The following is a 115,343-nucleotide window of genomic DNA, read 5'->3' on the forward strand; positions in this document are numbered from 1 at the left end:
GGGTCAGGCCGTGACGGCGCACCGCGTCCTCGGAGGCGACCAGCAGGGCGGCGGCGCCGTCGGAGATCTGGCTCGAGACGGCGGCGGTCAGCCGACCGCCCTCGGTGAGGGTCTTCAGGCCGGCCATCTTCTCGAGGGTGGTGCCGGCACGAGGACCTTCGTCGGCGGTGAGCCCGAAGGCCGGTGCGATCTCGGCGTCGAAGGTCCCGCCTGCCTGGGCGGCCAGGGCTCGCCGGTGGCTCGTGAGCGCGAAGCGCTCCATGTCCGCGCGGGAGACGCCCCACTTCTCGGCGATCAGCTCCGCTCCCCGGAACTGGGAGACCTCCTGGTCGCCGAAGCTCTCACGCCAACCGTCGCCCGCGTACGGGGTGCCCATGCCGGCCTGTTCGCCGACGGACATCGGGCTGCCGATGGGGACCAGGCTCATGACCTCCACGCCACCGGCGATCACCAGGTCGGCGCCGCCCGATCCGACGGCCTGGGCGGCGAAGTGCACGGCCTGCTGGGAGGAGCCGCACTGGCGGTCGATGGTGGTGCCCGGGACGTGCTGTGGCAGCCCTGCCGACAGCCACGAGGTACGGGCGATGTTCCCGGTCTGCGCGCCGATCTGGCTCACGCAGCCGAAGTAGACGTCGTCGACGGCGCCGGGGTCGACACCAGTGCGTTCCAGCAGCGCACGCAACACATGCGCGCCGAGGTCCGCCGGGTGCACGCCACTGAGCGCGCCTCGCCGGCGGCCGACGGGGGTGCGGACGGCACCGACGATGAATGCTTCCGACACGGTGATCTCCAAAGGGGTTCTGCGGTCAGGGACGGGGCGGGACGCGCGTGAAGTCCGGCGCCCGCTTGCCGAGGAAGGCCGCGACGCCCTCGCGGCCCGTGTCGGAGGCGGCCAGGGCGGCGATGGAACGGGCCTCGGCGTCCAAGTGCGGGCCCAGCTCCGCGGTCGGCCCGGCGGCGACGAGCCGGCGGGTGGCGCCGAAGGCGACCGTGGGCCCCCGGCGCAGCGCCTCGGCCGTACGCTCGGCCTCGGCGGCCAGCGCGTCCGCTGCGACGACCCGGCTGACCAGCCCGATCTCCGCCGCCTCCGTCGCCGCCACCCGGCGGTTGGTCAGCAGCAGGTCCAGGGCCAGCTTCGGACCCACGAGCCGGGGCAGGGACCAGCTGGTCCCGGCGTCCGGCGAATAGCCGATTCCGGTGTACGCCGCGGTGAACGACGCGCCCTCGGCCGCCAACGTCACGTCGGCCGCCACGGCCAGGCCGAGGCCGGCACCGGCCGCCGCGCCCTGCACGGCCGCCACCAGGGGCGCGTCCATGGCGGCGAACGTGCGCAGGGCGTCGTGCAACGCGTCGGTCACCGCGAGCAGGTGCGTCTCCAACGCCTCACCCGTGAGCGTGGCGAACTCCCGCAGGTCGCCGCCGACGCAGAACGACCGCCCCTCACCGCTGAGCAGTACGGCCCGTACGTGCTCGCGGGCGCAGGCGCGCGCCGCCTCCCGCAGCCCGCGCGCCGTCTCCAGGTCGATCGCGTTGCCCGCCTCGGGCCTGCGGAGGGTGACGCGGGCGAGGCCGCCCTCGCCGATCTCGAAGCCGACTGTCATCGGGCGGTCCATCCGCCGTCGACGGTCAGGACCTGTCCGGTGCAGTAGGAGGAGGCGTCGGAGGCGAGGAACAGGAGGGCGCCGTCGAGTTCGTGCTCGTGGCCGCCGCGGCGCAGCAGCGTGTTGCGCTCGACCCATCGGCCGGAGCGCTCGTCGCCGAACAGGTCTGCGGTCATCTCGGTGCGGAACCAGCCTGGCGCGAGCGCGTTGACGCGTGTTCCGGCGCCGCTCCACTGGCCGGCCAGCTCGCGGGTCAGGCCGATCAGCCCCGCCTTGGACGCCGAGTAGCCGGCCCCTGCCCAGGGGGGCGGTCGTGACCAGGCCGAGGATGGAGGCGACGTTGACGATGCTCCTGCCGTGGGCCGGCGCGGCGGCCTCGGCGGTGAGGCGGGCCAGATGGTACGGGGCGGTGAGGTTCACGGCGAGGACGTCGGCGAAGGCGTGGGGTGATTCGGCCTCCGCGCGCGTCTCGCCGGGCACGGCGGCGTTGTTGACCAGGACGTCGATGCGGCCGGTGGCGGTCAGCGCCGTCTCGACCAGCCGTACGCGGTCCGCCTCCGAGGAGACGTCGCAGGTGACGGGGTGGATGCGCGCGTCGGAGTCGGCGAGCGCCTTGAGCCGATCGGTGCGGCGGGCCGCGGCGAACACGGTGGCGCCGGCCTGGGCGAGGACGGTGGCGAAGCGTGCGCCGAGCCCGGCGGAGGCCCCGGTGACGATCGCCGTCCGGCCCTCCAGCGAGAACAGCTCGGAGACGGGCCGGGGCGCGTTCACTCCTCCACTCCGATCGGCAGGGCGGTCGCGCCGCCGTCGAGCACGAGGGTCTGGCCGGTCATCCAGGAGGAGGCGTCGCTCGCCAGGAACAGGGCCGCGTTCGCCACATCCTCCACCGTGCCGAGGCGCCGCAGGGGCAGCCTGGCGGTCAGGATGGACTCGCGGGCCTCCCACACCGCACGCGCCAGCTCCGTCTTGATCAGCCCGGGGGCGATGGCGTTGATCCGGACCGCGGGCCCGAGTTCGTAGGCGAGTTGCCGGGTCATGTGCAGCATCGCGGCCTTGGTGGCGTTGTAGTAGCCGATGTGCGGATCGACGATGAGCCCGCCGACCGACGCGATGTTGACCACGGCTCCCCCGTGCGCGCCCATCCAGGCCTGCCAGGCGAAGCGTGTCCAGGCGATCATGCCGTACTGGTTGACGCGGACGGTCTTCTCCGCGCGCGGCAGGTCCAGGCCGAGCAGGTCGCCGTGGTAGGGGTTGGTGGCCGCGTTGTTGACGAGGACGTCGATCCGGCCGAACCGCTCCATGGTCTGGTCGACGCATGCCTCGGCCTGGTCGGGTTCGCCGGCGTTGGCCACGACCGTGAGGATGTCGCCGTCGCCCTTGACGCGCAGCAGTTCCTCCCGTGCGGTGGCGAGCCCTTCCGCCTTGCGGGCGGCGATCACCACGTGCGCTCCGGCCTCGCGGTAGGCGGTGGCGATGCCGAGGCCGATGCCGCGCGATCCGCCGGTGATGACGGCGACCCTGCCTTCCAGAACGTTCGTGCTCACGCTGTTCCCGCCTTGTCGTCGTTCTTCCGGTACTTGGCCAGTTCCAGGCGTGCCACGGTCCGCAGATGAACCTCGTCCGGCCCGTCGGCGATGCGCAGCGCCCGTGTGATGGAGAACAGGCGGGCGAGCACCGTGTCGTCGCTGACGCCGGCGGCGCCGTGCGCCTGCACCGCGCGGTCGACCACCCGGTGGGCCACGTCCAGCGCCGCCACCTTGATCGCGGCGACCTCCGTACGGGCGGCGGCGTTGCCGACGGTGTCCATCAGCCAGGCCGACTTGAGCACGAGGAGGCGTAGCTGCTCGATCTCGATGCGGCTGCGGGCGATCCACTCGCGTACCACGCCCTGGTCGGCGAGCGGCCCGCCGAAGGCGACGCGTTCGGTGACCCGCTCGCACATCAACTGCAGGGCCCGCTCGGCGAAGCCCACGGCGCGCATGGCGTAGTGCATGCGCCCGGGGCCGAGCCGCCCCTGGGCGATCGCGAACCCCTCGCCTTCCCCGCCGAGGATGTTCGCCACCGGCACGCGGACGTCCTCGAAGAGCACCTCGCCGTGGCCGAGCCGGTCGGTGTAGCCGAACATCGGCAGGTCGCGCACGACGGTGACGCCCGGCGTGTCCCGGGGGACGAGCAGCATGCTCTGCTGCCGGTACGTGGGCGCGTCCGGATCGGTCTTGCCCATCACGATGATCAGCTTGCAGTCGGGGTCGAGGATGCCGGAGGTGTACCACTTGCGGCCGTTGACGACGTACGTGTCGCCGTCGCGGGTGATGCGGGTGCGGATGTTACGGGCGTCCGAGCTGGCTACCTCCGGCTCGGTCATCGCGAAGCAGGAGCGGATCTCGGCGCTCAGCAGGGGCCGCAGCCAGCGGTCCTGCTGCTCCGGGGTCCCGTACAGCGCGAGCAGCTCCATGTTGCCGGTGTCGGGGGCCGAGCAGTTGAACACCTCCGGGCCGATGATGGAGCGGCCCGCCAGCTCGGCGAGCGGCGCGTACTCCAGGTTGGTCAGGCCCGCTCCCCAGTCGCCGTGCGTCATGAAGAGGTTCCACAGGCCCTCGGCGCGTGCCTTCTCCTTCAGCTCGATCATCACCGGCGGCAGCGCGTGCGGATCGTCCGCCTCGGCCAGTTGCCGGTCGTAGCCGGCCTCCGAGGGCAGGACGTGCTGCTCCATGAACGACCGCATGCGGTCCTGCAGTTCGCGCGCCCGTGGCGAGTATCCGAAGTCCACGATTGCTCCTGTTCACCGGCGCCCGCGATACGTACGGGGCGCCCTGGCTCATGTCGTCGGGCGGGATCAGCCGAGGATGTCGCGCGCCGTGCGGATCATCGCGGCGATGGTGGGCGGCAGCCGCTCCTGATCCGGGTCGTGGTGCTTACCTTCGCGGTGCCGGCGCAGGTTGTGACCCATGATCGCGGCCATCTTCATGCGGCCCAGCGCCCGGAACCAGTCCAGGGCGGGCGGCGCGGGCCGCGCGAGGTAGGCCTCCAGCAGCTCCGCCTCCGTGGGCAGGCCCGGCACGGCACGCCCGACTCCGGGGAAGTTCCGGTGGTCGGTGAAGAGCAGGAACCAGCCGAGGTCGATGCGCGGGTCACCGACACTCCAGATCTCCCAGTCGATGACGGCCGCGGCGCGATCCGCGACGCACAGCACGTTGCCGAGCCGGAAGTCGCCGTGCAGGAGCACCGCCGCGACGTCGCCGGGCACGTCGTCGGCCAGGCGCGTCAGCAGTTCCTCCGCGCCGGGACGCAGTTCCGCCGGTACGGCGTGCATGGTCCGGCTCCATCGCTCCAGCTCGCCCGCGGCGTCGAGCGGTTCGGGCGGGTCGAGGCCGGGCGTGCGGACATCGGTGTCGTGCAGCCGTCGCAGCACGGAGGCGATGTCCAGCATCCGGGCGCGGGCCGTCGCGGCGGGCACCTCGGGGCCGTCGAGTACGGGCTCGACGGCCTCGCCGGCGACGAACTCCATGGCGAACCATGCGGGCTGTGCCGCGTCCACGGCCACGACGCCCGGCACCGGCACCGCGGACCCGGCGAGCGCTCCGAGCACGCGGGCCTGGCGCAGCACGTCGTTGCGGCCGATCGGCCGCTGTCCGGGAGGCACCGCTTTGACGACGTACCCGGCGTCTCCGACGCCGACCGAGTAGGTCAGCCCCGAGTGGCCGCCCGGCAGGGCTCGCAACGCGCCGACCGGCGCGCCGGGGTGCCGGCGGGGCAAGGTGGTCCTGGACCCGTACGGTCAGTTCGGCCGTTCCGGTGAGGGTGCTCATCGGGCCGGGTCCTTCGGCAGGCCCAGCACCCGCTCGGCGAGGATGTTGCGCTGGATCTCGTCGGTGCCGCCCGCGATGCTGTAGCCGGGCGCGCCCAGTAGGTGCTCGGTCCACGCGTAGGTGCCCCACTCCTCCGTGTCGGCCACCAGGCGCGGTCCCAGCAGCTCCGACACCAGGTCGCTCGTCCGCCGCATGGTCTCGGTGGCGTAGAGCTTGCCGACGGACGCCTCCGCGCCGGGCTCGCGCCCGGCGACGAGGGCGGCGGTCACCCGCAGGCCGATCAGCCGCTGGACGAGCGTGCGGATGTGCAGGTCGGCCGCCCGCTGCAGCTCACCGCCGGTGAGGGGGCGGGGCAGGTGCCGGGCCAGTTCCAGCGCCCGGTCGGCGTTGTCCAGGCCGAGTCCTCCGGAGTCGAGCCGTTCGGCCGCCAGCACGCTGAGGGTGACCCGCCAGCCTTCGCCGACCGGTCCGAGCCGGTCGGTGTCGGGCACCACGACACCGTCGAGGTAGACCTCGTTGAAGCTGGTGCCGCCGGTCATCTGCCGGATGGGCCGTACCGTCACGCCCGGCGCGTCCATGCGCACCAGGAACACGGTGATGCCGGCGTGCTTGCGCGCCTCCGGGTCGGTGCGGCAGACGGCGACGCCCCAGGTCGCCACCTGCGCCCCGGAGGTCCAGACCTTGTGGCCGTTCAGGACCCAGTCGTCGCCCTCGCGCATCGCCCGGGTACGCACGGCGGCGAGGTCGGAGCCGGCCTCCGTCTCGGAGAACAGCTGGCAGGCCAGCTCGTCGGTGCGGAGCATGGGCCGCAGCCAGCGTTCCTTCTGCTCCTCGGTGCCCCAGATGCCGATCGCCGGGGCGACGAGCTGCTGCGTCACCGGGAAGATCTCGGTGCGGTGGGGGACGTCGAACCCGGCCTCCTCGGCGCGGTAGAGCTGCTCGTAGTACGCGGGCAGGCCCCGCCCCCCGTACTTCTCCGGCCGGTTCAGCGCGCCCCACCCGTGGTCATAGCGGGTGCGCTCCCATTCCTGGGTGCGGGCGGTGTGCTCGCGTTCCTCCGCCTCGGTCCAGTTCTCGAACACGGCGACGGAATCGGATCCGCTGCCCCACTCCCCCTCGGCGGCGCGTGGACCGGCCACGGTGGCGAGCCACTGCCGGGCCTGCGCGCGGAACTCCTCCGGTTCCGGGATGTCGCTCATCGCTTCCTCCACCTCCGTTCAGCGGGACAGCACCGTGCACGCGCTGACGCCCGGAGCGCCGTACACGTGCGTGAAACCGACCCTGGGCTCGCCGGGGACCTGGCGCTCGCCGGCCCGTCCGCGCAGCTGCTGGACGACCTCGTAGACCTGACGCAGGCCCGAGGCGCCGATGGGTTCGCCGTTGGCGATGCAGCCGCCGTCGGTGTTGACCGGCAGCGCGCCGCCGATCTCCGTGGCGCCGGCGGCGATCAGCCGCTCCTGCTCGCCGTCCTCACAGAAACCGCACTCGGCCAGGTGCATGACCTCGGCTCCGCTCTCGGTGTCCTGGAGCTGACAGACGTCGACGTCGCCGGGGCCGATCCCCGCCTGCTCGAACGCGGCGGCCGAGGCGTCACGGCTGACGCTGGTCGGCTCGCCGACGGGGAGCCACGGGCTGAATACCTCGAACGAGCCGAAGCGCCGCGTCCGTACGACGGCCGAGCGCAGGGTGACCGGAGGGCCGTCCAGCGTGCGGGCGACCTCGGGCGAGCACAGCACGAGCGCGGCCGCACCGGCGCCAGGGGAGCAGAACATGTAGCGGGTCAGCGGATCGCTGACCATCCCCGAGTCGAGGATCTCCGCGGCCGGCAGCGGCTTCCGGCGCCACGCCTCGGGAGTCAGCGCCCCGTTGCGGTACGCCTTCTCGGCGACCAGCGCGAGGGTCCGCGAGGTGATCCCGTGGTCGTGCATGTAGCGGCGGATCTTCATTCCGAAGAACTGAGTGGTCACCATCAGGCCGTCGCTGCCGTACTCCTCCCCCAGCCCCCAGTCCTCGGGCCGCGGGTCGAAGGCGCCGCGCGGGTGCTTGTCGAAGCCGACGGCGAGGACGACGTCCGCCATGCCCGAGCGGATCGCGTTCACGGCGGAGACCAGCGCGCTGCCGCCGGTGGCGCAGCCGTTCTTGACATTGACGAACGCCAGCCCGGTCATGCCGAGCTGCGCCACCAGCGTGTCGGCGAGCCCGGCGCTGTCGCTGCCGCCGAACGCGGCCCGGACCCGCGACCAGGGGATCCCCGCGTCGGTCAGCGCGGCGTTCACCGCGCCGACGGCCAGCTGCCGGCCGCTCGCCTCCATCCGGCCGAAGGGGGTGCGCCCGGCACCGCAGATCACGACATCGCCGCTCATGCCCCCTCCTCACCGGGGATCGCGGGCCGGGCCCGCGGGACGCCGTCGCCGGCGGTCACCGTGAGAGGCATGTCGATCCGGATGTCGTCCAGATCGTCGATCTCCAGTACGGCCGCCACCCGGACGCCCTCCTCCAGCTCGACATAGCCGACCGCGAACGGCTCGAAGCCGCCCGGCGGGACCCGGTAGGGCGGTGACTTCGGGGCGTACCGCTGCACGGTCCAGGTCCAGAGCCTGCCCACGCCGCTCAGGGCCGCCGGTGCGGCCGGCCCGCCGCACCGCGGGCAGGTGCCGTCCGCGGGGTAGGCCGTCACCGAGCAGGCCGAGCAGCGCGAGCCGTGGAGCCCGGCGGCCGGGCTCCGCGGAACCGTCGGCATTCCGGTCAGCGCCCCGTCCACTTGGGCTCGCGCTTCTCCAGGAAGGCCGAGACGCCTTCGTTGGCGTCCTCAGAGTTGAGCGCCACGCCCACGGCGAGGTGCTCCATCACCATCAGCGACTGGGTGTCGGCGTCCAGGCTCCGGTCGATCGTCATCTTGGTGAGCCACATGGTGAAGGGGCTCTTGTCGATGAGGTCGCCGATGAAGTCCTGGACCGCCTCGTCGAGCTCCTCGCCCGGGACGGACTTGTTGATCAGCCCGAACTCGGCGGCCTCGACACCAGAGAGCAGCTTGCCGGTGAGCATCAGCTCCTTCGTCTTCCGGATACCGATCATGCGCGGCACCCGGTAGATCGGGCCCGCTCCGCCGAACAGCGCGCGCCGGATGTGGAAGTCGCCGATCTGGGCGTCGTCCGCCGCGATGGCGAAGTCGCAGGAGATCATGATCTCGAAGCCGCCGGCGGTGACGTGGCCCTCCAGGACCGCGACCGACGGGGTCTTCATCGAGTACAGGCGGTCGCATACCTTGGCCGACTTCACGGCGACGTCGATGGCGTTCGACCTGCCGACGTAGTCCGCCTTCAGGCTGTCGAGGTCGAAGCCCGAGCAGAAGGTGCCGCCGCGGCCGCGGACGACCAGGACGCGCAGTTCGGGGTCCTCGTCGACCTCCGTGATGATCTCGTCGAGCCGGTCCAGGATGGGAACGGTGACGCAGTTCTTCTTCCAGGGGCGGTTGAGCCAGACACGTGCGACATGGCCGTCACGCTCGAACTGGATCTCGTCTTCAACTGCCATGACCCCGACCTCCGAGTCCAACTTGAACTGAATTCACTACGAGTGTGGTCATCGACCGACGGCCTGTCAACCCCACTCACGATCGATCAATTACCTTCGCCTGAAGTGCTTGTCGCCGGTCCGGCGGTGCGGCGGAACCCGGTTCCGAAAGAGTCATCGCCCCGTAAAATCGAAGTTACTTCACCACATGAAGACGCACAGGAGTCCCGGGACCGGGGGTCCTTCGACGAGACCGATCGTCATACCGGCCTTGCGATGACGGCCTCCGCGGCCGCGCGCCCCTCGGCGACGGCGTGGGCGATGCGACGTGGCACGACGCAGTCGCCGATCGCGCGGACGGTCAGGTGGGCGCTCTGGATGAGGTCGAGGTGATGCGGGCGACGTTCCCCGACCGTGACCAGAAGGTCGGCGGGCACGTGCGTCTCGTGACCGTCCAGGACATGCCGCAGGCGCACGCCACCGGCAGTCGTCGACACCACCGCGTTCATCGCCACGACCCGCAGGGGGAACCCGGTGAGACGCCGCATCAGCTGGGTCCGGTTCTCCGGTGACAGACCCGTCGCGAAGCCGGTGCCGGGAGTGATGAAGACCACCTCTTCAGCACCGGCCGCCAGCGCGCCCTCGACGACGCCGATGCCCTGCCACCAGCCGAATCCGTCATCGAGGAGGGCGACCCTGGGAGCTTCCGGCACGACGTCCGCGTACCGGCGCAGGAACTGAGTGCTGGTGAGCGTCGGGAGCCCGCCCGCGACCGGGACGGCGGCCTCCTCCGCACCGGTGGCGAGCACGATCTGGTGATACGCCGCCAAGTCGTCCGCGCTCGGCCGGCTCCCGAGCAGCACGCGCGCGCCGAGGTGGGTGAGCCGGTCGTACTGGTGGTCCACGAACCTCTGCCAGCCGGGACGGTTCGGAGCCAGGGAGGCGATGCGTGCCTGGCCCCCGGCTCGCCGAGCGCTGTCGAAGACGGTCACCTCGATGCCGGCGCCGGCGAGCGTCATCGCGCACTCCATGCCCGCGGGTCCCGCTCCCACGACCGCGACGGGACCGCCGGCGGAGCCCCGCCGCGTGAGCAGCAGCGGAACGGCCGGGCGCGCGCGGTGACCGGGCGGGCCGAGGTCGGGGTTGACCGCGCACGACCCGGTGGGTTCGAACGTGCGGCAGCCCTCGTTGCAGCCCGTACACGGGCGCACGGACCGCTCGTCGCCCGCGATCACCTTGCGGGCGAAGTCGGGGTCCGCGATGAACGGCCGCGTCATGCCGACCAGATCGGCCCCCGAGACCAGCGCCCGCTCGATATCGGTCACCGACCGGAAACCCTGGCCGATCACGAGCGGCGGTGCGACCGCCGCGCGGAGCCGGGCCACCGACTCCAGCAGGGGCGGGCGCGTGGTCGCCATGCCGGGAACGTAGGTGTTGCGAACACCGGTGGTGACGTTGACGTACGCGACGGGCGATGCGGCGCACAGGCGCGGGAGCAGTTCCAGCAGGTCGTCCAGGCCGAGACCGGAGTCCTCGCCGGGCTCGACCGACACGCGTACGCCGATGGGCGCCTCCCCCACTTCGGCGTGGATCGCGTCGATCACCCGCACGAGCAGGGCGAGGCGGTCGCCGTACTCGTCGTCGCGGATGTTGACGGCCCCGGAGAGGAACTGGGCGAGCAGGTAGCCGTGGGCCGCGTGCAGCTCCACCCCGTGGAAACCGGCCCGCACGCTGTTGGCCGCGGAGACGCGGAAGGCCTCGACGACACCGCGCGTCTCCTCCTCGGTCAGCGCGCGCGGGGCGCTCGCCTCGCGGGGCGAGCGAACGGCCGCGGCCGAGACCGGCGCGTAATAGGTGGCGGCGCCGAGGGTCTCCCGGCCGAGGTGGACGAGCTGCGCGATGGCCACGGCGCCCGCATCGGTGATCGCCAGGGCGCGCCGGCGCACCGCGCCCTCGATCTCGGGACGCCAGGCCTCGGTCAGGTAGCGCCGCGGCAACGTCGACTCGGGGGCCACGACCGTGCCCCCGGTGATCACCATGCCGGCGCCTCCGCGGGCCAGGCGGCGCCAGTACGCGGCGTCGTCCTCAGTGGGGGCTCCATCGATCACGGCCGCGGTGGCGTGGGCGGTGACGACGAGGCGGTTGCGCAAGGGAAGGCCCGCGAGGGTGAACGGCGCGGACAGGGCGATGCGTTCCGGCACGACGGATCCTCCATCTCCTCTCACGCGGCCGGCCGCGGGGCGAGGCCGACCAGTTCGGCGAGGCGCGTACGGTTCTGATCCGCCGTGCCGAACAGCACTTCGTCGCTGCGCGCCCGGCGCACGTACAGATGCGCCGGGTGCTCCCAGGTGAAGCCGATGCCGCCGTGGAGTTGGACGTACTCGGCCGTCGCCAGGCGGAAGGTCTCGGAGCAGACCGCGGCGGCGGCGCTCGCGGCCACCGGGAGCTGCGGCGACGCGGCGGCCACACAGGCGGTCGCGTACGCGGACGCCGAACGTGCCGCCTCGATCGCTACGAGCCAATCGGCCATCCGATGCTTGAGCGCCTGGAAGGAACCGATCGGACGCCCGAACTGGTGACGCTGCGCGGCGAACTCGACCGTGGCGTCCAGCGCGTGCCCGCTGCCGCCGAGCTGCTCGGCCGCCAGCGCCGCCCGTCCGACGTCGAGGGTCGCCGTGACCGTCTGCTCGGCGTGATCCTCCGCGCCGACGGCGGTGGCCGGGGCCCCCCGGAACTCGACCAGCGCCTGGCGGCGCGTCTCGTCCAGGACCCGGCGCGGAGTCCGTACGCAGGTGCCGGAGGCCGGCTCGCAGGCGAACAGCCGGGGTCCGCCCGGCGTCCGGGAACGCACCAGGATCAGGTCCGCGCCGGCCCCGTCGAGCACGAAGTCCGCCCGGCCGCGCAGCGTCCAGCCCGAACCGTCCCGCTGAGCCTCCACGACGGGCGCGTCGGCGTCGAATCCGGCCACGGTCGCGGTGAGCGTTCCGTCCGCGATGCGCGGCAGGTAGCGCTCGCACGCGTCCCGGTCGCCGCCGTACAGGAGGGCATGGGCGGCGAGGACGACCGTGGACAGCAGCGGCGCGCAGTACAGCGCACGTCCGGACTGCTCCAGGGCCACCGCCAGTTCGGCGAAGCCGAACCCGGCCCCGCCGTACTCCTCGGGAATGGCGAGCCCGTGCACGCCGATCTCGCCGGCGAGCCGGGTCCAGAGCGCCTCGTCGTGACCGCGCGGAGTGGCCAGATGCCTACGGACGTCCTCGGGCCCGCTGGTCTCGGCGTAGAAGCCCCGCAGGATGGCGCGCAACTGCCGCTGTTCCTCGGTCTCGGACAGCGACTGGGGATCGATCTCGGGGTGGCGATGGTTCATGAGGGTCTCCGTCGTGCGGGACGAGTAAAATAGAACTGAACTCGATTCGTTACTTTAGGCAGACGACGCCGACCGGACAACAGGTGCAGACACCCTGGGCCTCGAGTCCTGAATCGATTTCATCTCTGTTATCGTGGCGGCCACGGGGTCGGCGGGACTTGGGGTGGGTGACGATGAGAGCGCTGCGGCTGACGGCCTGGGAAGAGCCTCCGACACTGACCGAGGTCGAGCGGCCCGTGCCGCACGGCGCCGAGGTCCTGGTCCGAGTGGAGGCCGCCGGGCTCTGCCGCTCCGACCTGCACGTCCTCGAGGCGCCCGCGGGTGCTCTCCCCTATCGGCCGCCGTTCACCCTCGGCCATGAGGTCGCCGGACGGGTGGCATCGCTCGGACCCGACGCCGAGGGGGTGGCGGTCGGTGAACGCGTCGTGCTGTACGGCCCGTGGGGTTGCGGCCGCTGCGATCGTTGCGCGGCCGGCCGGGACAACTACTGCGACCGGCGCGACGCCCTCTCCTGGCACGGGCTCGGCCTGGGCCGCGACGGCGGAATGGCCGGCCATGTGCTGGCGCCGTCCGCCCGCTACCTGGTCTCGATCGGCGACCTGCCGGCGGAGCAGGCCGCGCCGCTGTCCGACGCGGCGCTGACCTCCTACCACGCCGTGGCCGGGCTGCGGCACCTGCTCGGGGAGGGCACCACCGTTCTCGTCATCGGCGTCGGCGGCCTCGGCCATCTGGCGGTGCAACTCCTCGCCGCGATCACTCCCTGCCGCATCCTGGCCGTCGACGTCCGCGAGGAGGCCCTGGCCCTCGCGCACCACTCCGGCGCGCACTACGTCACCCTGCTGCGGGCGGACACCGATCGCGTACTGAGGGCGGAGAGCGGCGGTACAGGGGTGGACGCCGTGCTCGACTTCGTCGGCGGCCCGGAGTCGATCGAGCTGGCGGCCGGCCTGCTGCGCGCCGGGGGCGAACTCGCGGTGGTCGGCAGCGGCGGTGGGCACCTGACCGTCCGCAAGCCGGGCGTCCTGCCGCCGGGCTTCAGGCTCTCGCTGCCGTACTGGGGAACCCGCCCCGAACTCGCCGAGGTCGTCGCGCTCGCGCGCTCGGGCGCGATCCGGGTCGAGACGGAGCGGCTCCCGCTGTCCGCCGCGCCGGAGGCACTGCACCGGCTCCGTGAGGGCCAGGTGCGGGGGCGGGTCGTGCTCGTTCCCGACTGATCCGCCGCGCGCCGTCGTTCGCACGTTCGCCACCGCCCGGCACGGTCTGGCGCCTTGATCACCGCGTACAGGAGGGATTCTCGGGATGCGCTTCGACGGAAGAATCGCCATCGTCACAGGCGGGGCCCGCGGCATGGGCGCCTCACATGCGCGCGCGTTGGCCGCGGAGGGCGCTCGGGTCGTCATCTGCGATCTGCTGGACGACGAGGGAGCGGCACTGGCCGAGGAACTCCCCGCCGCCCGGTACCACCACCTCGACGTCACGGACGAGCAGTCGTGGTCGTCCGTGGTCCGCGAGACGGAGGAGGCCTTCGGCGCCGTGGACGTCCTGATAAACAACGCCGGGATCGTCCATTTCGGCGGTGTGGAGGCGCTGTCGCCCGCGTACTTCCGCCAGATGATCGAGGTCAACCTGGTGGGCGCCTTCATCGGGATGCACACCGTCCTCCCCGGCATGCGCGCCCGCGGCCGCGGTTCCGTCGTCAACATCTCCTCGGCGGCCGGTCTCACGGGGTTCGCCGGCGGGGTCGGTTATGTGGCGAGCAAGTGGGGCGTGCGGGGCATGACCAAGGCCGCCGCGCTGGACATGGCGGGCACCGGGGTGCGCGTCAACTCCGTGCACCCGGGCGTGATCCGGACTCCGATGGGCGACAGCGCCTCCCCCGAGCTGTTCGCGCGTCAGCCGATACCGCGGATCGGTGAGCCCGAGGAGGTCACCCGCATGGTGCTCTTCCTCGCCAGTGACGACGCCTCCTACACCACGGGCGGCGAGTTCCTCATCGACGGCGGCCAGACCATCGGCATCGGCGGCCACGCCGATCCTTCGCCGCACGACGTCTGACCGGAACGCCGATGACCGCCGGCCCCCAAGGGCGGCGGTCATCGGGTCGCGGGCGGATCTACACGTCTTCGCGGACGGTCATGAGGGCGGCGATACCCAGCGCGCAGACCAGCATGACGAAGAACGCCGGAGAGATCGGGTTCCCGGTCCGGTGGACCAGGTAGGTCGCGATGTAGGGGGCCGTTCCGCCCGCGAGGACCGTGCCGACGTTGTATCCGATCGCCATGCCGGTGTACCGGACCCGGCGCTCGAACAGGCGCGGCCACAGGCTGGCCGCCGGGACCTGGACGATCGCGCTGCTCAGCATGAACAACAGGTACGCCGCGGCGGCCAGCGTGAAGCTGTGCCGCCCCATCAGGGCCATCGCCGGATAGGCGGTCACCAGGAAGCCGAGCAGCCCGACCAGCAGGACGCGCCGGCAGCCGAACCGGGCGGTGAGCAGGCCCACCGGCACCATGAGCAGCACGGTGACGAGCACGACACCCGCACTGAGCCAGAAAACGTGGGTCGGGTCGTACTTCAAATCGGCGGTCAGGTGGATGCCGATGTACGTCAGCCCGAGGAAGACGGCCCCGCCCTGGGCCATGGCCAGGCCCATGGACTGCAGGAGCGCCTTGCGGTGGGTCGACAGCGCCTCGCGGATCGGCGCCGTGGGGATGTCGTCGTGCCGGGCGGCCTCCGCGAACTCGGGGGTGTCCTCGATCCGCAGCCTGGCCCACAGACAGATCAGGGTGAGCGGCACGGCCATCAGGAAGGGCAGCCGCCAACCCCAGTCGGCCATCTGGGACTTGGTGGTGAGCGCGGAGACCACCCCGGCCGTGGCCGCGGCGAACGCGAACCCGAGATTGGACCCGATGGGCGTGAACGCGCCGAGGAACGCGCGGCGCCGGGGCGGCGCCGACTCGTAGACGTAGGTGTACGCGCCGACGGACTCGCCGCCGGAGGAGATCCCCTGCACCATCCGGACGAGGAAGAGCAGCACGGCCGCCGTCACCCCGATCTGGTGAAAGGTCGGCAACAGCGCCGTGACGCTGCTGGCGATCCCCATGGCCAGCACCGAGGCGACCAGCGCCTTCCGGCGGCCCCACCGGTCGCCGAGCCGCCCGAAGAAGACGCCGCCGATCGGCCGCACCACGAGCCCGGTCGCGAACACGGCGAGTGCCGCGAGCGTCGAGGCGGTCGGGTCGCTGCTCGGGAAGAACTGCGGAGCGAACGCCACGGCGAGGTAGCCGTAGACGCTGAAGTCGTAGTACTCGATCAGGGTGCCGATGCTTCCGGCGAGAATCGCGCGACGCACTGAACGCGGATCGTGGAGCGTTGGCCCGGGCCCTGGGACGGCCGAACTCTGAGTGGCACTCATGATCCGACTCTCCTTCCTTCGGCGTGGTCACCTACCTGCCGACGTGAAGGAGAGCGTATAGAACTGAACTCAATCCAGCTAGCCTCTAATCGATCGAGCTTGGATCGCCGCCGGAAATCCAGCGATCGACCGTCGAACTCACCTGCCGATCGCGGCAGCACGCTGCGGATATAGGGGCATGCGGGCGCGAGGGACCACATCCACCGGGCAGGCGGGTTCACCGGCCCACGAGGCAGCGATAACCGAATCAATTTCATTTCGGGAGAGTGGCCGAACGGCCGCCGCCCCGAACGCGGCATGGCCCCGGGGCGGCCGAATGCACCCCGGGGCTGCTCCCCGTATTGCTGTTCCTGGGCGAGCGAATGCTCGCGCCGACGGTTACTTCAGGAGTTGGCGGGCCATGACGACGCGCTGGATCTGGTTGGTGCCCTCGTAGATCTGGGTGATCTTGGCGTCGCGCATCATGCGCTCGACCGGGTAGTCCTTGACGTAGCCGTAGCCGCCGAGCAGTTGCACCGCGTCGGTGGTGATCTCCATCGCGGCGTCGGAGGCGTAGCACTTGGCCGCGGAGGAGATGAAGGTCAGGTCGGGGATCTTCGCGCCCTCCATCGCCCGCTCGGACTTGGCGGCGGCGGCGTAGGTGAGCTGGCGGGCCGCCTCCAGCTTCATGGCCATGTCCGCGAGCATGAACTGCACACCCTGGAAGTCGCCGATGGGCTTGCCGAACTGCTTGCGTTCCTTGACGTAGCCGATCGCGTAGTCCAGCGCGCCCTGGGCGATGCCGAGGGCCTGGGCCGCGATGGTGACGCGGGTGTGGTCGAGGGTGGCGAGGGCGGTCTTGAAACCCGTGCCCTCCTCGCCGATGATGCGGTCCGCCGGGATCCGTACGTCCTCGAGGATGACCTCGCGCGTGGGGGAGCCCTTGATGCCGAGCTTCTTCTCGGGTGCGCCGAAGCTCACACCCGGGTCGCTCTTGTCGACCACGAACGCCGAGATGCCGCGGGCGCCCTGGGTGGCGTCGGTGACGGCCATCACGGTGTAGTAGTCCGAGACGCCCGCGTTGGTGATCCACCGTTTGGTGCCGTTCAGCACCCAGTGATCGCCGTCACGTACGGCCTTGGTCTTCATCGCCGCCGCGTCGCTGCCCGCCTCCGGCTCCGACAGGGCGTACGAGAACATGGCCTCGCCGCGGGCGACAGGGCTCAGGTACCGTTTTTTCAAGTCCTCGGAACCCGAGAGGAGGATCGGAACGGTGCCGAGCTTGTTGACGGCCGGGATCAACGAGGAAGCGGCGCAGGCTCGGGCGACCTCTTCGATGACGATCACGGTGGCGAGGGCGTCGGCGCCGACTCCTTCGTACGCCTCGGGGACGTGCACGGCGTGCAGGTCGGCCTGTACGAGCGCGTCGTAGACGGCCTGGGGGAACTCCCCGGTCTCGTCGGTCTCCGCGGCCCGTGGGGCGATCTTGTCATCGGCCAGCGAGCGCACCGTCTCCCGCAGCATCTGATGCTCTTCAGAGAGTTCGAAGACGGGGACGTCGGTCATCACTTCTCCTGGTAGTCGTAGAAGCCGCGGGCGCTCTTGCGGCCGAGCAGGCCGGCGTCGACCATGCGGCGCAGCAGGGGCGGGGCGGCGTACAGGGGCTCTTTGAACTCCTCGTACAGCGACTCGGCGACCGAGACGAGGGTGTCCAGGCCGATCAGGTCGCACAGGCGCAGCGGGCCCATCGGATGCGCGCAGCCGAGTGTCATGCCGGTGTCGATGTCCTCGGCGGTGGCGTGGCCCGCCTCGAGCATGCGAACGGCCGACAGCAGGTACGGAACGAGCAGGGCGTTGACCACGAACCCGGACCGGTCGGGCGCGGTGATCGCGGTCTTGCCGAGCACCTCGGTGGCGAAGCCGCGGGCGCGCTCGAGCACGGCCTCGGCCGTGAGCACCGAGGGGATCACCTCGACGAGCCGCTGTACGGGCACCGGGTTGAAGAAGTGCAGCCCGACCACCTGGGCGGGCCGGGTGGTGGCACGGGCGACCTGGACGATGGGGATCGACGAGGTGTTGGTCGCCAGGATCGCGTCGGGTCGTTTGACGACGGCGTCGAGTTCGGTGAACAGCGCGGCCTTGACCTGGGGATTCTCCGTCGCCGCCTCGATGACCAGGTCGCGGTCGGCCAAAGCGTCCAGCCCGGTGGTGAAGCTCAGCCGGGCCAGCGCGGCGTCCCGATCGTCCCCGCCCAGCTTGCCGGCGTCGACGGCTCGCCGCATCGACTTCTCGATGCGGGCGCGCCCGGCCTCGGCCGCGGACTCGTCGATCTCCCGGACGATGACGTCCAGCCCGGAACGGGCGCAGACCTCGGCGATGCCGGACCCCATCAGGCCGCAGCCGATGACGCCGACACGCGTGATGTCACTCATGAATCTCCCCTGTCAGACGCTGCGGCGGTACTGGCCGCCGACCTCGAAGAAGGCGTCGGTGATCTGCTGGAGGCTGCACACGCGTGCGGCGTCCATCAGCGCGGCGAACACGTTGTCGCCGTTCCTGGCGGAGTCCTTCAGGGCGACGAGCGCGGCGTGCGCCTCCTCGCGGTGGCGGTTCTGGAAGTCGCCGACCCGCTCGAGCTGGGACCGCTTCTCGGCCTCCGTCGCGCGGGCCAGTTCGACCGGCCCGGCCGTGGCCGTCTCACCGTGGGGGTTCCGGAAGGTGTTGACGCCGATGATGGGCAGGGTCCCGTCGTGCTTGCGCCGCTCGTACAGCATCGACTCGTCCTGGATCCGGCCGCGCTGGTAGCCGGTCTCCATCGCCCCCAGCACTCCCCCGCGCTCGCTGATCCGGTCGAACTCGGTCAGCACCGCCTCCTCGACCAGGTCGGTGAGCTCATCGATGATGAAGGAGCCCTGCAGCGGGTTCTCGTTCATCGCCAGGCCCCACTCACGGTTGATGATGAGCTGGATGGCCAGGGCCCGGCGCACCGACTCCTCGGTGGGCGTGGTGACGGCCTCGTCGTAGGCGTTGGTGTGCAGGCTGTTGCAGTTGTCGTAGATCGCGATGAGGGCCTGCAAGCTGGTACGGATGTCGTTGAAGTCCATCTCCTGCGCGTGCAGCGACCGGCCCGAGGTCTGAACGTGGTACTTCAGCTTCTGCGACCGTTCGTTCGCGCCGTAGCGGTCCCGCATCACGACCGCCCAGATCCGCCGGGCCACCCGGCCCAGGACGCTGTACTCCGGGTCCATCCCGTTGGAGAAGAAGAACGACAGGTTCGGCGCGAAGTCGTCGACGTCCATGCCGCGGGCCAGATACGCCTCCACGTAGGTGAACCCGTTGGCGAGGGTGAAGGCGAGCTGGCTGATGGGGTTCGCGCCGGCCTCGGCGATGTGGTACCCGGAGATGGACACCGAGTAGAAGTTCCGGACCTTGTGGGCGATGAACCATTCCTGGATGTCGGCCATCATCCGCAGGCTGAACTCGGTCGAGAAGATGCAGGTGTTCTGCCCCTGGTCCTCCTTGAGGATGTCGGCCTGCACGGTGCCCCGCACCGTCGCGAGAGTACGGGCCCGGAGGTCGGCCGTCTCCTGCTCGGTCGGCTCGCGGCCCTGTTCGCTCCGGAAGGCGTCCAGTGCCTGGTCGATCGCGGTGTTGAGGAAGAACGCCAGGATCGTCGGAGCCGGTCCATTGATCGTCATCGACACCGAGGTCGTCGGGGCCGCCAGATCGAATCCGTCGTAGAGGGCCTTCATGTCCTCCAGCGTCGCGATCGACACCCCCGAGGTGCCGACCTTGCCGTACACGTCCGGGCTCTGCCCCGGGTCCCGCCCGTACAGGGTGACCGAGTCGAACGCCGTCGACAGCCGGGTCGCCTCGCTGTCGGCCGACAGCAGCTTGAACCGCCGGTTCGTCCGGAAGGCGTCCCCCTCTCCGGCGAACATCCGCGCCGGGTCCTCTCCCTCCCGTTTGAACGGGAACACCCCCGCCGTGAACGGGAACCGCCCAGGCAGGCTCTCCGCGCGCAGGAAACGCAGCAGTTCCCCGTGGTCGGTGTAGCGCGGCAGCGCGACCCGCGGGATGCGGTTGCCGGACAGGGACTCGCGCGTCAGGCGCATGCGCAGTTCCCGGTCCCGGATCCGTACGACCTGCTCCTCTCCGGAGTACGCCTCGACGACGGCCGGCCAGGTCTCGACGAGCTCGGCGTCGGCGGGGGCGACGTCACGGCGCGCTCGCTCGAGGAGTTCGGTCACGGCGGCGGCGGGCTCGCCGGTGAGCTCCGCGGCGACCTCGCTCAGACGCTGTACGCGCCGCACGGCGGCGCACTGGCGGGCGGTCTCGGCGTGGTACGCGCGTACGGCCTCAGCGATATCGGCGAGGTAGCGTACGCGGGCCGGCGGGACGATCTGGGCGGCACCTGTCGAGGTACGGCCCTCCACAGGAGGTAGCACACCAGGCTGCAGGGCGAGGCCGTGCCCGGCGAGCAGGCCGGTCAGATGCCGGTAGAGGGCGGTCACGCCGTCGTCGTTGAACGTGGCGGCGCTGGTCCCGAAGACCGGCATGTCCTCCGGGCGCGCGCCGAAGGCCTCCCGGTTACGGATCAGCTGCCGGGACACGTCGCGCAGGGCGTCGGCGGCACCGCGCCGCTCGAACTTGTTGATCGCCACGACGTCGGCGAAGTCCAGCATGTCGATCTTCTCGAGCTGCGAGGCCGCGCCGAACTCCGGCGTCATCACGTACAGCGACACGTCGACGAACGGGACGATCGCCGCGTCCCCCTGCCCGATCCCCGGCGTCTCCAGGATCACCAGGTCGTATCCGGCGGCCTTGCAGGCGCCGATCACCGCTTCGATGTTCTCCGGCAGCTCGCGGGCACCGCGTGTGGCCAGCGAACGGAAGAAGACATGGCCGCCGCCGAGGCAGTTCATCCGGATCCGGTCGCCCAGCAGCGCGCCGCCGCCCCGGCGGCGCGTCGGGTCGACCGCCAGCACCGCGACCCGGAGCTTGTCCTGCTGGTCGGTGCGCAGCCGGCGTACCAGCTCGTCGGTGAGAGACGACTTGCCCGAGCCGCCCGTACCGGTGATGCCCAGGACGGGTACGTGGCGGGAGCCGGCGGCGGCCGCCAGCGCCTCCCGGTCCGTCGCCGAAAGCCTGCCGTCCTGAAGGCAGGTGATGGCGCGCGCCAGCGCACGACGCTCCCCGGCCAGGACGGCCTCGACCGGGGACGGGTCGGTGGTCAGGTCCACGTCGCAGTCGCGGATCAGCTCGTTGATCATCCCGGGCAGGCCCAGTCGCTGGCCGTCTTCGGGCGAGAAAATGCGCACCCCGGCGTCCGCCAGCCGGGCGATCTCCTCGGCGACGATGACGCCACCGCCACCGCCGTAGACCCGCACGTGTCCCCGGCCCGCCTGCTTCAGCGCCTGGGCCAGGTACTCGAAGTACTCGACGTGACCGCCCTGGTATGAGCTGACCGCCACGCCCGCCGCGTCCTCATCCACGACGGCGTCGACGACCTCCTGCACCGACCGGTTGTGCCCCAGGTGGATCACCTCGGCACCCTGCGACTGCAGGATGCGCCGCATGATGTTGATCGCGGCGTCGTGGCCGTCGAACAACGCCGCCGCCGTCACGAACCGCACCGGATGCACCGGCCGATGCAGATCCTCGTTGGTGGATCCGGCCACTATGCCCTCCCCGACAGTCGGATGCCGCAGCGCCGGACACCCGAGCATGCGGTCCAGTTACTTGGACGTCAAATATTTTGAAGTCAAAGTATGTCGTCGCCTGGAATCGGTCAAGGTGCCGGGCGCGAACCGGCCGGCCGTCGCGTCCGGCACCGATCTCCCATACGGTGAGCCGGTGTCCCAGCCATTCGATCCCATCGCGGAAGCCCACCGGCAGTGGACCCGGCGCTGGCCGGAACACGCGGATCACATGGCCGCCGTGACCTCGATCATGCGCGTGCAGCAGCTCCTGCTCAGCCGGATCGAGGAGACCCTCAAGCCGTACGCCCTGACCTTCGCCGCCTACGAGGCGCTGCAACTTCTGGCCCTGGCCCGTACAGGCACCCTGCCGATGGGCAAGATGGGCCAGCGTCTCATGGTCCACCCCGCGTCGGTCACCAACGTGATCAGCCGACTCGAACAGCGTGGGCTCGTCGAACGGCACCCCTCCCCCGACGACCGCCGCGTCGTGCTGGCCAAGGTCACCGAGGAAGGGCGTGCGATGGCACGCGAGGCGACGGCCGCACTGAACGAGTCCGCCTTCGGCCTGCCCGGCCTGACGCAGGGAGAAGCCGCCGAGATCACCGAACGCCTCGTGGCCCTGCGCGTCGCGGCCGGTGACCTCGCCCCGGACGCGGAGCGATCGCCCTGAGCGGAGATGACGTGACGGGCGGTTCCGCCGGTCGGCCGCGGCTCAGAGCAAATCCGTCGACGAGCCCGCAGGTGCGGGTGGCCCCTACGCGGCCGGGCACCGCCGCCTGAAGATCGACGTCGAGGCGGTGGGCCGCTCCGGCGATCGCCTGTTTCTGGGCGCACGACGGCGAGAGGCCGGGGCCGTGACGGCCCCGGCCTCCGCGATCACTGTGTCAGCCGGCCGCGATGGCGAAGATGCCGATCGCGCCCCGGCTGAGCGACGATGGCAAGGTCACGCTCTGAACCGTCTTGCCGCTGGAGATGGGCAGGGTCTGGGCGAAGACGTACGTCTTCACGTTGTCCTTTCCACTCGTGTGGTTGCGGTACGGAGTGCTGGCCACAGTCACGTTGCCGAACTGCGGCGTGCCTCCGCCACCGGCCAGGGTCCAGTCGCTGAACCCGAGTGAGGCCGTCGACGTCGACCCGTCCGTGTAGGTGATCGTGGCCGTGCCCGACGAGCCTTCCTCGCCCGCGTTGTACGCGCTGCCCAGGAAGCCCAGTTTCGTGGCACCCGCCGGCGCCGTGATCGGGATGGTCTGGCCCCCGACCGTGACGTTGTCCGGCTGTCCGGCCGGGACGTTGGGCCAGGTGTAGGTGATCCCGCCCGACGACACCGACGCGCCCGGCGCCAGGTTCGCCGCCGTCAGCGCCTGCTCCGAGTAGCTCCAGCCTCCTCCGTCGTAGTTCGCCGAAGTGGGGGCACTGTCGTCGCTGATGCCGGTGTTGTCGGAGAACGGCGCCAGATCGCCCGGCTTAGCGACGATCACCGACAGCGCCGCCGGCAGGATGCGGCCCTGCGGACTGGTCAAGGAGAACTGCACCGGGTAGTTCCCGTCCGTGTCACCCGCCTTGACCGTGATGTCCACCGAGGCGCTGCCGCCCGCCGGGACGTTCAAGGTTCCCGAGGACGGGGTGACCGTGATCCCCGACGGGACCGTGGCCTGCCACGTCACCGCCTGGTCCGACGAGCCCGAGGAGCGCACCGTCAGCGTGCTCTTCCCGGACTCACCCGGCTGCATGATCAGCGAGGACGGACTCGCCGCGCCGGTGGCGGGGAACGTCGGGCCGTACGACGGCGGGGCGTTCTGCGCGCCCGTGCCCCACGAGGTCTCCGAGGAGCTCATCGTCCAGTCCACCGTCGAGCCCTTGGCGAGGGTCGAGAACGGCACGGACAGCTTGCTGTTGGGCTTGCCGTTGATCTTCTGGGACTTCACGTAGTACGTGGACGCCGAGGCGCCCGGAGCGTTGATCTTGATGGTCTTGCCGCTCGGCAGCGTGATCGTCGCGTGCGGGAAGCCAGGGCTGCCGAAGACCAGCGTGTCGCTACCCGGGTTCTCCGGGAACATTCCAAGCATCGCCCAGACGAACGCGGAGCTGTTGGCCCCGAGGTCGTCGTTGTCGGGCAGGCCCGACGGGCCGGGCAGGTAGAGCCCGTACCGCAGGGTGTTGACGGCCTGCTGGGCACCGGCCGGGTCGCCGGCGTAGTCCGGCGCGTACTCCTCACCCGAGCCGAACTCATTCGACAGCTGGGCGTACTCGCCATAGCCGTCCGGGCGGGACAGGAACTTCCGCAGCGCCGGCTTGACCTTGGCGTTGCCGCCGAGCAGCGAGAACAGACCCGCGTAGTTGTTCGGGACGTCCCACAGGTACTCCTCCGCGGTGCCCTCGATGTAGTGGCTGCCCGTCGCCGGCGCGATGCCGGGGAGGAACGCGCCGCTCTGCAGACGAGGCGTCAGGAGTCCGGTGGAGCTGTTGAAGACGTTCACCCAGTTGTTCGCCCGGTCCTCCAGCTTCCTGGCGTTCGCCGAGTCGCCGAGGGCCGCGGCGAAACGCGACAGCGCGAAGTCGGCGTTGTTGTACTCCAGCAGCGAGGAGACCTGGCTGTGCGGGTTGCAGCAGCCGTACTTGCCGTCCTCGGGCAGGTAGCCGTACTTCTCCTCCAGCGCCGTACCCGGGCGGACGTCGTTGACCGTCGTCGCCTGTTTCAGCATCGAGGCCAGCGCGGTCTTCGTGTCGAAGTCCTTGGCCCCGAACGCGTAGTAGTCGGCGATGATCGCGGTGCCCGGGTCGCCCGCCATCACCCAGTTGTCCAGGTGCAGGTAGCCCCACTGCTGGATGATGCCGTTCTCGGCGTAGTAGTTGACCTGCGACTGCGCCTGGTCGCCGGCCTCCTTGGGCGTCAGCATCGCCTGCAACTGAGCGAGCGAGTGATACGTGTCCCAGCCGGAGAACATGCCGTACTGCTGTTTCTGCTTGCCGGTGACCGAGTGCACCTTGACGTCCGAGCCCATGAACTGGCCGTTCACGTCGCTCGTGATGTTCGGCTGGATGAAGTCCTTGTAGAGCAGGCTGTAGAACTGCTGGGTCGTGGCGTACGTGCCGCCGGAGACGTCGATCCGGCGGAGCAGGCTGTTCCACGACGCCTGGGCGGCCTTCTTGACCTGGTCGAAGTTCCAGCCCGGGTTCTCGGTGCGCCAGTTCAGGTTCGCGTTGTCGGTGCTCACGTACGAGACGCCGACCTTCGCCTGTACGGTCGCGTTCTTCGTCGCGTCGAAGGTGACCGACACGGCGTCGGGGCTCGAGCCCGACCCGGTGATGACCTTGGACGCGGTGAAGGGCCGGTCGAAGACGATGTCGTAGTAGAGGGTGTACTGGGCGGAGTCGCCGCAGAAGCCACCGCTCGTCTCCGAGCCCTTGATCTCGTTGTTCCCGACGATCTGGGCGCTGGAGGCGGAGTCGCCGTTCTGGCTGTCCTTCAGCTTGACGAGGAAGCCCGCCTGGTCGGTGGAGGGGAAGGTGAACCGGCCCATCGCGCTGTGCGGGGTCTCGGTGAACTGCGAGGTGATGGTGTCGGGCAGGTTGCTCTGCGCCGAGTAGTAGCCCGCCTGGGCGACCTCGCCGGCGTTGGTGAACGACGTCGTGGCGTCGTTCACGTCGCCGCTGGGCAGGCTGCCGGTGATCGGCAGGATCGGCACGTCCCCGGCCGCGCCGCATCCGGGGCCGCTGACGTGCGTCAGGCTGTAGCCGGTGAGCTGCTCGTCACCGTAGTTGTAGCCGCCGCCCGCGTTCCGGTGCGGCATCGTGTCGGGGCTCCACTGGACCATGCCGTACGGCACGTCGGCACCGGGGAAGGTGTTGCCGCCGCCGGTCGTCCACGTACGCGTGTCGACGAGCGAGGCGGGGTCGCTCACGGCCGCGAGGGTGGAGGTGTCACGGGCGGCCTTCGGCAATGCCTTGGCCGCGAGGGGTTTCGGACAGTTGGTCAGACGTCCGCCGGGCCCCTTGACGCAGGTGGCCGTACGGGCGTGGCTGAGCGGGGATCCAAGACTGGGCGAAGGGTGCGGGACCTGCGCCAGGGCGGGGGTGCCGCTGCCGATGGACGCCGCCGTGACCAGTGCCACGGCAGTCGCCAGGAGCGCCGCCGGTCTCCTCATCGTCTCTCCTATCGGGAGATCACTGACAACTGACAACGTTGTCATTCCACGGCATCGTGAACCCCGACCCAGAAGACGGTCAACCTTGTGCGGTTAATGACATACCGGGCGTCCTAAACCGGACAAACGGTGGACAAAAGCGGCACCACGTGCGGCCGTGGCACGCAAGATCGAGCAGGGCGCCATGGGCCCAGGTCGGCAGCACCGGCGCGTGGTCGGCGAGGGTGCCCCCTCACAGCTCTGCGGAACCGCCCCGTGTACCTGGTGGGCAACAGCTACGGGGGGATCCTCGCGGCGCGGATGGCGGTGACCGTACCGGACCGGGTCGCCGGGCTGGTGCTGATCGAGGGCCGCGTTCGGGCCGCTGCTCAACGCCGCGCACGCCCGTGACTCCGGTATCCGCAGCACGCCACGTGGAATGACGGCGCACCCGAACGACGATCGCCGCCCGGCACGAGGGATGCCTGGGCGGCTTGTTCGGTCATGCCGCGAGACCACCGGCGGCGGCCCCGACGGCCTGGGGGCCGTCGGGGCGGTGTCTGTTCGGGGTGGGGTCGCTGTCACTTGTGGGCGACCATTGGGATGGTCGGCCGGGGCGCCCGCTGCGGAGTGGCGCGCCGGGCCTTGGCGGCCAGGGTTCCGGTGCGGGCCAGCAGCATCGCCAGGGACAGGAAGATCAGGCCATCGGTGAGAGCGCCGACGGTGATGTGGTTCGTCATCGCCCACTGGACGAGCTGCCTGCTGAAGACGTGGGTGGCTCCGTAGGCGAAGTAGATGCGGCCGCCGACGACCGCGATCCAGATCAGCGCGTACGCCAGGCCGGCCCGAGAGGTGACCTTCCCCGTTCGGTCGTCGTGGGAGACGCGCATCGCGGCGGCTGCGAGTACACCCAGGGCCAGTCCCGCCGCCCCGAGGGCGACCTCGAGCACCAGGCCGTTGCCGGAGGTGGCCGCGCCCTTGAGGAAGAAGGGGACGATGACGGCCGCGGCGATGAACGGGCGGACCAGCCGCAGCACGGTGACTTTGCGGCGGCCGAGGTCGGAGATCAGCACCATGAAGAGGATGACGAGGTTGGGGATCAAGACGCTGGCGTCCACGGGAGCTCCTTGGTGAGCGGGTCGGTGTGGTGCGGGTCGGCCGGTCTGTGTGGTGCTGGTCGGCCGGTCTGTGTGGTGCGCTTACCTGGACAACGCTAGGTAGCGACCCCCTGCCGGGGCGTCTGCCTGGGGGTGGACACCGGGTGGAGGCCGGGTAGAGACCGTCGCGTATACCCGGAGTCCACCGCCCACGTCATCCGCTACCGCCCGGACTGGTCCATATGCCGAGGCGGATGGGGGAAGGGCGGATACGTTGACTGCGTGCTTCGCTCTCTCACCGCGCGCGGGAGTCCCGCAGCCATCACGGGCTCGAGCGTGCCCCCGGTGCTGAATGCCGTACGGACGCTCGTCCTCGTGGTGGCGCTCTTCACGGTCCCCCTCGCACATCCGCGTCTGGGAGCAGGCGGCAGTGGCAAGGCTCTCGCCGTCGCACTGGTCGTCACCGCCGTCGGCTACATCGGCTGGTTGGTGGTCGCCCGGCGCAGCGAGCGCCTGACGGTCGCGGCACTGGCCGTGTTGGGAGCGGCCGGCGGCGTACTCGCCGGAGTGTCTCCGCTCAGTACGGCCGTCGCGGTCGGCTGCGTGGTGACCTCGGCCGCGGGCGTCACGCTGAGCACCGAGGCATCGCTGGCCATCACCGCGGAGACCGTGGCGGCGTTCCTCGTCGCGGGCCTGGCGACCCGGGCGCCGACCGAGACGCTGCTCGGCTACCCGCTCACGTTCATCGGCCTGTGGGCGTTCGGCCTGACCCGACATGCCTACCTGCTCAGGGCCGTACAGGCCGAGCACACGCTCGCCGAGGCCCGCCGCGCACACGAGGCCGAGACCCACGCCGCCGCGCTCGCCGAACGGGCCAGGATCGCCAGGGAGATCCATGACGTACTCGCCCACTCGCTCGCGGCGGTGTCGGTGAACCTGCAGGCGGCCGAGGGACTGCTGGGCGCTCTGCCCCCCGGACCTCCCGAGCTCGCCAAGGCGATCGAGTGCATCGGCCGCGCCGGTGTCTTCACCAGAGAAGGACTGGCGGACGCCCGCAGGGCGATCCTGGCACTGCGCGACGACGCCGCGCCGCTGCCGGACCAGCTTTCGGCGCTGGCCGAGGAATACCAGGCCGACGGTGACGTGCCCGTCGACTTCACCGCCACCGGGCCGCCGCGCCCGGTCACCGCGGAGGTCGGCCTGGCCGCCTACCGGACCATGCAAGAGGCGCTGACCAACGCACGCAAGCACGCACCAGGGCAGCCGGTCGGATGTTCCCTCGAGTTCACTCCGACGGAGGTCGTGGTCCGGATCGTCAACCCGCTCCCGGCAGAGACCGGCGCCGGGCCACTCGCGGCCACGGGCGCCGGATACGGGCTCACCGGGCTGCGGGAACGTGCCGCGCTGGGCGGGGGCACGCTAACGGCCGGGCCGGTCGAGGAGGAGTGGCAGGTATGCCTGAGGATTCCGGCATGAGTTCCGAGAATTCCGGTGATTCGGTCAGCGTCATCGTCGCCGACGACCAGTCCGCGGTGCGCGAGGGCCTGGCGGCGCTGCTCAGTACGCTGCCCGGCATCATCGTGGCGGGTCAGGCGGCGGACGGCGACGCCGCGGTGGACCTTGTCGCGGCGGTGAGCCCGCAGGTCGTGCTCATGGACCTGAACATGCCCGGCTGCGACGGCGTGGCCGCGACACGCCGCATCACCGCCGACCATCCGGGCACCCGCGTCGTCGTCCTCACCACCTACGCCGACGACGAATCCATCATCGGCGCCCTCCAGGCCGGAGCCCTCGGCTACCTGACCAAAGACGCGACGAGGGCCGAAATCGGCCGAGCCGTACTGGCCGCCGCGGCCGGTCAGGCGATCCTCGACCCCGGAGTCCAGAAGCGCCTCCTGTCAGCCGCAACCCGCGCAACCGACCCCCCAACCCCAGACGAGGCAGATCTCACCCCCCGCGAGGCCGAGGTCCTCCGTCTCATCGCAGCAGGCCAGTCCAACCGCGAGATCGCCCGAACCCTCTTCGTCAGCGAGGGAACAGTCAAAACCCACGTGAACCGCATCTTCGCCAAAACCGGCTCCCGCGACCGCGCCCAAGCCACCCGCTACGCCTACACCCACGGCTACACCGACCCCGCCCCCTGAACCCCCACAGGACCCCGCCCCTAAACCCCGCGCAGCAACTCGATGGCAGCGAACCGCCCCCGACCGCCGCGCCGGGAGTCCCCGACATGCCGCCCGTACGGGGCCTCAGGCGAGCGTGCAGGTGTTGGCCGGGTCGCCGGTGGCCGCGCGGGGGACGGTGGCGCTCGGCGGCGGGGTCGTCCCGTGACCGGTCCAGTCCTCCAGGGCCGCGAACGCGGTGTGGAAGCACGGCAGCATCGGCCGCAGCAGGTCCGGGTGGGCGTCGTACAGCCCGTCGACGTGGTTGCCGCCCTCGATCCGGTAGTACCGGTGCAGCCCGCCACGCCCCTGGGCGCGGATGAGCCGGTCGTACAGGTCTGAGTCGCGGGCGATGGGCAGCAGCGTGTCGAGGGTGCCGTGCAGGGTGATGAGGGGCCGGCCGATCCGTCCGGTGAGGGCGACGCGTCGTACGGCGCGGTGCACCGAGCGGGGCCTGCTCGCGTAGTCGTAGTCGGCGTCGCAGCCGGGGGTGCCGGAGGCGCAGTACGGTGTGCCCGCCTCGACGGGCGCGCTGAAGGCGGGGTCGAACTCCTGTCGGTAGATCCGCTGGGTGAGGTCCCAGTAGACCTTCTCGTGGTAATCCCACAGCGGCTCGGAGCCGGGCGCGAACCCGGCGCGCAGCAGCGCGGCGTGCGCCCTCGGGTCACCGGTCGCGGCGTAGCGGGGATACTCGCGCAGCGCGGTCGGCAGGAAGGTCAGCGGGGTGGGACCTTCGGCCCGCCAGAGCGTGCCCTCCCAGTCCAGGCCGCCGTCGAACAGGCCGGGGTGGTTCTCCAGCTGCCAGCGCACCAGGTAGCCGCCGTTGGAGACGCCCGCGGCGAGGGTCCGGGCCGGCGGACGGCCGTACCTACGCGCCACGACGGCCTTGGCGGCGACGGTCAGCTGGGTGAGTCGCCGGTTCCACTCGGCGACGGCGTCGCCGGGTCGGGCGCCGTCGCGGTAGAACTGGGAGCCGGTGTTGCCCTTGTCGGTCGCCGCGTACGCGTAGCCGCGCGCCAGCACCCAGTCGGAGATGGTGAAGTCGTTCGCGTACTGGCGGCGGTTGCCCGGGGATCCGGCGACGACGAGTCCGCCGGTCCAGTGCTCGGGCAGGCGGATGACGAACTGGGCGTCGTGGTTCCAGCCGTTGTTCGTGTTGGTGGTGGAGGTGTCAGAGAAGTAGCCGTCGACCTGCCGGCCGGGCACGCCGCGCGGGTTGCGCGCGCCGGCGGGCTGCAGGCCGGCCCAGTCGGCGGGCACGGTGTGGCCGGAGGCCACCGTCCCGGCCGTGGTCAGGTCGTCCAGGCAGGCGGTGACCTGCCGCTCCGCGCCGGGGACGGCGACCGCGGGACACGCGGCGGCGCCGGCCGCGCAGGGTGGGGAATGGCCGTGACCGCCGCCACGGCGATCGTCGCGGCGGTCACGGCGAGGAGCTGACGTGGCATGCGCGCCTCGGTTCGTCGGGGTCGGGAAGCACCGTGCCGTCATGGTGACGGCGCGTGCCGGGCCGGTCGACGGGGCGGGCGGCCACAATCGCGAGCCGCGATGTGTCGCCCGCCCCCATGCCCGCGTCTAGACGCGCCGGTCGAGGATGAGCGGGGCGGCGGTCGACTCGCGGACCTGCCCGGTCGTCACGCCGGGCGCGGTCTCGCGCAGCACCAGCCCGTCCGGTGTGACGTCGATGACGGCCAGGTCGGTGATGATCCGGTCGACCACGCGCCGCCCGGTCAGCGGCAGCGTGCACTCCTGGAGGATCTTCGGTGTCCCGTCGCGGGCGAGGTGTTCCATCAAGGCGATGACGCGGCGCGCCCCGTGGACCAGGTCCATCGCCCCGCCCATCCCCTTGATCAGCTTGCCGGGGATCGTCCAGTTCGCCAGGTCGCCGCGGGCCGACACCTGCATCGCGCCCAGGACGGCCGCGTCCAGCCGCCCGCCGCGGATCAGCCCGAATGACAGGGCCGAGTCGAAGAACGACGCGCCCGGCGACACGGTGACCGTCTCCTTGCCCGCGTTGATCAGGTCCGGGTCGACCTGCTCCTCGGCCGGGTACGGGCCGACGCCGAGGACGCCGTTCTCACTGTGCAGCACCACCTCGACCCCGGCGGGCAGGTGCTCGGGGATCAGCGTCGGCAGCCCGATGCCGAGGTTGACGTAGGAACCGTCGGCCAGTTCCCGCGCCGCGCGCGCCGCCAGCTGCGGCCGGGTCAGGCCCCTCACGACACCCTCCGGCGCTCGATCGGCTTGGCGGTGTCCTCGACGTGCACGACACGGTCGACGAAGACCCCTGGCAAGTGCACCTCGTCGGGCGGCAGCCGGTCCTCGAACCGTTCGACCTGGGCGATCGTGACGCGCGCGGCCATCGCGGCGAGTGGGTTGAAGTTACGAGCCGTGGCGTGGAAGGCGAGATTGCCGTACCGGTCGCCCCGGGCGGCGTGCACGAGTCCGAAGTCGGTGGTGATGGCCTCTTCGAGGACGTGGTCGCGCCCGCCGAACTCCCGGACCTCCCGGGCGGGTGAGGCGACCGCGACCGCCCCCTCAGGCGTGTACCGCCAGGGCAGGCCGCCGTCGGCGACCTGGGTGCCCACCCCGGCCGGGGTGTAGAAGGCGGGGATCCCGCAGCCGCCGGCGCGCAGCCGTTCGGCGAGCGTGCCCTGCGGCACCAGCTCGACCTCCAGCTCACCGGCCAGATAGCGGCGCGCGAACTCCTTGTTCTCCCCCACGTACGACGCGGTCATCCGTGCGATGCGGCCGGCGGCCAGCAGCACGCCCAGGCCCTGGTCGTCGACGCCGCAGTTGTTGGAGACCACGCGCAGGCCCGTGGCCCCCTGCCGCAGCAGCGCACCGATCAACTCCATGGGGACCCCGCACAACCCGAAGCCCCCGACGGCGAGTGAGGCGCCGTCCGGGATGCCGGCCACCGCCGCATCCGGGGTGCTCACCTGCTTGTCCATGCTTCACCTCCGTGTCGGAGCCCGACCGTAGGCGGCCAGGAGGCGGGCGGGTACGTCGCCGGCGCACATATCCGCACGTCGCGGTGTGTGCCCCGCGGCCGCCCAGGCCGCCTGGTGTGGCCGGACGCCATGGGAACGCCGGTGAATGTGGTGCCGGGCCACATGGATCCGGCCCGGATGGCTGCCTAGTGTTCCGCGTCATCCGCACCGGTGAACCGGCCGTAACCCGCCGGTGACCGGCACGACACGCCAAGGAGGGCGAATGGGCACTCCCGTCCCCGGGCCCCCGATTCTCACGGCACGAAGCCTGGCGAAGGACTTCCGGGGTTTTCGCGCGGTGGACGGGGTCGACCTGGACGTCGCCGAGGGTGCGGTGCACGCGCTCGTCGGCCCGAACGGCGCCGGCAAGACGACGTTGTTCCACCTGCTGACCGGCTTCCACCGGCCCAGTGCCGGCAACATCCGGCTCGGCGACCGGGACCTGACCGGCAAGAGCCCCGAGCAGGTGGCCCGGCACGGCGTGGCGCGCTCGTTCCAGATCACCAGCCTGTTCGCGCAGCTGACCCCGCGCGAGCACCTGGAGCTGGCGCTGCAGGCCGGCACGAGCCTGGGCTGGCGGTTCTGGCGGTCCGACCGGGCCCTGGGCCGGTTCTCCGGCCGTGCGCTGGAGCTGCTGGAGCAGGTCGGGCTCGCCGCGCACGCGGACGAGCCGGCGGGCGCGCTCGCCTACGGCCGCAAGCGCGCCCTGGAGCTGGCGCTGGCCCTGGCCCTGGATCCGCGGGTGCTCCTGCTGGACGAGCCGACCGCCGGGATGGGCACGGAGGACATCGACCGGACCGTCGCGCTGATCGAGGAGGTCCGCGCGGGCCGGACCGTCGTCATGGTCGAGCACAACATGACCGTCGTGGCCACCCTCGCCGACCGCGTCACGGTCCTGCAGGCCGGGCGGGTGCTGGTCGAGGGCTCCTACGCCCAGGTCCGCCACGACCCCCGCGTGATCAGTGCCTACCTGGGAGACGCCCATGCTGCGCATTGAGGACCTGTCGGCCTGGTACGGCGAGGCCCGCGTGCTTCGCGACGTGTCGCTGAACGTCGCCGAAGGCGAGATCGTCACGCTGGTCGGCCGCAACGGCGCGGGCAAGACGACGCTGCTGCGCTGCGTCATGGGCCTGCACACCGCCCGCGCCGCCGGCGCCATCGGCTTCCTCGGCGCGGACCTGGCCCGCCTGCCCGCGCACCGGCGGGTCCGCCGCGGCCTGGGCTACGTGCCCGACGACCGGGGCGTCTACGCCACGCTCACCGTCGAGGAGAACCTGACGCTCCCGCCGCCCGCCGGGCCGCGGCCGTGGTCACTGGAGCAGGTGTACGAGACGTTTCCCCGGCTGCGGGAGCGCCGCCGCTCCCCTGGCACGAAGCTGTCCGGCGGCGAGCAGCAGATGCTGGCGCTGGCCCGGGTGCTGCGGATGGGCGCGCGGCTGCTGCTGTGCGACGAGCCGACCGAGGGCCTGTCGCCGCTGATCGTCCAGCAGATCGGCGCGATCCTGCGCGACGTCAAAGACCAGGGCGTCACCGTCCTGCTCGTCGAGCAGAACCTCCACTTCGCCGCCACGGTCGCCGACCGGCACTACCTGCTGGCCGAGGGCCGGATCGTCCGGTCGCTGGGCAACGACGAGATCCGCGCCCGCGAACACGAGCTGCTGGAACACCTCGGGATCTGAGAGGACCCCATCACCGATGAGGAGACACATGAGAACTCTGGGCGCGGCGGCCGCGGTGACGGTCGCGGGAGCGTTGCTCGCGGGATGCGCGGGCGGACCCGGCGGGGGCGGTGGGAAGATCAGCGGCGGAAAGGTCGTGCTGGCCGTCCTCAACGACCAGTCCGGCATCTACTCCCAGCTGTCCGGGCAGGGCAGTGTCACGGCGGTGCGCCTGGCCATCGCCGACTACCAGGCCCGGTACGGCGCGAAGGCGGTCGCCAAGAAGATCGACGTCGTCTCCGCCGACCACCAGAACAAGCCCGACATCGCCAACAGCAAGGCCCAGGAGCTGTACGACCGGCGGCAGGCCGACGTCATCCTGGACGTGCCGACCTCATCGGCCGCGCTCGCCGTCGCGAACGTCGCCAAGGCCCGCAAGAAGCTGTTCTTCGACGTGTCGGCCGCCACCACCGAGCTGGAGGGCGCGCAGTGCAACAAGTACACCTTCCACTACGGCTACAACAGCTACATGCTGGCCAACGGGACCGGCGGCACCGTCACCCACGACGGCGCGAAGAACTGGTACATCGTCTACCCGGACTACGCCTTCGGGCAGGACATGAACAAGAGCTTCACCACGGCCGTACGCGGCGCGGGCGGCACTGTGGTGAAGAGCGACCCGGCGCCGTTCCCCAACGACAACTTCTCCTCGTTCCTGCTCAAGGCGCCCTCCCTGAACCCGAAGCCGCAGGTGCTGGGCGCCATGCAGGCCGGCGGTGACCTGGTCAACCTCGTCAAGCAGTACAACGAGTACCGGCTGCGCGACAAGGGCATCGGTCTGGCCGTGGGCCTGATGTTCCTCACCGACATCCACTCCCTCGGCCCGGACGCGCTGGCCGGCACGAAGTTCACCGACCCCTGGTACTGGAACGCCGACGCCACCAACCGGGCCTGGGCCGACAAGTTCCAGGCCAAGACCGGCAGGCGCCCCACGTTCGCCAACGCCGCGAACTACTCGGCGGCCCTGCAGTACCTGGAGGCGGTCCAGCGCGCCGGCACCGACAAGTCCGACGCCGTGGTCAAGCAGCTCGAGGGCGCGAAGGTCGACGACGCGTTCACCCGCGGCGGCACCATCCGCGCCGCCGACCACCTGCTGACCCACGACGTGTCCCTGGCCCAGGTCAAGGCGGGCAAGGACGTCACCGAGCCGTGGGACTACGAGAAGGTCCTGTCCACCGTCCCGGCCGCCCGGGCGTTCCAGCCCCCGTCCTCCGCCTGCCGGCTCGGCTGAACCGGCCCGCCGCCCCGTGGCCGGCCGACGGGCAGACCCCCAGGAGGTCACCGTGTTGCAACAGGCCTTCAACGGCCTGGTCGGCGGCGCGTTCTACGCGCTGCTCGCCCTCGGCCTGTCGGTCATCTTCGGCATGCTCGGCGTGGTCAACTTCGCCCACGGCGCGTTCTACATGCTCGGCGCCTTCGGCACGTACGTCCTGCTGGACTCCTTCGGCGTGAACTTCTGGGTCGCGCTGGCCGTCGTGCCCCTCGTCCTGGGCGCCGCCGGGGTGCTGGTCGAGCGGCTGTTCGTGCGGCGGCTCGCCGGCCTCGACCCCCTGTACGGGTTCCTGTTCACGTTCGGGCTGGCGCTGATCCTGCAGGACGCGGTCAAACGCGAGTACGGCGTGCAGTCCCAGCCCTACCCGCAGCCGGCGGCGCTGTCCGGCTCCCTGGACCTGGGCCTGTTCGACTACCCGGCGTACCAGGTGTTCGTGCTGGCCCTGTCGGTGCTGGTTTGCGCGGCGACCTGGCTGGCGCTGACCCGCACCCGGGTCGGGGTGATCGTACGGGCGGCGACCGAGCGCCCGGAGCTGACCCGGGCGCTGGGCATCGACGTCGGCCGCTGGGTCGCGCCGGTGTTCGGGTTCGGGATCGCGCTGGCGGGTCTGGCCGGGGTGCTGGCCGCGCCCATGCGCGCCGTCAACCCGCTCATGGGCGCCGATCTGATCATCACCGTGTTCGCGGTCGTGGTCATCGGCGGCCTCGGATCGATCTTCGGGTCGGTGGCGGCCGGGTTCGGGATCGGGCTGGTGTCGGCGCTCGGCAACCTGTACGTGCCGGCGCTGTCCCAGACGCTGGTGTTCATCGTGATGGCCGCCGTCCTGCTGTGGCGTCCGGCCGGGCTGTTCGGCCGCGAGGAGGCCGCCCTGTGATCATCTCCCGTCTCGCGGCCCGCCCGGTCCCGCTCGTCGCCGGGCTGCTCATCGCCCTGGCCCTGCCCTGGATGATCTATCCGCCGGTCGCGCTCGACATCGCCTGCTGGGCACTGTTCGCCGCGGCGGTCGACCTGCTGCTCGGCTTCACCGGGCTGCTGCCGTTCGGCCACGCCGCCTTCTGGGGCGGCTCGGCGTACGTCACCGGCCTGATCGCTCTGCACGCCGGGCTGCCGTTCCCGGTCGCCGTGCTGGGCGGGACCGTCGCCGCCGCGGTGCTGGCGGTGCCCATCGGGTACCTGTCGGCCCGGCTGCGCGGCATCTACTTCGCGATGGTCACCCTGGCGTTCGCGCAGGTGGTGTACTTCGTGGCCAACCAGTGGCGCGGCCTGACCGGCGGGGAGAACGGCCTGCAGGGCATCCCCCGCAAGTTCTTCGGGATCGACCTGTCCGACCCGTTCTTCTTCTACTACGCGGGCCTGCCGTTCGTGGTGGTGGGGCTGCTGGCGGCCTGGCGCATCGTGCGCTCCCCGTTCGGACGGGTCCTAGTCGCCGTCCGCGACAACCCCGCCCGCGCCCAGGCCCTCGGCTATCCGGTGGCCCGCTACAAGCTGGCCGCGTTCGTGCTGTCGGCGGCGCTGTCCGGGCTCGCCGGCGGCCTCTTCGCGATCGGCCACGGGTTCGCCTCGCTGGACGAGGTGTACTGGACCACCTCCGGCCAGGTCGTGATGATGGTCGTTCTGGGCGGGATCGGCACCTTGTGGGGCGGCGCGTTCGGCGCGGCGCTGATCGTCGAGCTCGACGACTACCTTTCCACGGCCGGGTTCCAGGAGATCGGCCTGGTCACCGGCATCATCTTCGTGGTGATCGTGCTGGTGTTCCGCCGCGGCGTGTGGGGCACCGTCCGCGACGTCCTGCGGGCCCGCGCCGCCCGGCCCGCGCCCGGACCGCCGCCGGAAGAGCCGCGGACGGCGGCCGACCCGGTGGACGCGCCGGCCCGCCCCTCCCGGTAGCCCCGCCTCGAACACCCGCGCCGCCCGACAGCCACCGCCTCGGACACCCGCCCTGCCCGATAGCCGCCGCCTCGGACGTCCGGCCCCGCGATCCGGCGGCCGGTGTCCGCCCTCTCCCCTCCCGCCGCAGGCAACCCGCGGCGCGCATCCGAAGGAGCATGACGTGGCCGTGCCCACCGACACTGTGATCTCCAGACCGTCCGGCGATCCGGACCTGTCCGGGCGCCGCGCCCTGGTGACCGGGGCCGCCGGCGGCATCGGCCTGGCCTGCGCCCGGCGACTCGCCGCCGCCGGTGCCGACCTGCTCATCGTCGACGTACGTGAGGACGCCGCACGCGCCGCAGCCGCCGAACTCGGCGGCCGGGCCCTCGGCGTCGACCTGTCCGACCCCGACGCGGTCGAGGACGTCGACTGCGACGGCGTCGACATCCTGGTCAACAACGCCGGCCTGCAGCACGTCGCCCCGGTCACCGAGTTCCCCCCGGACACCTTCGCCCGCATCCAGCGGATCATGGTGGAGGCGCCGTTCCGGCTGGCCCGCCGTGCCCTGCCCGGCATGTACGAACGCCGCTGGGGGCGCGTCGTGAACATCTCCTCCATCCACGGCCATCGCGCCTCCCCTTACAAGGCCGCCTACGTCACCGCCAAGCACGCCCTGGAGGGCCTGTCGAAGGTGATCGCCCTGGAGGCCGCCCCGTACGGCGTGACCGCCAACTGCGTCAGCCCCGCGTACGTCCGGACGCCGCTGGTGGAGGAGCAGATCGCCGATCAGGCCGCCGCTCACGGCCTGGACTCCGGGCAGGTCATCGACCAGATCATGCTCGCCAAGGCCGCGATCCGCCGCCTCATCGAGCCCGACGAGGTCGCCGCCCTCGTCGCCTACCTGTGCTCCCCGGCGGCGGCCATGGTCACCGGTTCGTCCCTCACCATCGACGGCGGCTGGACCGCGCACTGAAAATGACCGTCATGAGCTGCGACGTCTTCCTCGACCTGCTGGCACGCGAGGCCTCGGCCGCCGAGTTCGAGGCGCCCGTGCTGGAGGCCCGCGTCGGCGGGGCGGACCCGGGCGTGCTCGCGGAACTGGAGACGACCAAGCGCGCCGCCCTGCGCGTACGGTCGCTGCTGGAACACCGCGCCCGCCGTGAGGCCGAGCTCGCCGCCCTGTTCGACACCGCCAGCGACCTGGCCGGCTTGCGCGGCCTCGACGCGGTCCTGGAGGCGATCGTGCGCCGTGCCCGCCGGCTCCTGGGCGCCGACGTGTCGTACATGACCCTCACCGACGACGACCGCGGCGACACCTGCATGCGGGTGACCGACGGATCGGTGTCGGCGGCGTTCCGCGCCCTGCGCATTCCCTTCGCGCCGGCCTGGCGGGCCTGGTCGCCCAGACCGGCACCCCCTACAGCAGCGCCGACTACTTCGCCGACGAGCGGTTCCGTCACCGCGCCTACATCGACGCGGCGGTGCAGGAAGAGGATCTGGTGGCGATCCTGGGCGTCCCGATGCGCCTGGGCTCACGTGTCATCGGTGTGCTGTTCGCCTCCAACCGCAGCGCCCGACCGTTCGTGCCCGAGGAGGTCGCGCTGCTGGGTTCCCTGGCAGCCCACGCGGCCATCGCCATCGACAACGCCCGCCTCCTCGACGAGACCCGCGGGGCTCTGGAAGAGCTCAGCGCTGCCAACGAGCTCATCAAGGCGCGCAGCGCGGCGGTGGAGCGCGCCGCCCAGGCCCACGACCGGATGACGAACCTGGTCGTACGCGGCGGCGGCGTCCAGGACGTCGCGGAGGTCATCATCGACGTGCTCGGCGGCGCGCTGCTCGTCCGAGACGCCGAACGCCGCCGGTTGGCCGCCGTCGGCGCGATCGGCGAACCCGACGACGACGTCGTCGCCGAGGCGGCGGCCGCGTCCCGGTCTCTGGGCCGCGCCGTGCAGCGCGGACGGCTGTGGATCGCCTCGATCGCCACCGGCGCCGAAATGCTCGGCACCATCATCCTGCGCACCCCCGAAGCCGGGGAGCTGTCAGCCAGCGACCAGCGGATCCTCGAACGCGGCGCCCTGGTCACCGCGCTGCTGCTGCTGTTCCGCCGCAGCGTCGCCGAGGCCGAGGGCCGGGTCCGCGGCGAGCTGCTGGACGACCTGCTCACCGGCCGCGCCACCGACGTCGACGCGCTGCGGGCCCGCGCCCGCCTGGTCGGCGTCGACCTCGGCGCCCCATGTGTCCTGCTCGTCGTCCGCCACGACGGAGACCGGCAGCGCGCCGCGTTCTGGGCCGCCTCCTACGCCTCGGCCGCCGGTGGGCTGGCCGCCGCGCGCGGCGAGGAGATCGTGCTGCTGCTGCCCGGCCTGGATCCGGGCGCCGCCGCCCGCCGTGTCGCCAAGGAGTGCGGCACCGCCCTCGGTACGCCGGCGACGGCCGGGGCGGTCGGTCCCGTCCAGGGGGCTGCCGAGGTCGCGGCGGCCCATCGCGAGGCGGGCCGCTGCGCCGACGCGCTCCTCGCCCTCGGCCGCGCCGGGCAGGGGGCCGGCGCCACCGAACTCGGCTTCGTCGGCCTGCTCGTGGGCGACGGCAGAGACGTCACCGGCTTCCTGACCTCCACGCTCGGCCCCGTCATGGACTACGACCGGCGTCGCGGCACCAAGCTCGTACGGACCCTGGAGGTCTACTTCGAGGCCGGCGGGAGCCTGTCGCGGGCGGCCGAGCGCCTGCATGTCCACGTCAACACCGTCACCCAGCGCCTGGACCGGGTCGGCAAGCTGCTCGGCGAACGCTGGCAGTCCCCGGAGCACGCGCTGGAGATCCAGCTCGCGCTCCGACTGCGCCGCCTCACCGTCCTCGGCGACGCGGACGGTCACCGGGACGCGCCTCGGGGTGACGGCGACCGAGGAACCGCATTGCGCGGGCGCCCGGCTACTGTTTCCATCCGGCCGCGATCCGTGAACCCGCAGCGCGTCCTAGAGTTCACGCTGAATAGCCGACACCAGGCCGCGTGATGGGATGTAAGGGGCTGACAGGCGTGCGATGGCGGGACAGTGCGGGGGCTCCGTGCCGGTTGCGGCAGCAGCGGCTGGCCTGGAAGCGGTGGGTCAAGCCCGAAATCGCCTTGGACCTTCTTCCCGGTGGTCTCGGTCAGGATCCGATCTCGCTGGTCATCGGCCTCCCGTGCCTCCTGCTCAGCGCGGTGATGGTGCCTCTCTGGCTGGCCGAGCTCGCCTTGCGCCTGCTCCTCGCCCCGGTCGCGGCCGTGCTGCGACTGACCGGGTTGATCCCGTACCGGCTACACCTCTACCGCAAGGGGCAACTCAGCGGCACGTACGCGCCGACGGGCCGCCGTGAGTTGGTGCGCCTGCGTCGGGGGCTGGTCCGCCGCGACCCCGTGGTCTGACCCCCAGCCACTCACCCCACCGACCCAAGGTCCCGAAGTCCACGAGCCCGGCCGGCCCGCAGGGCAAGGTGGCCACACGACGGCCGGCCCACCGGGCCGGCCGTCCGCCTATTGCCTGCCGAGGTGCTGGACGAGGCGCTCCGCGAACGCCTGCCGGTCGTTGCTTCGAGGGAATGGTTCGTCGGGAACGGGGACGCCGAGGAACTCACAGAGAGGTTCCCAGCCTTGCCCGATCTCCATGACCAAGAGCCGGGAGGCCGGGATCTCCCTGCGGACCGCCTCGTTGTGCTCGTTGAAAATCCCGATGACATGCTCGGCGTCCTCGAACCGGCCGCCGAATTCGCCGTCCCACACCACTCGGCGGACGACCTCTTGCATCTCGGCGACGAGCGGGTCCGTCGCCGGGGCCGAGACCATGCGGTGGATGCTCCCTTCGACGCTCTCGTACCACTGCCGTGGATCACGGACGGTGAGGATCACCTTCGCGTCGGAGAAGTGGCCGGTGAGCTGCCGCCAGAACCGCGTTCCCGGCCAGTCGACCGTCGCCCGGTAACCGCGATAGACGGCGTCCCAGTCCGCGGCGCCGTCCTGGGCGACCTTCGCCCACAGCTTTCTCTGGTCGGCGCTCTTGCCGAGTTCGTCCATGTGGTGGCAGGGGCCGAAGCCGAGCAGCTCCAGCGCGACTTTAAGGGAAAGTGTGCCGGTACGTCCGAATCCGACACCGATGACATCGAGCACGAGCGCGTCCTCTCGTGAATCCGAAACGCCAGAAACAAGGCAGCTCACCAGAAGATATCAGACTCATATGATATCCATCAAGTAGTTAGAGTCGAGACCGACCCCGAGCATCAGATCTTCGACGCCGACCAGCGAACCCAGAGCCGAAGAACGTATGAGTATCGTATAATATGAGATACGAGCACTCCCGCTCATGCGTAGAAGGTCTTGATCACGAAAGCGAGCCGAAACCGATGAAGCTCACGATCTTCGCTGCGACCGACGGTATCGGCCGGCAACTCCTCGAACAGGCCCTCGCCGCAGGACACGACGTCACCGCGGTCGCACGTAACCCCCGGAACCTGAGCGAAAAGACGCGCGTCGTCACCGCCGATCTCACGGCGGCGGACCCGGCCGTGCTCGCCTCGGCGATCCAGGGAAGCGACGCCGTGCTGTCCGGGCTCGGGCCGCGTAACCCGAGGTCCGAGGCGGGCATCACCTCACGCGGCACCAAGGCCATCGTGACGGCGATGAGGTCCACCGGCGCGCGACGCCTCGTGGTCGTCAGCGCGGCACCGATCGGCACCATCCCCTCCCCCGGCCACCCGAATCCCCCGAAACACGACCCAGGCGACGGGTTCTTCATGCGACACCTGGGAAGCCGGATCGCCGGAGCCATGCTCCGTGCGCACTACGCCGACCTCGCGTTGACGGAGGACATCGTCCGCGACAGCGGCCTGGACTGGACCATCAGCCGGCCGCCGAGGCTCACCGACAAGCCGCTGACCGGTGCCTACCGAACCGCCCGCGGTCAGAACATACGAGGTGGTGCGTTCGTCTCGCGCGCGAACGTCGCCCATCACATGCTCGCCGTGCTCGAGCAACCCGCGACGATCCACCAGATCTTCGGCATCGCCGACTGATGACCTCGGCAACGGACCCAGGCTCACTCCCCGTCGACCACTACAGAGTGTGACATCCTTCAAGTAACCGTTACGTGTCACGCCCAGAGCAGCGCGGAGCCGGGCCTGCCAGAACATCACGCCTGGACGTCCAGCGAGACGCGCGGCGCAAGCACGCGGCGGTCAACGCGGAATTCTTCGACACGGCGTCCGTGGGTTCCCGCTGCGCGCGATCGCCGCGTAGTCCGCACGACGCGCCGGAATCAAACGTGGCCGCTGCGCGCTGGAGTTCGTGTGAAGAAGCTTGGTTTCCTCTCCTTCGGGCACTGGGCGCCGAACCCGCAGTCGCGGACCCGGACCGCCAGTGACTTCCTGCACCAGTCCATCGACCTCGCGGTCGCGGCCGAAGAACTCGGCTTGGACGGGGCGTACTTCCGTGTGCATCACTTCGCCCGCCAGGCGAGCAGCCCGTTCCCGCTCCTCGCCGCGATCGGCACGCGTACCTCGAGGATCGAGATCGGCACCGGCGTGATCGACATGCGGTACGAGAACCCGATGTACATGGCAGAGGACGCCGGCGCGGCCGACCTCATCGCAGACGGCAGGCTGCAACTCGGCATCAGCCGCGGCTCCCCCGAACAGGTGATCGACGGCTGGCGCTACTTCGGCTACGCCCCCGCCGAGGGCGAAACGGACGCCGACATGGCCCGCCGGCACGCCGAGACGTTCCTCACGGTGATCGAGGGCGAGGGCTTCGCGCGGCCGAACCCACGGCCGATGTTCCCCAACCCGCCGGGTCTGCTGCGACTCGAACCGCACTCCGAGGGCCTACGCGACCGCATCTGGTGGGGCTCCGGGTCGAACGCCACCAGCGTATGGGCCGCAAAGCTCGGCATGAACCTGCAGAGTTCCACGCTCAAGGACGATGAGACCGGCGAGCCGCTGCACGTCCAGCAGCGCAAGCAGATCGAGGCGTTCCGCGAGGCATGGAAGGAGGCCGGCCACCGACGGGAGCCGCGGGTATCGGTGAGCCGCAGCATCTTCGCCCTCACGACCGACCTGGACCGTGCCTATTTCGGAAACGACCATAACTCACAAGACCAGATCGGCATGATCGACGAGACGACCAGAGCGATCTTCGGACGGTCGTACGCCGCCGAGCCGGACGTCCTGGTCAAGGAACTCTCCCAGGACGAGGCCATCCAAGCCGCAGACACCCTGCTACTGACCATCCCGAGCCAACTCGGTGTCGACTACAACGCCCACCTGCTGGAGAACATCCTCAAACACGTCGCACCGGACCTCGGATGGCGCTGAACGGCGGAGCGAGATGCCGTAGCGGTTGTCAGTGGATCACGTCGAAGATCTGCTTTTGCAGGCCGTTGGCGTAGACGTCGTGCTCGATGAGCTTCAGTTTCTGGGTGTCCTTGTCCGTGGTGCTGAACAGTCGCTTTCCCCGGCCGCGAGGCCGGTGAGTTCGGCGGCACGGTCGGCCAGCGGGCCACCGATCGACTGCGGCCGATGTCGGAGATCCCGTCGTCGGACAGCCAGGTGCGGTGGCTGTGCCGTTCGTGGAAGGTGAAGCCGGTTGTGTCGTGCCAGCGGGCGAGGTGTAGACGTTCAGGAGCACGCCGGGTTCGGCAGACATCTCCACCGACTCGACGTCCAGGTCGAGCTGGCCCACTACCGGATGGTGCACACGCTTGCGTCCGGACCGGTGGAGCCGAACGTCCTGAGATGCCCACCGCTGCCGAAATAGTTCACTGCGTGTTGACAATTCACCGACTAGGGCGATCAGCTCCTCGTCGTGCGGATTGCGGCCGGCTTCCATGCATAGCTTCGCAGCACATCGCAAGCGATTCGGTCATAGTCGACGAAGAACGTTTTTGCCGCTTCGGGATCCAGATACACGAACCGTGCGGTGTTCGCCGGCCGTCGCGTGTCGGCCAGCACCCGTGAATACAGCGCGCGGGCAAGTTGATTCATGGCCAGCACGTCATAACGGCCGTTGCAAATCCAAGCCGGCGCATCGGTGATGGCGTCGAGTACCTGCTGAAGCGCCGGACGCACCGTCACGGCGGGTCGTCGGCGGCGTGGACCGCTGGGCGCCCTGGACTGCCGCGCAAGGTGGAATAGGTGATCGCGCTCGGCATCGTCAAGTTGCAAGGCAGCTCGCTGACGCGGGCCGCGACCCAATCTTTGTTGATCGACGTCATCTTCACTCCCGTCGCCTGCTTCGGTCACATCATGGACGACGCCACCGACAGCGTTCAGGTCATCGGGGGTGGGCTTCCTCGACAGGTGGTTCGACGCATGGTACGCGAGCGACCCAGATCGATCGCCAGGGCAATCGGTAACTTGAGGGGAATCCCCGTTCTCGAAATGCCGCATGACGTGCATGGGCGTAATAATCGGCACCCGCGCCGTTCGACATCGTCGGCGACCGCGTGCTGGTGGGCGTCCAGGCGGTCAACATCTCCCGCCTGTCCACCCACCCCCTACCGATGATCAGCCAGGGTCTGGTCACTGTCGCCGGCCAAGGCCCGAAGGACTCCAACGGAGCTGGGAAGTCCTCCCTGATCGCCGCGCTCCGTTTGCTGCACGCCGACGAGCAATGGCGACCAGCCGGTGGCGCAGCAGGCGCGGCCGGGCTCGCCGGGTGGCCATCGGGTGGTCATCGGGTCATTTGCCCCAATGCGGCACCTGAATATGCTTCGTGACACAGTGGCCCTTGGAACCGCACAAACCGAGCTCGGCTCGGTAGCCGTACCATCCCTTGTTGTTCCGGGTCGGGCCGTAGGCGGGCGGCTTTGACACGAAATTAGTCCTTCCCGATCCCTGCCAGAGGAGCTCCTGCCACGTGCCGGTCTTGGGCTGGACGACCCACAGCTTCACCCAGTGCCAGCACTTGCCTTTTTGCAGCTGCGAGTAGGCGGTCGCCGCGGTGGGGTAGATATTGTGGATCATACCCGCCGTCTTGCACTTACCATCCTTCAGGTACACCAACTGGCCGTTGTTGACCTTCTGCCAGCTGGTGGCGTGCGCGGGGCCGCTCATCGCGGTCATGGCCATTGCCGCCGCACCGGCCGCAATGAAGCTGCGGAGAACAAGCTTTCTCGCCGTGCTTCCAGAGGACACTGAACTACTCCTTCAAGTCCGCGCTGATTGCGGAAATCTTCCCGTCCCACTTGTTCGAAGAACCGCTCCATCTTCCGGCGCCGTGATGGCGTCAGGTCCCTTACGATTGCGCAATCATCGGTGGATGCATATGAGGGTTCCCCGCAGGGTTCGTGTGTGTCTGTACCTAGGTACACTCATGTTGTACTCTGGGGCAGGATGAGCCTGGTGCGACAGTGGATACTTGATATGGCTCGCCTGCGCTGGGGAAAGTCGTGAGCCCGATACGGCCGGTGATTCTTGCCGCACTAACCAGCTTTGTTGGACGCGGCGAGTCGATGGACGAGGCGTGGCGGTTACTAAAGGTCGCCCGCTTGACCACCGTGGTCGGGCCTGGCGGGGTCGGTAAGACCCGGATGGCGTTGGAACTGGTCCGTCGTGTCGAGGCCGACTACGACGCCGTCGCCATTGCGGACCTCGCCGAGCACAGCGGCGCTGAAGCGGTGGAGCACTGGCTGGTCAGCACGCTCGACCTCGGCGCTCATTCGGGCCGGCCCGCTCACGACCGGTTGATCGAATATCTGGGTGACAAGCGAGTGTTGCTGGTATTGGACAACTGCGAGCATGTGTGGGAGGCCGCCGGAGATGTGGTGTCCGCCTTGCTGGCCGACGCGCCGGAGCTGACGGTCGTCGCGACCAGCAGGCGCCCGCTCGAGATCGCCGGCGAGCACGTGCTTCGGGTGGCGCCGCTGGCGATACCGCCGCCTGGCGCCGACCGGGAGCAGGCAGCGCTCTCGGACGCCGTGCTCCTACTGCTGGATCGCGCACGCGCGGCCGGCCGCCCGATCGCCGATGATCGTTGCTGGGACACCGTCCTGGACCTTGTTCGCTGGTCCGGTGGCCTGCCGCTGGTGTTGGAACTCATCGCGGCCCGGCTGGGCGGGGGACTGTCTCCGGACACGATCATGCAGCGGCTGGACGGCGGCCGGCTGTTGAAAGGCGTGGGCCGCGGGATGTCACCGCGGCACAGGGCGCTCTGGGATGTGCTTGAGTGGTCCTACCGGGTGTGCTCTGCGGGCGAGCAGCGGTTGTGGGCCCGATTGAGCGTGTTCTCCGGCGGATTCGATCTCGCGATGGCCGAACAGGTCTGCGGTGACCCTGACGGGATAGTGGCGACCCCCTTGGTGGTGGACCTGCTCACCGGACTGGTACGGCAATCGGTGCTCATCGCGGACTCAGCCGGCCGCTTCCGGCAGTTGCCGCCGATGCGCGAATACGGGTTGCGCCAACTCCAAGCCCTCGGCGAGGAGGAAATGACACGCGAGCGGCACTGCGCACTCATAGCCCGGCTGGCCGCCGAAGCCGTCGAGCGGCCTTACGGCCCATCAGGGCTGACCACATTTCACCAGGTACGGCGAGAGATCCCCAATATCCGGTCGGCGCTGTCCTTTTGTGATTCCCCGGGGCGGGCCGGAACCGGACTGCGTATCGCCGCCGACATCACCCAGCTCGGCTTCTCGTTCTTCGCCGCGTTCCTGGACGAGATGTGCGCCTGGCTCGAGATCTTCCTCACCCGTATAACACCGGCACCCTCACCGGACCGGGTCGATGCGCTGGCCATGCTCACCCTGATGCGCCTGTGGCAGGGCGACCAGGACCGGGCCGACATACATCGGCAGGAGTGCCTCGACCAGGCCGGGCGGCTGGAGGCCGCCGCCGACGATCTGCCGATCGTCTCGTTCATGGAGGGCATGCACCTGTTCCTGGCGCACAGCGACTCCGGCTGCCTGGCACCACTGACACAGGCCTGTGACGCGTTCAACGCCAAGAACGCGCGGGCCGCGGCATTCCGGGCCCGGATCTGGCTGGCGGTCGCGGCGGGCTTCCTCGCCCCTGGCCACATCGCCGATCAGGCCGCCGCCGAATGCCTGAACGATGCACAGGCCCACGGTGGCGCCTGGTCGATCAGCTGGGCGCTGTGGGCTCAAGGGCGGGCATCACACGCCGATCCCGGCCTCGCCATCCCCCTGCTCCAACAGGCTCTCCAGCTGATGATCGACATGGGCGACCAGCCTATGGGCGCCAACATGTGCGTGGAAGCCATCGCATGGGAACGGGCCGCGCAGGGCCACGCCCTTCCCGCGGCCAAACTCCTCGGTGCGGTGGCAGGGATCCAGCAGAGCACCGGCGTCGTGATCAGAGGCCCTGGCCCCTTCCGGCGGGAACGCGAACACTCGGTATCGCGCATACGAGCAACTCTCGGCGATGAGGCATGCACCGCAGCCCTGCACGAGGGGAACAAGCTGCGAGCCGAGGAAATTTACACGCTGGCACTCTCGGACATCGACCGGCCGCCAGGCTGTCAGAGCGATCACCCCCTCGGCGCCCCCGTCGCGCTCGACGCTCTCACTAGGCGTCAACAGCAAATCGCGCAACTTATCACCCAAGGCCTCAGTAACAGACAGATCGCCAAAGAATTGAACATTTCGCAGCGGACTGTGGAAAACCACCTGGCACAGATTTTCGTACGGCTCGACGTGCACAACCGAGCGCAGGTCGCAGCATGGACCACTACACAGACATAGCCGACGAGCCACGTCGGTCACCGCGGCAGCATGCTGATCCAGCACGTCGTGGCTCATGCCGGCCCACCCCGCAGCACTTCGGGATCAACCCTGAAGCCCGACCAGTGTGAGAGCCAGGGGCGTCGTCGACCACTACAGAGCGTGACATCGATGATGTAACCGTTACGCGTAACACCCCGAACTTCCCCGAACCAGGCCGACTGCTCCTGATCGGTCCGTAGCCCTCCGCACCCAGCTCCAGCGGGCACCGATACGCTTTTTTCGCTGCTCAGGCGAGGGAAGCCGGGTTGACCCGGGAAAACAGCGGGTCTTGCCAGGGTTGGATCAAGGCCAAGACGGGAATCTTGTCTCAACTCCCGCATTCCCCTTCCGACCTGCGCTAACGCATAGCTGACCGACGGCTGTTACACCAGCCCTTACGTCAGCGCTAGCGCAGCTCGAAGGAGGCAGCGTGAGACTCAAGGGTGTACCGACGATCGAGACGCTCAAGGCGACCAGGCGCAGCCCGCAGCGGTTCCGCGTCCGGTGGAATCAGGGAAGCAGAAGCTTTACCGACACCGACCAGAGGGAGGTCCTGCGCTTCGCCCTGGACCTGGTCGCCAACGGCTACCGCGATCCTCGCGAACTCGGCAAGACCTACGGCAGCCAGTCGCGGCAGACGCAGCGCTCCGCCGCCAAGCCGGCGAAGACCGAGACCCGCACGTTCCGGGCGGTCGCCGAAAAGTATCTCACGACCCGCACCGCCGATCCGGGCTACCTCCGTAAATACCGCTACGCCCTGAACAAGCATGCCTACCCGCGCTTCGGCGACAAACCCATCAAGGACATCATCGTAGAAGACATCGACGAGATCGCACTCGAATCCGGACTGGCGCCCGACACTCTCCAAGTCTTGATCGGCGGCAGGCTGTCACCAATCTTCAACTATGCCATCGACCGCGAATGGCGCGAACGCGCCAACCCCTGCCGGGCCACCCTCAAGCAGATCAACGTCAAACGCACGATGAAACCCACGCTCGAATTGCAGGACGCGCCGATGTTCTTCGACCACTGCTACGGCGTATCCGAATTGCTCGGCGACTTCGCAATACTGCTCTATGGCACCGGTCTTCGATGGCAAGAGGCAGCGGCCCTTACGGTCGGCTCAATAAACCTTGAGCGCCGCGTAGTCCGGATACGCCAAGTCGAGCGAGCAGGCATCAAGGGCGGCAAAAGAATCGCTACCGACAGAGGGAAATCCGATAGCGGCTTTCGAGACGTTCCCCTCCCCCGCCGAGACGACGACCCCCTCATCGCCATGATCAAACGCCGAATCCAGGCCCGTAAAGCGAGTGAATGGCTCTTCACGAGCCCGCGCGGCAAGCGAATCTACCGGAGCCTGGTCGAACGCGGCTTCAAAAAGGCACGCGACGCGGCCATGACAGAGGACGGCTACGGCATCCACATAACTCCGCACGCTCTACGACGTGGATTCGGCCACGCCGTCGGGGACCGCAACGCAAGCGAAGATACGGTCAAAAAACTTCTCGGCCACAAACGATTCACTGGCGCCACGAGCCGCTACGCATTTGATCGCCTGACCGATGAACAGGTGAAAGAACTCCAGCCCTTCATCGCTGATCTCACCTGGCGCGAAAGCGACGGCAAGAAGGCACAAAGACGGTATCCGCGGCTGCGTCCAGCCGCTTGAACCACCCGTCACGACCGACGACATGTGACCACGCGCCAGCGATCAACTTTTCGCCGCACCGTACGGCGCATCAAGAAAGTCCTCTAAGCCTCGCCCGCCTGATCTACCACGCCTGAGCGATTACTGACGCACTGCTGACCCATCGCCCATATCGTGCCTGTTTTCTACCGGGTGTCGGGTTCTCGGCACTCGGTCCGGGGATCAGGCGCGCATATGCGAAAACAACCCCTCTCCCCCATTCCTCACGCTCTGGCCGCCCGGCGTCGGCGGCCAGAGCAGAAGGGCCGACCAGCAATGACCAACCCGAACCGGGACAACCAGCGACGCGCGGCCCGCCGCGCCGCCCGCACCACCGAAACCAGCGAATACGCCGCGTTCGTCCTGCGGGTCGTCAAAAGCCTCGGTGACCGGATCGCTGACGACCCGGCCATGCTCGCCCACGTCCCCGACATTCAGCAGGCCATCACCGACAACATCAACCGCGGGATCTACACCGCCAACAACAAAACCTGGCAGCCCTACTCTCTCGCCGAAATGGGCCGGATCATGGGCTGCAGCTATCAGGCCATCCAGCAACGCGGCAAACGAGGTGAAGCCGTCCACGTCAAACTCCAGGCCACCCTCGCCGACGGAGCCGTGATCCGCATCGCCGACGTACGAGCCCAACGCGCTGCCGCACTCGCCGCCGCCCACCTCGACGATGTCACCGGATCGGCCCGCGAACGCAACATGTTGAAAGCGACCGGAACAGAGGACTCCCACAAGCGCGAATAACCAGCGTCCCGCGTCGGGCCAGCGTCAGAGCCGGGCCGGCCGGTTGGGGCGGCAGGCTGGCATTGCCGCCCCAACCGGCCGGCCAGACAATCACTGCCCGCACAGCCAAGCTCCGCCCAGGCCTTGGCACGTGACGCATCCCCTATCAACCGGAGGGACAGCACGCCCATCGGCGAGCCGTCGAATGTGACCAGCACACGGGACGTACCGTTCGGGAACTTGAGACACACACCGACCGCACACTTCCCGTGGCCGCGGGTCGATCTACCAGCATCCATCACGTGCTCAGCATGGAGGGCAAGCCGTAGCTGAGTGCCACGTGGGCCCGCGGCGCCGCCGACAGGTGCGACAGAACACAGCCCCCTGCCCAGACCTGGTTTGCGGTCCGGCCGAGCAGCGGCCCCTACCTGACTAAGAGGTCCTAGGCCGTGTTTCGTGGATCATTGGACGGGATCGCGGAGCCAGATCTTGATGGACGCGACGTCGATCGTGCCCTGGTAGATGACCTCCCGCTTGTCGAAGCGCGTGGCCACGGCGCGGAACTGCCGCAGCTTGTTGACGCAGCGCTCGACGGTGTTGCGCTCCTTGTAACGTTCGGCGTCGAAGTTGGGCGGACGACCGCCGGACGAGCCGCGCTTGAGCCGGTTGGCCTTCTGGTCCTCCTTGATCGGGATGACTGCCTGGATCTTGTGTTCGCGCAGGTAGGCGCGGTTGGCCTTGGAGGAGTACGCCTTGTCGGCCATGGCACGTGCAGGCCGCTTGCGTGGCCGGCCCAAGCCTCGGCGCGGGATGCGGATCGCATCCATCAGCGGGATGAACCGCGGGGAGTCGCCGTACTGGCCCGGGGTGGTCAGCTTGGTGATCGGACGGCAGCGCCGGTCGGCGACCAGGTGAATTTTGGTGGTCAGGCCGCCTCTCGAGCGCCCCAGCCCCTCACGGTTCTTGCCGGGATTCTTGTGATTCGATGCCGCCCCCCGCGCGGTGGTCGCGGGCCGGGTCGTCCTTGGCCGGAGTGTGCGGTGCTCCGGCGGCGTGCTGGTGGGCGCGGGCGATGGTGGAATCGGCCGACACCGTCCAGTCCTTGCCTTCGGCCTCGTCGCACCCGGCGCGCAGCCGATCCAGCGCCCTCGCCCACGTTCCGTCGCGTGACCAGCGGCGATGCCGCTTGTAGACGGTCTGCCACTTGCCGTACTGGGTGGGCAGGTCCCGCCAGGGGCAGCCGGTCCGGGTCCGCCAGAACACCCCGTTGATCGTGCGACGGTGGTCGGCCCACCGGCCGCCACGGCCCGGGTTGGATGGCAGCAGTGGCTCCAGCCACTCCCATTCCTCATCGGAAAGGTCATGTCGATCAAGCACACATCAGGACATACAGGACGAGCCGCTCAAGATCCAGGAAACACGCCCAAACAGAATGATCAGCGGACGAGGCGTCGCCAGCAGATGATGGCGGCGGCCAAAGTCATGAACGCCTCGTGGATGTCGTCGCGGATCTCCCAGCGGATGCGCAGGCGGCGGAACCAGTGGAGCAGGCCGATCGTGCGTTCCACGACGTAGCGGTGGACACCCAGCCCGGAGCCGTGGGCAATACCGCGCCGTGCGATCACGGGCTTGATGCCCTTCTTCCAGACCTTGCGCCGGTACTTGTCATGGTCATAGCCCCGGTCGGCGTACAACTGCTCAGGCCGGCGGCGGGGTCGTCCGACGCGTCCGCGGACCGGTGGGATCGCTTCGATCAGCGGGAGGAGCTGGGTGATGTCGTTGCGGTTGCCGCCGGTCAGGCTGAGGGCCAGCGGGATTCCGTGCGCTTCGGTGATGACGTGGTGCTTCGAGCCCGTCCGTGCGCGGTCGACCGGGCTCGGTCCGGTTTTGGGCCGCCCTTGAGCGCCCGCACGTGCGAGCTGTCGATCACCGCCCGGGACCAGCCCAGCTTCCCAGCGGCGTGCAACTCGGCCAGCAGCACCTGGTGCAGCCGGTCCCACACCCCGGCCTCGTGCCATTCGGCCAGGCGGCGCCAGCAGGTCATCCCCGACCCGAACCCCAGCTCCTGAGGCAGGAACTCCCACGCGATCCCGGTGTGCAGCACGAACAAGATCCCGCACAACACCTTGCGGTCATCCAGCCGTTTGCGGCCCGGGTGGTGCGTGCGGCGTTCCACCTTCGGCAGCAACGGCTCGATCCGCTCCCACAAGCTGTCCCGCACGATCCACGGCGGCTGCTCACCCTTCCTCACGAAAGATGATCAAACCTGTCCACCCGCCACCGGGGGGGCCGAAGTGATCATTTCGTTAGGACCTCTAAGAGATCTGCACGGCGATCCCTGGGGGTCCCCGCCCCGCCGCCGGGGACCCCCAGGGTCTGACACGAAAATAAGGACACTACGCAGGCTGGGTGGCTGGGACGGGGTCGAAGCGGACGGTGAAGCCGAGGCTGTTGGCTTCCTTGGCCATCCGGCGTAGCGCGCGGTCGGGGTTGCGGCGGGTGAAGTGGTCGGCGCCGAGGTCGCGGTAGGGCTGTTGGTCGTGCAGGACGTGCCAGATGGCGATCGCGAGTTTGTGCATCACCGCGACCAGGGCGCGTTTGCCGCCTCTGCGGGCGGCGATGCGGCGGTAGAACACCGAGAGGTAGGAGCATTTGTCGCGGATCGCTGCCATGGCGGCGGTGCCGAGCAGGCGTTTGAGGTTGCTGTTGCCGGGCCGTGAGCGGCCGGACTTGTTCACCCCGGCGGACTCGTTCTGCCCGGGGCAGACTCCGATCCAGGAGGCCAAGTGCTGGGCGGAGGCGAAGCGGCGCATGTCTGCGCCGGTCTCGGCGATGATGACCTCGGCGGCGAGCTGGCCCACTCCCGGGATCGTGTCCAGGTGTTCCAGCTCTTGTTGACGGTCGGCCAGAGCCTGGCTGATCCGCTGGTCCAGCGTGGCGACGAGCGCGTTCAGGTGGTCGATCTGGTCGAGGTAGTGCCGGACCATGAAGGCGTGGTGTGCGGTGAAGTCCCCATCCAGCGCCTCGATCAGCTCCGGTATCTTGCGGCGGGCCTTGGCGCGCGCCATGTCGGCCAGGCGGTGGGGGTCGCGCTCGCCGGCGATCAGAGCCTCCAGGATGGCCCGGCCGCTGGTGCCGACGATGTTGCTCAGCACCGATGACAGCTTCATCCCGGTATCTTCCAGTTCCTTCTCCAGGCGTTGGACCTCTTGGCCGGCGGCCCGGATCAGCTCGGTGCGGCGGCGGGTCAGGTCCCTCAGCTCCCGGACCCGGCGATCAGGGCGCCCGCAACCAGGAATCCACCACTCCGGTGAACCGGTCGATCTTGCGCGGCTGGGTGCCCTTACGCGACGGCGCCGCCGGCGGGGCCGACTCCTCGGCCTCCAGATACTTCTTGACCGTCTTCCAGTCATGCCCGGTCTCCCGGGCGATCGCCGCGATACTCACCCCCGACGCATGCAGCGCACGGAATCTTCGGATGTTCATCCAATCCCTCGAATCCAGGATCATGGACAGCGGTCACCCTTCGGCTTCGTCTGCTTGGTCGCTGACGAACCGAAGGGTGATCAACTACTCCAACCGACACGTACACGACGCGCCGACAACCCTGGACATCACGCCGTACCCGGCTCAGGAGATGAGGTCGTACGCGGACACCAGGGCCACGTAGATGGGCCGGTTGGCGACTTGGCCATCGCGGATCTTGACCTGGATGGCGTCCAGGAAGATGACCGGGTAGACGGCGTCGAGCGGCCGGTTCTGCCATTCGGTCATGCCGTCGATGACCTTGTCGGTGATGGTGGAGATGGTCTGCTTGGACACGTTCGCGCCATAGACCTCGGCCAGGTGCGCGGAGATTTCCCCGTGGGTCAGGCCTTTGGCGCTCAGCGACAGGACCATCTCATCGACCCCGCTCAACCTGCGCTGCCGCTTGGCCACGATCTGCGGCTCGAAGCTGCCCTCCCGGTCCCGGGGCACCTCGATCTCCACCGGCCCGATGTCGGTGGTCACCGTCTTGGACCGACGCCCGTTCCGGGAGTTCCCGCTGCTGTTGCCGGCCGGGTCGTGCTTGTCAGTGGGGTCGGCCTGGGGCGCGGTGCCGGTGTTGCCACCGGTCCGTTTCCCCAGACCGCCCGCCCGAACCGGACGTGCGGCTTTCACCGCATCCGGCTCTCCACGCGTTCATGCCGCTGGGGACGCTGTTCGTTCTGACCAGGGTGTCGGGATGTTGTATCCCCGCCAGCGTTGGTGCACGGTGGCGACCATTGCCGGGTTGAACAATTCGATCCCTTCCGCGACGATCCGGTATCCGTCGGTGAATACCTTGCGTCGTATCTGTTTCCACGACAAGCGGCCGTGCCGTTTACGGAGCCACCGAGCGACTCGCCACCACAGATAGTGGTTGAGATAGCCGAAGGTTCCGCTGGAACTGCCGTACTTGAAGTAGTGACACCAGCCCCGCACCACCGAGTTCACCCGGAGGAGCAGGGCCTTAAGGTCAGGATGGGCTTTCTGGCATGTCAACGTCCGCACCTTCGTCTTGATGCTCCTCAGAGCCTTCTTCGACGGGTAGGTGTAGACGTGGCGTTGGCTGGTTCCCCTCTTGCGACGCCACCGGATGTGATAGCCCAAGAAATCGAACCCTTCCCCGAGGTGGACTACCTTGGTCTTTTCCTCCGAGAGCCGTAGCCCCATCGGAGCCAAGAGATCGGCAATGTCTTGCCGCAGTTGTTCGGCGTCGTTACGGGTTCCAGCGACCATCACGACCCAATCGTCCGCGTAGCGGATCAGCCGCCAGTTCGCCAGTCCCTTCTGCCGACGCCGGAACCGTGCGTTGCCGTCCTTCATGCTCGCCCGCCACACGCCGACGAAGTAGTCGTCCAGCACGGACAAGGCGATGTTGGCCAGCAACGGCGACAGGATGCCTCCTTGGGGAGTACCGGTCCTGGTCTCCTGACGTTCGCCGAGTTCGGTGAGGATCCCGGCTTTGCAGAACGCCTTCACCAGCGCGAGCACGCGTTTGTCTCCGATCCTGCGCCGCACCCGGTCCATGAGGGCCGCGTGGTCGATGGTGTCGAAGCACGCTTCGATGTCCCCCTCCAGCACCCAGTGATATTTGCGGCTGCCGAAGTGGTGAATCTCCGCCAGAGCATCGTGCGCCCGCCGGTTCGGCCGGAACCCATACGAACACGGCTGGAAGTCGCGTTCGAAAATGGGTTCCAAGACCAGTTTCAGCGATGCCTGAACGACCCTGTCCGCCATGGTCGGTATGCCGAGCCGCCGGAGTTTCCCTCCCGATTTCGGGATCATCCGTTCGCGGACCGGCACCGGCCGGAACGTGCGGGACCGTAGTTGATCCCGCAAGTCGTCCAGGAACGCCAACACGCCCGGATCGGTCTCGATATCGCGGGCGGTTCGCCCGTCGATCCCGGCCGTGCGTGCCCCGGTGTTGCCGCGGACCCGTTCCCACGCGATCAGCAGGAAATCCGGGTCCGTCACCAGATTGAACAAATCATCAAACCGGCGATTACGATCCTCGCCGGCCCACCGGTGCAGCTTCGTCTGCATCCCCAGTACCCGCCGCTCCGCCCAATACGGGTCCGGATCGGTCGGTTCACCGGTATTCACCGGCGACCTCCTGGCCTTGCAGTCCTTCTACTGCACGAACTCGCTGCCGTCCTTCCCCATGTGACCGGCTTTCCCGGCCTCGCAGTACTACGACGGCTCCGCCCGACCCGGCACCTTCGGTCGACGACGCACCTATCCCACCCCCCGGCCTGTCTGACCGGACACCGGAGCAGTGCCGAATCGTTCCCACGTTCACTGGCGACCCCTCGATGGAGGAGGTGCCCGGCTTTGCCCCTGCGGCCTCGCTGCGGGTACGCCGTAGACCTTCCCCGCAACCTCCCGGCCGGAAGGCTACGACCGGCTCCAGGAGTTCCCCACCCACGCCAACACGCAGCGGGTACGCACCGCCAACCCAGGCCATATCCGCCAGGTTTGACCTGGTGATCACCTTGAGAAGCTTTACAACACCGGTTCCTCACGTGCACCGTTCCATCTCGCAAACCGGACCCGAGCCATCTGGCAGTCCTGGCACGTCCCGGCCTTGTCAAGGCTGCTCCCACCCTCACCCGCGTCTCCGAGATCAGGCTGCCTCCTGCTTCAAGCGGCCCGCTACGACGAGCCACCGACAGCGGAATCCCACCGCTGCAAGGTCAACCAGCGCCTCGTGGCGCGCTAGCCGAGGTGCTCGGTCATCTCACCTTCCAGCGCCGACTCCAGCACCCGCTTGGTCAGCTGCTGCAACAGCCCGCCCTCACCGACCAGATCCAGCCCCTGCGCCCGGGCTTGGGCGACCAGCTGATCGATCACATCACCGCCGGCCGGACCGGTGTCCTTGCTCTTGGCCGGCTTGCCGGACTCAGCCACCGCGGCGTCCGCCTTCACTTCAGTTGTCGTCATCGGAAGTAACTCCTTGATCAGGAGTTACACCGAAAACCGTACAGCCGCGGATGTTCTGTGAGGACGCCCTGCAGGCGTGAAAATTGGGGGTGGTTGCTGTCCGCTGACGTCGAGTGTGACTGGTGCCCTATGAGCCCGTCGTACAGTCTGATCGCTGGGAGCCGCTCTTCTGGGGTCCTGCATTGTTGCCGTGAGCACGCGATTCCGTCTCATACGCCCCCGCCGGCTCCTGCGGGCAGCACCGCCTGGAATCGATCATTACGCGCGGGAAGCAGGACGAGCTCATGAGCGAGATCACCGAAGAGGGCGCGGAGCTGGTTCAGCGAGTGGCCGCCCTGGATGTGGGGAAGGCGTCGCTGGTGGCGTGTGTGCGGGTTCCGCACGAGACCGTGCCGGGGCGGCGGTGCCAGGAGGTCCGGACGTTCGCCACGATCTCCTCGGCTCTGCTGGGGTTGCGGGACTGGCTGGTGTGCCAGGGCGTGACCCGGTGCGTGATGGAGGCGACCTCTACCTACTGGAAACCGCCGTTCTACCTGCTCGAAGACGATATCGAGTGCTGGCTGGTCAACGCCCATGACGTCAAGCACGTGCCGGGGCGCCCCAAGACCGACAAGATCGATGCGGTCTGGTTGTGCAAGCTGGCCGAGCGCGGGATGCTGCGCCCCAGCTTCGTGCCGCCGCCGTGGCAGCGTGAGCTGCGTGATCTGTGCCGCTACCGGCGCACCTTGGTCCAAGAACGCACCCGTGAGAAACAGCGGGCCGAGAAACTGCTGGAGGACACCCAGATCAAACTCTCAGCCGTGATCACCGACATCTTCGGCGCGTCCGGTCGGGCGATGCTGGAGGCGCTGATCGCAGGTGAGTGCAACCCTCGGGTGCTCGCGCGGTTGGCCCAGGGCCGCATGCGGGTCAAGATCGGCGTCCTGCAGGAGGCGCTGACCGGTCACTTCCGCGACCACCACGGCTATCTGCTGCGGATGATGTGCGATCGCGTTGACGGGTTGAGCGCCCAGATCCGTCAGCTCGACACCCGCATCGACGATGCCTTGGCTCCGTTGGCGGCCCAGATGGCCCGGTTGGATGAGATCCCCGGTGTCGGCCTCCGAGGTGCTCAGGAGATCATCGCCGAGATCGGCGTGGACATGGGCCGCTTTCCGACCGCGGGTCACCTGGTGTCCTGGGCCAAGTTCGCGCCTAAGGTCAAGCAGTCGGCCGGCAAGACGCGATCGGCCTCTACCGGCAAGGGCAACCCTTGGCTGGGCGCCACCATCGGGGAAGCGGCGATGGGCGCCGCCCGCACCAAAACCTTCCTGGCATCGCGCTACAGACGCATCGCCAAACGACGCGGTAAAAGACGCGCCCTGGTCGCCGTGGGCAACTCCATCCTCACCGTCGCCTACCACCTGCTATCCGACCCCGACGCCTGCTTCAATGAGCTCGGCGCCGACTATCACGACCGGCTCGCGCCCCAACGACGCAAACGCCAGCTGATCCGCGAACTCGAACGTCTGTCCGGCAAGAAGGTCACCTTGCACGAGGCGGCCTGACCCAACAGCCCCACAACCCGGCTCCGCTATCGCTCCGCCGGGTGCTGCCGCTTGCCCAGCTGAGCACCGATTTTCGATTCAGTCCCGGCGACACGATGAGCCCGATCATCGGGTCCGGGCGGTGTCCGAGACCGTCAGGCTGTGCGACACCCCCGGCCGAGGGTGTCGCACAGCCTTGCCTTGAAGGTCGGGATGGGATGCGCCACCGCTCATGGCGCACCTGCCGTTTCCGGTTCCGGTGATCGGGACTACGCGGCCGCGGCGTTGGTCAGTATGGCGGCGTGGAGTGTGATGTTGCCGTCGGTGCCGCTGTAAGAGGTTTCTCCGAGGTAAGTGACGGTCAGTGTCTGTCCGGCGGATGCGGCGCTGAAGGTGAGGTCTGCCAGTCCGTATCCGTTGCCGGAGGGGGAGTCGAGATATCCCGTGTACGTAGTGGCACTGTGGTCACTGAGTGAGGCGGTCAATTTGCCTTTCGCCGACCATGCGCCCAGGTAGATCCGGAGCCGTTGTGGTGTGGTCGAGGCCGGCACGGTGATCTGGAAGCCGTTCGCGACCGAGCGGGTGAAGACGCCTGTTGGGGTGGCTGCGGCAGAGGCCGTCGGGGTTCCGCGAGTCCAACTGTAGGTGACTGGGCTGTCGGTGAGCTGGAGTACCGAGTTGCCGCCTACCTGTTCGAGGTTGCTGATCGCCGGTGTTACGCCTGCCTTGTGGTCGAAGCCGGCTGCGTTGGTGAGGCCCCAGTGTGCCCAGTCACGCGTTCCTTGCGCCGCGAGGTCGACCGTGCCGGCCGGCTGCTTGGCGACCGAGCCGGTTAGTGAGGCGCCGGTGGTGTCTCCTGAAGGAGTGAGGGTGTAGGTCGCGCCTGCGGTCGTGGTGAAGGTGTAGCCGTCATTGCTCTGGTTCGTGGCGACTCGGGCACCGGTCGAATCGGTGACCGTCATGGTCCGGCCAGGCCAGGGGTTGAGCACGGTCACCGGGCCGCCGGCGTTGTCCGCCGTCAGGGAGACGTTCGAGGCGTTAGTGCCGTCATAGTCGGCGCTGACCAGGAAGCCGCCCTGGGTGCGGAGCCGACTGAAGTGCGCCTTTTGGCCTGCGGGGTAGTCGGGGAACAGCCGTATGGTGCCGTTGATGGACTGCAGCAGCATCGCGTTGACGGCGTCGGTGGTACCGGCGGTCTCCAGGCCGCCGCCGCTTTGGTAGATGCTCAGGTTCGGCTGCATGTAGGAGTGGATGACGCTCTTGAGCTGGGCGAACAGGCCCGCTGCCGGGTAGCCGACACGTGCGGCGATGCCGAAGCTCTTGGCGAAGTTGTTGCCTTCGGTCCAGGAGTTCATCGCGTTCAAGGTGTTGATCGCGGCCTGCCGCTGCTCGGGAGAGGAGTCGAGGGTGAGGTCGTCGAAGGGGTGGATCCATTCGACGTTGCAGACGGTCCTGTTGATCAGCGACGAGAAATCGGTGTCGTAGTCGCTGTTGAAGACGGTGGCGCCGTTGTAGGTCGCCGTCGCGTAGGGCGGCAGGTTGTCGACGATGTTCTGCCAGGCGGCACGGCGGGAGGAGTCCACGTTGAGGATCTTGCTGTACTTCAGCGCCGACTTCAGGACGAGGTTGATCGCGCCGAGGTCGATCGAGTCGTCGTGTGTCCAGTCGCCCTCGTAGGCGGAGCCCATCAGGTGATACTTGCCGTCCGAGCCCTTCGGGCCAAGGTAGTCCTCCCAGAACCCGGCCAGCTGCACCAGGTACGGGTACAAGGTCCGGCGCAGGTAGGTGCGGTCGGGTGTGTACTCGTACCGGTAGATCATCGGGGTGGCGGCGTAGCTGGCGTCCGACGGCTGGTTCCACCAGTTGTACTCGACGGTCGAGCCCCACGGTCCGATGGCGACCGGGTACAGGTATCCGCGGGCATTGGCCGGGACGGCGTTCTTGAACTCCTGGGACACCCCGTCGCTGGTAGTAATGGACCGCAGCTTCTTGATGTTCGCCGCGCCGGCGCTCCGGTAGTCGAGAATCGTCTGGATGTAGGGGTCGGCGAGTTCGGGGCGGTTGCTGGAGAACGCCCCGTAGTAGGGAGCCTCGACGTTGTAGTTGAGGTGATAGTCGCCGTGCCAGGCGGCGGTGTCGGTGGTGATCCAGTTACCCCACAGTCCCGGTGCGTTGGAGCCGGTCCTTGCCGAACTGCCGAGAACGTACTGGCCTCCGTAGTAGAACTTCTCGACCTCGCTGTCGTAGACCCGGACGTATGACTTGAGCCAGTACGCCTTCCACCACGCCTGGTGAGCGGCCGAGATGGACGCCACCTTCGCCGCATCGACGCCGGCGACGGCAGTCTGCGCGTCGGCGACATGCGTGGTGGCGTTCTTGCCGCCGTTGACGGAGGAGACGACGGTGACGGTCTTCCGCGGCTCGACGGTGAACTCGGCCGTCGATTTCCCGGCCGAATTCGTGCTCGTGGTCGCTGTCGCGCCCAGGACCCGGGTGGCGACCGCGGCGCGGGCGACCCACTGGCTGCCGTCATCCTTCTGCGTCTCGCGGGAGGCCCACAGCGTCGAGCCACTGACTCCGGACGAGGCCGGGTAAACGGGGTTGTCGGCCTTCGTCCACACGTCGAGATCGAGGGTGACCGGGCTGGTCCCACTCGTGGTGACCTCGGTGATCAAAAAGTCTCCGGTGTCGGAAGGGTAGGTGCGTGTGTGGATCGGCGCCCCGTTGATCGTCAGGTCCGAGCGTACTTCGGCGTTCAGCAGGTCCTGGGTCTGTGAGTACGTCGTGCTGCTGTCGTTGCCGGAGGCCGTACGCAGGGTGAGCCCGCCGAGGGGGATCGGGCGCACGCCGTTGGCGCTGGAGTTGTTCCAGAAGTCGTTCTTGGACAGATAGAACGTCTCACTGTGCGTGTCGCCACCAACGACGGCACCAAGGTCTCCGTTGCCCAGCAGCGGCCCGTTGGAGAAGTAGTCGGTAACGGGCTTGGTCGGCGGCGCAGTCCATTTGCCGTTCAGGCTCGGCAGGAAGTCCTTGATCGCGTTCCAGTCGGCGGCGCTGTCGGCCGGGGCGGCGTGGGCGACGGTCGCTGCGGTGCCGTCGGGGCGGGCGGGGGCTGCCCAGCCGGCACTCTCGAGCGGCACGAGGGTGATCGCGGTGAGGAGCACCGTCACCCCGGCACGAATTCTGAATCTCATGACGATGTTGCTCTTTCTTCATGCCGCAGCGCGGCACTGCTGTGTGTTCGGCCCCCGAGGTGTACAGCTAGGTGGTGCATCCTCCGTTTCGCGGTCGTCGACGAAACCGGCGGTCACGCCGGTACGGGTTCGGTCAGACGTTTTTGTCATCTCGCCGGGTGAAGTCCGACACCGGTTTGTCGCTCATCGGACCGGGGGTGGCCGTGGGTATCAGAGGGCGACGACGGTCCCGGTGAGGCGGGCCCGCTCGGCGGCGAACACCACGCGGTGGCCGGCCACGCTCTCCTCGACAGACGAGAGGATCAACTCGGAGCGGCCAGTGTGCAGGGCGGTCACGAACGCCTGGACCAGCGCCGCGTCGCCGCCGGCGTGGCCTTCGGCGGCTGATGAGCCGTCCAGGGAGGTGTCGATCGTCGTGGTCCGTTCGGTGCGGAAGTCGTACAGGTGCAGGTAGCGGCCATCTCCCGTTAGCTGTCCCCGGGTGCCGAAGATCTTGGTGTGCCGGTTCTCCAGCGGGGTGAACGCGGTCATCGTGAATGTGGCGGTGGTGCCGCCCTCGTATTCGAGGTTGACGACCTGGTGGTCGACGACGTCGTTGTCGCCGGCGTAGACGCAACGTCCGTAGGGTCCCTCGGCGAGAGCTCTGGTGACGGCATCCTCGGTGAGTACGCCGCCGGTGATGATGTCGGTGAAGTATCGGCGGGTCCCGCCTTGGCGCAAACCATCCCGGTACATGCGGACCGCCGAGTAGGCACAGTCGAGCTCTACGGGGCAGTCCAGGCAGCGGTCGGTGGCGTGCGCAGGCCGCTGTGAGGAGCGGAAGTGCCGCAACCCGCCGAACGACGACACCCGGGTGGCAGGACGGCCGATGATGAAGCCGAGCCAGTCGATGTCGTGGCAGGACTTGGCGAGCAGCGCGAATGCGCTCTGTTCGGCGCGCCGCCAGTTGCCGCGCACGAAAGAGTGCGCGAAGTGGTAGTAGCCGATCGGCTCGAGGTGGTCGACGGTGACGATCTCGCCGATATCAGCAAGCAGCTCCCGTAGCGCCGCCGTATACGGCGTGTACCTCATCACGTGGCAAACCGCGATGGTCACGCCGTTGTGTGCCGCAGCCTGCCCGACGCCCTCAACCTCGACCTTTGTGGGCGCGATCGGCTTCTCCAGCAGGATGTCGTAGCCCTGACCGGCAAAGACGCGGGCCGGTTCCAGATGATCGGCGTCGAGCGTCGCGATCAGGACCGCGTCGGCGACCCTGCCTCGCTCGGCCAGTTCCTGCCAGGTATCGAAGACCAACTCGGAATCCAGAGCATGACGATCGGCGAAGGCCTCGCGGGCGGCGTCGCGCGGCTCGGCGACGGCCACGACTCGGACCTTGTCAGGCCAGCGCGTGGCGAGTTCTGCGTAAGCCGCTCCGCGCGCCCCGGCGCCGACCACGGCGAGCGTGACCGGGCGGTCGAGGGGCACGCCCTCATGGTCCCGAAGGTTGACATGCTTCATCTGCTGGCTCCCGCGGTAAGGCCTCTGTTTAGGGAAACGGCGTTGGAAGGCGAGGTATATGCCGACGGTGACGGCGGTGCCTTGGCACGGGCCGAAGATCGGGGCGGCCGCTCACGCGGCCCGCCCCGACCCAGGGGTGAGGGTCAGCTCATGACCTGGACTTCGGCGAGGGACAGCGGCCGGTCGGAACCGACCAGCTGGACGCGGACGTAACGGGCGGTCCGGCCGACGGGAAGGGGCAGTGACGTTGGCGCTGCGGCGCTCTGGTAGCTGCTCCACACGCCGGGCTGGTTCTTGGTGACATTCGGGTCGCTGGAGGTGAACGGTGTGTCGGAGGCGAAGACGTAGAAGTCGTGCAGTCGGGCGGAGCAGCAGTCGGTCCGGTTCCACAACTTGATCGTGCCGACGGGCTGGGACGAACCGAGATCGACCTGCCACCACGGGTCGGTATCCAGTGGACTCTCGGAGGTGTGGCTGACCGAGCCGTGGAAGAAGTCACCGTCAGTGTCTCCGTCGTTCGCCAGCACTGCGCTCGCGCCCGATACGAGCGTGCTGGACTGGGTGACGGGCTGGTTCAGCGCAAGGTTGCCGAAGACCTGGACTTCGGCCAGAGACAGCGGCCGGTCCGAACCCACCAACTGGACGCGGACATAGCGAGCGGTGCGGCCGACCGGCAAGGCCAGCGTCTGGCCGACCGCATTCGCCTGGAAGGAACTCCACACTCCGCTCTGGTTCTTGGTGACATTCGGGTCGCTGGAGGTGAAGGGGGTGTCGGAGGCGAAGACGTAGAAGTCGCGCAACCGATCAGAGCAGCAGTCCGTGCGGTTCCACAACTTGATCGAGCTGACGGGCTGAGATGAACCGAGATCGACCTGCCACCACGGGTTGGCATCCACCGGGGTGCCGGAGGTGTGGGTGACCGAACCGGATCCGAAGTCGCCGTTGGTGTTCCCGTCGATCGCCAGCGACGCGTCCGCGGGCGGGGCGCCCGGACGCGTGCTGGATTGGGTGGCCGTCTTGCCGATGGCGAGATTGCCGTCGATCTCGCGCACAGCCTGACCGACCTTCTTCAACTGCGCCATGGCCAGGTCGGAGATATGCCCGTTGTCACGGTTGTAGCCGACGTCCCAGGTCACCGCGCCGCCGACACGGACGACGTCCCGGGTGAGCGTGATGATCCGGTTGTCGCTGAAGGACATCGGCTGGTCCGGCGGGTCACCCCAGTCGCTCTGCGCCACGGCGAGGTACTGCAACTGCATCTGGGTGCCGCGGTTGCCGACCCAGCGACCATCTGTGCGGCGAGGCCAGTCGCCGGCGCCGGTTTCACCCGCGGTGAAGTCGGACTGGGTGGTCACTGATTTGAGAGGAGTCTGGGAGCCGGCGTTGAAGGAGACGAGCGCGTTGGGGTTGCCGCTGCGCAGGTTCGCCGCCATCTGGTCGTAGAACGGCTCCAGATCGTCGTAGTAGGAGCCGTCGACCCAGAAGCCGTCGACGTTGGACCCCCACTGCTGCGCCCACGTCTTCACGACGTTCAGCCAGTTGGCCTGGTAGGTCGCGTTGGGTGCCCCCCAGCCCTGATCCGCACCGCCGAGCTGGTGGCGGGCGTAGTCGTCGCGCATAATCGCGTCGTCGGTGATGTAGACGATGAGCTTGAGCCCTGCCTGGTGCATGGCGGAACCCAGGTCCTTGATGAGGTCCCGGCGCGACAGCCGAGAAGGATGGTCCGCCGTGGGCGGGACCAACCTGTCGTAGGTGGCATTCGGAGCGTCGTAGTAACCGGTGTTCTGCCCGACCGCGATCTGCAGCCAGCCCGCACCGGCCGACTTCAGTTGCTGGACGACACCCGCGACATCGTACTTATCCACCCGAGCGTTCCACTGCTCGACGGTCGGCATGTTGTTCGGGTAATCACTAAGAGCGCAACCTGCTGGGCAGCCCTCAGCAAGGTAGTGCGTCATGACACCGAACTTGCCCTGGCTCATCCAGTCGGTCGCCGAACCGCCGGCGGCCTGGGCTGACGCGGCCGGAACCGAGACCAAGCCGAGGCCGAGCAAAAGCGCGGCCAGTCTTGCCAGGATGGATCGGAGGGGTTTCATCGTGACTCCTACGAGCGGGGATGGGGTGGGAAGGCGCTGTGCAATAAGCGCATCACTGGTGGGCTCCGAGATCGGTGTGGTCGTGTCGGCTTCTGCGGTGGCGTTGTGAGGTCGTGCTTCGTGGAAGGGACCGGCCCGGTCCGGTGGCCTTGTTTCGGGGTGGGAGAAAGTCGTCAGATCTTTCGGGGCGTTGGTGCTGCGTGGCCGTGGCGGGCGGTCAGCCCTTGCTGGCCCCAGCGGTGAGGCCCTTGACGAAGTGTTTTTGGAAGGCGAGGTAGAAGATGAGGATGGGGAGGCTGGCCAGGAACATCAGCGCGAACACGGCGCCGTAGTCCTGCTGGTGTTCGCCGATGGCCCGGTAGATTCCGACGGTGACGGTGGTGCCCTGGGACGGGCCGAGGATGATCAGCGGGTTGAGGAAGTCGTTCCAGATCCACACCCCGAGGAAGATCAGCACGCTGGCGGCGGCCGGCCGCAGCAGAGGGAACACGACCTGCCAGAAGGTCCGCAGCCGGTTCGCGCCGTCGAGTGCGGCCGCCTGTTCGAGTTCGATCGGGATGGTTTTGACGAACCCGGCAAAGACGAATACGCCGAATGGGACGTAGTAGCCCACGTTGACCAGGATGAGGCCGACGACGGATGTCATCAGCCCGGCGGCGCGCAGCACTTCGGTGATCGGCGCGATGATGACCGCGGGAGGGATCATCAGCCCGGCCAGCATGACGACCAGCATGATCCGGGCGCCGATGCCCTTGCCGCGGGCCAGGTAGTAGCCGCACATCGCGGACAGTACGGTCAGCGCGGTGATCGAGACGGCGGTGACCTCGATGCTGTTGATCAGGCCGTACCAGAACAGGTGGTCGGGGCGGGTGAGGACCGTGCGGATGTTGTTCAGCGTCGGGGGGATCGGCGGTGCGGCGGGCGCATCGACGATCTTGCCGCCGGGTTTGAAGACGTTGACCAGCACCAGGTAGAGCGGCAGGAAGAACACTACGGCGACGAAGGTGGAGACGAGTGGGCGCAGCCAGCCGCCGGTTTGTTTGGTCATGCGTTCACCTCACGGCGCTGGAGCAGGCGCAGGACGACGGTGGAGATGATCGCGACGAAGATGAGCATCACCACGGCGATCGCCGAGGCGTAGCCGATCCGGTTGCCCACCAGCCCGGTCTGGATGACGTCGAACGCGATCGTGCTGGTCGTGCCGTCGCCCGGCCCACCATTGGTGATGACCTGCACCTGGTCGTAGATCTTGAAGGTGTTGATGAGCAGCATGACGGTGTTGATGGTCACCGCCGGTGCCAGGAGCGGCCAGGTGATGTGGCGGAAACGTTCGAGCGGGGTGGCACCGTCGACGGCTGCGGCTTCGTGGAGTTCGTGTGGTACGGCTTGCAGCCCGGCCAGGTAGACCACGACGCAAAAGCCGATCATCTGCCAGGTGAGGATCCAGCACAGTGTGTACAGGGCCAGGTCGGGGTCGGACAGCCATCCGGGCGGGTGGGCGACGCCGAGTTCGCGGAGTGTGGTGTTGAGCAGGCCGTCGTCGGTGAGGATGGCCTGCCAGATGACGCTGACCACGACCGCGCTGAGCACGATGGGGGTGAAGAAGACGCTGCGCAGCGCGTTGTACAGCCAGCCGCGGCGGTCCAGCAGCACCGCGATCGCGAGCCCGATGGCGTTGGCGGCCACCGTCACCACCGCGGTGATGATGACGGTGTTGGTCAGTACCTTCCAGAAGTCGCCGTCGCCTGCCAGGAGCCGGTAGTTATGCAGTCCGACCCACCGGCTGGGTGGGTTGAAGGGGTTGCGGTTGGTCAGGCTGTAGTACGCCGAGATGCCGATCGGAACCAGCACGAAACAGGCATAGAGGGCCAGCGAGGGCAGGCCGAAGAGCCCGAAGTGGCCCAAGTGGCCCAGTGCGCGCGCCGGCCGTCCGCGACGGTGCCGCGACGGTCTTGCCGCGGGACGCCGCCGAGCCGGCAGGTCCCGCCTGGAGGCCCGGGTACGTGTCGCCGTCATCGCGGCGCTCTCCTTTCCGGGCGGTGCTCGGCGGTTGTCTTGGGCCGCCGAGCACCGCGGGGTCGTTCCTACTGGGTGGCCTTGGTCCACTCTTTGTCGAGGAACGCCGCGAACTGGGCGGCGGTCTTCTTGCCGGTGACCAGGTCCTGCACGCCCAGGGCCGCCTTGTCGGCCAGGCCGGCGGCCAGCGATCCGTCACCGTTCTCCTGGGAGAAGGCATTGGTGACGGTGCCCGACTTGAGCGCCTGGTCGTAGATCGCGAGGGTGGCCTGGTAGACCGGGCCCATGTCGGTGGGCGGCTGGTAGCCCTTGACCGCGATGATCGCGCCGTCGGATTTGACGACGGCGTCAAGGTTGGTCTTGTCGAGCTGGAACGCCAGCGCCCACTTCTTGGCCTTCGCCACGTCCGGGGCTTTGGCGCTGACGCTCAGCCCGCCGCCGGTATAGGCCGGCACCACCGGGGATCCGTCGTCGGTGGGCCAGGCGAACACGCCGACCTCAAAGGCGGGCTTCTTGGTGTCGGCGGACGCGGGGAACCACGACCCCATCGGGTACATGGCGCCCTTGCCGTCGCGGAAGGCCTTCTCGGTGTCGGGGTAGGAGCGGCTCAGCCCGGCCGGGTCGATGTAACCGTCCTTGGCCAGTTGGGCGACCTTGTTCACCGCCTTGACGAACGCGGAATCGGCGAAGGTCGTCTTGTTCGCGGCTCGTTCACCCAGCCACCCAGGGTTGGTCTTGTACACGTCGGTGGCGACCGTGGCGGTCAGCGGGTACATGTCCGCCCAGGTGTCCTTGCCGCCGCCGCCCAGCACGATCGGGTTGATGCCGTTGGCCTTGAGCTTCGCGCACACCTGCAGGAACTCGGCGTACGTCTTGGGCGGAGCGGTGATCCCGGCCTTCGCGAACAGTGCCTTGTTGTAATAGACCATCGGCACGGTCTGGGTGTTGTATGGCAGCTGGTAGCTCTTCCCGCCGAACGCGTTGGCCTTCGGCCACACGAACGGAGTCAGCTCCGCAGGCGTGAACGCGGCGAGCTTGCCCGCCTGAGCGAACCCGTTGAGGGTGAGCGCGGGCATGATGTCGGGCATCTGACCCGAAGCATCCAACTGCTTGACGTAAGCCGTCCGGTCGACGATGGGCGAGACCAATTTCTTGATCTTCACTCCGGGCACCTTGGCCGAGGCCCGCGCGATGGCCGCGTCCCAGTAGGCCGCGTTCAGGTTGGGCGTCTCGAAGGTCAGGAACGACAGCTCCACGACGCCGGCGCTGCTCTTGGGAGCGCTCGAGGTTCCGCCCGCGGTGCATCCGGTCAAGGCCGCCGCCGTGACCGCCCCGCTCGCGGCGAGGAATCTGCGACGATTCATTGCTGCTCCTAGTAATGATCTGTTGGGCTGAGGTGTTCTCAGACGGGCAAGGCGAAGATGCCGTAGGAGAAGCCGTGGGTCCGGACCTCTCCGCCGGTTATCTCGACTCCGTGTACGGCGAGGGGACGAGCACCGCCGGTGCCCGTCACCCGTGCGTGGGCGGGGTCTCGGCGGCCGTTGATGACGACCAGATGGCTGTCGCCTCGGGTGTAGACGAAGGGATAGTCGCGGTGCAGGATCCGCACCGGCGCGGTGGCGCCGAACGCGGGAGTCTGTTTGCGCAGCTGGATCAGCGTGCGGACCTGATGCAGCAGGGAAGTATCGTGCGTCTGGGCGGCGGTTACCGTCGGGCGGTCCGGGTCCGGGTCGATCGGCAGGTAGAGGAACTCCGCGGCGGCGGTGGAGAACCCGGCGTTCGGGCCGTCATCCCACTGCATCGGGGTACGCGACCCTTGCCGGGCCTGGGTGTCGAGCTGGCTGCCTTCCTTGTCCGGCAAGCCGGGGACGTATCGCATGCCGATCTCGTCGCCGTAATAGATGACCGGCACCGAGGGCCAGGTGAGCTGGAAGGCGAAGGCCGGAGCGACCATGTCGCGGGTGCGTGGGCCGCAGGTCAGGCGGGAGAAATCATGGTTGGACGTGGGCAGAGCCACCAGCCCGCCGCCGTCGGCGGCCGCCTCGGCCTCCTGCCACGCCTCCCAGAACGTCTGCATCGAGCCCTTGCCGTCGGGGTCGAAGTAGCAGGGCTGGCCGTCGCTCCAGGGGCCCTGGCTGCCGGTGTTGTTGTCCCACAGCGAACGCAGGGCCTGGCCCTGGAAATGCAGGAAGAAGTCGGCGTGGAAGCCGGCCGGGATGGAGGTCCGGGGGTCGCCCCACTCGGCCAGCAGCGCGCAGTGCGGGTAGCTGCGGTCGATCCACTCGCGCGTCTGTCCCCACAACCGGCCCGTCTCGGCCTGGCCGGGGTCGTCCTTGACCAGGGAATAGGCCATGTCCACACGGAAACCCGAGACGCCGCGGTCGAACCAGAAGCTCATGATCTCCCGCAGCGCCGCCCGGTTGGCCCGGGGTCCATCCGCGTCCACGGGCTGCCGCCATGGCTCGTTTTCGTTGGGCCTGGCGTAGCCGAAGTTCAGCGCCGGCTGGATGGCATAGAAGTTGGCCAGGTAGAAGCCGCCACGTGCCCCCTGATTGGGAATCCAGTCGCGCATCGGCGAGGCGATGCGGTCCGACCAGATGTAGCGATGATCTCCGGGCGTGTTGGCCGACTCCTGAAACCAGCGGTGCCGGTGCGAGGTGTGCCCGGGGACCAGGTCGAACATGACACGGATGCCACGGCTGCGCGCGGCCTCGATCAGGGCCACTGCGTCAGCGTTGGCGCCGTACCGCGGCGCGATGCTCAGGTGGTCCACCACGTCGTAGCCGCCGTCGCCGAACTCCGAGGCAAAACACGGGCTCAGCCAGACCGTGTCGACACCCAGCCAGGCCAGGTAGTCCAAGCGCTCGATGATGCCGGCCAGGTCACCGATGCCGTCCCCGTTGGAGTCGGCGAACGAGGCCGGGTAGATCTGGTAGAGGACGGCGTCGGCCAGCCAGGACACGGCGGCACGGGACCGGGACATGGGATGCGACGGCCTTTCGCAGGAGTCGACTGAGAGGTGGATTAATAATGCAGGATGACTTAATATTTCGAGCGTGTTAGGGATGGTGACACTCGATGGGCAGCACGTCAAGAGGTCAGAGAGGGCATCGATGAAGGCAGGCACTCCCCAGCACTGGTTCGGGCCGCCGCTGGGCCGCGCCACCACCGTGGCGGTCCTTCGTGTCATACACGCGGACGCCACGACCACGCCGGACGACGACTCCCCCGACGGCCTCACGTTGACCGAGATCGCCGGGCGGGCAGGTCTGTCCCGGCCCGCGACCGAAGAAGCCGTCAACGAGCTGAACGGCCGCGGCCTGGTCGCCGAGATCGAGCCGGACCCCAACGCGCCGCGGCCGGTCGGCCGCCCGGCCAAGCGCTACCGGTTCTGCTCCGAACTCGGCTACGTCCTCGGCGTCGACATCGGCATCCACAAAGTCCTCGCCCTGTGCACCGACCTGGCCGGCAATGTCCGCGGTAGCCACCGAATCGAGGTGTCGGCCGAGGTCAGCAATGCCGACCGCATCGAAGCCGCCCGTACCGCCCTTAAACGCGCCGCCCGGGCGGCCTCAGGGGTCCGCCTCGCCGACATCCTCGCCATCGGCGTCGGCACCACCGGCCCGGTCGACCCGCACACCGGCACGGTCCTACGGTCCCCTGCCCTGACCGGATGGGCGGGCATGAACCTACGGCGAGATCTGTCCGGCATCGGCACAGGCCCTGTCCTGGTCGGCAACGACGCCAACCTCGGCGCGCTGGCCGAACACTGGCAGGGAACCGCCGGAGACGCCTCCGATGTCGTCTACATCCTTGCCGGACACCAGGTCTCGGTCGGAATCCTCATCGACGGCCGCCTACGCCCAGGCCGCCACGGCGCAGCGGGAGAAATCGGTGTCCTGAAAGCCGCCCGCTGGTATGAGGCCCGCGACGCACTGGCCGCCGGCAAAGCCGTCGACGACCCTGCGTTCATCGATGACCTGGCCACCGGCATCGCCGCCGCGGTACTCCTCATCGACCCTGACAAGATCGTCATCGGCGGTGGCCTGGCGGGAGCCGGCGACACCCTCCTCAAGCCCCTCAAGCATCGACTCGACGACCTCTGCCTCTTCCCTATCCCCCTCCAGGCCTCCCACCTCGGCGAACGCAACGTCGCTCTCGGCGCCGTCCGGCTCGCCCTGGACCACCTGGAAGAGCAACTGTTCACACTCCCCTGAGGCCGACCGCCGACGGAGGGTGAACTTTGCCATCGCCTCGCCCGGCTGGTCTCCCACCTGCCGGGCGAAGGCGATCGCGTGCTGGTCGGACCCCTACCTCGGCGTAGGCGCGGCGCAGGTGCCCGAGCCCGGGCCGCCCAGGTGGAAAGACGTTCCGGTGGCATTGCCGTAGGTGTATTGGCTGGGACTGGTCTGCGTGACCGTCCAGTTCGGCGAGGCGGTGGAGCCGAAGAGCTGGAAACCGCTGAACCAAGAAGACGCAGGGTCTGATCCGGAACGGCCGTTGCCCATGTCGGTGCAGGTGGGCGTGGTGGTACTGGAGACTTCGCCGAATGCTTCGACCTCACTGGCCTGGGTGTAGGCGTTATTCCACAGAGATCCCGGGAAGTAGCCGATCCAGCCGCCGTTGTAGGACAACCACCAATTGCCGCTGAAATAGCGGATCGCCAGCCGGGCCGAAGTGTTCGGCACCAGCCGGATTCCCGGCCGGGTCGATGAGGTCGAGACGAACCCGCAGCCGTTGTAGCAGGTCTCACCGTTGTTGACCCAGTGGTAGACGAACAGGTGCGGAGCGGTGTCCCCGTTGAGCCCTTGATCGACGGTCCAGCCGATCTCGACGATGAAGGCGCGATCGGTGGTCATCACCGCCAGTTCCTGCAGCGAATGCGCGTTGACGTCGGCCGCATCGACCTTCGGCTGCTCGACATCAGTGGTGACCGAGGCTCCGGTGTTGGTGGCGTACTGCGTTCCAGCGACGTACTGGAAACACGCGCCGAACCAGCACTTGGGCTGGTCCGCCGCGATGCCGGGTGGTACGGCCGGCGAAACGGAACGGGCTGAAAGGCCGCCGGCCGGAGCGATCGAGAGAAGTGCAGTAGTGGCGATGACGAAAGACCGGAGCGACAAGCGGGGCATGATGCGTCTCCAGGAGATCGGTGACACCACCGCCATAGCGGCGTCATGCACGCCACTGTGATCGCGGCGCAGCCCTGCGTCTCATCCCAAATCGCCATAACACGCGGATGATGCACAAAGACGGCTTAGGTGAAGCGCCTGATGAAGGCCGGTGTCGGCCACGAAGATGACCGCCATGCCGGCGGTGCGGCAGCGCGTACGGCTAATCCAGCGGTCTCATCGCTCAGGGTCAGCGCGTGAGCCAGGACTGATAGTCCGGGCAGTCGGCGATCGCCTCACGATGCGCTTCGGCCGCGAGTTCGGTGAGTTCGGCGGCACGGTCGGTCAGCGGGCCACCGATCCGCCAGGCGAACAGGTGCCGCATGCGCAGCGCGGGGCCGACGAGCGGACGTACGACGACGCCGTGGGCTCGCGTGGTGCTTTGACAGGGAGCGATCGCGCGGCCTTCGCGGACGAACGCGCGGATGATGTCGTGCTCGCTGGTCATGTACCGGATCCGAGGGGCGAAGCCGGCCTCCTGGCAGGCGGCGTAGAACACCTCGGGCCAACCGGCGCCGTCGGGCGGGGAGACGAGCCAGTCCTCCTCGGACAACGCGGCGAGCGGAATCTCGACGTGGTGGGCGAGCCGGTGTGCGGCCGGCAACGCGACGGAGATGCTCTCCGTGGCCACGACGCGGATTCCGACCGTCGGCATGGCCGGCAGCTCGTGTCCTGGGTAGTCGACCAGCGTGGCCGCGTCGACGCGGCGAGAGGCCAGCAGGTCCAGCAGCAAGCGCGGCGAGTATTCGGTGTGCACGGTGACGCGGGCGCCGGGCATCGCGAACAGGCGGTTCAGCAGGCCCGTCAGTACGGGAGTGGCGTAGCCGCCGATCCGGATACCGGAGGTTTCCGGCTGCCGGTCCGCCCCGATGAGCAGCTCGTCCACGGTGAACAGCACCGATCGCGCCCGGTTCAGCACGAACAGGCCGAAGGCCGTCGGTGTGACGCCGAGCCGGCCGCGCCGGAACACCTCACCGCCCAGCGCGGTCTCGATCCTGCGCAATTGGCCGGTGAGCGACGGCTGGGAGACACCCAGCCGGGCCGCCGCACGGCTCAGGCTTCCGGCGTCCGCGATCGCACACAGTACGCGCAGGTGGCGTAGCTCGAGCTGCACGACGGCCCCTTTCGGCCCATAATGCGCGGACTATAGCTGATTGGGATTTACCGGGCGAGGGACCGGCCCGGCACGGTTGTGGTGTGATCTACCGCCACTCCGGACTCATCTTCACCGACCATTTCCTCACCGTGCCCCTCGATCATGCCGATCCGGACGGCCGTCGCCTGCGGCTGTTCGCGCGTGAGGTGGCGGCAGCCGATCGCGCCGATGCGGACCTCCCGTACCTGCTGTACCTGGAGGGCGGCCCCGGCCACAGATCGCCTCGTACGGTCCCGGCGTGGCTGCGGCGCGCCGTACGTGACTACCGGGTGGTGCTGATGGACCAGCGCGGCACCGGGCGCAGCACCCCGGCCACGCGCCAGACCCTCACGGGGCTGGACGACCCGGCCGCGTACCTGCGCCATTTCCGCGCCGACAGCATCGTCTCCGACGCCGAACTGCTGCGCACCCGCCTGGCCGGAGATCGGCCATGGAGTGTACTGGGGCAGAGTTTCGGCGGCTTCTGCGCCGTCAGCTATCTTTCCTTCGCCCCCGAGGGGCTCCGCGAGGTAATGATCGCCGGAGGGCTGCCCCCGCTGGATGCGACCCCCGATGAGGTGTACCTGGCCACCTACCCTCGCGTCCTGGCGCACAACGACCGCTATTTTGAGCGTTATCCCGAGGACGCGGAGTCGGCGAAGCTGATCAGCGAGATGCTGGGCGACCTGCGGGTGATGCTGCCCACCGGTGGACGGCTGACGCCGCGTCGGTTCCAGATGCTGGGGATGGGCCTTGGGCTGCAGAGCAGATTCGACGCGCTGCACCACCTGCTGGAAGAGGCGTTCGTCGACGGCCCCGGCAATAGTGAACTGTCCGACGTGTTCCTGCGACGCGTCGACAGCGCCGTGTCCTTTACCGAGTATCCGCTGTACGCGCTCCTGCACGAGGCGATCTACTGCCAGGGGACGGCGTCGGCCTGGGCGGCCGAACGGGTCCGCCGCAAGTTCCCCGAGTTCGACCCGGATCGGTACGGGCCAGTCTGCTTCACCGGAGAAATGGTCTTCCCATGGCTGTTCGCCGAGGATCCGGCGCTGGAACCCCTGGCCGAATGCGCCGAACGACTCGCCGCCTATCCGGACTGGCCGCGCCTGTACGACCCGGGTCGCCTGGCCGTCAACACCGTGCCGGTCGGTGCGGTGGTGTACCACGACGACATGTACGTCGACGCGGACATGGCCCTGTCCACGGCACAAGCCATCCGGGGACTGCAGCTGTGGATCACCAACGAATACGCACATGACGGCATCACTCAGTCCGAAGCGGTGCTCGACCGGCTCATGACGATGATCGCCTCATGAGGCCGGCGGTATGACGGCGGTGGCGGGTGCCTACGGCCGCTCGGCCGGTGGGTAACCCGTCGGCGGGTCGACGGAGGTCCCGTAAACCCGCATCTCGGCCGCGGCCGCGAACGGTTGCCCGTTCAGCGCGTTGAGCGCGGTGAACCTCACGTAGGAGGCGCGTTCGGCGTCGAAGGAGATCCGCTGGATCTGTGGTGAGTCGACGAGCGCGCCCTTCGTGACGGTCCTCCAGCTCGTGCCGTCGTCGGACACGGCGATCTCGTAGCCCGCCACCCGTCCGTTCATTCCTCCGCTCTGCCGGTCGAGGTAGCCGAAGCCATTGACCTCGGCCGCACCGCCCAGCTTCAAGGTCACCCAGTGCGGGTAGGGCGCGTTCGAGTTCGTGTAGTCGGTGTGCCAGATGGTGCCCGGGTCACCATCCAGAACGTTGGACACCGGGCCCTCCGCCGGCCCGGAGGAGAGATTCTCCGAGTCGGCGGTCGCGGTCATCGAGCTCGGCGAGAGCACCGGCACGGTGGCGACCGAGGCTCTGGCGTCAGCCGACACCGTCTTGGTGACGCCGGCGTTGTCGTAAACGGCCATGGCCTTCCAGGCCACGGAGGTTCCAGCGGTGCTCTTGGGCGGGGTCAGGATCCAGGTGGTGCTCACGGTCGCGCCCGGCTTGACGGTGCCGAACAGGTTGCCGTCCCGTTTCTTGACCATCACGGTCCAGCCGGTGGGCAGGCCCTCGAGTTTCATGCCGACGTTGACGGCGTCGGTCCGCTCGTTGTTGGTGAACGTCGTGACGTACTCGCTCGGCACGCCGGGGCTCAGGTCGGCGCTCGGCGGGGTCGTCACGCTCGCGCAGGCGGCGCCGCCGCTCACCGGGCCCAGATCGGTCACCTTCAGGTCGTCGAGCACGAAGTCCGTGCCCGCCGCACCGCCGAGCTTGCGCAGGCCGACCCAGGTGTCGCCGCAGCCCGCGACGATCTGCTTCGAATAGGGCACCGTGTCCAGCGCGGGCGCGAGCGTGTCGCGGGTGATGTCCTCGAGGCGACCTTGCCGTCCCCGACAGTGTCCGCCCCCGTCACCCAGGCCCACTGGCCGTCGAGGTTGGTCTGATATTTGAACGAGACCGTGTACTTGTGGCCGGCGATGAACGGCACCGTGGCGGGGACCGTGCGGTAAGCCAGTCCAGTGTTCTCCTCGTGAGCCTTCAGCGAGTGGTGGCCATCGATGACATCGTCCACCGCCTGGCCCAAGGGTGCCCGCGTTGTAGGGCGAATGGGTGTTCTTCCAGGCCTTCTGGCTGTACGGCGCGTGCAGGTGGCTGATGCTGGTGCGCGGGTCGGTGGCGCCGCCCGCGTCGCCCTTCACGAACGGCCCCCAGCCGGGTTGGTCGCCCTCGAAGTCGTCCTGGGCGATGACGGTGCCTCCGGACCCGTGCTGCCGTTGAAGCCGCGCGGACGTGTCGGCCGTGATCCGCACGTCGTCGATGGTGACGGCGGCGTTCCCGGATCCGGCGCCGATCATCACGGTGACCTTGCCGCGCCGCGGCGCGGTGAACGCGACGGATACGCGCTGCGAATAGGTGCCTTGCTTCGCGTCGGCCGCCATCTCGTTCCGGGCCGGCGTGGTAGCGAAAATCTTCTCGGCCTTCATTCCGCTGCCGCTCACGCTCAACGTGGTGGTGCGGCGCAGACCGGCCGCGATCTCCACGTTGGCGCTCAACGCATACTGCTTGCCCCCCGTGAGCCCGATGACCTTCTGGGAGATGCCGGAGTCGCTGGTTCCGAGTCGTACGACGTTGTCGCCGGTGGGGGTGCGCGCGAGCGTCGCCCCGCCCTTCGGGTTCCAGGTTTCCAGGTCACCGGCGTTGAAGCCGGGGTCCACCAGACCGGTGCCCTGACCGTAGTGCGGGTCCCGATGCGGTGCCCGGTCGCCGTTCGGGACGAGGACGTACGGCTGTCCCTTTTCGGCGGTCAGTGTCACCTGCCCGTGACGGGGTTTCACCTGGGCGGCCTCCACCCGGCCCTGGTCGGTGAGCTTGTAGAGGGTGAAGGCACGGGTCGCGGTGAATCGCTTCGTCAGGTCGAACGTGTGCTTATCGCCCGAGGCGCTGTAGTAGTACATCTTGTCGGCTCTGCTGGGCGAGGACGTGCCGTCGCCGTGCTCAGCCTTGCCCCAGGGCAGCAGGTAGGTGTCGCCGTCGAGCACGACCGCGTTGCCCATCGAGATCCGGCGCTTGCCGTGGACCATCGTGACGCCGACGCCGCCGGTGAGGGTGGCGGACTTGCCGAAGTCCCACCTCATGACCTGGTAGTGCTGGAGGAACTTGGTCGGCAGGTTGTCGGTCCAGATGTTCTGGTAGAAGGCATTCCAGTCGTTGTGGCCGGTCCAGCCCTCGAACTCCTTGATGCTGGAGCCGCCGAGCAGCGGGTCGACGTTCCATACATCGCGGTCGGTGTTGGCGATGAACCGCACGATGCCTGAGTTGATGCCCTTGTTGGTGGGCGGGCCGTAGCCCTTGTCGCTCGCCCAGTGAGACCAGATCGAGGTGCCCTCGAACTTGTACGCCCACTCGGTCGCCACCTCGAAGCCCATCGCGCGCAGCCGCGCGGCCAGTTCGTCGGCCAGCCAGCCGCTGGAGTAGTAGGCGTCGATGTAGACGGTCTTGATGCCCGGGGCCTCCTTGCGCAGCTCCCGGAACCTGTCGAGGACGGCGCCCGAGCCCAGGTCGGTGCGCTGGTCGATGTGGTACGACTGATTGAGCCAGTCCCAGCCGTTGACCTGCCCCTTGACCAGGACGTCGCTGAAACTCTTGGCCTGCGGGTACGCCTCGGTGGCGTTCACGTGCACCGCGACGTCCGCGTTGTACGCAGCGCCGATCCGGGTGAGCGTGTTCAGGTTCGCGAGTCCGCCCGCCCGCGTGTTGTAGTCGCCTCCGTAGTCCGGATGTGCCGAGTCGTGTCCTGCGTTGGCGTAGCCCTTCTCCAGGACCCACTGTCCGAGGTCGTCGGTGGCCATCGAGATCCGCATGACGTTGTCGAGCGTCTTGAGGAACGGATTGGTCGCCTGGCTGGCGAAGTTGAAGGGAATGTGCTGCACGACGCGCTCGGGCACGCGGTCCGCGCCGAGCGGACGGGGCATATGGTCACGGTAGGCGATCGCGCCGTCCTGCCAGTCAACCCGGCCGTCGCCGTTGGCGTCCGCCGCGAGCACGACGGTCGCCTGCGGCAGGGCGTAGGTCCCCACCCGCGGATCGGTGGCGCCCCCGGGCGCGTAGGTGTAGTTGCCGACGGAAAGCTCCGCGCGCCGAGCCCCATTGCCAGCGTCCACGATCCGCGACTGCAGCCGAGTGTTCCAGTTGCCGTTGTTGTCCTGCGCGGAGTCGTCGGTCGCGTTGGTGATGATGCTCGCGGCCAGCGCTCCATTGCTCACGATGCCGTACGGCGTGCCGACATAGCCCGGGTCCGGAGGCGTCGCGCCAGTGATGGCGATGAACTGGTCTGCCGTGGTCGTCGAGTCCGCCGAGATCCTCGTACGGGCCAGGGTCGACGGCGCGGAGGAGGAGTCGACCGAGACGAGCGACTGATCGGGAATCGACAGCTGGTCGACGGCAGATGCGGCACTCCCCTCGATCCTCTTCACCGCGAAAACGACCGTCCTCCGGCGGGTCACCGTGATCGCCGAAGTGATGACGAGGCCCGGCAGGTCGGCGAAGGCCGAGGTGTAGACGGCCTGGTTCCGGTTCGCCTTCACGATCGTGGTGGCGGTGTGCGGCTTGCCGTTGACGGTGAAGGTGTCCAGGACCCGTGCCTGCCCACCGAGTTCCCGGCCGCCCATTCTGTACGAGATGACCTGCGGGAAGTCCCGAGCCACCCGGACGGTCAGGCCCGGACCGGTCAGCTCGAGCGGCGTCGCCGGGTTCTCAGGGGCCGCCGGAGCCGCGGAGGGCGTGATGACCGAGCCGGAGGCGTCGGCCGAAGCGGCGTAAGCCGGAGCGGCAAGCACCGCGAGCAGGCCTGATGCGAGGAGGACGGCAACCGACGCCGCCGCAGAGAATCTCGAAGGGATCATGCGCCGCTCTGGTCGGGAAGGGTACAGAGCCATGGCTTCACCTGGCGCTTCCTCGTGACTCTGATCGCGAGAGTGCACCAGACGATAAGGCAATGGCATCGATAACACCAGAGATTGACTCACCCTGGACATAGGCGCGTTATCGATATACATGATGGTCGCCGAGCATGGCGACACTCCAGACGATCCGATCCCGGTCGCGATCGAGTGTCGCGGCGGCCGGGGTAGCGGCCGCCGCGACTGAGAGGTGGAGGGATCAGCCGAGGACTTCGACTTCGGCCAGGGACAGGGGACGGTCGGACCCGACGAGCTGGACCCGGACGTAACGAGCGGACCGGCCGACCGGCAGCGTCAGTGACGTGCCGGCTGCGGCATCTTGGTAGAAGTTCCACACGCCGGCCTGCTTCTTGAGGACCTGCGGGTCGTTGGAGGTGAACGGCGAGTCAGAGGCGAAGACGTAGAACTGGCGGAGCCGGTCGGAGCAGCAGTCCGTCCGGTTCCACAACTTGATCGTGCTGACGTGCTGGGAGGAGCCGAGGTCCACCTGCCACCAGGGGTTGGTGTCGAGGGGGCCCAAGGAGGTGTGGGTGACCGAGCCCGACCTCATGTCTCCGTTGGTGTTGCCGTCCACCGCTCGGCTCGCGTCGAAGTCCGCGAGAGTGCTGGACTGGGTGGCGGGCTTGTCCAGTGCCAGGTTCGCGGTGGTGACGCGATCCTTGTGGAGGGCGAAGGTGGCGATCGCCGGGGGCAGCGCTCGGGAGCTGGTGATCCGCAGCCGGACCTTCGAGGTGGTGACGGGTCTGGCCAGCTTGAGCAGGCGCCGGTAGCCGATCGTGGTCGCGCTGCCGACCTGCTTCCAGGCCGAGCCGTCCCAGGCGTCCACGGCGAATCCCGACACGCGCTGTCCGACCTGGATGTCCTCCTGCAGGTCGACCACGTTGAAGATCTTGTTCGACCCGAGGTCGACCACGAGGTTGCCGGTGGTGCCGGTGGGCTGCCAGGCGGTGGAGTCGTCGGCGTCCAGCACGTTGCGCGGGAGGTTGCCGGCAGTGTTGGACGTGCCCGCGTCGTTGCTCGCGGACTCACCGGTGGCGACATTCGCCTGGAGCGACCTGATCCAGGCGCCGAACTCCTTCATCCGGGAGACCGCGGCGCCGGGGAAGCGCCCGGTGTTGTCGGGGGCCACGTTCAACAGCAGCTGGCAGTTCTTGCCCACCGAGTTGAGGTACATCTGCTGCAGCCGCGACAGCGGGACCGGCTGCGCATCCGAGTTCCAGAACCAGTGAGGCTCCTGCAGCCGGGCGTCGCACTCGGCCGGTGCCCACCGCAGCAGCTTCCAACTGCTGCTGCCGTTGGTCTGCTGTCCGAGCACCGCGTCGCTGCCCAGGTCCTCGGCGTCGTTGCCGCCGGGCACGCGCAGCACCATGTTGGCGGCGGTCGCCGGATCGGCCGGGTTACCGTCGAAGTCGGTGTTGTACGGGATCGGAGACCATTCGCTTGCCCGGGTGGTGACACCGTCTTCGTTGCCGACCCAGCGGACATCCGGGCCGCCGTCCTGGAAGACGGCCGCGTCCGGCTGGAGGGTGCGGATCATGGTGACCCAGTCTTTGAAGTTGTATTTCTGGGTGAGACCCGCGTTGCTCCAGGGGTTGGCTCCGTCGAGCCACACCTCGTCGACCTTGCCGTACCCGGTGAGCACCTGATACAGGGTGTTCATGTAGTAGCGGTTGTAGTCGTCGGCGGTGAAGTTGAACACCGTGCCGTTGCCGTCACCGGTGCTCGGAATCCGGGAGGCCTTCGGGGTGCTGCCGTTGCCGTACCTGCCCAGACCGCCAGGAATCTTGTCGCGGTCGTCATAGGTCGACTGCTCGATCGTGGACAGGGCCTGTCCGGAGTCGTGCTTGGCGACGACCTGCGGGACCCATTTCTGCGTCCACCAGTCATGGGGCAGTTCCCCGCCGTCCGCCGGCGACAGGTAGAAACCGACCTTGATCCCGTTCTTGTGGGCGGAGTCGGTGAACGCTTTGAGGACGTCGCCCTGGCCGTTCCTCCAGGAGCTGTTGGCCACCCCGTGCGGGGAGTAGGACGAGGGGAACAGCAGCATCCCGTCATGGTGCTTGGTCGTGAGGATGACCTTCTTGAAGCCCGCGTCCTTGAACGTGGCCATCCACTGATCGGTATCCAGGTTGGAAGGGTTGAAGACATCCGGGTTCTCGGCTCCCGAGCCCCATTCCCTTCCGGTGAAGGTGTTCGGGCCGAAGTGGACGAACCCGGTCAGCTCCTCACGCTGCCAGGCCAGCTGCCGTGCCGACGGCACCACACTCGCCGCCTTGGTGACGACCGCACCCGGTGAGTCCGACGACGCGACGGCGATGACATTGGACCCGCTCGCCGCGTCGGCGGCACTCGCCGACACCATAAGGGACGCGGCCGCGATCAGCGCCGCCGCGAAAATGGGCAGCGTTCTTGGTCGTGTGCGAAGAAATCTCATCAGTGGCTTCTCCAGTGCGATGCAGGGGAATCGGGATGGGGGCAAAGCGGCTGCTCGCCAGCGCGGTGTGTTGCGGAAGGGCGATATGGCGGGACACCTAGGTGTTCTAGCCCGATGTGCTGATCGCGAAGATGTGCATGGCGGGTGTATTCGAGGCGAAGGGGCCGACGCTCGGCAGTGTCACCTTGGCGAGGGTCTTGCCCGGGCTGAGCGAGATGGTCTGGGCGAAGACGTCCGCGGTGTGGGCATATTGGGTGTTGCCCTGACGGTTCTGATAGGCGGAGTTGACGGCCACGGTGCCGCCGCTGGGAGCGGTGGTGGAGAACCAGTCCGGGGCGGTCAGGCTGTAGCTCTGTTGGGTGCCGTCGGTGTAGGTGATCGTGCCCGTGCCGGTGACCGGGCCGTAGCTGGCCGAGACCAGGAAGCCGAGTGTGCCCGAGCCGCCCATCGTGATGTTCTGGCCGTTGGCGACGGTGTTGTCTTTGCTGCCGGCTGCGGCGCTTGGCCAGGTGAAGGAGAGCCCGGAGGTCTTGATCGTGGCTCCCGGGGCGGCACCGGCGGTCGTCAGTGCCTGCTCGGAGAAGCTCGCGCCACCGCCGTCGAAGTCGCCGGCCGCGGTGGCGTTGTCGTCGCTGATCCCCACGTTGTCGAACGATGCGGCCAGGGAGCTGAACGTCGGCGCGGCGTCCAGGCCGATCTGTCGCGAGCCGAGATGCTTGGCCGCTGTTGCCGGCTTTCCGCTGATCTGTGCGAAGGGCATGGACGTCGTGGGCGCGGACGCCTTCTCCACGAGGTAGGACTGACCCGAGGTGACCGGGATCGACAAGGTCTCGGCCGTGGTGGGTGCGACGACGACGGCACCCGTGCGGCCGTTGACGACCCGGACCGACTGACCGGACCAAGGGCTGCGCACCTTCATGGTCTGCGTCGCCCCGGCCTCGATGGCCACCGTCGTGGGCGTGCCGCCGCTGACCTGAACGTCGACCTTGGTGTTGTGCTGGATGTAGACCGTACCCTCGCCGGTCCAGTCCGTCGGCCACGCTGGGGCGATGCGCAGCAGACCGTCATAGTCCTGGGCGAGTGCCTCGCTCACGGCCGCGGCGACGACTCCGGAGTGCTCGATGTAGGGCTGCTGGTCGAAGCCTCCGGTGACCTCCGCCATGCCTGACGGAAAGACCTGGTAGGACTTGGTGGAGGCAAGCAGGTCGTTCTTTACCTCGCTCGCCAGGCCGAGACGGGCGGCCTGCAGCGCATCATTGGTCCAGTCGTTGGTGCTGACGTAGCTGCGGGACGTGTAGGTGCGCTTGGCCAACCCGGTGAACTGCGAATTGTCGCCGATCAGGTTGTAGGGCCACACGGCTTCCAGGCCGAGGTTCTCGACGTTTCTCCGGGTCGCGGTGGGCTGCGCCGACAGGGCGATCATGTCGTTGCCGCCGGCGTCGGCGGACGGCGTCAGCACCTGGGTCTGCGTGGCGGTGTCGGTGCGCGGCAGCGGCGGGATCTTCTGGATCGCAGCGTTGAGCTGGCCGACCAGCCCGGAGTCGGTGCCCAGGGTCTGGGCAGCCTTCACCGCCACCGGGAACAGGGCCTGCATGGCGACGATGTCCGTGACGGGATCCTTGACGTCCCACTGGGTCTCGTGGGCGTTGGCCTGCGTGTGCAGCAGCCCATCCGAGCCGGTGGTCGCAGCCGACAACAGGAACCGTGCGGCGCCGCTGATCAGCGGATAGTTGGTTCGGAGTAGCGACAGGTCGTCGGTCGCCAGGTATTCCTGCCACACCCACAACGCGACTTCGGCGCCGCTGCTGAACGTCTTGGCGTTGTAGCTCGGTTGGATCTTCGAGTCGCAGGACGCGTTGTTTTCTTTGCCTTCGTAGTAGCCGTTGCCGTTGAACCGCATCGTCTCCGGGACGCAGAGCCCTTGCGTGCCTGGCACCTTCGACGCGGTCCAGGACGAGATGTTGTCGACGTTGCTCGCGTAAAGGTTGAGGAACGGGTCGTTGAGTTTCGCTCTTCCGGCCGACAGGTTGGCCTGGACCTGCATCCGCAGATTCCAGAGCCAGAAGGCGGCCGCGTCCCAGACCTGGTCGTCACCGGAGAAGTTGAACAGGTCCGCGACTCCCGCATGCGACCCCGGGGTCGATCCGCCGCGTTCGGCCGCGGCGTCGTAGAGGTAGAGAGTGCGCAGGTTCTCGATGTACTCTCCGGAGCCGTCGGAGGAGGACATCTTGATGAGTCCGGCGCTACTCCAGTAGTTGTGCCACCACACCACGTGAGCCGAGGTCAGAGACGAACTCGATTTGCCGGTGTCACCGTCGATAACGGAGTTCGCGGTAGCCAGAGCGTTGCCACCACTCCATGAGGGTGCGGCGACGATGACCCGGAACGCGCCGTCGCTGTTCGGGTTGAACGAAACCTGCGCGGTCAACGAGTCAGGATTGGAAGCCGAGACGTTGCGCCCCCCTGCGCTCACGCCGGCCAGCGAGCCGAAGGTCCGCCCGGACGCGCCCAGGCCCTGGTTGTCCATCCATGTCTCAGCCAGCGCTGCCGTCCTGCCGGACGCGGTCGCCGCGGGCGAGCGCCCGCTCCACAGCTTGACCCGCGCGGTCTGGGTGCTGTTCGGATCGGCCCCGGTGACGTCGACGACCAGTTGGGCGGTGTCGGAACGCACGTAGGCGGTGAGTGTCATCCCGCCGCCGGACTCATGCAGCATCCCGTCGTACAGGTCGAGATACCCGGTGAAGTCGCTGGCGCCGGTCAGCCTGGACAGGCCAGGGATGACCACCTGCCCGGGCGACTTCCGAGTGGGAAAGGTATCGGACCGATTGAGCTGCGCTGTGAACCCGTCCGCCGCCCACACCGCAGCCCCCAAGGTGCCATTGCCCAATGGCACGAACTGCGACGCCCTGGTGTTCGGCGCACCGAGCACGATGTCCGACCGACGCACCACCTTTGGGGTGTCGACAGAGAAACCGCCGTTCCGCCAGGCGGTCGTTGTTGTGGCGGCGTGCGCCATCTGCGCAGGCCACAGACCGACGGGAAGGCAGAGAACGGCGATGGCGACCATTCCGGCCACTCTTGCGGTCCTCATGCGATGGGTTCTCACCGGTGTTCCTCTCGATCACTGGAGCCAAAGGTTTGTTGTCGCTGCCCCGTGGCGTTGGTTGTGAGCACCCCCGAGCTCGAGTCCCGCCTGGTGGGATCAGCCGCCGGGATCCAGGCCGTCCTCGAGCCATCGCTCGACTGCCGGCTGCCGCGCACCACTGGGGAATTCAGCCGAGATGACCATTGCCTTGACCGTGTCGATCGCCACGTCGGTCACTGCCACCACGCGGCCTCCTTCCTGCAAGGCACCGTCGCCGTACCGAGCCGGAGGATCCATGCAGCCTGCTGCCCAGACGTCGTGTTCGGCTTGATCCATCCGATGCCTCGCCTGTGTTGCGAGGACGTTACGTCCGCGCTCCGGGGCTTGGCAAGAGATTCATCTGATGTTTCATGGCCGAGAAGATAACGCCGATTAAACGAAATCTCACATCCCCCTGGCAGATCACCTCGTCTACCAGGCAACTCTTAGACGGACACGCGAAGCCCACACCCACCCAGCCGCCCACGAGCCTCGGAGCTCCAGGCAAAGATCAGATGTTTGTAAGGGATGCTGCCTTGTGAGGCCCGCCGCCGCGCACTCACAGCCCGAGCCGACGAGGTGGGCCGTCGTGCTTGAGCACGTCATTCCACCCCGGGAGCCACCCCTCCATCAAAACCCTCAAACATACGAGGTCTGTCCGGAGGGTTCAGCGGGAGTTGATCCAAGGAGGCTGCCGGACCGGAGAGAGCTCGGACTTTTTGCACGTAGATGCGGGTGAGGCGAAGAGAGGCTCGAGGCCGTTATCAAATCGTCACTTTATTGGCGAGATAGACATCTGATGAATCTCTTGCCTAGTGGACTGACTGGACGTAACGTCACGGCAATCTTCAAGACACATCCGACCTGTCGCATCCATCCCCGACCCGCCTCCGCTGTCACTCGTGTGACCGCTTCCGGGAGATGCCGAATGTCTAGTTCCATCAGCAGACGAACCGCGCCCGGCTTAAGGCGCTTCGTCACCACTGCCTCGGCCACGACACAGCAGTGCCTGCCGCTCGCCGCTCGCGTTGCCTGGCCGATACGGCTCTTGAGTAACTGACCCGGGCTCGCTGACAGCTCAACACCCGCGGAAACAACACCGTGATGACGGGTGTGTTCTGGCATGCCCTGATCACCGGATGCCACCGCTACTCCGCCCGGCATCGACGGACCTGTGCCGGGACTACCCCTTTTACCCATCCCAAGGAGAACAGGTGAGTCTTCGAAGAACCTTGCCGGTCATGGTGGCCGGAGCGCTGCTCGCGCTCGTCCCGCAGGGCGCCTACGCGGCACGGGCCCTCCCACTCGGCGCGGTCTTGGCCGGGGCACGTGCGGCATGTCCGTGGGTGGAGTCGACCGCGTCCCCGGACCAGCGTGCCGATCAGGTGCTGGCGCAGATGACGGTGCCGGAGGAGGTCGCACTGGTCCACGGCACATCAGGGCCCTATGTCGGCAATGTGGCCGCCAATCCTCGCCTGTGCATTCCCGCGCTGAGCCTGCAGGACGGGCCGAACGGGGTCGGTGACGGGATGACCGGAGTCACCCAGCTGCCGGCGCTGATCGCCGGCGCCGCGAGCTGGGACACCGCGCTTGCGAAGCAGTACGGCTCGGCGCTGGGCGCCGAGATGGCGGGCAAGGGCGTGAACATCGAGCTCGGTCCGACGGTCAACCTGGCCCGGGATCCGCGGTGGGGGCGCACCTTCGAGACGCAAGGGGAGGATCCGTACCTGGCCGGGGCCATGGGCGCGGCCAATATCAAGGGCGTGCAGTCCCAGAGGGTGATGGCCCAGGTCAAGCATCTGGCTGCCTACAGCTCCGACGACAACCGCAACAAGGTCGACGCGAGGGTAGATGAGCGGACCGAGCAGGAGTTGTACCTGGCGCCGTTCCAGGACGCGGTCAAGGCCGGCGTGTCCTCGGTGATGTGCGCCACCAACTACGTCAATGGCAACGCCTCCTGCGCGGACCCCTACGCACAGAACGCGGTGCTCAAAAAGCAGTTCGGCTCCCCCGGCTTCATCACCTCCGACTGGGCCGCCACCTACTCCACGGCCGCCTCGGCGAACAACGGCCTGGACATGGAGATGCCCGACGGCCAGTACTTCGGCTCCTTGGCGACTGCGGTGCAGAACGGTCAGGTGCCCAAGTCCCGGCTCGATGACATGGTCCACCGGATCCTGCGGCAGATGTTCGCCTTTGGGCTGTTCGACACGGCTTCGCCCGGATCGCCGGACGCGACCGTGACCAGCGAGGCGCACAAGACGACGGCACGTCGGGCATCCGAGGAGGGGACGGTGCTGCTGAAGAACGCGGGCTCCGTCCTGCCACTCGGCGCCTCCGCCCAGGTCAAGTCAGTCGCGGTGATCGGCCAGGACGCGGGTTCAGGAGCGCTGTCGGTCGGTGGCGGCAGCGCGCAGGTCATCCCGTCGTCTGTGGTGACGCCCTACCAGGGGATCGCCGACCGGGCCGGAAAGGCCGGCATCAGCACGGAGTACGCCGAGGGGCCGACCAATGACGGCTCACTGCCGACGGTTCCCGGCAGCGTCCTGACGCCGTCGACCGGCGGCGGGAACGGCCTGACCGGACAGTTCTACCCGAACAAGGATCTGTCGGGGACCCCGGCCGTCACTCGAACCGACGCTGTGGTCGACTTCAACTGGTACAGGAACTCCCCTGCCTCCGGCATCGGCACCACCGGGTGGTCGGCGAAATGGACCGGCTCGCTCAAGGCGCCGACCAGCGGGACGTACACCTTCTCGCTCACCAGCGACGACGGGGCCCGGCTGCTCGTCAACGGACAGCCGGTCATCAATGACTGGAGCGACCATGCGTCGCACACCGCGACCGGGACCGTCAGCCTGACCGCGGGCCAGTCGGCGAAGATCGAGGTCGACTACTACCAGAACGACGGCGACTCCAACCTGACGCTCGGCTGGCAGCCGCCCAGCACCACCGCACTGCAGCAGGCCGTGAACGCCGCGCACAGCTCCGACGTCGCGGTCGTGTTCGCCGGGTTCACCGAGAAGGAGAACGGTGACCTGAAGACCATCGATCTGTCGGCCAACGACAACCAGCTGATCTCCGCAGTCGCCGCGGCCAACCCCCGCACGATCGTGGTGCTGAACACCGGCTCTCCGGTCACGATGCCATGGTTGAAGCAGGTCGCTGGAGTGTTTGAAGCCTGGTATCCGGGCCAGGAGAACGGCAACGCGATCGCCGCGCTGCTGTTCGGTGACGTGAACCCCTCCGGCAAGCTCCCGGTCACCTTCCCGAACAGCCTTACCGACATCCCGACGTCGACGCAGGCGCAGTGGCCGGGTGCCGACGGTCAGATCCAGTACTCCGAAGGGCTCAAGGTCGGCTACCGCTGGTACGACGCGCAGGACATCACTCCGCAGTTCCCGTTCGGATTCGGCCTGTCCTACACCACCTTCTCCTACAGCGGACTGTCGGTGACCGGGCCCGACTCCTCCGGGAACGTCCAGGTCTCCGCCACCGTCACCAACAACGGCACCCGTGCGGGAGACGACGTGGTCCAGCTCTACCTCGCCGCCCCCGCCGCCGCCGGCGAGCCCGCCAAACAGCTCAAGGGCTTCACCCGCGTCCGCCTCGCCGCCAGCGCCGGCACCCGGGTCCACTTCACCCTCAGCGAGCGGGACGCCTCCGTCTGGAACACCACCAGTCACTCATGGAGCCTCACTCACGGCACCTATCAGGTCATGGTCGGCGGCTCTTCCCGCAACCTCCCACTCACGGGAACCTTCGCCAGGACCGGCACCGGCTATGGCCAGATCACCGGTATTGCCGGGAAGTGTGACGACTTCGCCGCCGGTACCGCCAACTCCAACCCGATCCAGCTGTATGACTGCAACAACACCGCCGCCCAGACCTTCACCGTGATGCCGGATCACACTCTTCGGGTCCTCGGCAAGTGCGTGGAGGTCCAGTACGGCGCAACCGGCAACGGAGCCCCGGTGCAGCTCTACGACTGCAACGGCACCGGCGCCCAGCAGTGGCGGGCGGGCCCGAACGGCTCCCTCGTCAACCCGCAGTCCGGACGCTGCCTCGACGTCCCGTCCGCCTCGACCGCCAACGGCACCCAACTACGGATCTACGACTGCAACGCCACCGACGCGCAGAAGTGGAGACTCCCATGAAACAGGTCGGCAGTGAGACAGGCGGGGAAACCACGAGGCGCCGACCAGGAACGGCCCCTGCCATGACCAAGGGACGCGGCCATCTGATCTGGAGCCTGCCGTAGCCGGAAGACCATCAACCGCGGCTGGGCGTGCGGAAGACCCGCGCGCCCAGCCGCAGTCGCTGAATCGGATCAGAGCACGTTGCGTAGCCAGCTGGCGACGCTGGTGATGTGGACGGTGGTCCAGGCGCGGGCCGCCTCTGCCTCGCCGTTGGCGAGGGCGTTCAGGATGGCTCGGTGTTCGGCCAGAGTGTTGGAAACGGCCTCGGCCTGGGTGAGGCCACGCCAGATTCGGGCTCGGATCGTCGGGGCGGAGATCCTCTCTAGGAGCGAGGACAGCAGGGGGATGCCTGCGGCGGCAGCGATGAGGCGGTGGAATTCCAGATCGTTGGCCACCAGTTCTTCGACCTGGGGTGCTTCACCCAACTCGTCGAGGAGCTCGCTGAGTCTGGCCAGCTCGGGCTCGGTGATGCGTTGGGCCGCGAGCGCGGCGGCTGCGGGCTCGAGAATGCCTCTGACCTGGAAGGCCTGCAGGACCGTGTCGTCTTGGTGGAAGTCCAGCACGAATGACACCGCCTCCAGGAGGACGTCGGGCTCCAGGCTCGACACATAGGTTCCGTCTCCCTGCCGGACGTCCAGGATGTTCAGAAGAGACAGGGCGCGGACGGCCTCCCGCAGCGAGGTGCGGGACAGCCCGAGCTGGGCGGCCAGGTCCGGCTCCCTCGGGAGCCGGTCTCCCGGCTGCAGCGCTCCAGAGATGATCATCTCCTTGATCTTGATGATCGCTTCGTCGGTGACGGCCACCCAGCCTCCAAAGATCCGATGATCTGATCGTATCTTTGAGGTGCGAAGCGGACGGTGTTCGACCGACTCAGTCGGAGCCGACCTGGGCAAGTCGGTAGGCCGGCGGCAGATACCGGCGACCAGCTGGTCCAGCGCCTGCTGCTCCTCCGCACGAGCCGCCACCGCTCCCCTGTCGGGGTCCATGGTCATCCCGCTACCCTTCTACTCATCGCCCCTGTGATCCCTGTCCGATAAAGAGACCGGCAGGCGGCAGGGTGGATCACACAATCCGGGGACCTCGTCGAGGCTCGACGTCATCAGCAAGAAGGGCGACCTCCTGCTCGACGTCTCTCCGGAGGACCGTGGCCGCATCCCCAACGCCCGCAGCGGGCGCTTCACGGACTCGGCTCGTGGTCGGCGAACGTCGCATCCCCGGCTTTTTAAGCGCATAATGTGGGAGAGCCTGGGCTGTTCTGCATCGGAGGGAGGGCGGGTGGCGAAGCGCCCCACGGTGTACGACGTGGCGAGGCGAGCGGGTGTCTCGATCGCGACAGTGTCCTTCTCCTTCCGGCAGCCCGAGAAGGTCAAGCCCTCCACTCGGGATTCCGTGCTGGCCGCAGCGCGTGCGTTGGGGTACGTTCCGAGCGCCAGCGCCCGTGGGCTGGCCAAGGGCCGGACGGGCGCGCTTGGCCTGTTCTCGTTCGACTACCTCAGGCTCGAAGAGCCGACCGGACCGCGAACGGCGGACATGCCGTCTGCAGAGGGCGACGGCGGTCTGGAGGTGGTCCGGGGCCACGACGAGGACAACCCTCGGGCTTTCCCGCTGTACGTGGACGAGGTGCAGCGCGGTGTCGAACTGGAGTGCTGGCAGCGCGGGTACGCATTGATGATCGGTGGGGGAAACCACGCCAACAGCGAGGCGATCGTTACCGATATCGCCGGCCGAGTCGACGGTCTGGCCGTCTTCCCCCACACGGTGCCCGACGGCGTCCTGGACCGCATCGCCCGTCGTATTCCGGTGGTGGCCCTGTCCGAGCCACCGCACGGCGACCACCTGAGCCATGTGACGATCGACAACGCGGCCGGAATGCGGGCACTCACCGACCACCTCATCGTCGATCACGGGCTTACCGATCTGTTGTTCGTCGGCGACACGCGCTACTCCGAGAATGCGGCGCGGTATCGAGGGTTTCGTACGGCGCTGCGTGCCGCCGGGCTGCGTGTTCCGCGTAAGCCGCTGTCGCAGGAGTCCAAGCCGGACGGCCGCGAACTGGTGGCCGAACTGCTGGCGCGCGACCCGCTGCCGCAGGCCCTGGTCTGTGTGACCGACGAACTGGCCCTGGGCCTCATGGACGCGCTGGCCGAGAACGGGATCGCGGTCCCCGGGCAGGTGGCTGTGACCGGCTTCGACGGGATCCTCGCGGGACGCATCGTCCGGCCGGCGCTCACGACCATCCGCCAGCCGATGGAGCGGATGGGCCGGGCCGTTGTCGACGTCCTCGTCGATCGGCTCGAACATCGAGCCGAGCCGCCCGTCTGCCTGCAGCTGCCGGTGCGCTTGGTGTTGCGGGAGAGCTGCGGCTGCTCGCCGGCCTGACAGCCGCGTTACCCCTACCACCTGCGGTCCTTCGAACCGGCATACGCTGAACAGGACGAATCTCCCTCTTGTGCGCCTGGCATCTATGCGCTTAAGTAGTCCCCACAATTCGGCATCTAAGCGCTTAACTTCACGTTTGTCCATGGGAGCCTGCGGCTTCGAGGGAAGCGATCGGTGTGCGGTCGCGCGCAGCTCTCGCCGCAGACGCCCGTCCAGATACGACCCCACCAGAGGGCCGGCCTCCACGAAGGGAAACAGCGATGAGTCGGACGAAGATCGCGGGAGTGGCCGCCATGACAGCTGCCGCGTTGGCACTGACTGCCTGCGGGAGGGGCGATACGACCGCTTCGTCGCAGCCGACGGGGCGCGCGCTCGCGTCCGGGCCGGCCAAGGGCACCATCACCATGTGGGCGCAGGGGGCGGAGGGCGCGGCCCTTCCCTCGCTCCTGAGGGAGTTCGAGGCGGCCAACCCCGGGGTGAAGGTCAACGTCACGGCCATTCCCTGGGATGCCGCCCACAACAAGTACCAGACCGCGATCGCCGGCGGGACCACGCCCGACGTGGCCCAGATGGGCAGCACCTGGATGGCCGACTTCTCCGGGGCCTTCGACCCGGCCCCGAAAGAGGTCGACACCAGCGGCTTCTTCGAGGGGGCGAAGGCCGCAGCAATGATCAAGGGCGCGTCGCTCGGCGTTCCCTGGTACGTGGACACCGACTGCATCTACTACCGCACGGACCTCGCCGCCAAGGCGGGATACACCTCGCCTCCCACGGACTGGGCGGGCCTGAAGGCGATGGCCAAGGCGATGCAGGAGAAGGCCGGCGCCAAATGGGGCATGGCGCTGACTCCCGGAGGAGCCGACTCCTTCCAACTGACTTTGCCGTTCATCTGGTCCGACGGCGCTTCGCTAATGAAGGCCGACGGCACCAAGTGGACGTTCAACACGCCTGAGATGGCCGACGCGCTGAAGTACTACCAGAGCTTCTTCACCGAGGGCATCTCCGACAAGAACCTCTCGACCGCCGCCGGCGCCAAGGAGTCGGCGTTCGTCAGCGGCACTACCCCCATGCTCGTCAACGGACCGTTCGAGATCGGCCAGCTCAATCAGGCCGGCGGTGCCGGCTTTGCCAAGAAGTACAGCGTCATGCGCTTCCCGAAGCAAAAGAGCTCGACCTCCTTCGTGGGCGGCGCCGACCTCGTCGTATTCAAGAAGTCCAAGAACCGCGACGCCGCGTGGAAGCTGATCCAGTGGCTCTCCAAGGCCGACGTCCAGGCCAAGTGGCAGAAGATGGTGGGCGATCTCCCCGCCCTTCAGGCAGCCTGGAACGACCCGGCATTGGCAGGCGACGAGAAGCTGTCGGTCTTCAAGGCACAGCTTCAGGACGTCAAGTCCCCTCCGGCCAACACCGCATGGACCCAGGTCGGCGCCGCGGCGGACACCACGCTCGAGCAGATCGTGAAGGGCGGTATGGATCCCGCCGCCGCGCTCAAAGACCTACAGGCCAAGGCCGACTCCATCGGTACGGGCGGCTGAACATGGTCACCATCAGCCGCCCTTCGGGTGGGCCCGTTACAGCACGCCGCCGTAAGCAGACCCTGACCGCGTGGATGTTCGCATTGCCCTTCGTGCTCATCTTCGGGGTCTTCATGCTGCTCCCGCTCCTGTCATCGCTGGCGATGTCGTTCACCGATTTCCGGAGCAGCGATGTGCAGACCCCTCTGGCCGTGCGCTTCGTGGGCATTGACCAGTACCGCACGCTGTTCGGCGACCCGATGTTCATCCGGTCCATGGTCAACACCGGGTATTTCGTTCTCGTCGGTATCCCGCTGACCATGATCGTCGCCCTGGCCCTGGCGATCGCGCTCAACAGCGGCATCACCCGGTTCCGCACCATCTTCCGGGTGGGTTTCTATACCCCCGTCGTCACCAGCATCGTGGCGGTCGCCGTCGTATGGCGGTTCATCCTGCAGCCCGACGGATTGCTGAACCATCTGCTGAAATCGATCGGCATCATCGGCCCGGACTGGCTCAACAGCACCCGATGGTCGATGCCAGCGCTGATCCTGCTCGCGGTGTGGCGCAACATGGGCACGTTGATGGTCATCTTCCTCGCCGGATTGCAAGCGGTCCCGGTCGAGCTCCAGGAAGCGGCCGTGACCGACGGGGCGAACACCCGGCAACGGTTTCTCAGGATCACCCTGCCGATCCTACGGCCCACTCTCCTGCTCGGCGCGGTGCTGTTGTCCGTCGGATACCTGCAGTTCTTCGAGGAGTCCTTCGTCATGACCAAGGGCGGACCGTTGAACTCGACACTGTCGGTGACATACTTCACGTACAACCAGTTCGGTTTTGGCAAGTACGGATATGCGTCGGCGGCCAGCTATGTTCTTTTCATAGCCATCGTTCTGGTGAGCATTGTGCAGTTCCGGACATTGCGCTCGAGAGTGTGACCGACACCATGCAGATCTCTCAAAAAGACCTTCCGTTCACGTCCGTGGCACGACAGCGCAGAAATAGGTCCAATAGCGCTTCCGGATGGCCTGTTCGCCGTCGAGTGTGGACCTACACATGGCTTACAGTGGCCGTGGCGATGACTCTACTGCCGTTCGCCTGGATGCTTCTCGGCTCTTTCAAGACCCAGGGCGAGATACTGCACGGTCCGAACGGATGGCTGCCTCATTCGCCGACCCTGGCGAACTACAGGACGTGGTTCGGACAGCTCCAGATCGGGCGATACCTCGCCAACAGCCTGATCGTCGCCGTCTTCACCGTGCTCGGCAATCTGGCATTCTGCTCCATGGTCGGCTATGCCCTCGCCAAAATGGACTTCCCGGGGAAGCGCATCCTGTTCCTGATGGTCATGGCCACCCTCATGGTCCCCGGCGTGGTGACATTCGTACCGCTGTTCGTCCTGGTCAGCAAGCTCGGGCTGGTGAACACCTTTCCGGCCCTCATCCTGCCGTTCCTGACCTCGCCGCTAGGCGTGTTCCTGATGCGCCAGTTCATGCAGGACATCCCCGACGCGCTCCTCGAAGCCGCTTACATCGACGGCGCCAGCGCGGTGCGGGTGTTCCGCAGCGTCGTCCTCCCCCTGTGCAAGCCGCCGCTGGCGACCCTCGCGATCCTGACGTTCCTGGGTTCCTGGAACAACTTCCTCTGGCCGCTGGTCGCGGCGCAGAGCCAGGACAAGTACACGCTGCCCGTCGCGTTGTCCCTGTACTCCACCGGCCAGAACGCCACCGACTATGGCCTTCTCCTTGCCGGGTCGGTTCTGGTCATCACTCCCATCGTCGCCTTGTTCATCTGCCTGCAGCGCTTCTTCATTCAGAGCATCGCCTCAACCGGCATCAAATAGCGGCACGCGCCGACTACCTCTCTACACTGAGGAGACATTCCTTCATGACCGACGCAACCATGCGTTTCCCCGAGAGCTTCCTCTGGGGTGCCGCGACCGCGGCGCACCAGGTCGAAGGCAACAACGTCAACAACGACTGGTGGGCGCGCGAGCACACACAGGTCGAGGGAATTGACGAACCGAGCGGAGATGCCTGCGATAGCTACCACCGATACCGAGAGGACATCGCCCTGCTCGCCGAGCTGGGATTCAACGCCTACCGGTTCAGCATCGAATGGAGTCGGATCGAGCCGGAGGCGGGCCTTGTGTCCCGCGCGTCGATCGACCACTACCGGCGAATGGTGGATACCTGTCATGAATTCGGCCTGACCCCGGTCGTCACCCTCCTGCACTTCACAGTGCCGCGATGGATGGCCGCTCGCGGTGGCTGGCACGGCCGCGACGCCGCCGAACTCTTCGCACGGTTCACGGAGATCTCCCTGCCGATCGTCTCCGAGGGGGTCGAGTGGGTGTGCACGATCAACGAGCCCAACATGATGGTGATGAACCGTGAGGGCGAACCCACCCAGGTGGCGGCCGCCGAAAAGCCCGCCCCTGACATGAAGGTCGCCGACACCCTCATCGAGGCGCACCGTCGATCCCGCGAGGTCCTCGGCTCCGTGCCGGCGATCAAGTCCGGATGGGCGGTGGCGACGCAGGCGGTCCAGGCCGAGCCCGGATATGAAGATCTCGCCGATGCCTACCGCTACCCCCGCGAGGATCTCTTCCTCCAGGCCGCCAAAGGCGATGACTTCATCGGCGTACAGGCCTACACCCGGACGATCATCGGTCCGCACGGGCCGCAACCTGTTCCCGACGGCGTCGAGACCACTCTCACCGGCTGGGAATACTTCCCGGCCGCCCTTGACATCGGTGTCCGAAACGCATGGAAACTCACCGACCATGTGCCGGTCCTCGTCACGGAGAACGGCATCGCCACCACCGACGATGCCCGCCGCATTGCCTACACTCAGGCCGCGCTCGCCGACCTGCACCAAGCGATGACCGACGGCATCGATGTCCGCGGCTACCTGCACTGGTCCGCGCTCGACAACTACGAATGGGGGTCCTTCGCGCCCACCTTCGGACTCATCGCGGTGGACCGCCGAACGTTCACACGCACCGCGAAGCCCAGCGCGCGCTGGCTCGGGAACCTGGCCCGAAGCATGAGACCGAGTCGAACCACGTGAAGCCGCAGCTCGTCAGGGGCATCCGTTAGGTCCGCAGACCTGGTGTCTCGATACGGCCGTTCCCGTTCCTTTGCCAGGCAGTGTCCGTGCCGCACCCGCGGCACGGACATACAGAAAGGCCATGAGATCGCTCGAGGCCGTCCGAGACCCCGCCCGCCGTTACTGTCCCATCGCCCCAGCCGCTATGACGTCCGCCTGACCGACACCTGGCCCTCCTCGATCCCCTCTCCCCGACGGCACCGTCCGGGCCATGGGCAAGTGCATGGACGCCTACGGAACCGGAACCGCCAACGGCACGAAACTCGTGCTCTACCCCGGCCACGGCCGCAGCAATCGGGCGATCCTGATCATCTTCCCGATCCTGTGGGTGATACTGGGCGCGTTCAAAGACAACGCGGAGATAGGCAGCAGCGCCTGGTCCTGGCCGGCGCACTGGTCGTTCGCATCATTCCGCCACGCCTGGGACACGGGCATCGGCGACTACCTGGCCAACACGGCCCTGGTGCTGGTCTTCTCGGTGACGTTGACGATGCTGTTCGGCTCGATGGCGGCCTACGTCCTGGCCCGCTACGACTTCCGCAGCAACCGGTTCATCTACTACCTGTTCGTCTCGGGCGTGATGTTCCCGGTCTACCTGGCGCTGGTCCCGCTGTTCTTCCAAGTGAACCTCCTGCACATGCTGAACACCTACCAGGGCCTGGTCCTGGTCTACGTCGCGTTCTCCATGCCGTTCACGGTGTTCTTCCTGCACGCGTTCTTCCGGACCCTGCCGACGGCGGTCTTCGAGGCGGCGCTGCTGGACGGCGCCTCGCACACCCGGGCGTTCTTCCAGGTGATGGCACCAATGGCCAAGCCCGGCCTGCTCTCGGTCGGTATCTTCAACGTGCTGGGACAGTGGAACCAGTACCTCCTGCCGGTCCTGCTGATGCAACGCCAGCGCGGACAGTCCGAAACGCACCAGATGCTGTCACAGGGCCTGGTGAACCTGATGGTGGCCCAAGGCTACGCAGGTGACTTCCCGGCCCTCTTCGCGGGCATGACCATCGCGATAATCCCGGTACTCGTGGTCTATCTGTCGTTCCAGCGGCAAGTACAAGCGGGCCTCACCGCAGGAACTCTGAAGTAACGCCCTGCACGCAGATCGCCGCGGTGGTGCCAGTCGGCGCGGTGCTGGCAGCGAAGCGACGCAGGAACACCAGCCTGATCGGGCTGTCCTGGTCGGCGGCGCCGGGGAACGAATCTCCGGGCAGACTTTTGGCACCTTCTCAGCAGCCGCCCGGTAGACTCGCCAGCTCCTCAATCACCGCGATCGACTGGGGATGCGCTTGGTAGTTGGCGGTCGGCCATGTCGGTGGGAGGGCTCAGGACATGCTTAACCGTTTGTCCTCAGGACGTCCTTGACCTCAGCTCCCAGTGAACGTCTGAAGCGAGCATGGCTTGCAGGCCGCACAAAACATGCACCGCCTGATGAGCCTCACGCGCACGAAACGTGGGGGTCGGTGTGATTTGGAACGGAATCCGACATAGCGCGAGTTCCGCTGGTCAGCGCGCCATCGGCGTCGGCCTGTCCCGTGGCGGGTTAACGCCAACACCACCTGCGCGACCTTCCCCTGACGACGACGCCCACCGACCCCGCCCCGCCCAGCGAGCCACAGCTCGACAGCGACCTGCGACCGCGGGAAGGGCTGTGCATGCCGATAATCTCATCCACGCAGGTCAAGCGGCATGTGCGTACTCGTTGAGGATTCCGCCCAGACGTTGGCGGCGTCGGATGTCCAGGTGGACGATCTGGTCCGGATCAGTGATCGGTGGCGGTAGTGGACGGAGCGGCCGGGCGCCTGCGATGCCTTGGTGGGGCCGGTGGGTGTTGTAGAAGGCCTCGAACTCGCGCAGGGCCCGCAGCAGGTGGTGCTGGTTCCAGATCAAGGTCCGGTCGAGGATCTCGCGCCGGCAGGTCTGGACCCACCGCTCCATGAACGCGTTCATCCGTGGCATCCGGATACCGGTGAGCACGACCTTGATCCCCGCATCGGCCAGGACGGCGTCGAACATCTCGGGGAACTTTCCGTCCCGGTCCCGGATCAGAAACCGCGCCCCGCATCCGGCGTCCTGCAGGTCCATGACCAGGTTCCGGGCGGCCTGGGTCACCCAGGATGCACACGGATGCGCCGTCGCACCCAGTACCCGGACCCGCCGCGAGTGGTGCTCGATCACTGCGAGCACGAACACCCGCGTTCCGGTCAGGGTGACCATTTCGAAGAAGTCACAGGCCAAGAGGGTCTCTGCCTGGGAGCGCAGGAAATCGGCCCAGGTCGTGGTCGAGCGTTCGGGTGCGGGATCGATCCCGGCCTCCTTCAGGATCTCCCACACGGTGGAAGGAGCGACCTTTACGCCGAGCACCAGCAGTTCGCCGTGCAGCCGCCGATACCCCCAGCTCGGGTTCTCCCTGGCCAGGCGCAGCACCAGAGCGCGGATCGAACGCACGGTGCGGGGCCGGCCCGGGCGCTTGGGCCGGGACCGGACGGCGTGCCGGCTCGCGATCAGGTCGCGGTGCCAGCGCAGCACCGTGTCCGGGCGTACGAGCAGCCGCAGTCTCCGCAGCGTCTGCTGTGGTAGCCGGTGCAGTAGCGCGGCCAACAACGCCCGGTCTGCCGCGGTGAAGTGCACCCGCTGCTGGCCGAGTTGACATTCCAGTACGGCGATCTGATGCCGCAGGGCGAGGATCTCCGCGTCTTTATCCCGGTCGCCCATCGGCAGCGGCCGCAGCACCGCGAACGCGTTCGAGACGGCCAGATAGCCCAGTCGAAACAGCACGAGCCGACATCATGCCGCGCGGTCGACCCGTGCACCCGGCCCCCATCCCCGCAGCCGCGATCAACACTGCGACCCCCGGCTCACCAGGCCGGATGAAGTTTTCGGCAAGGACAGCGTCGCTGCGCGGCGCTTTGGGTCGCCATTGCGCTCCTTCGCGTTTGTTACGCACTTCTAGGTTCCTACTTCCTGATGGAGTGGAACAGCCTGTACGTTCGCCAATGTCACGTGAGACGGCACACAGGTACAGGGAGGACTACACACATGCGTGCGATCGTCGTTCGCTCCTACGGAGGACCCGAGGTTCTGGAGATCGCCGAGGTAACGGTTCCGGAACCGGGTCCCGGCCAGGTGCGTATCCGAACTGAGGCCGCCGCCGTCAACCCCGTCGACGCGGGGACGCGGGCCGGTGCTCTGGTCGAGGCCGGACTCATGGCGGCGCGGGACGTCACCGGCATCGGCTGGGACGTCGCAGGGGTCATCGACGCGGTCGGCCCGGGAGCAACCGCGTTCGCCGTGGGAGACAAGGTGATCGGCCTATCCGACCGGCTCGACGTCGCCCTCGGCACCCACGCCGATCAAGTGGTCCTGGATGAAAACGCCGTAGCAACGGCACCGGCCGGACTCTCACCGGAGGCCGCGGCCACTCTCCCCCTGGGCATCCTGACCGCGGACCAGGCGCTGGACATCTTGGCCCTCCGCCCCGGGCAGACACTTCTGATCACCGGGGCGGCCGGCGCTGTCGGCGGCTTCGCCACCGAACTGGCCACGGCACGCGGGATCCGCGTGATCGCGGTAGCGGGGGCCGCAGACGAGGAACTGGTGCGCGGATTCGGCGCCGCGGAGTTCGTAGCGCGGACGTCCGAGCTGTCGGCGGCGGTTCGCTCGGTGGTGCCCGGCGGCGTCGACGCGGCGCTGGACGCCGCCCTCGTCGGCACCACCGCGCTGGAAGCCGTGCGCAATTGCGGGGGGTTCGTGGCCGTCGCCGCTGGAGCCGCCCCGGCCCCGCTGCGCGGCACGCGGGTCACCAACGTATGGATCCGGGCGGATGGCCCCCGCCTCACCGAGCTGGCCCTGCTGGCGGCCTCTGGCCGGATCACGCCGCGGATCGCCGAGACGTTCCCGCTGGCCGAGGCTGCCGCGGCCCACCGGCGACTGGAGAAAGGCGGGCTGCGAGGCCGCCTGGTCCTCCTGCCGTAGCGCCCCTGGCGGTGCCGGTACCGTCCACGGCGCATCAGGGTGGCCAGATATAAAACTGTCGGACGTTGTGACACCGGGTCTCCGATTACCACGGAGACTTCCCACGCCCCTAATCCCCCGAGCAGTAACTCGACCGCCAGGCCGGCCTGCGCCTGGCGGTCTTCGCCACGCCGAGGAGGTCCTTAGCAACGTTGCGCTGAGGTGTCGGGACCACGCGGGATCAGGCACAACTGCTTCGGCAAGTGGCTACGCCGTGAGCCGGGGCGGATTTCGCCTGTGGGCCACCTCGTGGGTTGACGCGGATGTTCAGTGGACAACAGCGATACGAAGCTGCTCGCCAGGTTCACGATCCGCGGACTTGGCCCTTAACGAGGCCTAACGCTCAGCTGACATGGGCCGTGTACATCGGTCCGTACGCCTAAGGCTGGGCGAACCTGGACAAGGAGGACCGGCGTGCGTCACAAGGGCATCCCCAAGATCGAGACACTTAAAGCGACCAAGCGCCTACCCCTGCGGTACAAGGTGCGATGGGACCGCGGCAGCAAGAGTTTCACCGACACCGACAGGGCAGAGGCGCTGCGGTTCGGGACGGATCTGGTCAAGAACGACTACATCGACCCCCGCGAGGACGGCAGGCTGTACGGGAAGAAGGCCCGCGAGGCCCAGCGCAAAACCGCCACCAGCCCGAGTGAGGATCACAGCTTCCATGCCGTCGCTCAACGCTACCTGCAGGCGCTGGAGGGCACCCACGGCCACCTGCAACGCTACCGCAGCCAGCTGAAGAACTGTCGGCGCTGAGTGTTCACCTGTCGCGGCACACCGCATTGCGTGTCCTGCTTCGGATCCCGCTGCCGGTGGTGGCGACGCCGCGGGTGCTGGGCGTGGATGACTTCTCGCTGCGGCGCTGTCGGACCTACGCCACCGTGTTGATCGACGCCGAGACCCGCCGGCGGGTCGATGTCCTGCCCGACCGCAGGTCCGACACCCTGCCGCGTGGCTGCGTGAGCACCCGGGCGTCGAGATCGTCTGCCGTGACGGCGCCGGCGGCTACGCCGAAGCCGTGCACCAGGCCTTGCCCGATGCCCTCCAGGTCGGCGACCGGTGGCAGTGCGCCATGAGGCGCCTGGTCGTATCCCCGGCTCAGCCGGGAGGGACTCGGAGGGAGGTTCTTGGGTTCGATGGCTTACCTGGATCCGAAAGGTGAAGGGGACCGCAGCATGCCATTGAAGCGGCGGCCGTGCTCAGGCGTTGGAGGCGGCGCGTCGCGGAACCCGCGTGATATTTGGCGAAAGCTGGATTGCCTGAATCCCAATCCCCAGTTGATGGAAGGTCGCATCCGTCGGAAATCGATGCCCGAAGCCGACGCCGTGCTCTGCCCTGGTTTAGTGCCATGGCCGGGGCAACCTCTGGAGTGCGGGGCGATGCCCAGTGAGGGTATTGAAGGGGATGAGTGGGACGCCTACGTCACGCTGTCACGTACGGCCAGGACGAACATGGGATCGCCTACGGGATGCGAGTCCTAAGGCGACGGAGGCCCCGTAGTAGTCGCCGGAGTCACGACCGGCCGAGGAGTCCGGGAGAACCGGAATCAGGGCGAAGGGGGCCAGGTGATCGGACACCTCAGAATCGGGAGGATTGCGTAATGCAAAGCGCCGAAACGGTGCTGGGTGTCCTGCGTGAGCGCGGCAGGCGCGGCCTGCCGTTGGAAAGGTTGTATCGGCAATTGTTCAACCCGCAGTTGTATCTGCTGGCCTACGGGCGCATCTACTCCAACAAGGGAGCAATGACGCCCGGGGCCACCGGGGAGACCGTGGACGGCATGTCGGTGAGCAAGATCGAGGCCATCATCGAAGCAATACGCCACGAGCGTTATCGGTGGAGCCCGGTCAAGCGGATCCATATCCCGAAGAAGAACGGGAAGACCAGGCCATTGGGCCTGCCGCCGTGGTCGGACAAGCTGGTCGGTGAGGTGGTGCGTCTGCTGTTGGAGGCATACTACGAGCCGACTTTCTCCGGCCTGTCCCACGGTTTCCGTCCCGGCCGGGGCTGCCACACCGCACTGCGGGATGTGGCCAACACCTGGACCGGGACGACCTGGTTCATCGAGGGAGACGTCGCCGACTGCTTCGGGAGTTTCGATCACGAGATCATGCTCTCGACGCTGGGCGAGAAGATCCACGATGGCCGGTTCCTGCGGCTGATGCGTAACATGCTCAAGGCCGGATACCTGGAGGACTGGGTCTGGAACGCGACGCTGAGCGGAGTCCCGCAAGGCGGCGTGGTTTCACCCGTAATGTCCAACATCTATCTGCACCGACTGGACACCTTTGTCGAGACAATTCTGATCCCGGAATACACCCGAGGGCGGATCCGCAAACAGGACACCGCCTATGCCAGGGTGCGCGCCGCCAGAGACCGGGCATACCGGCGCGGCGACCGTGCCACGGCACGGAAGCTACGCAAACAATTGCGCGACATGCCCAGCGGGGATCCCCAAGATCCCGGCTTCCGACGGTTGCGTTATGTCCGGTACTGCGACGACACCCTGCTTGGGTTCACCGGACCCAAGGCCGAAGCCGAGGAGATCAAACAGCGCCTGACGGCGTTCCTGCGTGATGAACTCAAGCTGGAACTGTCCCAGGATAAGACACTGATCACGCACGCCCGCACCCAGGCGGCGAAATTTCTCGGCTATGAAATCACCGTGCTCCACAACGACCACAAGGTCACCCACGGCCGTCGAACCATCAACGGGACGATCAGCCTGCGGGTGCCGGAATCGGTGATCAAGGCCAAGAAAGCCCCCTACCTATCGCGCGGCAAACCCGAGCGCAGGCCCCATCTGATCAACGAGGACGACCACACCATCGTCAACACCTACGGGGCCGAGTGGCGGGGCATCGTCCAGTACTACCTGCCGGCCGGGAACGTTCATCGCCTCTACCGGCTGCTATGGGTCATGGAGACCTCCCTGCTGAAGACCCTGGCCAACAAGCACCGCTCATCGGTATCGAAGATGGCCCGCAAATACGCAGCCACCATCGACACCCCATACGGGCCCCGCAAGTGCTTCGAGGCCAGAATCGAACGCAGCGGCGGCAGGAAGCCATTGGTCGCACGGTTCGGCGGCATTCCACTCAGACGGCGACGGGACGTGGTCATCTCCGACCGCGTCCCGGTCCCGGGCATCGTCCGTCACAAGGAGCTGGTCACCCGGCTCCTGGCGAGCCGGTGCGAGATCTGCAAGAACACGGACGGCATCTCAGTGCACCACGTCCGCCGACTCACCGATCTCAACCGGTCGGGACAGCCGCAACCCGCATGGGCGGCACAGATGGCACGGCGACGGCGCAAGACCCTGGTGGTCTGCCGGACCTGCCACGATGCCATCCACACCGGGAACCCGACACCACAGCTCACGTAGTAGTCACCGGAGAGCCCGCCGCGGTGAAAGCCGCACATCGGGTTCGGGCTGGGGGCCGCCGGAAAAGGACCCGCCATAAGGGCGGGCACCTCGCTGGCGGCCCACCAGTGCTACCTGGCACAACTTCGCCCAGGCCGCCGGAAAGGAAGTGGCCGTTCACAGCGGCTGCTGGGCCACCGCCTCGCGAGTACGCAAACTCGACGGCGGAAAGACCACCACCCTTGCCCGATGGCACCAGGTCCACGACCTGCTCGATGCCGGAGTCGGTCTCCTGGAGTGCGCCCGGCGGCTGAACCTCACCTTGAACACCATCAAGAGATACGCACGGATCGCAGAGCCTGAAAAGATGCGGCGAGCGCCGCAGTACCGGCCCACCCTTGTCGATCCCTACCGCGAGTACCTGCGTAAACGCCGGGCCGAAGACCCCGCGGTCCCCGTCCTTCAGCTCCTGCGCGAGATCCGCGAACGCGGCTACACCGGCAGCCAGAACCTCCTCTACCGCTACATCACCCAAGGCCGCGTCGAGGACGACCGGCCCGCCCTCTCACCCCGCAGGCTCTCCCGCTTCGTTGACACCGGCTTTGTCAGGGCTGCTCCCACCACCACCTTCCGGCTGGGGCTGACCGAGCGGGGGCTGGCCTATGTGATGGCGGTCAAGGCCACCACCAGCGCCTACCCCGCAGATGCGGTACCGCACACGCCGCCCTATAGCGGGCGTGGCCGCCCACCTGGGCCACGCTACCCAGCAGCCCCTTCCACTCTTGGCGACCTGGTCCTGGACGCCGGCCGCAGGGCCCTGCGGCAGGTGACCTGGCGCCAGGGCAGCAAGAAGACCAAGGGCAACCTCACCGCGAAGATGGGTCCGCGCTTCACCGCGATCCGGGTACGTCCGGCCAACCGCGACATCCCCCGAGCCGACGACGGCAGCCTGCCCGAGTGCTGGCTGCTGGCCGAATGGCCCCCGGGCGAACCCGAACCCACCGATTACTGGCTGTCCACCCTGCCCGCCACCACCCCCATCAAGACCCTGGTCCGCCTGGCCAAGATCCGCTGGCGGATCGAACACGACTACCGCGAACTCAAGACCGGTCTGGGCCTCACCCACTTCGAAGGCCGTTCCTGGACCGGCTGGCACCGCCACGTCACCTTGGCTTCGGCCGCGCATCTCTTCCTCACCGAACTACGCCTGACCAGCCCAAAAGTGGCTGGGGCGGCCTGAGTCTCTACAAAATCCTCAACCAGCTCCAGGTGCTGCTCGCGACCTGGAGTGGCCGATGCCCCACCTGTCATCAGCAACCACCATGACGACCTAACAAAGCCCTACTAGGCGCGCGGGCACCTTCGGAGCCTTCCGCAGCAGGAACCTTTCACGGCATATGCCCTGCTATGCGAGATAGTTAGTGAAATAGACATTCTCGACAATATTTGTGTCGGCGAATGTGACCACATACTCAAACTCAATGTACGGCCTCATTTCTCCCCTTGACCAGAACAGCAAGCGCGAGCGGTCGCTGCTGGCCTTCGACGGTGAACACAGCCGAAACGATGTCGTCTCCGTCCGCGCGCAGCACGATCCACCCGTCCTCATAGACGCGGTGGACAGTGAGCGGCACACTTGCGCCGAGACAAGCGTGGGCGGTGCGCAGCCGTGCCTGGGCCTGTGCCTCCGACTCTTTGCAGAGACGCGTCAGCTCGGCGATGGAGGAGGCCCACCGCGGGTCCGACGGTTCGGCGGCGTCCGGAACCCATGCGCAGGCCGCCGACTCGCCGCTTGCGGTGGTCACGACCGGTCAGGTACGGGCCGATGACCACGGCGGGGCGCCCACCTGGCGCAGGCAGCGGGCCGACGTCGCGCAGACGCAACCCCGACCAGCTCACGACCGGCCGTTCGTTGATGTCCCGCAGTACGACGTCGTAGGTGTATTCGGCTCCGGAATGCTCGCGCTCGATCGCGCGGAGGGTGAGGTCGCCGCTGGTTCGGCGCCGATGCACCGTGAAACGCTCGCATCCGGTCGGCAGCAGGCGCCGATGCGGCACACAGCCCTGCAGCACATGGATGGATGCGTCGTTGCGCGCCGGATCGCCGAACTGCAAGGCGCTGGGCAGTCCGGGCCCGAACCCCCAGGGCCGGTCTCCGCGCAGCACGGCAGTGCACGCGGTGGCCTCCAGGTGAACGTATGCGCCGAGCCGGTGAAACCGCGGGCCGTGGAAGAAGAGCGGGCCGTACAGTGCGCCGCCGACGTGCGCGGGTGGCCGCTCCTCTCCGTCAGGCACCTCGGGCGGGGCGGCCTCAGCCCGGGTCGCGATACCCGCAGCGTGGTCGATGGCGAAGCCGGTCTCGTCGCTGCGCACGACGACGTCCACGTCGCCGTCCTCGCGCGCCAGCGCGGACACCCTGATGGTCCGACGCCCGTCGTCCGGGACGACCACGGGGCGGGCGAACCGGGCGTCCGTCACTGCTGTCACCGGCCCTCCCGTGACCACGGTCGCCGCCTGGGCCATCGCCTCCAGCAAGCAGACGGCAGGCAGCACGAGCGCGCCGTCGATGCGGTGGTCCGTCAGGTACGGGTCGTCCGTCACGCTGATCTCGACGTCGGCGACAAGTTCCACGCCGGGCGTCCAGGACCTGGTACGTCGGAGGAACCGGTGCTCCCCTTGCGGTTTCCCATTCGCCACGTCGAGTTGGGGCAGGCGCCCGCTCACGAGCACGGCGTGCGTTTCAGGCGGCGCCTCCGCCACCTGAGCGAGGAGTTCGACCCCGCGCTCAACGGGCAACGGGACGACGCCCGCGCGGCCGAGTGTGTCGAGCACGTCGAGGCGTTCACCCATCCCGGCACCGGACCAGACGGTCCAGTCCACGTCGTACACCCGGCACTCCGGGAGTTCGTGGGACAAAACTCGGGCCAGCTCACGCATGCGGCCGTTGGCGAGCGCGTAGTGCGCCTCGCCCGGAAGGCCGAAACGGCCGATCACCGAGCCATAGGTGATGACGAGCCGTAGCATCCGGCGGTCGACGGCGTCGAGCAGCGCCCGCAGCGCATGGTGCTTGGGCGCCGCGTGCCCGGCGAAGTCGGCCGGGACGAGATCGGCGAAGCCAGTCGGACGGTTCAGCCCGCTGGCGTGGAGGATGCCGGCGATCGGGCAGAGCGCCGCCGAGATGCCGACTACGCTCCGGTGCAGCGCGGCGTCGGTCACGTCAGCGGCGTGCTCGCCGCTCGGGCCGGAACCCGTAGGAGACCGGCTGGAAGTCGGCCTCGAAAATCGGCTCCAGCACCAGCTTCAGCGCCGCCTGAACGCCCCGGTCCGCGATCGTCGGAATCCCGAGGCTGCGAACCTTGCCCGACCCCGCCCGGCTTGGGGATCGTGCGTTCCCGAACCGGCAACGGCCGAAACGAACCCCTGGGTGCCGAATATCGTGTCACAGGGATTGATCTGGGGTTTCGCCGTGCGCCGTGCTCAGCGGCTCAGCTCCGGCAGGATTGCAGGATGGCTCTGCGGTTGCTGTACTTGACTTACGAATATTCGGCTGGGTCGCGCTGCTCGCCCGATCGCAGGCGTCTAAAGACGCAGAGATCCTGGTATTGCGCCATCAGCTCGCGGTGCTTCGTCGCCAGGTCGCCGCTCCCAGGCCATCGTGGGCGGACCGGGCGATCCTCTCCGCGCTCGCGCGACTGCTCCCCCGGCCCCGTCGGCACCACCTGTTCATCACCCCGCGGACGCTCCTGCGATGGCACGCCGACCTGGTGAAGCGACGCTGGACCTACCCCAAGCGCAGGCCGGGACGACCACCAATCCGATCCACCATCCAAGCCCTGATCCTGCGGTTAGCGACAGAGAACCCGACCTGGAGATATCGCCGCATCGCAGGGCAGATCGCCAGCTTGGGCCGGAAGGTGTCTCCGGCCACCGTGTGGGCGATCTTGAAGAAGGCCGGGTTCGATCCAGCGCCCCGGCGCAGTGACCCGACCTGGGCTCAGTTCCTCAAAGCCCAGGCATCCGGAATCTTGGCCTGCGACTTCTTCAGCGCCGAGACGATCACGCTCGCGCGACCGTACTGCTTCGCCGTGGTGGAGCACGCTACGCGCCGTGTCCACATCCTGGGTGTCACGGCGAACCCGACGGCCCGGTGGGTCGCGCAGCAAGCCCGCAACCTGATGCTCGACCTGGGCGATCGGGCCGGCGACTGTCGATTCTTGATCAGGGACCGGGACAGCAAGTTCACCAGGCTCTTCGACGAGGTGTTCAAGGCCGAAAGCATCCGCGTCGTCCTCACCGCACCACAGGCCCCGCGGATGAACGCGATCACGGAACGGTGGGTCGCCAGCGCACGCCGCGAGATTCTCGACCGGATCCTCATCATGAACGAACGTCACCTGCGCAACGTCCTCGCCGAGTACGAGGCCCACTTCAACATGCATCGTCCGCATCGGGCCCTGAACCAAGCCAGCCCGCTCCGGGCCTTACCCGATCCCGTCGACGCCCAGATCAAGGTCACCCGACGAGATCGACTCGGCGGCCTCTTACACGAATACGCCCAGGTCGCATGAGGCGACACAGTATTCGGCACAGTGAGACTTAGGAGAGTAGGAACAGCAGCCCTTGCGGGTGAGATTGCAGGGGCAGGAGGTGCTGTTTTGAGGCTGACCCTTTTCGGCACTGGCCCCGTTCATCGGGTGCCTTATGTGGGATCTGTCGCCTCGATGAGCAGCGTCTTCGAAGGTGCGTGCCGGAGCGGTCTTGCGTGGCTTGATAGGAGCCTGTCTCACCTGGTCCCGTCACTGTGCTGCCCGCTCGGCCGCCCGGCACACACCGGCTGTCATTCTTCTACGAAGGCGCGGTGACCGGTATGGCCAAGAAGCCGAAACAACGACGGATCACCGGGGGCGTCGACACGCACAAGAACACCCACCATGCGGCAGTGGTGCTGATGAACGGCCGCCGGCTGGCCGATGCGCAGTTCCCCACCACCGCGGCCGGGTACCGGGCGCTGCTGGCGTGGATGCGCGGTTTCGGGCGGCTGCACGCGGTCGGGGTGGAAGGCACCGGCTCCTACGGGGCCGCGCTCGCCCGCCACCTGACCGGTAAGGGTGTGAAGGTGATCGAGGTCGACCGGCCTGACCGGCGGCAACGCCGGGCCAAGGGCAAGTCCGACCCGCTGGACGCCTATGCCGCCGCTGATGCGGTGCTGTCCGGCCGTGCCAGGACAGTGCCCAAGGCCGGCGATGGGATCAGCGAGTCGATCCGTGCCCTGCACACGGTGCGCTCGGGTGCGGTCAAGTCCCGCACCGCCTGCATCAACGAACTGCAGGCCCTGCTGGTCACCGCACCAGCGCAGCTACGCGAAGAACTCACCGGCCGCAAGGGCACCGAACTCATCCAGGCGTGCGCTTGCCTGCAGTGTCCTGGCCACCTGGCCGATCCGGACCAGGGCACCCGGTATGCGTTGCGCCGCCTGGCCGGCCGCTGGCACGACCTGAACGCCGAGATCACCGACCTCGACACCCAGCTCGCCGCCTTGGTCAAACAGGCCCGTCCCGATCTACTGGCGATCAAGGGGGTCGGCGTGGAAACCGCCGCCCAACTGCTATCCACCTGCGGCGACAACCCCGACCGGCTGTATTCCGAGGCCGCGTTCGCATCACTGTGCGGCGTCTCGCCCGTGCCGGCCTCCAGCGGCAAGACCACACGCCACCGCCTGAACCGCGGCGGCGACCGCCAGGCCAACAGAGCCCTGTACATCATCGCCGTCTCCCGCATGGCCCACGACGCCCGCACCCGCACCTACGTGGCTCGCCGCACCACTGAAGGACTGTCCAAAAAAGAGATCATCCACTGTCTCAAGCGGTACATCGCCCGCGAGCTCTACAAGATTCTGACCCACCCGAAAACCCAGACGGCTCCGGCAAAAGATCCTGCAAAAGCCGCTTGACGACCATAGGAGCATCCCACAGACCGGCTTCTACCCCTGCGCCCGGAGTGCATTCGTCATCTCGGCAGCGTCGTCGGCCGCAAGAAATGCAAACCCCAGTGCCGGGAGCAGGCCGTTGCCGGCGAGGTAGCCTGCGGCTCCATGTCCCGAGATACCCATGGCTGCTCCGCCGGAGGCGTATAGGCCGGGAATGGGAGTGCCGTCATCCCGAAGAACCCGGGCATGTTGGTCAACGACCAGACCGCCCTGGGTGTGAAAGAGGCACGGGCTCACTCGCACGGCCGCGTACGGGGGAGCCAATGGCGCCTCCCATCGGGCACGCCCGTACGGGTCCGGTCCTATTCCTTCGGCGGCCCTGACGGCGGTGGCGATGGTGCGGTCGAGCCGACTCGCGTCGATACCCATCGCCGTGGCCAACTCTTCGACGTCGGCCGTCCAAGTCAGTACGCCGGATTCCACTGCGTCACGGAAGTCGCGGAATGGCATGCAGGCGTCGTGGATCCGTCGGTCCAGGACGATCCAGCCGTGGTTGCCAGGCCGAGCCGCGAGCATCGCCGCGTACTCGGAGTAGCCGCAGGTCTCGTCCCCGAAGCGGTCGCCTCCAGCGTCGACCAGCACGGCCCCATGCATGATCGTCGCCCATCCGACCAAGGTTGCCGCGGGCAGTGCGACGGCGGCATGTCCCTGGTAGGCGTCGAGGTAGGCGGCCGCCGCGCCGAGTTCCGTGCCGATCCGCAGTGCGTCTCCCTTAGCCTGCTCACTGCCGTGGTAGGTCGCGTCGGCGATCTCGGGGATGTGCTGGCGCACCAGTTGCGGAGCCGCACCGAACCCACTGGTGGCAAGGAGGACCGTACGGCATGGAATCTCCTCCCGGGCGCCGTCCGGATACTCCACCACCGCGGCCATGACGGGGCCGGGCCGTACTCCGACCAGCCGGGCGGGGACGAGCGTGTCGATCGAGACCGCGGCACGCACGAGGTGATCGAGCAGTGCTTGCCCAGATCGGCCCGGAATCGTGTGACACCGGAACGCCGAGTGGCCTGGATACGGGAAATCGGTGACCAGTTCGATGGGCAGTCCGAGTTCGTCGGCGAGCCATGTGACCAGTGGGCCACTGACCTCGGCGAGCGCCCTGGACAAGCGCGGGTCGGCCGTGCCGTGCGTCTTGGCCATGATGTCGCTGACGAACCGGGCGGGGGTGTCCTCGACGCCGGCGGCCTCCTGCCAGCGGGTTCCCGCGCCTGGCACCATCGCGGTCGACATCGCGGTGTTATTGCCCCGCCGGTAGTGCTCGCTGGCTTCGACGACCAGCACGGAAAGCCCCCGCGCCGCGGCACGGAGCGCTCCGACGAGGCCGCCGCCGGCCCCGGCGACGACGAGATCGACACTGCTCACGCTGCCATCACCTCGGGGAGCGCGTCGACGCCGACGGCGAGCAGCCGAAGTGTGAGCGCGGTCGGATCGATGACGGTGACACCGGAGACCGTCGCGACGTCAACCGCCGAACATCCATTGATCACGACCGCGGCTCCCCGGTCGGCGAGCCCTGTCACAGCCTCGCCCAGTGCGCCGTTCCAGCGCCGGTCGTCGGCGACGGCGGCGAGGTCGAGCCCCAGGACCGCTCCGCCGACGTATCCGCCGTCCAGCCCGTACGCGCGAAGTCGGTCGGCGAGTTCGGCGCCGATGGCAGGGTTACGGGTCACGGCGCCGAAGGGGAGGCCGCAGCCGGTGAGGAAGCCCGCTGTGAGCCTGAGGATGCCGTGGACACTCGACCCGGGCACGGCCGGATCGAGTACGCAGTCGGGCAGCACGGCGTCGTAGGTCGTCGGGTCGAGGCCGTCGATGGCGCGAGCCACGAGCTCGGCGGAACGACGAATGTCAACTGCCGTCTCCAAGGCGAGTGGCCCGTCGGGAAGATTGTGTACGCGCACGCGCAAAGTCGGAGAAGTGAGCCGGTCGTAGCGGCTCTGCCGTCGTGTCAGTTCCTCCGCCGAAACGCGGATGGGGGTGATCGCGGCCAGGCGCATCAGGGCTCTCCCAGGGTGGCGAGCAGGCCGACCACGTCATCGGCGGTCGGCAGGGTGTCCACGAGAAGGCGAATACGGGTCAGATACGGATCACCGGGCCCGAGCAGGCCGGTGAGCTTCGCGTCGACCTGTTCCCTGTCGAAGGGGAGGTAGGCCGCGTCGCCGACAGGGTTCGGCACAGTTCGCGTGACCCGGGTTCCATCGTCCAGCACGACGGTCACCCGGGCGGCCCGTTCGTCGGGTAGCCGCGCGTCGAGATCGGCGGCGACCCGGACGCTGACCCGCTCGGCGAGCCTCGTGATCGCTGGATCGCGGAGCGCATCCTCTGACGTCGCTGCCGGGTCCAGCCGTCCGCGAACGAGCGCGGCCGCGACCGCGTAGGGCGTGGAGAACATTGCTGCGAGCCGAGTCGGCCACCTCATGCGGGTGAGTCCCTTCGCCAGCGAGTGCGTCTCCACATCGACCGCGGCCACCCGGTCGGGCGGCACGGCGAGGGCCAGGACCGCATCGACCGGCGGGTGGGTGAAGGAGCAGGAAGCATGCCGTTTGTAATAGTTGAGAGTCACGTCGTACCGGGTGCCGAGTTCCTCAGTGAGCGCTTCGGGATCGAACGTGCCCAGCACCTCGCCCAGGCTGTGAGCGGCCGTGCCGGTGACACGGGCCGTCCCCGCGGCCGCCATGCGCGCAGCGATGATCCCGGAGAGGTTGCTCTGACCGATCCAGGCGTTACGGACCGGGTTACCGGACAAGGCCGATTCGAAATGGCCGGCGATCGGCAGCCCGCAGGCGGTGTCGATGGCTGCGGCGGTCTTCTCTGGGGTCAGTTCGAGCAACCTGGCGACGCCTGCCGCAGCACCGGGAACCCCCCAGCAGCCATGCGGGTGCACGCCCGGCCGTATCGCGGTGGCCCGGCCGAAACGGCTCGCGACCTCATAGGCGGCGAGGAGCGCCGCGCACAGACTCGGTCCGTCCACGGTCGGCTGCGCCTGTGCCATGGCCAGCACGGCGGGGAAGCCGTGCGCGGCCGGGTGCCCGCGTGCGTACTTGTTGCCCTCGTCCAGCTCGAGCGCGCAGGCGGCCGTCCCGTTCAGCCATGCGGCCGTGTCCGGTGTGGTGCGCCGCGCGGCGCCGACGATCGCGGCGGCGCCCGGGGGCGGATCCCAGGCGCGGACCAGCGCGACGTGCTCGGGAAGCCGGGCGCCGACCGCGGCGACGCCCAGGTGGTCATAGAGCGCGAGGAGGAGGCGCTCCCGCACCGTCGCGGGAACGTTCTCCCACCGTAGTGCGGCGACCCACGTACCGAGCCGGTGGGTCGCCGCCGCGGTGTCCGACGACATGGCTCAAGCCCCCGCCGGCCTGGGAAGGTAGGCACCGACGGGATCGCCGGTCAGCACACCGTCGCGGTAGACCGTGCGGCCGCGCAGCAGCGTGCGGACCGGCCAGCCGACGAGTTTGATTCCCTCGAACGGGGTGTACTCCTGGGCCGACAGGAGACGCTCGGTGGTGACCGGCTCCTCGGTCTCCATGTCCACGATGGTGAGGTCGGCATCGCCGCCGAGGCTGATCGCGCCCTTGCGCGGGACGAGCCCGTACGACCGCGCGGGTGTGGTGCACGCCAGGTCGACGATCCTCGTCAGGGAGAGACCCCGGCGCAGGCCTTCCGTCAGGAGAACCGGGTACAGCAGCGCGGTGCCACCGAAGCCGGGAAGCGCGCTCCACAGTTCCCCCTGCTTGTTCTCTTCTGAACAGCAGGCATGATCGGAGACGACCCAGTCGACTTCGCCGGAGGCGATCCCCTGCCACAGCCGTTCGACGTCGGCATCGGTCCGGATCGGCGGGTTCACCTTCGCACGCTGGTCGGAGTAGCTCTCGTAGGACAGCGCCAGGTGATGCAGGGTCGTCTCGATGCGGATGTCGAGGTGCGGGAAGCGCCGCCGGACCTCCATGGCCGCGTCCAGGGCGTCCGCGCTCGACAGGTGCAGGAAGTTGATCGGGGCGCCGGTCCTGGCGGCGATGAGTCCGGCCTCGTGGATTGCGACCTGCTCCTCGAACGGCGGTCTCGCGCTGCTGTACTCCTCCAGCGGATTGGCGTATCCGGCGGCTGCCGCGCGTTCGGCGAAAATCCGGATCAGCTCGGGCTGCTCGGCGTGGATCGACAGGGAGACCCGGCGGTCGTCATGGGCGGCATCGGCCGCCGCGACCTGCTCCATGATCTTGAACAGATGTCCGAGGTCGTACGCCTCGGACATGGTGTAGTCGGAGGCGCTCGCCGCACCACGGGTGTCACCGGCGAGATTCATCCCCTTATAGAACATGTAGTACTTGAAGGAAGTGACGCCGTTCTGGACCAACTCGGGGATCTCGTCGACCTGACCGCTGGTCATAGGGGCGAGGTGGTACCCGACGTCGCAGCGGACGTTGCCACGGGTCAGCTCCACGACCTCCGGGAGGATCTCTCGATAGGGGCCTGACTTGTTCAGGTAGTGGTGGCCGGTGCGGAAGTAGCTGAGGACGGTCGTCACACCGCCGGCCACGGCCGACGCAGTCTCGCTGCGCGCGTCTTCGGCCAGGTCCCGGTAGATTCCCAGGTGGAAGTGGGCGTCGATGGCGCCGGGGAGCACGAGGCCGGCGGCATCGATCACCTCATCGGCGTCGGCCGCCGTGAATTCGCCCAACGCCGCGACCCGGCCATCCTTGATCGCGATGTCCGCGCGCACCGCTCCGCGAACAGGGACGACAGCCCTGCCGTTCAGCACGACGGTGTCGAACCTAGCCATAGGAGATTCCTCTCTTACATTCCGAGGTACGCACGGCGTACCCGCTGGTCGTTCACCATGGCGGTCCCTTCGCCCTCCAGGACGATCGAGCCGCTCTCCATCACGTACGCACGGTCACAGATGGCCAGCGCCTGGGCCGCGTTCTGCTCCACGAGCAGCAAGGTGACGCCGCGCCGGCGGATGTCCTGGACCGCGTCCAGGACGGCGGTGACGAGCTTTGGCGCAAGGCCGATCGAAGGCTCGTCGAGCATGAGCATGCGGGGCTGTGCCATCAGTGCCCGGCCGATCGCCAGCATCTGCTGCTGCCCGCCGCTCAGCGTCTCCGCGACCTGCCTGCGCCGCTCGGCCAGTACCGGGAACAGTTCGTAGACCTCCTGGAGCGTTCGCGCCCGCTCGGCGGTCGTACGGGTGTATCCACCCATGTCGAGGTTCTCGGCCACCGTGAGGGTCCCGAACAGGTCGCGTCCCTCAGGCACGTGGACCAGGCCGGCGCGGACGATATCGTTCGGACGGACCCCTGTGATGTCGCGCCCGGCGAAGGCCACCTTCCCGCCGGTGGGCCGGATCTGCCCGCAGATCGCACGAAGCATCGTGGTCTTGCCCGCACCGTTCGCGCCGACGAGCGCAACGATCTCTCCGCCATCCACTCGGATCGACAGGTCATGGATGATTCGTAGGCCCTGGTAGCCGGCTGAGACGTGGTCGAGCGTCAGCATGGCGGCTCACTCTGAACGTCATGCGGACGGCGCGGCCGAGCATCGGCGTCGGGCCGTTCGGCGGCTGTCGCGGTGCCGAGGTAGGCCTCGACGACCCGGGCATCGCGGGTGACCGCCGCAGGGGGACCGACCGCGAGCACGCGACCTCGATCGAGCACGAGCACCTCGTCGGAGAGCCGCATCACGGCCGCCATGACATGCTCGACGAAGACGATGGTGACGCCCTCGTCACGCAGATTCGCGATTAGGTCCAGGACGGGCTCCCGCTCCGCCGGAAGAAGTCCTGCCAGCACCTCGTCGAGGAGGAGCACCCGTGGTCGCAGGGCCAACGCGCGCGCCAGTTCCAGACGCTTGAGCGCCGCGGTCGGCAACGCTCCCGAGCGCTGGTCACGGTAACGGGCGAGGCCGACCCTCTCGATGACCGCGTCGGCTGCGGCACGCGCCTGGCCGCGCCGCCGTACCGTACCCTGCGCGGCGACCGCCACGTTGTCGAGCACGCTCATCGCCGCGAACGGCCGCATCAGCTGAAAGGTTCGGACGAGTCCAGCGCGGGCCCTCCGATGGTCGGACCAATGGGTGACGTCGGTGCCGGCGAACCGCACGGCGCCCGAGGCGGCCGTGAGGCCACCGGAGATGGCGCCGAACAGCGTCGTCTTACCCGCGCCGTTGGGGCCGATGATCCCCAGGATGCGGCCTTCGCCCACCTCGAAGGTCACATCGTGCAGCGCCCGCAGTCCGCCGTACGATTTCGAGACGCCTAGCACGGACAGGATCGGTTCCGCGTTCATACGTCACCTCGCCTGAGCCGGGACTTGAGCATGCCGTACACACCCGTGGGCAGGGCGACGACCACGGCGATCAGCAAGGCCGCGTAGACGATGACGTCCAGGCCCGATCGACCTTGGAGGAAGGAGAGGGCCGCAGGCGGATTTCGCAGCACCGTGGCGATCACATCCGAGAGGGGGCCGAGGATGAGCGCACCTACGATGGGACCCCAGATCGTGCCGACACCGCCGACGACCGAGGGCAGGATCGCCTGGATGGAGACCGGACTTCCGAATGCCAGATCGGGATCGATGAACAGGTAATACTGTGTGTAGAAGGCACCGGCGACGGCGGTCAGCGCGGCGCTCAGCGCGATGGTGAGCAGCTTGTAGCGCCTGACCGGGACCCCGAGTGACGAGGCGGCCGTCTCATCCTCGCGGATGGCGATCACGTACTGCCCCGACCTCGATGGCCGCAGCACGATGGTGACCGCCACCGCGATGGTCGTCAGGATCAGGATGGTCCAGAAGTAGTTCGACGAGCCGGCGGGGAACTGCAGCATCCACCACGACGAACCCTTGACGAGCGGGACGTTGATTCCGGCCGCGCCATGAATCGGCTGGAACTTGACCGCGGTCAGCCGCAGCATCT

Annotated in this window: 85 protein-coding genes and 6 pseudogenes (2 of these 91 cut by a window edge); 36 read left to right on the plus strand and 55 right to left on the minus strand. The window is 68.2% G+C overall.

Features of this window, described 5'->3' with window-relative positions:
• The 11 genes from ACYVF7_RS31435 to ACYVF7_RS31485 all read right to left on the minus strand — a co-directional run.
• Positions 1-781, minus strand: partial view of an acetyl-CoA C-acetyltransferase gene (locus ACYVF7_RS31435; protein ID WP_460347872.1) — the 5' portion only. The gene continues 368 nt to the left of window position 1, outside the view; only the first 781 of its 1,149 coding nucleotides appear in the window; its start codon is at positions 779-781; its stop codon lies beyond the left edge, outside the window.
• A 25-nt stretch (positions 782-806) separates the two neighbouring features.
• On the minus strand, positions 807-2,372 hold the full coding sequence (locus ACYVF7_RS31440; protein ID WP_460347874.1) for an SDR family NAD(P)-dependent oxidoreductase: 1,566 nt from the start codon (positions 2,370-2,372) through the stop codon (positions 807-809).
• Entirely contained in the window at positions 2,369-3,145 is a 777-nt protein-coding gene (locus ACYVF7_RS31445; protein ID WP_460347876.1) for an SDR family oxidoreductase, read from the minus strand. The genes ACYVF7_RS31440 and ACYVF7_RS31445 overlap by 4 nt, the downstream gene beginning before the upstream one ends.
• Complete coding sequence (locus tag ACYVF7_RS31450) at positions 3,142-4,371, minus strand: acyl-CoA dehydrogenase family protein (protein WP_460347878.1); 1,230 nt, start codon at positions 4,369-4,371, stop codon at positions 3,142-3,144. Before ACYVF7_RS31450 ends, ACYVF7_RS31445 begins: the two co-directional genes overlap by 4 nt.
• 66 nt (positions 4,372-4,437) lie before the next feature.
• Entirely contained in the window at positions 4,438-5,358 is a 921-nt protein-coding gene (locus ACYVF7_RS31455; RefSeq protein WP_460347880.1) for a phosphotransferase family protein, read from the minus strand.
• Between the two features lie 48 nt (positions 5,359-5,406).
• A complete protein-coding gene (locus ACYVF7_RS31460) occupies positions 5,407-6,609 on the minus strand; it encodes an acyl-CoA dehydrogenase family protein (RefSeq protein WP_460347882.1) in 1,203 nt (400 codons plus the stop codon).
• Positions 6,610-6,627: 18 nt separating this feature from the next.
• Positions 6,628-7,773, minus strand: coding sequence for a thiolase family protein (locus ACYVF7_RS31465; protein WP_460347884.1), 1,146 nt, complete (start codon positions 7,771-7,773; stop codon positions 6,628-6,630).
• A complete protein-coding gene (locus ACYVF7_RS31470) occupies positions 7,770-8,150 on the minus strand; it encodes a Zn-ribbon domain-containing OB-fold protein (protein ID WP_460347886.1) in 381 nt (126 codons plus the stop codon). The genes ACYVF7_RS31465 and ACYVF7_RS31470 overlap by 4 nt, the downstream gene beginning before the upstream one ends.
• Before the next feature lie 5 nt (positions 8,151-8,155).
• Positions 8,156-8,944: an enoyl-CoA hydratase/isomerase family protein gene (locus tag ACYVF7_RS31475; protein WP_460347888.1), complete on the minus strand. Its 789-nt coding sequence runs from the start codon at positions 8,942-8,944 to the stop codon at positions 8,156-8,158.
• 239 nt (positions 8,945-9,183) lie between these two features.
• Positions 9,184-11,124, minus strand: a complete 1,941-nt coding sequence (locus ACYVF7_RS31480; RefSeq protein WP_460347890.1) for an oxidoreductase — start codon at positions 11,122-11,124, stop codon at positions 9,184-9,186.
• Positions 11,125-11,144: 20 nt separating this feature from the next.
• Positions 11,145-12,290 carry an acyl-CoA dehydrogenase family protein gene (locus ACYVF7_RS31485; RefSeq protein ID WP_460347892.1) on the minus strand — a complete coding sequence of 382 codons (1,146 nt, stop codon included), beginning with the start codon at positions 12,288-12,290 and terminating at the stop codon, positions 11,145-11,147.
• A gap of 173 nt (positions 12,291-12,463) precedes the next feature.
• On the opposite strand from ACYVF7_RS31485, the gene ACYVF7_RS31490 reads away from it, so the two are divergent.
• Entirely contained in the window at positions 12,464-13,504 is a 1,041-nt protein-coding gene (locus ACYVF7_RS31490; RefSeq protein ID WP_460347894.1) for an NAD(P)-dependent alcohol dehydrogenase, read from the plus strand.
• Positions 13,505-13,589: 85 nt separating this feature from the next.
• Positions 13,590-14,345: an SDR family NAD(P)-dependent oxidoreductase gene (locus tag ACYVF7_RS31495; RefSeq protein ID WP_460347896.1), complete on the plus strand. Its 756-nt coding sequence runs from the start codon at positions 13,590-13,592 to the stop codon at positions 14,343-14,345.
• Between the two features lie 58 nt (positions 14,346-14,403).
• Here the strand turns inward: ACYVF7_RS31495 and ACYVF7_RS31500 are convergent, their stop codons facing one another.
• From ACYVF7_RS31500 to icmF, 4 genes are all read right to left on the minus strand, one after another.
• Positions 14,404-15,642, minus strand: coding sequence for an MFS transporter (locus tag ACYVF7_RS31500; RefSeq protein ID WP_460347898.1), 1,239 nt, complete (start codon positions 15,640-15,642; stop codon positions 14,404-14,406).
• Between the two features lie 441 nt (positions 15,643-16,083).
• Positions 16,084-17,250: an acyl-CoA dehydrogenase gene (locus tag ACYVF7_RS31505; protein WP_460347900.1), complete on the minus strand. Its 1,167-nt coding sequence runs from the start codon at positions 17,248-17,250 to the stop codon at positions 16,084-16,086.
• Positions 17,250-18,116 (minus strand): 3-hydroxybutyryl-CoA dehydrogenase, encoded by an 867-nt coding sequence (locus ACYVF7_RS31510; RefSeq protein WP_460347902.1) that lies wholly within the window; start codon positions 18,114-18,116, stop codon positions 17,250-17,252. Before ACYVF7_RS31510 ends, ACYVF7_RS31505 begins: the two co-directional genes overlap by 1 nt.
• Before the next feature lie 12 nt (positions 18,117-18,128).
• Complete coding sequence (gene icmF / locus ACYVF7_RS31515) at positions 18,129-21,365, minus strand: fused isobutyryl-CoA mutase/GTPase IcmF (RefSeq protein ID WP_460347904.1); 3,237 nt, start codon at positions 21,363-21,365, stop codon at positions 18,129-18,131.
• A gap of 175 nt (positions 21,366-21,540) precedes the next feature.
• On the opposite strand from icmF, the gene ACYVF7_RS31520 reads away from it, so the two are divergent.
• Positions 21,541-22,056, plus strand: a complete 516-nt coding sequence (locus ACYVF7_RS31520) for a MarR family winged helix-turn-helix transcriptional regulator (protein WP_460347906.1) — start codon at positions 21,541-21,543, stop codon at positions 22,054-22,056.
• A gap of 214 nt (positions 22,057-22,270) precedes the next feature.
• On the opposite strand, the gene ACYVF7_RS31525 is transcribed toward ACYVF7_RS31520, so the two are convergent.
• Entirely contained in the window at positions 22,271-25,531 is a 3,261-nt protein-coding gene (locus tag ACYVF7_RS31525) for a GH92 family glycosyl hydrolase (protein WP_460347908.1), read from the minus strand.
• 129 nt (positions 25,532-25,660) lie between these two features.
• On the opposite strand from ACYVF7_RS31525, the gene ACYVF7_RS31530 reads away from it, so the two are divergent.
• Complete coding sequence (locus ACYVF7_RS31530) at positions 25,661-25,921, plus strand: alpha/beta fold hydrolase (protein WP_460347910.1); 261 nt, start codon at positions 25,661-25,663, stop codon at positions 25,919-25,921.
• 170 nt (positions 25,922-26,091) lie between these two features.
• Here the strand turns inward: ACYVF7_RS31530 and ACYVF7_RS31535 are convergent, their stop codons facing one another.
• Positions 26,092-26,628 carry a hypothetical protein gene (locus tag ACYVF7_RS31535; RefSeq protein WP_460347912.1) on the minus strand — a complete coding sequence of 179 codons (537 nt, stop codon included), beginning with the start codon at positions 26,626-26,628 and terminating at the stop codon, positions 26,092-26,094.
• Positions 26,629-26,889: 261 nt separating this feature from the next.
• Here ACYVF7_RS31535 and ACYVF7_RS31540 point away from each other — a divergent pair, with 261 nt between their 5' ends.
• Complete coding sequence (locus ACYVF7_RS31540; protein ID WP_460347914.1) at positions 26,890-28,083, plus strand: sensor histidine kinase; 1,194 nt, start codon at positions 26,890-26,892, stop codon at positions 28,081-28,083.
• A complete protein-coding gene (locus tag ACYVF7_RS31545) occupies positions 28,080-28,751 on the plus strand; it encodes a response regulator (RefSeq protein ID WP_460347916.1) in 672 nt (223 codons plus the stop codon). Before ACYVF7_RS31540 ends, ACYVF7_RS31545 begins: the two co-directional genes overlap by 4 nt.
• Positions 28,752-28,856: 105 nt before the next feature.
• On the opposite strand, the gene ACYVF7_RS31550 is transcribed toward ACYVF7_RS31545, so the two are convergent.
• The 3 genes from ACYVF7_RS31550 to ACYVF7_RS31560 form a co-directional block, all read right to left on the minus strand.
• Positions 28,857-30,257: a tannase/feruloyl esterase family alpha/beta hydrolase gene (locus ACYVF7_RS31550; RefSeq protein ID WP_460347918.1), complete on the minus strand. Its 1,401-nt coding sequence runs from the start codon at positions 30,255-30,257 to the stop codon at positions 28,857-28,859.
• An 84-nt stretch (positions 30,258-30,341) separates the two neighbouring features.
• Positions 30,342-30,986, minus strand: a complete 645-nt coding sequence (locus ACYVF7_RS31555; protein ID WP_460347920.1) for a 3-oxoacid CoA-transferase subunit B — start codon at positions 30,984-30,986, stop codon at positions 30,342-30,344.
• On the minus strand, positions 30,983-31,720 hold the full coding sequence (locus tag ACYVF7_RS31560; RefSeq protein WP_460347922.1) for a CoA transferase subunit A: 738 nt from the start codon (positions 31,718-31,720) through the stop codon (positions 30,983-30,985). The genes ACYVF7_RS31555 and ACYVF7_RS31560 overlap by 4 nt, the downstream gene beginning before the upstream one ends.
• Before the next feature lie 262 nt (positions 31,721-31,982).
• Between ACYVF7_RS31560 and ACYVF7_RS31565 the strand changes: the two genes are divergently transcribed.
• The 8 genes from ACYVF7_RS31565 to ACYVF7_RS31600 all read left to right on the plus strand — a co-directional run bounded on the left by ACYVF7_RS31565 (position 31,983) and on the right by ACYVF7_RS31600 (position 40,022).
• A complete protein-coding gene (locus tag ACYVF7_RS31565; RefSeq protein WP_460347924.1) occupies positions 31,983-32,756 on the plus strand; it encodes an ABC transporter ATP-binding protein in 774 nt (257 codons plus the stop codon).
• A complete protein-coding gene (locus tag ACYVF7_RS31570; protein ID WP_460347926.1) occupies positions 32,743-33,438 on the plus strand; it encodes an ABC transporter ATP-binding protein in 696 nt (231 codons plus the stop codon). Before ACYVF7_RS31565 ends, ACYVF7_RS31570 begins: the two co-directional genes overlap by 14 nt.
• Positions 33,439-33,466: 28 nt before the next feature.
• Positions 33,467-34,708 (plus strand): ABC transporter substrate-binding protein, encoded by a 1,242-nt coding sequence (locus ACYVF7_RS31575; protein WP_460347928.1) that lies wholly within the window; start codon positions 33,467-33,469, stop codon positions 34,706-34,708.
• Between the two features lie 52 nt (positions 34,709-34,760).
• Positions 34,761-35,624, plus strand: a complete 864-nt coding sequence (locus ACYVF7_RS31580; RefSeq protein WP_460347930.1) for a branched-chain amino acid ABC transporter permease — start codon at positions 34,761-34,763, stop codon at positions 35,622-35,624.
• Positions 35,621-36,637, plus strand: coding sequence for a branched-chain amino acid ABC transporter permease (locus ACYVF7_RS31585; protein WP_460347932.1), 1,017 nt, complete (start codon positions 35,621-35,623; stop codon positions 36,635-36,637). The genes ACYVF7_RS31580 and ACYVF7_RS31585 overlap by 4 nt, the downstream gene beginning before the upstream one ends.
• A gap of 163 nt (positions 36,638-36,800) precedes the next feature.
• Positions 36,801-37,592, plus strand: coding sequence for a 3-hydroxybutyrate dehydrogenase (locus tag ACYVF7_RS31590; protein WP_460347934.1), 792 nt, complete (start codon positions 36,801-36,803; stop codon positions 37,590-37,592).
• Positions 37,593-37,956: 364 nt separating this feature from the next.
• Positions 37,957-39,630, plus strand: coding sequence for a helix-turn-helix domain-containing protein (locus tag ACYVF7_RS31595; protein ID WP_460358193.1), 1,674 nt, complete (start codon positions 37,957-37,959; stop codon positions 39,628-39,630).
• Positions 39,631-39,653: 23 nt separating this feature from the next.
• Positions 39,654-40,022, plus strand: coding sequence for a hypothetical protein (locus tag ACYVF7_RS31600; protein ID WP_460347936.1), 369 nt, complete (start codon positions 39,654-39,656; stop codon positions 40,020-40,022).
• Positions 40,023-40,130: 108 nt separating this feature from the next.
• Here the strand turns inward: ACYVF7_RS31600 and ACYVF7_RS31605 are convergent, their stop codons facing one another.
• Complete coding sequence (locus tag ACYVF7_RS31605; RefSeq protein ID WP_460347938.1) at positions 40,131-40,760, minus strand: sulfotransferase family protein; 630 nt, start codon at positions 40,758-40,760, stop codon at positions 40,131-40,133.
• 233 nt (positions 40,761-40,993) lie between these two features.
• Here ACYVF7_RS31605 and ACYVF7_RS31610 point away from each other — a divergent pair, with 233 nt between their 5' ends.
• Both ACYVF7_RS31610 and ACYVF7_RS31615 read left to right on the plus strand, forming a co-directional pair.
• Positions 40,994-41,662: an NAD(P)-dependent oxidoreductase gene (locus tag ACYVF7_RS31610; RefSeq protein ID WP_460347940.1), complete on the plus strand. Its 669-nt coding sequence runs from the start codon at positions 40,994-40,996 to the stop codon at positions 41,660-41,662.
• Between the two features lie 273 nt (positions 41,663-41,935).
• Entirely contained in the window at positions 41,936-42,958 is a 1,023-nt protein-coding gene (locus ACYVF7_RS31615; RefSeq protein ID WP_460347942.1) for an LLM class flavin-dependent oxidoreductase, read from the plus strand.
• 28 nt (positions 42,959-42,986) lie between these two features.
• Here the strand turns inward: ACYVF7_RS31615 and ACYVF7_RS31620 are convergent.
• Both ACYVF7_RS31620 and ACYVF7_RS31625 read right to left on the minus strand, forming a co-directional pair.
• A pseudogene (locus tag ACYVF7_RS31620) lies at positions 42,987-44,041 on the minus strand (MmyB family transcriptional regulator).
• Positions 44,042-44,323: 282 nt separating this feature from the next.
• Entirely contained in the window at positions 44,324-44,779 is a 456-nt protein-coding gene (locus ACYVF7_RS31625) for a hypothetical protein (protein ID WP_460347944.1), read from the minus strand.
• Positions 44,780-45,132: 353 nt separating this feature from the next.
• Between ACYVF7_RS31625 and ACYVF7_RS31630 the strand changes: the two genes are divergently transcribed.
• From ACYVF7_RS31630 to ACYVF7_RS31640, 3 genes are all read left to right on the plus strand, one after another.
• Positions 45,133-47,343, plus strand: coding sequence for a helix-turn-helix transcriptional regulator (locus ACYVF7_RS31630; RefSeq protein WP_460347946.1), 2,211 nt, complete (start codon positions 45,133-45,135; stop codon positions 47,341-47,343).
• A 451-nt stretch (positions 47,344-47,794) separates the two neighbouring features.
• Complete coding sequence (locus tag ACYVF7_RS31635; protein WP_460347948.1) at positions 47,795-49,033, plus strand: tyrosine-type recombinase/integrase; 1,239 nt, start codon at positions 47,795-47,797, stop codon at positions 49,031-49,033.
• Between the two features lie 294 nt (positions 49,034-49,327).
• Positions 49,328-49,807, plus strand: a complete 480-nt coding sequence (locus tag ACYVF7_RS31640) for a hypothetical protein (protein ID WP_460347950.1) — start codon at positions 49,328-49,330, stop codon at positions 49,805-49,807.
• Positions 49,808-50,247: 440 nt separating this feature from the next.
• Here the strand turns inward: ACYVF7_RS31640 and ACYVF7_RS31645 are convergent.
• The 7 genes and pseudogenes from ACYVF7_RS31645 to ACYVF7_RS31675 all read right to left on the minus strand — a co-directional run.
• Positions 50,248-51,163 (minus strand): IS5 family transposase gene (locus ACYVF7_RS31645; RefSeq protein ID WP_460347951.1). Its coding sequence is split into 2 segments (ribosomal slippage): positions 50,248-50,826 and positions 50,828-51,163, totalling 915 coding nucleotides; the frame shifts between segments, so codons are not numbered across the junction.
• Positions 51,164-51,222: 59 nt separating this feature from the next.
• Positions 51,223-52,010 (minus strand): IS5 family transposase gene (locus ACYVF7_RS31650; RefSeq protein WP_460358196.1). Its coding sequence is split into 2 segments (ribosomal slippage): positions 51,223-51,677 and positions 51,677-52,010, totalling 789 coding nucleotides; the frame shifts between segments, so codons are not numbered across the junction.
• Positions 52,011-52,182: 172 nt separating this feature from the next.
• Positions 52,183-53,085 (minus strand): IS110 family RNA-guided transposase, encoded by a 903-nt coding sequence (locus tag ACYVF7_RS31655; RefSeq protein WP_460358198.1) that lies wholly within the window; start codon positions 53,083-53,085, stop codon positions 52,183-52,185.
• Positions 53,063-53,272 carry a hypothetical protein gene (locus ACYVF7_RS31660; protein ID WP_460358642.1) on the minus strand — a complete coding sequence of 70 codons (210 nt, stop codon included), beginning with the start codon at positions 53,270-53,272 and terminating at the stop codon, positions 53,063-53,065. Before ACYVF7_RS31660 ends, ACYVF7_RS31655 begins: the two co-directional genes overlap by 23 nt.
• 171 nt (positions 53,273-53,443) lie before the next feature.
• Positions 53,444-53,860 (minus strand): annotated as a pseudogene (locus ACYVF7_RS31665) (IS256 family transposase); the annotation flags it as partial.
• A gap of 108 nt (positions 53,861-53,968) precedes the next feature.
• Positions 53,969-55,414 carry a group II intron reverse transcriptase/maturase gene (gene ltrA / locus ACYVF7_RS31670; RefSeq protein WP_460347952.1) on the minus strand — a complete coding sequence of 482 codons (1,446 nt, stop codon included), beginning with the start codon at positions 55,412-55,414 and terminating at the stop codon, positions 53,969-53,971.
• 615 nt (positions 55,415-56,029) lie between these two features.
• Positions 56,030-56,251: pseudogene (locus ACYVF7_RS31675) on the minus strand (IS256 family transposase); the annotation flags it as partial.
• Positions 56,252-56,535: 284 nt separating this feature from the next.
• On the opposite strand from ACYVF7_RS31675, the gene ACYVF7_RS31680 reads away from it, so the two are divergent.
• A complete protein-coding gene (locus ACYVF7_RS31680; RefSeq protein ID WP_460347954.1) occupies positions 56,536-57,798 on the plus strand; it encodes an IS110 family RNA-guided transposase in 1,263 nt (420 codons plus the stop codon).
• Positions 57,799-58,046: 248 nt separating this feature from the next.
• Here the strand turns inward: ACYVF7_RS31680 and ACYVF7_RS31685 are convergent, their stop codons facing one another.
• From ACYVF7_RS31685 to ACYVF7_RS31715, 7 genes are all read right to left on the minus strand, one after another.
• Positions 58,047-60,971 carry a glycosyl hydrolase family 95 catalytic domain-containing protein gene (locus tag ACYVF7_RS31685; RefSeq protein WP_460347956.1) on the minus strand — a complete coding sequence of 975 codons (2,925 nt, stop codon included), beginning with the start codon at positions 60,969-60,971 and terminating at the stop codon, positions 58,047-58,049.
• A 210-nt stretch (positions 60,972-61,181) separates the two neighbouring features.
• Positions 61,182-62,468, minus strand: a complete 1,287-nt coding sequence (locus ACYVF7_RS31690; RefSeq protein WP_460347957.1) for a Gfo/Idh/MocA family protein — start codon at positions 62,466-62,468, stop codon at positions 61,182-61,184.
• Between the two features lie 143 nt (positions 62,469-62,611).
• Positions 62,612-64,564: a galactose-binding domain-containing protein gene (locus ACYVF7_RS31695; protein ID WP_460347959.1), complete on the minus strand. Its 1,953-nt coding sequence runs from the start codon at positions 64,562-64,564 to the stop codon at positions 62,612-62,614.
• A 217-nt stretch (positions 64,565-64,781) separates the two neighbouring features.
• Complete coding sequence (locus tag ACYVF7_RS31700; protein ID WP_460347961.1) at positions 64,782-65,612, minus strand: carbohydrate ABC transporter permease; 831 nt, start codon at positions 65,610-65,612, stop codon at positions 64,782-64,784.
• Positions 65,609-66,580 carry a carbohydrate ABC transporter permease gene (locus ACYVF7_RS31705; RefSeq protein ID WP_460347963.1) on the minus strand — a complete coding sequence of 324 codons (972 nt, stop codon included), beginning with the start codon at positions 66,578-66,580 and terminating at the stop codon, positions 65,609-65,611. The genes ACYVF7_RS31700 and ACYVF7_RS31705 overlap by 4 nt, the downstream gene beginning before the upstream one ends.
• Positions 66,581-66,648: 68 nt before the next feature.
• A complete protein-coding gene (locus ACYVF7_RS31710) occupies positions 66,649-67,944 on the minus strand; it encodes an ABC transporter substrate-binding protein (RefSeq protein WP_460347965.1) in 1,296 nt (431 codons plus the stop codon).
• A 38-nt stretch (positions 67,945-67,982) separates the two neighbouring features.
• Complete coding sequence (locus tag ACYVF7_RS31715) at positions 67,983-69,563, minus strand: alpha-amylase family glycosyl hydrolase (protein WP_460347967.1); 1,581 nt, start codon at positions 69,561-69,563, stop codon at positions 67,983-67,985.
• A gap of 130 nt (positions 69,564-69,693) precedes the next feature.
• Here ACYVF7_RS31715 and ACYVF7_RS31720 point away from each other — a divergent pair, with 130 nt between their 5' ends.
• On the plus strand, positions 69,694-70,797 hold the full coding sequence (locus ACYVF7_RS31720) for an ROK family protein (RefSeq protein ID WP_460347969.1): 1,104 nt from the start codon (positions 69,694-69,696) through the stop codon (positions 70,795-70,797).
• A gap of 93 nt (positions 70,798-70,890) precedes the next feature.
• Here the strand turns inward: ACYVF7_RS31720 and ACYVF7_RS31725 are convergent, their stop codons facing one another.
• Positions 70,891-71,763, minus strand: coding sequence for a neprosin family prolyl endopeptidase (locus ACYVF7_RS31725; protein ID WP_460347971.1), 873 nt, complete (start codon positions 71,761-71,763; stop codon positions 70,891-70,893).
• Between the two features lie 178 nt (positions 71,764-71,941).
• Positions 71,942-72,865: a LysR family transcriptional regulator gene (locus tag ACYVF7_RS31730; RefSeq protein WP_460347973.1), complete on the minus strand. Its 924-nt coding sequence runs from the start codon at positions 72,863-72,865 to the stop codon at positions 71,942-71,944.
• Between the two features lie 83 nt (positions 72,866-72,948).
• Here ACYVF7_RS31730 and ACYVF7_RS31735 point away from each other — a divergent pair, with 83 nt between their 5' ends.
• Entirely contained in the window at positions 72,949-74,205 is a 1,257-nt protein-coding gene (locus ACYVF7_RS31735; protein WP_460347975.1) for an alpha/beta fold hydrolase, read from the plus strand.
• Between the two features lie 30 nt (positions 74,206-74,235).
• Here the strand turns inward: ACYVF7_RS31735 and ACYVF7_RS31740 are convergent, their stop codons facing one another.
• The 6 genes and pseudogenes from ACYVF7_RS31740 to ACYVF7_RS31765 form a co-directional block, all read right to left on the minus strand.
• The gene (locus tag ACYVF7_RS31740) at positions 74,236-75,192 is read right to left on the minus strand and encodes a discoidin domain-containing protein (RefSeq protein ID WP_460358201.1); all 957 of its coding nucleotides are present in this window, start codon (positions 75,190-75,192) and stop codon (positions 74,236-74,238) included.
• Complete coding sequence (locus ACYVF7_RS31745; RefSeq protein ID WP_460358203.1) at positions 75,090-75,434, minus strand: hypothetical protein; 345 nt, start codon at positions 75,432-75,434, stop codon at positions 75,090-75,092. The genes ACYVF7_RS31740 and ACYVF7_RS31745 overlap by 103 nt, the downstream gene beginning before the upstream one ends.
• Before the next feature lie 52 nt (positions 75,435-75,486).
• Positions 75,487-78,417: pseudogene (locus tag ACYVF7_RS31750) on the minus strand (endo-alpha-N-acetylgalactosaminidase family protein); the annotation flags it as partial.
• A 103-nt stretch (positions 78,418-78,520) separates the two neighbouring features.
• Complete coding sequence (locus ACYVF7_RS31755) at positions 78,521-80,755, minus strand: alpha-L-fucosidase (RefSeq protein ID WP_460347977.1); 2,235 nt, start codon at positions 80,753-80,755, stop codon at positions 78,521-78,523.
• Between the two features lie 106 nt (positions 80,756-80,861).
• The gene (locus ACYVF7_RS31760) at positions 80,862-83,540 is read right to left on the minus strand and encodes a glycosyl hydrolase family 95 catalytic domain-containing protein (protein ID WP_460347979.1); all 2,679 of its coding nucleotides are present in this window, start codon (positions 83,538-83,540) and stop codon (positions 80,862-80,864) included.
• A 417-nt stretch (positions 83,541-83,957) separates the two neighbouring features.
• Complete coding sequence (locus ACYVF7_RS31765; protein WP_460347981.1) at positions 83,958-84,086, minus strand: hypothetical protein; 129 nt, start codon at positions 84,084-84,086, stop codon at positions 83,958-83,960.
• A 1,007-nt stretch (positions 84,087-85,093) separates the two neighbouring features.
• On the opposite strand from ACYVF7_RS31765, the gene ACYVF7_RS31770 reads away from it, so the two are divergent.
• Entirely contained in the window at positions 85,094-88,036 is a 2,943-nt protein-coding gene (locus tag ACYVF7_RS31770) for a glycoside hydrolase family 3 C-terminal domain-containing protein (RefSeq protein ID WP_460347983.1), read from the plus strand.
• Between the two features lie 173 nt (positions 88,037-88,209).
• On the opposite strand, the gene ACYVF7_RS31775 is transcribed toward ACYVF7_RS31770, so the two are convergent.
• Positions 88,210-88,881 carry a FadR/GntR family transcriptional regulator gene (locus ACYVF7_RS31775; RefSeq protein ID WP_460347985.1) on the minus strand — a complete coding sequence of 224 codons (672 nt, stop codon included), beginning with the start codon at positions 88,879-88,881 and terminating at the stop codon, positions 88,210-88,212.
• Between the two features lie 472 nt (positions 88,882-89,353).
• Between ACYVF7_RS31775 and ACYVF7_RS31780 the strand changes: the two genes are divergently transcribed.
• The 6 genes from ACYVF7_RS31780 to ACYVF7_RS31805 all read left to right on the plus strand — a co-directional run bounded on the left by ACYVF7_RS31780 (position 89,354) and on the right by ACYVF7_RS31805 (position 96,169).
• On the plus strand, positions 89,354-90,457 hold the full coding sequence (locus ACYVF7_RS31780) for a LacI family DNA-binding transcriptional regulator (RefSeq protein WP_460347987.1): 1,104 nt from the start codon (positions 89,354-89,356) through the stop codon (positions 90,455-90,457).
• A gap of 293 nt (positions 90,458-90,750) precedes the next feature.
• Positions 90,751-91,992 carry an extracellular solute-binding protein gene (locus ACYVF7_RS31785; RefSeq protein ID WP_460358205.1) on the plus strand — a complete coding sequence of 414 codons (1,242 nt, stop codon included), beginning with the start codon at positions 90,751-90,753 and terminating at the stop codon, positions 91,990-91,992.
• Positions 91,993-91,994: 2 nt separating this feature from the next.
• Entirely contained in the window at positions 91,995-92,909 is a 915-nt protein-coding gene (locus ACYVF7_RS31790; RefSeq protein ID WP_460347989.1) for a carbohydrate ABC transporter permease, read from the plus strand.
• A gap of 128 nt (positions 92,910-93,037) precedes the next feature.
• The gene (locus ACYVF7_RS31795; protein ID WP_460347991.1) at positions 93,038-93,814 is read left to right on the plus strand and encodes a carbohydrate ABC transporter permease; all 777 of its coding nucleotides are present in this window, start codon (positions 93,038-93,040) and stop codon (positions 93,812-93,814) included.
• Between the two features lie 44 nt (positions 93,815-93,858).
• A complete protein-coding gene (locus ACYVF7_RS31800; protein ID WP_460347993.1) occupies positions 93,859-95,043 on the plus strand; it encodes a glycoside hydrolase family 1 protein in 1,185 nt (394 codons plus the stop codon).
• A gap of 250 nt (positions 95,044-95,293) precedes the next feature.
• Positions 95,294-96,169 carry a carbohydrate ABC transporter permease gene (locus tag ACYVF7_RS31805; protein ID WP_460347995.1) on the plus strand — a complete coding sequence of 292 codons (876 nt, stop codon included), beginning with the start codon at positions 95,294-95,296 and terminating at the stop codon, positions 96,167-96,169.
• Positions 96,170-96,759: 590 nt separating this feature from the next.
• Here ACYVF7_RS31805 and ACYVF7_RS31810 read toward each other — a convergent pair.
• Complete coding sequence (locus ACYVF7_RS31810; RefSeq protein WP_460347997.1) at positions 96,760-97,857, minus strand: integrase core domain-containing protein; 1,098 nt, start codon at positions 97,855-97,857, stop codon at positions 96,760-96,762.
• A 261-nt stretch (positions 97,858-98,118) separates the two neighbouring features.
• On the opposite strand from ACYVF7_RS31810, the gene ACYVF7_RS31815 reads away from it, so the two are divergent.
• The 5 genes and pseudogenes from ACYVF7_RS31815 to ACYVF7_RS31835 all read left to right on the plus strand — a co-directional run.
• Positions 98,119-99,054, plus strand: coding sequence for an NADP-dependent oxidoreductase (locus ACYVF7_RS31815; protein WP_460347999.1), 936 nt, complete (start codon positions 98,119-98,121; stop codon positions 99,052-99,054).
• Between the two features lie 453 nt (positions 99,055-99,507).
• The gene (locus tag ACYVF7_RS31820) at positions 99,508-99,852 is read left to right on the plus strand and encodes a hypothetical protein (protein WP_460348001.1); all 345 of its coding nucleotides are present in this window, start codon (positions 99,508-99,510) and stop codon (positions 99,850-99,852) included.
• Between the two features lie 2 nt (positions 99,853-99,854).
• A pseudogene (locus ACYVF7_RS31825) lies at positions 99,855-100,159 on the plus strand (ISL3 family transposase); the annotation flags it as partial.
• A gap of 537 nt (positions 100,160-100,696) precedes the next feature.
• Positions 100,697-102,478, plus strand: a complete 1,782-nt coding sequence (locus ACYVF7_RS31830) for a reverse transcriptase domain-containing protein (protein ID WP_460348003.1) — start codon at positions 100,697-100,699, stop codon at positions 102,476-102,478.
• Between the two features lie 601 nt (positions 102,479-103,079).
• Positions 103,080-103,697: pseudogene (locus ACYVF7_RS31835) on the plus strand (IS701 family transposase); the annotation flags it as partial.
• A gap of 365 nt (positions 103,698-104,062) precedes the next feature.
• Here the strand turns inward: ACYVF7_RS31835 and ACYVF7_RS31840 are convergent.
• Complete coding sequence (locus ACYVF7_RS31840) at positions 104,063-105,673, minus strand: polyketide synthase dehydratase domain-containing protein (protein ID WP_460348005.1); 1,611 nt, start codon at positions 105,671-105,673, stop codon at positions 104,063-104,065.
• 257 nt (positions 105,674-105,930) lie between these two features.
• On the opposite strand from ACYVF7_RS31840, the gene ACYVF7_RS31845 reads away from it, so the two are divergent.
• Entirely contained in the window at positions 105,931-107,025 is a 1,095-nt protein-coding gene (locus ACYVF7_RS31845) for an integrase core domain-containing protein (RefSeq protein WP_460348007.1), read from the plus strand.
• A gap of 299 nt (positions 107,026-107,324) precedes the next feature.
• A complete protein-coding gene (locus tag ACYVF7_RS31850; RefSeq protein ID WP_460348009.1) occupies positions 107,325-108,407 on the plus strand; it encodes an IS110 family RNA-guided transposase in 1,083 nt (360 codons plus the stop codon).
• 30 nt (positions 108,408-108,437) lie between these two features.
• Here the strand turns inward: ACYVF7_RS31850 and ACYVF7_RS31855 are convergent, their stop codons facing one another.
• The 7 genes from ACYVF7_RS31855 to ACYVF7_RS31885 all read right to left on the minus strand — a co-directional run.
• The gene (locus tag ACYVF7_RS31855) at positions 108,438-109,802 is read right to left on the minus strand and encodes an FAD-dependent oxidoreductase (protein ID WP_460348011.1); all 1,365 of its coding nucleotides are present in this window, start codon (positions 109,800-109,802) and stop codon (positions 108,438-108,440) included.
• Positions 109,799-110,263, minus strand: a complete 465-nt coding sequence (locus ACYVF7_RS31860; RefSeq protein ID WP_460348014.1) for a hypothetical protein — start codon at positions 110,261-110,263, stop codon at positions 109,799-109,801. Before ACYVF7_RS31860 ends, ACYVF7_RS31855 begins: the two co-directional genes overlap by 4 nt.
• 170 nt (positions 110,264-110,433) lie before the next feature.
• On the minus strand, positions 110,434-111,771 hold the full coding sequence (locus ACYVF7_RS31865) for an MmgE/PrpD family protein (RefSeq protein ID WP_460348016.1): 1,338 nt from the start codon (positions 111,769-111,771) through the stop codon (positions 110,434-110,436).
• Positions 111,772-111,774: 3 nt separating this feature from the next.
• Positions 111,775-113,211 carry a dihydroorotase gene (locus ACYVF7_RS31870; RefSeq protein ID WP_460348018.1) on the minus strand — a complete coding sequence of 479 codons (1,437 nt, stop codon included), beginning with the start codon at positions 113,209-113,211 and terminating at the stop codon, positions 111,775-111,777.
• Between the two features lie 14 nt (positions 113,212-113,225).
• Positions 113,226-113,927, minus strand: a complete 702-nt coding sequence (locus ACYVF7_RS31875) for an ABC transporter ATP-binding protein (RefSeq protein WP_460348020.1) — start codon at positions 113,925-113,927, stop codon at positions 113,226-113,228.
• Positions 113,921-114,715: an ABC transporter ATP-binding protein gene (locus tag ACYVF7_RS31880; protein ID WP_460348022.1), complete on the minus strand. Its 795-nt coding sequence runs from the start codon at positions 114,713-114,715 to the stop codon at positions 113,921-113,923. Before ACYVF7_RS31880 ends, ACYVF7_RS31875 begins: the two co-directional genes overlap by 7 nt.
• Positions 114,712-115,343, minus strand: partial view of a branched-chain amino acid ABC transporter permease gene (locus ACYVF7_RS31885; RefSeq protein ID WP_460348024.1) — the 3' portion only. It continues 367 nt past the right edge of the window; the window shows 632 of its 999 coding nt (coding positions 368-999); its start codon lies beyond the right edge, outside the window; the stop codon is at positions 114,712-114,714. Before ACYVF7_RS31885 ends, ACYVF7_RS31880 begins: the two co-directional genes overlap by 4 nt.

The organism is Actinoallomurus acanthiterrae, assembly GCF_054775715.1.

Coding starts and splice junctions, on each gene's coding strand:
- ACYVF7_RS31815 (WP_460347999.1), top strand. CDS start 98,119: ATGCGTGCGATCGTCGTTCGCTCCTACGGAGGACCCGAGGTTCTGGAG.
- ACYVF7_RS31460 (WP_460347882.1), bottom strand. CDS start 6,609: ATGAGCGACATCCCGGAACCGGAGGAGTTCCGCGCGCAGGCCCGGCAG.
- ACYVF7_RS31660 (WP_460358642.1), bottom strand. CDS start 53,272: ATGAACATCCGAAGATTCCGTGCGCTGCATGCGTCGGGGGTGAGTATC.
- ACYVF7_RS31560 (WP_460347922.1), bottom strand. CDS start 31,720: ATGGACAAGCAGGTGAGCACCCCGGATGCGGCGGTGGCCGGCATCCCG.
- ACYVF7_RS31705 (WP_460347963.1), bottom strand. CDS start 66,580: ATGACGGCGACACGTACCCGGGCCTCCAGGCGGGACCTGCCGGCTCGG.
- ACYVF7_RS31565 (WP_460347924.1), top strand. CDS start 31,983: ATGGGCACTCCCGTCCCCGGGCCCCCGATTCTCACGGCACGAAGCCTG.
- ACYVF7_RS31495 (WP_460347896.1), top strand. CDS start 13,590: ATGCGCTTCGACGGAAGAATCGCCATCGTCACAGGCGGGGCCCGCGGC.
- ACYVF7_RS31710 (WP_460347965.1), bottom strand. CDS start 67,944: ATGAATCGTCGCAGATTCCTCGCCGCGAGCGGGGCGGTCACGGCGGCG.
- ACYVF7_RS31790 (WP_460347989.1), top strand. CDS start 91,995: ATGGTCACCATCAGCCGCCCTTCGGGTGGGCCCGTTACAGCACGCCGC.
- ACYVF7_RS31875 (WP_460348020.1), bottom strand. CDS start 113,927: ATGCTGACGCTCGACCACGTCTCAGCCGGCTACCAGGGCCTACGAATC.
- ACYVF7_RS31485 (WP_460347892.1), bottom strand. CDS start 12,290: ATGAACCATCGCCACCCCGAGATCGATCCCCAGTCGCTGTCCGAGACC.
- ACYVF7_RS31545 (WP_460347916.1), top strand. CDS start 28,080: ATGAGTTCCGAGAATTCCGGTGATTCGGTCAGCGTCATCGTCGCCGAC.
- ACYVF7_RS31505 (WP_460347900.1), bottom strand. CDS start 17,250: ATGACCGACGTCCCCGTCTTCGAACTCTCTGAAGAGCATCAGATGCTG.
- ACYVF7_RS31870 (WP_460348018.1), bottom strand. CDS start 113,211: ATGGCTAGGTTCGACACCGTCGTGCTGAACGGCAGGGCTGTCGTCCCT.
- ACYVF7_RS31570 (WP_460347926.1), top strand. CDS start 32,743: ATGCTGCGCATTGAGGACCTGTCGGCCTGGTACGGCGAGGCCCGCGTG.
- ACYVF7_RS31695 (WP_460347959.1), bottom strand. CDS start 64,564: ATGAAACCCCTCCGATCCATCCTGGCAAGACTGGCCGCGCTTTTGCTC.
- ACYVF7_RS31465 (WP_460347884.1), bottom strand. CDS start 7,773: ATGAGCGGCGATGTCGTGATCTGCGGTGCCGGGCGCACCCCCTTCGGC.
- ACYVF7_RS31640 (WP_460347950.1), top strand. CDS start 49,328: ATGACCAACCCGAACCGGGACAACCAGCGACGCGCGGCCCGCCGCGCC.
- ACYVF7_RS31575 (WP_460347928.1), top strand. CDS start 33,467: ATGAGAACTCTGGGCGCGGCGGCCGCGGTGACGGTCGCGGGAGCGTTG.
- ACYVF7_RS31700 (WP_460347961.1), bottom strand. CDS start 65,612: ATGACCAAACAAACCGGCGGCTGGCTGCGCCCACTCGTCTCCACCTTC.
- ACYVF7_RS31525 (WP_460347908.1), bottom strand. CDS start 25,531: ATGAGGAGACCGGCGGCGCTCCTGGCGACTGCCGTGGCACTGGTCACG.
- ACYVF7_RS31470 (WP_460347886.1), bottom strand. CDS start 8,150: ATGCCGACGGTTCCGCGGAGCCCGGCCGCCGGGCTCCACGGCTCGCGC.
- ACYVF7_RS31800 (WP_460347993.1), top strand. CDS start 93,859: ATGACCGACGCAACCATGCGTTTCCCCGAGAGCTTCCTCTGGGGTGCC.
- ACYVF7_RS31880 (WP_460348022.1), bottom strand. CDS start 114,715: ATGAACGCGGAACCGATCCTGTCCGTGCTAGGCGTCTCGAAATCGTAC.
- ACYVF7_RS31685 (WP_460347956.1), bottom strand. CDS start 60,971: ATGAGATTCAGAATTCGTGCCGGGGTGACGGTGCTCCTCACCGCGATC.
- ACYVF7_RS31720 (WP_460347969.1), top strand. CDS start 69,694: ATGAAGGCAGGCACTCCCCAGCACTGGTTCGGGCCGCCGCTGGGCCGC.
- ACYVF7_RS31785 (WP_460358205.1), top strand. CDS start 90,751: ATGACAGCTGCCGCGTTGGCACTGACTGCCTGCGGGAGGGGCGATACG.
- ACYVF7_RS31805 (WP_460347995.1), top strand. CDS start 95,294: ATGGGCAAGTGCATGGACGCCTACGGAACCGGAACCGCCAACGGCACG.
- ACYVF7_RS31755 (WP_460347977.1), bottom strand. CDS start 80,755: ATGAGATTTCTTCGCACACGACCAAGAACGCTGCCCATTTTCGCGGCG.
- ACYVF7_RS31610 (WP_460347940.1), top strand. CDS start 40,994: ATGAAGCTCACGATCTTCGCTGCGACCGACGGTATCGGCCGGCAACTC.
- ACYVF7_RS31680 (WP_460347954.1), top strand. CDS start 56,536: ATGAGCGAGATCACCGAAGAGGGCGCGGAGCTGGTTCAGCGAGTGGCC.
- ACYVF7_RS31475 (WP_460347888.1), bottom strand. CDS start 8,944: ATGGCAGTTGAAGACGAGATCCAGTTCGAGCGTGACGGCCATGTCGCA.
- ACYVF7_RS31715 (WP_460347967.1), bottom strand. CDS start 69,563: ATGTCCCGGTCCCGTGCCGCCGTGTCCTGGCTGGCCGACGCCGTCCTC.
- ACYVF7_RS31850 (WP_460348009.1), top strand. CDS start 107,325: ATGGCCAAGAAGCCGAAACAACGACGGATCACCGGGGGCGTCGACACG.
- ACYVF7_RS31490 (WP_460347894.1), top strand. CDS start 12,464: ATGAGAGCGCTGCGGCTGACGGCCTGGGAAGAGCCTCCGACACTGACC.
- ACYVF7_RS31550 (WP_460347918.1), bottom strand. CDS start 30,257: ATGACGGCACGGTGCTTCCCGACCCCGACGAACCGAGGCGCGCATGCC.
- ACYVF7_RS31830 (WP_460348003.1), top strand. CDS start 100,697: ATGCAAAGCGCCGAAACGGTGCTGGGTGTCCTGCGTGAGCGCGGCAGG.
- ACYVF7_RS31865 (WP_460348016.1), bottom strand. CDS start 111,771: ATGTCGTCGGACACCGCGGCGGCGACCCACCGGCTCGGTACGTGGGTC.
- ACYVF7_RS31510 (WP_460347902.1), bottom strand. CDS start 18,116: ATGAGTGACATCACGCGTGTCGGCGTCATCGGCTGCGGCCTGATGGGG.
- ACYVF7_RS31690 (WP_460347957.1), bottom strand. CDS start 62,468: ATGAAGCATGTCAACCTTCGGGACCATGAGGGCGTGCCCCTCGACCGC.